The sequence below is a fragment of the Embleya scabrispora genome (assembly GCF_002024165.1).
GTDB classification, from domain to species: Bacteria; Actinomycetota; Actinomycetes; order Streptomycetales; family Streptomycetaceae; genus Embleya; species Embleya scabrispora_A.
The window spans coordinates 57672-173014 of record NZ_MWQN01000003.1 but is presented as its reverse complement, the minus strand read 5'-3'; the positions used below and the strand labels follow the sequence as shown (position 1 = coordinate 173014).

At 70.4% G+C, this 115343-nt stretch carries 94 protein-coding genes, 5 pseudogenes and 1 riboswitch (1 of these 100 only partly in view); of the genes and pseudogenes, 54 read left to right on the top strand and 45 right to left on the bottom strand.

Annotation, left to right across the window (positions count from 1 at the left end; genetic code table 11):
- Positions 1-1025 carry the 5' portion of an amidinotransferase gene (locus B4N89_RS36565; protein WP_235619152.1) on the bottom strand. It extends 82 nt beyond the left edge of the window, so only the first 1025 of its 1107 coding nucleotides appear in the window; its start codon is at positions 1023-1025; its stop codon lies beyond the left edge, outside the window.
- A gap of 347 nt (positions 1026-1372) precedes the next feature.
- Between B4N89_RS36565 and B4N89_RS36560 the strand changes: the two genes are divergently transcribed.
- Genes B4N89_RS36560 through B4N89_RS36535 form a run of 6 tightly spaced genes read left to right on the top strand, consistent with a single transcriptional unit; the run spans position 1373 to position 7412 of the window.
- On the top strand, positions 1373-2320 hold the full coding sequence (locus B4N89_RS36560; protein ID WP_235619151.1) for a class I SAM-dependent methyltransferase: 948 nt from the start codon (positions 1373-1375) through the stop codon (positions 2318-2320).
- Positions 2321-2379: 59 nt separating this feature from the next.
- Complete coding sequence (locus tag B4N89_RS36555) at positions 2380-2859, top strand: VOC family protein (RefSeq protein WP_078980886.1); 480 nt, start codon at positions 2380-2382, stop codon at positions 2857-2859.
- Positions 2856-3821 carry a hypothetical protein gene (locus tag B4N89_RS36550; RefSeq protein WP_078980885.1) on the top strand — a complete coding sequence of 322 codons (966 nt, stop codon included), beginning with the start codon at positions 2856-2858 and terminating at the stop codon, positions 3819-3821. The genes B4N89_RS36555 and B4N89_RS36550 overlap by 4 nt, the downstream gene beginning before the upstream one ends.
- Before the next feature lie 5 nt (positions 3822-3826).
- The gene (locus B4N89_RS36545; protein WP_107504204.1) at positions 3827-4720 is read left to right on the top strand and encodes an LLM class flavin-dependent oxidoreductase; all 894 of its coding nucleotides are present in this window, start codon (positions 3827-3829) and stop codon (positions 4718-4720) included.
- On the top strand, positions 4717-5595 hold the full coding sequence (locus B4N89_RS36540; protein ID WP_078980882.1) for a PhzF family phenazine biosynthesis protein: 879 nt from the start codon (positions 4717-4719) through the stop codon (positions 5593-5595). The genes B4N89_RS36545 and B4N89_RS36540 overlap by 4 nt, the downstream gene beginning before the upstream one ends.
- Positions 5596-5618: 23 nt before the next feature.
- Positions 5619-7412, top strand: a complete 1794-nt coding sequence (locus B4N89_RS36535) for a gamma-glutamyltransferase family protein (protein ID WP_078980881.1) — start codon at positions 5619-5621, stop codon at positions 7410-7412.
- Between the two features lie 52 nt (positions 7413-7464).
- Here B4N89_RS36535 and B4N89_RS36530 read toward each other — a convergent pair.
- Both B4N89_RS36530 and B4N89_RS50225 read right to left on the bottom strand, forming a co-directional pair.
- Positions 7465-8657 (bottom strand): annotated as a pseudogene (locus B4N89_RS36530) (MFS transporter).
- A gap of 268 nt (positions 8658-8925) precedes the next feature.
- The gene (locus tag B4N89_RS50225) at positions 8926-9243 is read right to left on the bottom strand and encodes a TIGR03086 family metal-binding protein (RefSeq protein WP_078980878.1); all 318 of its coding nucleotides are present in this window, start codon (positions 9241-9243) and stop codon (positions 8926-8928) included.
- 475 nt (positions 9244-9718) lie between these two features.
- Here B4N89_RS50225 and B4N89_RS36515 point away from each other — a divergent pair, with 475 nt between their 5' ends.
- From B4N89_RS36515 to B4N89_RS36505, 3 genes are all read left to right on the top strand, one after another.
- Complete coding sequence (locus B4N89_RS36515; RefSeq protein WP_235619149.1) at positions 9719-11881, top strand: MMPL family transporter; 2163 nt, start codon at positions 9719-9721, stop codon at positions 11879-11881.
- Between the two features lie 147 nt (positions 11882-12028).
- The gene (locus B4N89_RS36510) at positions 12029-13273 is read left to right on the top strand and encodes a sensor histidine kinase (protein WP_161500945.1); all 1245 of its coding nucleotides are present in this window, start codon (positions 12029-12031) and stop codon (positions 13271-13273) included.
- Positions 13274-13324: 51 nt separating this feature from the next.
- Positions 13325-14017 carry a response regulator gene (locus B4N89_RS36505; RefSeq protein ID WP_078980874.1) on the top strand — a complete coding sequence of 231 codons (693 nt, stop codon included), beginning with the start codon at positions 13325-13327 and terminating at the stop codon, positions 14015-14017.
- A gap of 32 nt (positions 14018-14049) precedes the next feature.
- On the opposite strand, the gene B4N89_RS36500 is transcribed toward B4N89_RS36505, so the two are convergent.
- From B4N89_RS36500 to B4N89_RS36480, 5 genes are all read right to left on the bottom strand, one after another.
- Complete coding sequence (locus B4N89_RS36500; RefSeq protein WP_078980873.1) at positions 14050-14895, bottom strand: DUF1295 domain-containing protein; 846 nt, start codon at positions 14893-14895, stop codon at positions 14050-14052.
- A 99-nt stretch (positions 14896-14994) separates the two neighbouring features.
- Positions 14995-16311 carry an SAM-dependent methyltransferase gene (locus B4N89_RS36495; RefSeq protein ID WP_078981534.1) on the bottom strand — a complete coding sequence of 439 codons (1317 nt, stop codon included), beginning with the start codon at positions 16309-16311 and terminating at the stop codon, positions 14995-14997.
- Positions 16266-17042, bottom strand: a complete 777-nt coding sequence (locus tag B4N89_RS36490; protein WP_414646460.1) for a DUF1365 domain-containing protein — start codon at positions 17040-17042, stop codon at positions 16266-16268. The genes B4N89_RS36495 and B4N89_RS36490 overlap by 46 nt, the downstream gene beginning before the upstream one ends.
- A 2-nt stretch (positions 17043-17044) precedes the next feature.
- Positions 17045-18316, bottom strand: a complete 1272-nt coding sequence (locus B4N89_RS36485) for an NAD(P)/FAD-dependent oxidoreductase (protein ID WP_078980872.1) — start codon at positions 18314-18316, stop codon at positions 17045-17047.
- Between the two features lie 229 nt (positions 18317-18545).
- Entirely contained in the window at positions 18546-20267 is a 1722-nt protein-coding gene (locus B4N89_RS36480; protein WP_078980871.1) for a choice-of-anchor P family protein, read from the bottom strand.
- A gap of 309 nt (positions 20268-20576) precedes the next feature.
- On the opposite strand from B4N89_RS36480, the gene B4N89_RS36475 reads away from it, so the two are divergent.
- Both B4N89_RS36475 and B4N89_RS36470 read left to right on the top strand, forming a co-directional pair.
- Complete coding sequence (locus B4N89_RS36475) at positions 20577-20981, top strand: cupin domain-containing protein (RefSeq protein WP_235619147.1); 405 nt, start codon at positions 20577-20579, stop codon at positions 20979-20981.
- Positions 20982-21054: 73 nt separating this feature from the next.
- Complete coding sequence (locus B4N89_RS36470; RefSeq protein ID WP_078980870.1) at positions 21055-21909, top strand: NAD-dependent epimerase/dehydratase family protein; 855 nt, start codon at positions 21055-21057, stop codon at positions 21907-21909.
- Positions 21910-22034: 125 nt separating this feature from the next.
- Here the strand turns inward: B4N89_RS36470 and B4N89_RS36465 are convergent, their stop codons facing one another.
- Both B4N89_RS36465 and B4N89_RS36460 read right to left on the bottom strand, forming a co-directional pair.
- Positions 22035-22493 carry a DUF6314 family protein gene (locus tag B4N89_RS36465; protein ID WP_078980869.1) on the bottom strand — a complete coding sequence of 153 codons (459 nt, stop codon included), beginning with the start codon at positions 22491-22493 and terminating at the stop codon, positions 22035-22037.
- A 150-nt stretch (positions 22494-22643) separates the two neighbouring features.
- Positions 22644-22943, bottom strand: coding sequence for an SH3 domain-containing protein (locus B4N89_RS36460; RefSeq protein WP_161500944.1), 300 nt, complete (start codon positions 22941-22943; stop codon positions 22644-22646).
- Between the two features lie 364 nt (positions 22944-23307).
- On the opposite strand from B4N89_RS36460, the gene B4N89_RS36455 reads away from it, so the two are divergent.
- From B4N89_RS36455 to B4N89_RS36445, 3 genes and pseudogenes are all read left to right on the top strand, one after another.
- Complete coding sequence (locus B4N89_RS36455; RefSeq protein ID WP_078980867.1) at positions 23308-23541, top strand: DUF2945 domain-containing protein; 234 nt, start codon at positions 23308-23310, stop codon at positions 23539-23541.
- Positions 23541-23882: a DUF3140 domain-containing protein gene (locus B4N89_RS36450; RefSeq protein WP_078980866.1), complete on the top strand. Its 342-nt coding sequence runs from the start codon at positions 23541-23543 to the stop codon at positions 23880-23882. Before B4N89_RS36455 ends, B4N89_RS36450 begins: the two co-directional genes overlap by 1 nt.
- A gap of 164 nt (positions 23883-24046) precedes the next feature.
- Positions 24047-24425: pseudogene (locus tag B4N89_RS36445) on the top strand (DUF4440 domain-containing protein).
- Between the two features lie 208 nt (positions 24426-24633).
- Here the strand turns inward: B4N89_RS36445 and B4N89_RS36440 are convergent.
- Both B4N89_RS36440 and B4N89_RS36435 read right to left on the bottom strand, forming a co-directional pair.
- A complete protein-coding gene (locus B4N89_RS36440; protein ID WP_143658211.1) occupies positions 24634-25041 on the bottom strand; it encodes a hypothetical protein in 408 nt (135 codons plus the stop codon).
- Positions 25042-25320: 279 nt separating this feature from the next.
- Positions 25321-25710 carry a VOC family protein gene (locus B4N89_RS36435; RefSeq protein ID WP_078980864.1) on the bottom strand — a complete coding sequence of 130 codons (390 nt, stop codon included), beginning with the start codon at positions 25708-25710 and terminating at the stop codon, positions 25321-25323.
- An 87-nt stretch (positions 25711-25797) separates the two neighbouring features.
- Between B4N89_RS36435 and B4N89_RS36430 the strand changes: the two genes are divergently transcribed.
- From B4N89_RS36430 to B4N89_RS36420, 3 genes are all read left to right on the top strand, one after another.
- Positions 25798-26607 (top strand): TetR/AcrR family transcriptional regulator, encoded by an 810-nt coding sequence (locus B4N89_RS36430; protein WP_078980863.1) that lies wholly within the window; start codon positions 25798-25800, stop codon positions 26605-26607.
- A 184-nt stretch (positions 26608-26791) separates the two neighbouring features.
- The gene (locus tag B4N89_RS36425) at positions 26792-27046 is read left to right on the top strand and encodes a hypothetical protein (RefSeq protein WP_143658210.1); all 255 of its coding nucleotides are present in this window, start codon (positions 26792-26794) and stop codon (positions 27044-27046) included.
- A 440-nt stretch (positions 27047-27486) separates the two neighbouring features.
- Positions 27487-28950 carry a hypothetical protein gene (locus B4N89_RS36420; protein ID WP_143658209.1) on the top strand — a complete coding sequence of 488 codons (1464 nt, stop codon included), beginning with the start codon at positions 27487-27489 and terminating at the stop codon, positions 28948-28950.
- A 118-nt stretch (positions 28951-29068) separates the two neighbouring features.
- On the opposite strand, the gene B4N89_RS36415 is transcribed toward B4N89_RS36420, so the two are convergent.
- Complete coding sequence (locus B4N89_RS36415) at positions 29069-29803, bottom strand: AraC family transcriptional regulator (protein WP_078980860.1); 735 nt, start codon at positions 29801-29803, stop codon at positions 29069-29071.
- A gap of 71 nt (positions 29804-29874) precedes the next feature.
- Here B4N89_RS36415 and B4N89_RS36410 point away from each other — a divergent pair, with 71 nt between their 5' ends.
- On the top strand, positions 29875-31107 hold the full coding sequence (locus tag B4N89_RS36410; RefSeq protein ID WP_078980859.1) for an alpha-L-fucosidase: 1233 nt from the start codon (positions 29875-29877) through the stop codon (positions 31105-31107).
- An 80-nt stretch (positions 31108-31187) separates the two neighbouring features.
- Here the strand turns inward: B4N89_RS36410 and B4N89_RS36405 are convergent, their stop codons facing one another.
- Complete coding sequence (locus B4N89_RS36405; protein ID WP_078980858.1) at positions 31188-32405, bottom strand: phospholipase D-like domain-containing protein; 1218 nt, start codon at positions 32403-32405, stop codon at positions 31188-31190.
- Positions 32406-32592: 187 nt separating this feature from the next.
- Positions 32593-33462 (bottom strand): RNA polymerase sigma factor SigF, encoded by an 870-nt coding sequence (locus B4N89_RS36400; protein WP_235619146.1) that lies wholly within the window; start codon positions 33460-33462, stop codon positions 32593-32595.
- A 137-nt stretch (positions 33463-33599) separates the two neighbouring features.
- Here B4N89_RS36400 and B4N89_RS53260 point away from each other — a divergent pair, with 137 nt between their 5' ends.
- A complete protein-coding gene (locus B4N89_RS53260; RefSeq protein WP_349679009.1) occupies positions 33600-34526 on the top strand; it encodes an ATP-binding protein in 927 nt (308 codons plus the stop codon).
- 52 nt (positions 34527-34578) lie between these two features.
- On the opposite strand, the gene B4N89_RS36390 is transcribed toward B4N89_RS53260, so the two are convergent.
- On the bottom strand, positions 34579-35811 hold the full coding sequence (locus tag B4N89_RS36390) for a PP2C family protein-serine/threonine phosphatase (protein WP_235619145.1): 1233 nt from the start codon (positions 35809-35811) through the stop codon (positions 34579-34581).
- 218 nt (positions 35812-36029) lie between these two features.
- The gene (locus B4N89_RS36385) at positions 36030-37565 is read right to left on the bottom strand and encodes a serine hydrolase domain-containing protein (RefSeq protein WP_161500943.1); all 1536 of its coding nucleotides are present in this window, start codon (positions 37563-37565) and stop codon (positions 36030-36032) included.
- A 986-nt stretch (positions 37566-38551) separates the two neighbouring features.
- Positions 38552-38739, top strand: a riboswitch (cobalamin riboswitch).
- Between the two features lie 42 nt (positions 38740-38781).
- Between B4N89_RS36385 and B4N89_RS36380 the strand changes: the two genes are divergently transcribed.
- The 3 genes from B4N89_RS36380 to B4N89_RS51980 all read left to right on the top strand — a co-directional run bounded on the left by B4N89_RS36380 (position 38782) and on the right by B4N89_RS51980 (position 40925).
- The gene (locus B4N89_RS36380) at positions 38782-39375 is read left to right on the top strand and encodes a cob(I)yrinic acid a,c-diamide adenosyltransferase (protein ID WP_078980854.1); all 594 of its coding nucleotides are present in this window, start codon (positions 38782-38784) and stop codon (positions 39373-39375) included.
- A gap of 463 nt (positions 39376-39838) precedes the next feature.
- Positions 39839-40282: an enoyl-CoA hydratase/isomerase family protein gene (locus tag B4N89_RS36375; protein ID WP_078980853.1), complete on the top strand. Its 444-nt coding sequence runs from the start codon at positions 39839-39841 to the stop codon at positions 40280-40282.
- A gap of 34 nt (positions 40283-40316) precedes the next feature.
- Positions 40317-40925 carry an NAD(P)-binding domain-containing protein gene (locus tag B4N89_RS51980; protein WP_414646453.1) on the top strand — a complete coding sequence of 203 codons (609 nt, stop codon included), beginning with the start codon at positions 40317-40319 and terminating at the stop codon, positions 40923-40925.
- 111 nt (positions 40926-41036) lie between these two features.
- On the opposite strand, the gene B4N89_RS51975 is transcribed toward B4N89_RS51980, so the two are convergent.
- A complete protein-coding gene (locus B4N89_RS51975) occupies positions 41037-41336 on the bottom strand; it encodes a hypothetical protein (protein WP_235619143.1) in 300 nt (99 codons plus the stop codon).
- Between the two features lie 161 nt (positions 41337-41497).
- On the opposite strand from B4N89_RS51975, the gene B4N89_RS36360 reads away from it, so the two are divergent.
- The 4 genes and pseudogenes from B4N89_RS36360 to B4N89_RS36345 all read left to right on the top strand — a co-directional run bounded on the left by B4N89_RS36360 (position 41498) and on the right by B4N89_RS36345 (position 43587).
- Complete coding sequence (locus tag B4N89_RS36360; protein WP_078980850.1) at positions 41498-41713, top strand: hypothetical protein; 216 nt, start codon at positions 41498-41500, stop codon at positions 41711-41713.
- Positions 41710-42084: a fic family toxin-antitoxin system, toxin component gene (locus B4N89_RS36355; RefSeq protein WP_078980849.1), complete on the top strand. Its 375-nt coding sequence runs from the start codon at positions 41710-41712 to the stop codon at positions 42082-42084. The genes B4N89_RS36360 and B4N89_RS36355 overlap by 4 nt, the downstream gene beginning before the upstream one ends.
- Positions 42085-42592: 508 nt before the next feature.
- Positions 42593-43056: pseudogene (locus tag B4N89_RS36350) on the top strand (ATP-dependent DNA ligase); the annotation flags it as partial.
- A gap of 81 nt (positions 43057-43137) precedes the next feature.
- Complete coding sequence (locus tag B4N89_RS36345) at positions 43138-43587, top strand: hypothetical protein (RefSeq protein ID WP_078980848.1); 450 nt, start codon at positions 43138-43140, stop codon at positions 43585-43587.
- A 49-nt stretch (positions 43588-43636) separates the two neighbouring features.
- Here the strand turns inward: B4N89_RS36345 and B4N89_RS36340 are convergent, their stop codons facing one another.
- The 5 genes from B4N89_RS36340 to B4N89_RS36320 form a co-directional block, all read right to left on the bottom strand.
- Entirely contained in the window at positions 43637-43852 is a 216-nt protein-coding gene (locus B4N89_RS36340) for a hypothetical protein (RefSeq protein ID WP_078980847.1), read from the bottom strand.
- Positions 43853-44320: 468 nt separating this feature from the next.
- A complete protein-coding gene (locus B4N89_RS36335; protein WP_078980846.1) occupies positions 44321-45031 on the bottom strand; it encodes a cation transporter in 711 nt (236 codons plus the stop codon).
- A gap of 1 nt (position 45032) precedes the next feature.
- Positions 45033-45368: an ArsR/SmtB family transcription factor gene (locus B4N89_RS36330; protein WP_078980845.1), complete on the bottom strand. Its 336-nt coding sequence runs from the start codon at positions 45366-45368 to the stop codon at positions 45033-45035.
- 649 nt (positions 45369-46017) lie between these two features.
- A complete protein-coding gene (locus tag B4N89_RS36325; RefSeq protein ID WP_235619142.1) occupies positions 46018-47418 on the bottom strand; it encodes a PLP-dependent aminotransferase family protein in 1401 nt (466 codons plus the stop codon).
- Between the two features lie 68 nt (positions 47419-47486).
- A complete protein-coding gene (locus B4N89_RS36320) occupies positions 47487-48095 on the bottom strand; it encodes a GNAT family N-acetyltransferase (protein WP_235619141.1) in 609 nt (202 codons plus the stop codon).
- On the opposite strand from B4N89_RS36320, the gene B4N89_RS53130 reads away from it, so the two are divergent.
- The 4 genes from B4N89_RS53130 to B4N89_RS50220 all read left to right on the top strand — a co-directional run bounded on the left by B4N89_RS53130 (position 48070) and on the right by B4N89_RS50220 (position 55127).
- Positions 48070-48828, top strand: coding sequence for a hypothetical protein (locus tag B4N89_RS53130; RefSeq protein ID WP_321170742.1), 759 nt, complete (start codon positions 48070-48072; stop codon positions 48826-48828). The genes B4N89_RS36320 and B4N89_RS53130 overlap by 26 nt on opposite strands.
- Before the next feature lie 968 nt (positions 48829-49796).
- The gene (locus B4N89_RS36310) at positions 49797-50672 is read left to right on the top strand and encodes a glycosyltransferase (protein WP_078980842.1); all 876 of its coding nucleotides are present in this window, start codon (positions 49797-49799) and stop codon (positions 50670-50672) included.
- 920 nt (positions 50673-51592) lie between these two features.
- Positions 51593-54931 carry an RHS repeat-associated core domain-containing protein gene (locus B4N89_RS52790; RefSeq protein WP_078980841.1) on the top strand — a complete coding sequence of 1113 codons (3339 nt, stop codon included), beginning with the start codon at positions 51593-51595 and terminating at the stop codon, positions 54929-54931.
- 55 nt (positions 54932-54986) lie between these two features.
- Positions 54987-55127, top strand: coding sequence for a hypothetical protein (locus B4N89_RS50220; RefSeq protein WP_161500942.1), 141 nt, complete (start codon positions 54987-54989; stop codon positions 55125-55127).
- A 1269-nt stretch (positions 55128-56396) separates the two neighbouring features.
- Here the strand turns inward: B4N89_RS50220 and B4N89_RS50215 are convergent.
- A complete protein-coding gene (locus B4N89_RS50215; RefSeq protein WP_161500941.1) occupies positions 56397-56564 on the bottom strand; it encodes a hypothetical protein in 168 nt (55 codons plus the stop codon).
- Positions 56565-57138: 574 nt separating this feature from the next.
- Between B4N89_RS50215 and B4N89_RS36300 the strand changes: the two genes are divergently transcribed.
- The 4 genes from B4N89_RS36300 to B4N89_RS36280 all read left to right on the top strand — a co-directional run bounded on the left by B4N89_RS36300 (position 57139) and on the right by B4N89_RS36280 (position 65662).
- Positions 57139-60447 (top strand): ALF repeat-containing protein, encoded by a 3309-nt coding sequence (locus B4N89_RS36300; protein WP_101897462.1) that lies wholly within the window; start codon positions 57139-57141, stop codon positions 60445-60447.
- Between the two features lie 186 nt (positions 60448-60633).
- Complete coding sequence (locus tag B4N89_RS36290) at positions 60634-61149, top strand: hypothetical protein (protein WP_201261094.1); 516 nt, start codon at positions 60634-60636, stop codon at positions 61147-61149.
- Positions 61150-61163: 14 nt separating this feature from the next.
- A complete protein-coding gene (locus B4N89_RS36285; RefSeq protein WP_078980838.1) occupies positions 61164-63392 on the top strand; it encodes a trypsin-like serine protease in 2229 nt (742 codons plus the stop codon).
- Between the two features lie 392 nt (positions 63393-63784).
- On the top strand, positions 63785-65662 hold the full coding sequence (locus B4N89_RS36280) for a DNA/RNA non-specific endonuclease (protein ID WP_235619140.1): 1878 nt from the start codon (positions 63785-63787) through the stop codon (positions 65660-65662).
- Positions 65663-65877: 215 nt separating this feature from the next.
- Here B4N89_RS36280 and B4N89_RS52785 read toward each other — a convergent pair whose 3' ends face one another.
- The 4 genes from B4N89_RS52785 to B4N89_RS36265 form a co-directional block, all read right to left on the bottom strand.
- Positions 65878-66009: a hypothetical protein gene (locus B4N89_RS52785; protein ID WP_268812569.1), complete on the bottom strand. Its 132-nt coding sequence runs from the start codon at positions 66007-66009 to the stop codon at positions 65878-65880.
- Between the two features lie 239 nt (positions 66010-66248).
- Entirely contained in the window at positions 66249-67421 is a 1173-nt protein-coding gene (locus B4N89_RS36275) for an LPXTG cell wall anchor domain-containing protein (RefSeq protein ID WP_161500940.1), read from the bottom strand.
- 1013 nt (positions 67422-68434) lie between these two features.
- Positions 68435-69568 carry an FtsX-like permease family protein gene (locus B4N89_RS36270; protein ID WP_235619139.1) on the bottom strand — a complete coding sequence of 378 codons (1134 nt, stop codon included), beginning with the start codon at positions 69566-69568 and terminating at the stop codon, positions 68435-68437.
- Positions 69569-70305: 737 nt separating this feature from the next.
- Positions 70306-72306 (bottom strand): ABC transporter ATP-binding protein, encoded by a 2001-nt coding sequence (locus tag B4N89_RS36265; RefSeq protein ID WP_078980835.1) that lies wholly within the window; start codon positions 72304-72306, stop codon positions 70306-70308.
- Positions 72307-73097: 791 nt separating this feature from the next.
- Here B4N89_RS36265 and B4N89_RS36260 point away from each other — a divergent pair.
- Positions 73098-74984: a hypothetical protein gene (locus B4N89_RS36260; RefSeq protein ID WP_143658207.1), complete on the top strand. Its 1887-nt coding sequence runs from the start codon at positions 73098-73100 to the stop codon at positions 74982-74984.
- A gap of 356 nt (positions 74985-75340) precedes the next feature.
- On the opposite strand, the gene B4N89_RS36255 is transcribed toward B4N89_RS36260, so the two are convergent.
- Both B4N89_RS36255 and B4N89_RS36250 read right to left on the bottom strand, forming a co-directional pair.
- Complete coding sequence (locus B4N89_RS36255; protein WP_078980833.1) at positions 75341-75592, bottom strand: type II toxin-antitoxin system RelE family toxin; 252 nt, start codon at positions 75590-75592, stop codon at positions 75341-75343.
- Positions 75589-75843, bottom strand: coding sequence for a type II toxin-antitoxin system Phd/YefM family antitoxin (locus tag B4N89_RS36250; protein WP_078980832.1), 255 nt, complete (start codon positions 75841-75843; stop codon positions 75589-75591). Before B4N89_RS36250 ends, B4N89_RS36255 begins: the two co-directional genes overlap by 4 nt.
- Positions 75844-76287: 444 nt before the next feature.
- Here B4N89_RS36250 and B4N89_RS36245 point away from each other — a divergent pair, with 444 nt between their 5' ends.
- The 3 genes from B4N89_RS36245 to B4N89_RS36235 all read left to right on the top strand — a co-directional run bounded on the left by B4N89_RS36245 (position 76288) and on the right by B4N89_RS36235 (position 77630).
- Entirely contained in the window at positions 76288-76752 is a 465-nt protein-coding gene (locus B4N89_RS36245) for a hypothetical protein (protein ID WP_078981529.1), read from the top strand.
- Positions 76749-77177: a hypothetical protein gene (locus tag B4N89_RS36240; protein WP_143658206.1), complete on the top strand. Its 429-nt coding sequence runs from the start codon at positions 76749-76751 to the stop codon at positions 77175-77177. Before B4N89_RS36245 ends, B4N89_RS36240 begins: the two co-directional genes overlap by 4 nt.
- Before the next feature lie 138 nt (positions 77178-77315).
- A complete protein-coding gene (locus B4N89_RS36235) occupies positions 77316-77630 on the top strand; it encodes a hypothetical protein (protein WP_078980830.1) in 315 nt (104 codons plus the stop codon).
- 303 nt (positions 77631-77933) lie between these two features.
- Here B4N89_RS36235 and B4N89_RS36230 read toward each other — a convergent pair whose 3' ends face one another.
- From B4N89_RS36230 to B4N89_RS36205, 6 genes are read right to left on the bottom strand one after another with little or no spacing between them, the layout of a single operon-like run.
- Positions 77934-79580 (bottom strand): fused response regulator/phosphatase, encoded by a 1647-nt coding sequence (locus B4N89_RS36230; RefSeq protein WP_078980829.1) that lies wholly within the window; start codon positions 79578-79580, stop codon positions 77934-77936.
- On the bottom strand, positions 79580-81355 hold the full coding sequence (locus B4N89_RS36225; RefSeq protein ID WP_201261093.1) for an ATP-binding protein: 1776 nt from the start codon (positions 81353-81355) through the stop codon (positions 79580-79582). The genes B4N89_RS36230 and B4N89_RS36225 overlap by 1 nt, the downstream gene beginning before the upstream one ends.
- 2 nt (positions 81356-81357) lie before the next feature.
- A complete protein-coding gene (locus tag B4N89_RS36220; protein ID WP_078981527.1) occupies positions 81358-82428 on the bottom strand; it encodes an ATP-binding protein in 1071 nt (356 codons plus the stop codon).
- Complete coding sequence (locus B4N89_RS36215; protein WP_078980828.1) at positions 82425-82859, bottom strand: anti-sigma regulatory factor; 435 nt, start codon at positions 82857-82859, stop codon at positions 82425-82427. The genes B4N89_RS36220 and B4N89_RS36215 overlap by 4 nt, the downstream gene beginning before the upstream one ends.
- A complete protein-coding gene (locus B4N89_RS36210) occupies positions 82856-83254 on the bottom strand; it encodes an STAS domain-containing protein (RefSeq protein WP_078980827.1) in 399 nt (132 codons plus the stop codon). Before B4N89_RS36210 ends, B4N89_RS36215 begins: the two co-directional genes overlap by 4 nt.
- Positions 83251-84135 (bottom strand): STAS domain-containing protein, encoded by an 885-nt coding sequence (locus tag B4N89_RS36205; RefSeq protein WP_235619138.1) that lies wholly within the window; start codon positions 84133-84135, stop codon positions 83251-83253. The genes B4N89_RS36210 and B4N89_RS36205 overlap by 4 nt, the downstream gene beginning before the upstream one ends.
- Before the next feature lie 359 nt (positions 84136-84494).
- On the opposite strand from B4N89_RS36205, the gene B4N89_RS53125 reads away from it, so the two are divergent.
- Positions 84495-85112: an ATP-binding protein gene (locus B4N89_RS53125; protein ID WP_321170741.1), complete on the top strand. Its 618-nt coding sequence runs from the start codon at positions 84495-84497 to the stop codon at positions 85110-85112.
- A 142-nt stretch (positions 85113-85254) separates the two neighbouring features.
- Here the strand turns inward: B4N89_RS53125 and B4N89_RS36195 are convergent, their stop codons facing one another.
- Positions 85255-87003: an amidohydrolase gene (locus B4N89_RS36195; protein ID WP_078980825.1), complete on the bottom strand. Its 1749-nt coding sequence runs from the start codon at positions 87001-87003 to the stop codon at positions 85255-85257.
- A 412-nt stretch (positions 87004-87415) separates the two neighbouring features.
- On the opposite strand from B4N89_RS36195, the gene B4N89_RS36190 reads away from it, so the two are divergent.
- The 7 genes from B4N89_RS36190 to B4N89_RS36160 all read left to right on the top strand — a co-directional run bounded on the left by B4N89_RS36190 (position 87416) and on the right by B4N89_RS36160 (position 95473).
- Positions 87416-88162, top strand: a complete 747-nt coding sequence (locus B4N89_RS36190) for a TetR/AcrR family transcriptional regulator (protein WP_078980824.1) — start codon at positions 87416-87418, stop codon at positions 88160-88162.
- 659 nt (positions 88163-88821) lie between these two features.
- Positions 88822-90318, top strand: a complete 1497-nt coding sequence (locus B4N89_RS36185; RefSeq protein WP_161500939.1) for an ABC transporter substrate-binding protein — start codon at positions 88822-88824, stop codon at positions 90316-90318.
- Between the two features lie 4 nt (positions 90319-90322).
- Positions 90323-91177: an ABC transporter ATP-binding protein gene (locus B4N89_RS36180; RefSeq protein WP_078980822.1), complete on the top strand. Its 855-nt coding sequence runs from the start codon at positions 90323-90325 to the stop codon at positions 91175-91177.
- Complete coding sequence (locus B4N89_RS36175; protein ID WP_078980821.1) at positions 91174-92193, top strand: oligopeptide/dipeptide ABC transporter ATP-binding protein; 1020 nt, start codon at positions 91174-91176, stop codon at positions 92191-92193. The genes B4N89_RS36180 and B4N89_RS36175 overlap by 4 nt, the downstream gene beginning before the upstream one ends.
- Positions 92190-93137, top strand: a complete 948-nt coding sequence (locus B4N89_RS36170; protein WP_078980820.1) for an ABC transporter permease — start codon at positions 92190-92192, stop codon at positions 93135-93137. Before B4N89_RS36175 ends, B4N89_RS36170 begins: the two co-directional genes overlap by 4 nt.
- A gap of 9 nt (positions 93138-93146) precedes the next feature.
- A complete protein-coding gene (locus B4N89_RS36165) occupies positions 93147-94073 on the top strand; it encodes an ABC transporter permease (RefSeq protein WP_078980819.1) in 927 nt (308 codons plus the stop codon).
- Between the two features lie 47 nt (positions 94074-94120).
- On the top strand, positions 94121-95473 hold the full coding sequence (locus B4N89_RS36160; protein WP_161500938.1) for a serine hydrolase domain-containing protein: 1353 nt from the start codon (positions 94121-94123) through the stop codon (positions 95471-95473).
- Between the two features lie 524 nt (positions 95474-95997).
- Here the strand turns inward: B4N89_RS36160 and B4N89_RS36155 are convergent.
- The 4 genes from B4N89_RS36155 to B4N89_RS36140 form a co-directional block, all read right to left on the bottom strand.
- Positions 95998-97407 (bottom strand): hypothetical protein, encoded by a 1410-nt coding sequence (locus tag B4N89_RS36155; protein ID WP_078980817.1) that lies wholly within the window; start codon positions 97405-97407, stop codon positions 95998-96000.
- Between the two features lie 405 nt (positions 97408-97812).
- Positions 97813-99039 carry a cytochrome P450 gene (locus tag B4N89_RS36150; RefSeq protein WP_078980816.1) on the bottom strand — a complete coding sequence of 409 codons (1227 nt, stop codon included), beginning with the start codon at positions 99037-99039 and terminating at the stop codon, positions 97813-97815.
- Entirely contained in the window at positions 99036-99833 is a 798-nt protein-coding gene (locus tag B4N89_RS36145; protein WP_078980815.1) for a tRNA-dependent cyclodipeptide synthase, read from the bottom strand. Before B4N89_RS36145 ends, B4N89_RS36150 begins: the two co-directional genes overlap by 4 nt.
- Before the next feature lie 17 nt (positions 99834-99850).
- Entirely contained in the window at positions 99851-100675 is an 825-nt protein-coding gene (locus tag B4N89_RS36140; RefSeq protein ID WP_161500937.1) for a class I SAM-dependent methyltransferase, read from the bottom strand.
- A gap of 636 nt (positions 100676-101311) precedes the next feature.
- Here B4N89_RS36140 and B4N89_RS36135 point away from each other — a divergent pair.
- The 4 genes and pseudogenes from B4N89_RS36135 to B4N89_RS36125 all read left to right on the top strand — a co-directional run bounded on the left by B4N89_RS36135 (position 101312) and on the right by B4N89_RS36125 (position 107232).
- On the top strand, positions 101312-103132 hold the full coding sequence (locus B4N89_RS36135; RefSeq protein ID WP_078980813.1) for an alkyl/aryl-sulfatase: 1821 nt from the start codon (positions 101312-101314) through the stop codon (positions 103130-103132).
- A gap of 15 nt (positions 103133-103147) precedes the next feature.
- Positions 103148-104050: pseudogene (locus B4N89_RS53120) on the top strand (FAD-dependent oxidoreductase); the annotation flags it as partial.
- A gap of 311 nt (positions 104051-104361) precedes the next feature.
- The gene (locus B4N89_RS51950; protein WP_235619137.1) at positions 104362-105234 is read left to right on the top strand and encodes a flavin monoamine oxidase family protein; all 873 of its coding nucleotides are present in this window, start codon (positions 104362-104364) and stop codon (positions 105232-105234) included.
- Positions 105235-105339: 105 nt separating this feature from the next.
- Positions 105340-107232 carry a thiamine pyrophosphate-binding protein gene (locus B4N89_RS36125; RefSeq protein WP_078980812.1) on the top strand — a complete coding sequence of 631 codons (1893 nt, stop codon included), beginning with the start codon at positions 105340-105342 and terminating at the stop codon, positions 107230-107232.
- A gap of 642 nt (positions 107233-107874) precedes the next feature.
- On the opposite strand, the gene B4N89_RS36120 is transcribed toward B4N89_RS36125, so the two are convergent.
- Entirely contained in the window at positions 107875-108738 is an 864-nt protein-coding gene (locus B4N89_RS36120; RefSeq protein WP_078980811.1) for an aKG-HExxH-type peptide beta-hydroxylase, read from the bottom strand.
- Between the two features lie 10 nt (positions 108739-108748).
- Complete coding sequence (locus B4N89_RS36115; RefSeq protein ID WP_078980810.1) at positions 108749-108952, bottom strand: hypothetical protein; 204 nt, start codon at positions 108950-108952, stop codon at positions 108749-108751.
- 316 nt (positions 108953-109268) lie between these two features.
- Here B4N89_RS36115 and B4N89_RS36110 point away from each other — a divergent pair, with 316 nt between their 5' ends.
- The 4 genes and pseudogenes from B4N89_RS36110 to B4N89_RS51945 all read left to right on the top strand — a co-directional run.
- The gene (locus B4N89_RS36110; RefSeq protein ID WP_078980809.1) at positions 109269-109910 is read left to right on the top strand and encodes a carbonic anhydrase; all 642 of its coding nucleotides are present in this window, start codon (positions 109269-109271) and stop codon (positions 109908-109910) included.
- A 413-nt stretch (positions 109911-110323) separates the two neighbouring features.
- Positions 110324-110494: a DUF5670 family protein gene (locus B4N89_RS36105; protein ID WP_078980808.1), complete on the top strand. Its 171-nt coding sequence runs from the start codon at positions 110324-110326 to the stop codon at positions 110492-110494.
- A gap of 1005 nt (positions 110495-111499) precedes the next feature.
- Complete coding sequence (locus B4N89_RS36100) at positions 111500-112036, top strand: excalibur calcium-binding domain-containing protein (RefSeq protein WP_078980807.1); 537 nt, start codon at positions 111500-111502, stop codon at positions 112034-112036.
- A 90-nt stretch (positions 112037-112126) separates the two neighbouring features.
- Positions 112127-112281, top strand: a pseudogene (locus tag B4N89_RS51945) (DUF664 domain-containing protein); the annotation flags it as partial.
- Between the two features lie 94 nt (positions 112282-112375).
- Here B4N89_RS51945 and B4N89_RS36090 read toward each other — a convergent pair.
- Positions 112376-113191, bottom strand: coding sequence for a sulfite exporter TauE/SafE family protein (locus B4N89_RS36090; RefSeq protein WP_235619136.1), 816 nt, complete (start codon positions 113189-113191; stop codon positions 112376-112378).
- A 1059-nt stretch (positions 113192-114250) separates the two neighbouring features.
- The gene (locus B4N89_RS36085; protein ID WP_078980805.1) at positions 114251-115267 is read right to left on the bottom strand and encodes a hypothetical protein; all 1017 of its coding nucleotides are present in this window, start codon (positions 115265-115267) and stop codon (positions 114251-114253) included.
- Positions 115268-115343 lie beyond the last annotated feature (76 nt).

Below are 115343 nucleotides of genomic sequence, written 5' to 3'. Positions count from 1 at the left end.
CTGTTGAAGTTGCGGAAGCTGCACGGAATGGGGGTGAAGCCCCACTCCTTCATCCCGGAGATCATCGGCTCGTCGTCGCGTTCGACCACGACGCGGTTCTCGTCCAGCATCAGGACGTTCATGTTGATCCACTTGCTGGTCAGGTAGAGCGGGTGACTGTCGGGAATCACCGGCCGGGGGGCGCGCATCACGTCCCAGCCCTTGAAGATCGCGGGCACCTTCGACACCCGCTCGGGGTGCACGAGCAGCTTCCCGGGAGCCAGCGGGGCCAGCGTGGCGTCGATGTGCATGGGGTGCGTGTCGTCGAACTCGAGGACGTGGATCCGGTATCGATCACCGAGATGGCGGCGCAGCCAGTCGATGCCGAACTCGTTCGTGACGTTGCTCTTCTGCGCGACGATGTCGCGCCCGAGCCGCAGGAAGTCGGCCGCGTCGAAGGTCGGCTCGAACTCGGTCACGATCAGCCGGGTCGGCATCCCCTCGGCCGGCTCGGTCCAGGTCAAGTCGTATAGTTCGTCGGGAAGTTCCGGCTTGGGTCCGGCGCTCCACCGGGCGCCGGACCGGAAGTACTCCTTCAGGAGCGGCCGGTAGGCGAGGGTTTCGTAGTACCGGGAGCGCCAGGCCATCGGGCACTCGATGACGTCCTCGCCCACCACCAGGAGACAGTCCCGCGGCATGGCCGCGTACAGACCGGTGCTGGTCCAGTCGCGCGTGGCGTAGGGCGTGCGCTGCGCGACCGGCTCGGGGCGTCGGACCGTCACCCCCTCGGCTTCGAGGATGTGCACGAACTCGTCGAGTTCCCTGCGGGCCGCGGCGATCAGCTCCGCGGGAAACGGTTGCCCGCCGCGGCGGCGGAAGGTCTCGTGCTGGTGCGCCGGGATGACCGGTTCCAGGGATGCGTGCCACGGCGGAAACGTGGCGTCGTCGACTATCCCGACAATTACTTCTTCGAGTGGATCCCACTCGGTATACGACGAGACGGAAGAATTTCCTAATAAAGGTATGTCTGCTGACGAATCGGACAACGTGAACTCCAGTCACTCTGCCGCATTCCGGTCCGGCGGTCGCGCCAAGCCCTATCCAGGGAGGCCGCGAGGCAGGCGGGTGACATGAATCCAAGCCGCCGTCCCGGCGTGCCGAGTGGTCGGCGGCCCTGGTCGTCCAGGTGTGGTCATGGTGAACCTGCCGTCGGTGCGGTCGCCCTGTCAACACGGCGTCGATGTGACGCACGTCACTTGCGTTATCCGATCGTGATCATGGATATTAAATGTCGCCTGTCGTAAATTTTTGTTTCTCACCATTTTGCGTGAGAGGGGTGGATGTGACGCCGGGCGACAGCGAAAAAGCGATAACCCACATATATAATTCTGCGGTGGCGGCTTCGGCCATCGGTGCCGCCTGGGAACTCGGTATGTTCGACGAGTTACACACGCAGGGAACGCTCGACGTGCAGAGTTTCGCGGCCGAACGGGGACTCGACACCGTTTCCGTTCTCGGCCTCTTTCGGGCACTGTCGGCGGTCGAGATCGTCGAGCGCGAAGAGTTCAAGATATTACCGGGCGTCCACTTCTCCGAGGCATACCGAAACAAATCGTTCTTTCACTGGCTCACCAGGGGAAGTGCCGACCTGTTCCGGCGGGCGCCCGAGGTCGTGCGTACCGAGAACCGGGTAGGGAATTTCTGCCCGCGCGACAGCGCCGCCATCGCCTTCGCGTGCCGGGAGATCAGCGAGTTCTGCTACGACCCCTGGTTCTGGCGGACGGTGCAGGGACTGGACTTCGACTTCCACGTCGTCGCCGACCTGGGCTGCGGCAGCGGCGAGCGACTCATGCAACTCCTCGGCCGCCATCCGGGTACCCGGGCCGTGGGCATCGACATCGCCCAGCCGGCCGTACGGATGGCAACCGCCGCGGCGGCCGCGGCCGGCCTTGCCGACCGGATGACGTTCGTGCAGGCCGACGTGCTGACGATGGCCCCGGTTCCGGCGTTCGAAGAGGTCGAACTCCTGACCTGTTTCATGATGGGGCACGACTTCTGGCCCCGGCAACGGTGCATCGAGAACCTTCGCCGGCTGCGCACCCTGTTCCCGCGGGCGCGCAGATTCCTGCTGGGTGACGCCACCCGCAGCGAGGGAGTCGCCGACCGTGATCTGCCGATCTTCGCGCTGGGATTCGAGGTCGCGCACGACATGATGGGCACCTTCATTCCGACCGTGCGCGACTGGGAATCCGTTTTCGAGGAAGGCGGTTGGCGGCTCAGGAGTAAAAATTCGATCGACATCGCCGTCGGCGAGGTCATCTTCGAACTCGAAAGGCTCTGAGCCACGCAGGATGTCGGAACCGGGCCGACGCGGGCCGCCGGCCACCGGAGGGGATTCGTATGCCCGATCTCGAATCGGTGCCCGTCCTGCACCACATCGCGGTGCAGACGGACAATCTCGACAACTCGATTTCATGGTACGAGGACTTCTTCGGCGGCCGGCTGACCTGGGCGACGGACGTATTCTCGGACCTGACCGTATCCCGCCTGCCCGGCGTCGTGCGGATGGCCGAACTGGCCGTCGGGGCCGCGCACTTCCATCTCTTCGAACGCGGCACTCCCGCCGAGCGCCGGGCCGCGCCGGACGCACCGCGTTTCCAACACGTGTGCCTGGCCGTCGAAACGCCCGCCGAACTGCGTACCTGGCGAAGCCGTTGGTTGGAACTCTCCGGTTCACACCGCTACGCGTTCGTCGACCCGGAGCAACCCACCGAGATCGTGACCGACGCGCAGGGCACCCAGAGTTTCTACTGTCTCGACGTGAACGGCCTGGAATTCGAGTTCACCTGCATCGGGGGAGCAGTGGGGGAAAACGCATGAGGCGCCCGTCGGCCGTCGCCGCACTCTCCCTGCCCGGCACCGACGGCTGGGACTTCGGCGACTACCCCTACGGCCTGGAACCGCTGACGATGCCGGCGCCGAACATCGCCGCGCCCGACCGCGGCGGTCGCGACGGAGCCGACCTCGACGACGCGTGCCTGGACTTTCTGGCCCGGGCCAAGGAGGGCTTCGGGATCACCCCACCCGTCGACGACAGCCGCCTGGGGCAACTGTTCTGGTTTCGCTGGATCATCGGCCATCACGTCTCCTTCGTGATCTGGCGCCTGCTGGCGGACGAGCTGTCGCGACTGTCCTCGAACCCGAAGGACCGCGAGGCCGCCTCGGTCGCCGTGACGGAATACGTGCGGGCGTACTGCGGGATGCTGCTGTACACGGGCTCGTGCAACAGCGCCATCTACAACGCGGACATCCGACCGAGCATGCATCGGCTGCACAGCACCTTCAGCGGTACCTGGGCGCCGGACTACCCGCCGGTACGAAGCCTGTTCCGCGGCCGGAGACTGCCGGCCGTGGTCGACTCCGAGCGGGAACGGCTGGTCCGACAGGTCGAGTTGAGCCACCGCATCCACCTGGGAGTCGCGGCCAAACTGGTGGAGGGCGGCAGGTCGCTGCTCCAGCAGTCGGTCGCGCAACGCGACGCCAACCAGCCCCGCATGTGGGAGGGGATCTTCGACTGCTACTTCCTGACCCTGCGGGCGCCGACCACGCGGCAGGAGATCCTGGCGCAATTGCTGCGGCGCAACAAGGCCATCGTGATGGACCTCGCCACGAACGGCCTGTACCCGGGATCGCCCGAGAGCCGAGACGCGACATCGGCGGAGATGCGACACCCCGACATCGTGGAGTGCGAGGAGGATCTGACCCCCTCGCTCTTTCGCGTCGCCGGTCTGGCCGCAGGCTTCTCCGCGTCCCGGGTGGCCAAGGAGATGACCGCCTCGTGAGCACCATGCGGCACGGGGTCATCCTGCTGCCCGAGCAGCGCTGGTCGCACGCGCGCCGACTGTGGACGCACGCCGAGGAACTCGGCTTCGACCACGCGTGGACCTACGACCACCTGATGTGGCGATGGTTCCGCGAAAAGCCCTGGTTCGGCGCCGTCCCCACGCTGGCGGCCGCGGCCGAGGCCACCTCCCGGATCGGACTCGGGACGATGGTCGCCGGCCCGTCCTACCGGCACCCGGTGACCTTCGCCAAGGAATTGATGACCCTCGACGACATCTCGGACGGCCGGCTGATCTGCGGACTCGGCGCCGGCGCCGGCGGCCACGACGACCGGGTGCTGGGCCACACACCCCCGTCCCCGGCCGAACGCCACGACCGTTTCGCGGAGTTCGTCGAAATGATCGACCTGCTGCTGCGCCGACGGGTGACCGACCACCGGGGTGCCTGGTTCGAAGCCCACGGCGCCTTCATGGTGCCGGGCTGTGTCCAGCGCCCACGCCTGCCCCTGGCCATCGCCGCGACCGGCCCCCGAGGCATCCGGCTGGCGGCCCGCCACGCCGACATCTGGGTGACGGCCGGCGACCCCGGCTGGGGTGAACCGAGCGGCTACGCATCGGCGATCGCGAACCTTCGCACACAGACGCAAGCCTTCGACGCGGCGTGCGCGGACATCGGCCGCGACCCCTCGACAGTGCGCCGCCTGGTCGTCACCGGCGCGATGATCACCGGCGTGATCGATGCGGTGGACGCCTACGAGGACGCCTGCGGGCTGTTCGCGGACATCGGCTTCACCGACCTGGTCGTCCATTGGCCCCGAGCCGACTTCCCCTACCAGGGCAGCCCCGAGGTCGTCGAGCGGATCGCCGGCAAGCTCTTCACGTCGACGGGCACACGATGATCGGCTACGAGCTCGTCAACATGTTCACCGACCGTCCCTTCACGGGCAGCGCCCTGGCCGTGGTCCCCGACGCGACGGGACTCTCGACCGCCGTGATGCGGTGCGTCGCGGCGGAACTCGGCGCCGCGGAAACCGCCTTCGTCCTCCCCGCGACCTCGCCCCACGCGTCCTACCGGGTACGCGTCTTCGGCCCGGACGCCGAATCACCGCACGGCGCGCATTCCGGCGTGGGGACCGCCGCCACGCTGGCTCGGTTGGGCCGCGTTCCCCCCGGCCGCCTGGTGCAGGAATGTGGCACCGGACGCCAGGTGCTCGCGGCGCGGGCCGACCGCGCCACCCTCCACGCGACCGGGCCGGTGCGCGGCGAGCCGCTGGATCGGCGACCACTGCTCGACGCGGTGAAGCTGACCGAGGCCGACCTCGCCGATGCGGACGGCGACGGCGGGCCGCGACTGGCGGGCTTCGGCGGGGGCTTCGCGGTGCTCCCGGTCCGCGCCGACGCGATCGCCCGGGCCCGACCCGACTACGCGCACATGCGCGACATCGCGCTGCCGGCTCTGTGCCTGTTCACCTGGGACCCGGCCGATCGCCTCGCCCGGGCCCGGCTGTTCGCCCCAGGCTTCGGCATCCCCGAGGACCCCGCCTGCGGACCGGTGGCCATGGCCCTGGGCGGGTGGCTGATCGTCGCCGGCCGACTGCCCGCCACGAACGGCGAGCACGGATACACGGTCCGCCAGGGAGCCGAGGCGGGCCGCCCCGCACTGCTCGAGTGCACGGTGACGGTCGAGAACGGCCTCGTGGTGCGAGGCAGCGTGACCGGCCGGGTGACACCGGTCGCCTCCGGACACCTCGCGGTCCCCGTCGAATCCCCTTGACCGACCCCTCGGAAGGACGTCTCGTGCTGCATCGTCCGGAACTGCACGGCACCGCGTGCGCGGTCTCCTCCACACACTGGCTCGCTTCGGCGGCGGGCGTGGCGATGTTCGACCGCGGCGGGAACGCGTTCGACGCCGCCACCGCCGCGGCCCTGGTCATCCAGGTGGTGGAGCCGCATCTCAACGGCCCCGGCGGAGACGTCCCGATCATGGTCTACGACGCGGCGACCGGGTCCACCCGGGTCGTCTGCGGACAGGGTCCGATGCCGCGGCGGGCGACGCCCGAGGCGTTTCGCCGGCGCGGGCTGGCGGTGATCCCCGGCTCCGGACTGCTGGCGGCCACCGTACCCGGGGCCTTCGGCGCCTGGATGCGCCTGCTGCGCGACTTCGGCCGGCTGACGGTACAGGACGTGCTGGAGCCCGCGATCGGCTACGCCGAGGACGGATATCCGCTGCTGCCCAAAACCGCCGCGATGATCGAGGTGATGGCGCCACTCTTCCGCGACGAGTGGACCGAGTCCGGCCGTACCTATCTGCACCACGGCGCAGCTCCCGCGCCCGGCGCCCGGATGCGCAATCCGGCGCTGGCCCGGACGTATCGCCGCATCCTCGCCGAGGCCGCGACCGGACGAACGCGCGAGGCACAGGCGGACGCCGCGATCTCGGCCTTCTACGAGGGATTCGTCGCCGAGGCCGTCGACCGGTTCATGGCGACCGAGGAGCCGATCGACTCCACCGGCCGGCACAACGGCGGCCTGCTCACCGGTGACGACCTGGCCGGCTGGCGGGTACCCGTCGAAGCCACCGTGGCCCTCGACTACCGCGGTCACAGCGTGCACAAGGCGGGCCCCTGGTCCCAAGGTCCGGTCTTCCTCCAGCAACTGGCCCTGCTGGAGGGCTTCGACATCGACGCGATGGGCTTCGGGAGCGCGGACCACGTGCACACCGTGATCGAGTCCGCCAAGCTGGCCTTCGCGGACCGGGAGGCGTGGTACGGCGACCCGGAGCACGCCGACGTGCCGCTGGCCGGCCTCCTCGACCCCGTCTACGCGGCGGCCCGCCGGACCCTGATCGGACCCGAGGCCTCCGATGTCCTGCGCCCCGGCTCGCCCGACGGTCGGAAACCGTGGATTCCCCCGGTACTGGACGTGTCCGCCTCCTCCGGCGACCCGGACTGGCTGCGGCAGTTGGCCGACGGCATCCCGACCGTCCTGCAGCAAACGGCGGCGAAGGGCGACACGTGCTGCGTGAGCGCGACCGATCGCGACGGCAACATGGTGGTCGCCACCCCCAGTGGCGGGTGGCTCAAGAGCTCCCCGGTGGTCCCCGGTCTCGGATTCCCGCTGGGCACCCGAGGCCAGATGGCCTGGTTGGACGAGGGGCACAACAACTCCGTCGCTCCCGGCAAACGGCCCCGTACGACGCTCAGTCCGACCTTGGCGCTCCGGGACGGCGCGCCCTACCTGGCCTTCGGCACGCCCGGGGGCGACCAACAGGACCAGTGGACCCTGAACTTCTTCGTCAACCACGTCGACTTCGGCATGAGCCCCCAGCAGGCGGTGGAAGCGGCGACCTTCCACACCGATCACGTTCCGAGCTCGTTCACGCCCCGTCGGGCGCGGCCGCTGGCCGCGGTCGTGGAGCAGGACGGGTTCGATCCGGCCGCCCTGACCGAGCTTCGCCGGCGCGGCCACGAGGTGCGGACGGTCGCGCCGATGACCCTGGGCAAGGTGTGTGCCACGGGCCCGGACTCGCACGGCGGCGTGTTGGCGGCGGCGAGTCCGCGTGGGCAACAGGCGTACGCGGTCGTTCGGTGAGCGTGGACGGGCGCCGTGGGAGTCGCGCGGCCCCGCGGAAAGCGGTGCCCGGTCACCGGGGGAGCGTCGGATCGTCGACCGGATCCGGATCCGGGTCGGCTGCGACGTCGAGTCCGGCGGGTCGGCTTCGAACCGCCTCGAGACTCGCCAACCCGGGGACCACGACGAGGGACGCGAGCAGGACGACACCGCCGAGAACGGCGGGAGCGCGCACGGAGAACGCGGAACCGAGCCAGCCGCTGAGCCCGGCGCCGACCAGGATTCCCAGACGGCTCAGCAACAGGTAGCAGCTGTTCACCCGACCGAGAAGCCGACGCGGTACGACCCGTTGCCGGAGGGAGACCACCTGCACGTTCCAGGTCACCACACCGAAACTGGCCGCGGCGTACAGGACGGCCGCCAAGGCCACGGACGAGCCGACCCCCAGACCCAGCAGTGAGGCGCCCATCAGGAAGAAGGACAGACCGATTCTGGCCGTCAGGCCGAGGCGGTTGCGCAGCCGGCCCGAGGTGACGCCGGCCAACGCTCCGCCGACGGCACCCGAGGCCAACACCATGCCGTACGCCACGGGCGACGCCCCCAGGGTCTTCGTCAACAGCAGCACCAGCATGGTGACCGCCAGATAGAAGGCCATCGACGCCACCGCGGCCACGATGGCCAGCAGCCGGATCCCGCGGTGCGTCCAGGTCCAGCGAACGCCCTCGCGGATGTCCGCCGCCACCGGGCGACGAGGTGACGGCGTGCTCGCGCTCGACCGACCCAACGCGGCCACCAGGGCGGCGGCCAGGACGAAGGAGACGCCGTCCACGGCGAACGGGTACCCCGCGCCGACGACGAACAGGGCGGAGCCCAGCAGCGGGCCGACGAAGTGTCCGCCGACGATGAGACCGCCCTCCAGACGACCGTTGGCGGCCTCGAGTTGCTCGGGCCGCACCACATCCGGCAGGGCGGACGTGGACGCGTTGACGAAGACCGTCTCGCCGCATCCGAGTACGAAGGCCAGCAGGGCCGGCACCACCAACGGCGGGCTCGCGAGCAGCACCCACGCGGCGAAGCCCAGGACCACCGCGGCGCGCACCAGGTCGACCTGCCACATCAGGCGCCGCCGGTCGAACCGGTCGGCCAGGGCACCCCCACCAAGGACATCATCAGCCAGGGCAGCGTTCCGGCCACCGTCACCAACGCCACGGCGCTCGGTGACGACGACACCGTGGCGGCCAACAGGGGCAGGGCCGCGTCCCGCATGCCGTCACCCACGGCGGAGACCGAGGAGGCCGACCACAGCAGCGTGAACTTCCTGCCCAGCCTCGACGCCGAAAGCCCCTGCGATGCCGCCGATTTCGCCGTAGTCACCGCCCCAGTCTGGCAGCCGGCCGGCCCCGACGAACGGGAGACGAGAGGGATGGCGCCCGGCAGGCACCAACACGTCGGAGGCCGTCGCGGACCGGATCCGGTGTCGCGCGCCGGTATGGGCCCGTCCTCGGATATCCGGTCTTTCCCGGGCCGACGGTGGTCAGCGGGTCGGGTCGACCGAGCGGCCGAGGAGAGCGGCGAGTCGATCGAGGGGCGGGGCGTGTTCGGGGCACGGTCGTGGGGGCGCGAACGGTGCGCGGCCGGTCGGGATGTCGGCGAGTGCGTCGCGGGTGAACGCCAGTTCCCGCTCGACGACGTCGTCGGGGATCCGCAGGCGCCGCCCGGTTGCCCGGGCGAGGTCCCATCCGTGGACGAGTTCCTCGACGGTGCGCAGGCGTACGGCGACGACACCGGGGACCACTCCAGCGGGAACCTGCAAGAGCCGTGTCGGCACGGTCGGTTGCGCGAACGCGAACAAGAGTCAACAACGCCATCACGAACGGCAGCCCGGCGTCGGCGAGTTCGCAGCGGAAGCCGTCCTGATCGCCGTACGCGCTGTCGGCGAGCACGGCTCGGAACGCGAACCCCGCCTCGCGGGTGTGCCCCGCCGACTCCGCCCCGATCCGCGACGCCGATGCCACGCTTGCGGAGCCTTGCCACCCGGCCGGCCTGGTGGTTCCGGGCAGTCCCGGCTTCGTCAGCGCTACTGACCCGGCTGTACCACCCACTTCGTCGTAGTCCCCTGGGAGTACCGCGAGGTGCCATCCCGGGGCCGACGCTCCACCGACCTCGGTTCGGGAATCTGGTGCTCGGCCCGGCGCGGCCCCGCCCGACCCGTGAGTCCGGGCGTTTCGATCATCAAGCAGGTTGTCGTACAGGAGAGTTGGGATTTCATGGCGCGAGGGAAAGAGCAGCCTGCGAGGCGTGGGGGCGGTGGCCGGGCGATCGGTCGAGTGATCCCGTGGGCGGTCATCGGCCTGTGGGTGGCGGCAGTCGCCGTACTGGCACCGTTCGCCGCCGGCCTGGACAAGGTCAAGTCCGACAAGGTCGTCGACTATCTGCCTTCCGGGGCCGAGTCCACCACGGTCGCCGCACTGGAGGAAAAACTCCCCGGCGGCGGGGTCAACGACTTCGTCGTGGTCTACTACCGGGCCGCGGGCATCACCGCCGACGACCGCACCACGGCCGAACGCCACCTTGCCGTCCTCGATCGGAAATACCCCGGCCCACCCACCGACAGCGCTCCTCCGAGCATCCCGGCCGGCGAGAACGGCCCGCATACCGTCGGCGCCGACGGCGACAAGACCACCGGTTCGTCCAGCCGGGTCCAGGACTCCAGGGACGGCAAGGCCCTGCTGTTCGCCCACTCGGTCGGCACGGCGTCCGGGGAGCCTTCCGCGTACCTGCCCGCGCTGCGCAAGCTTTTGGAGGATCGGCCGGCCGGCCTGGAGGCCAAGGTCACCGGCCCGGGCGCCATCGAGGGCGACATCGACGCGGTCTTCGACGGCATCGACGCGAAACTGATGATCACCACCGTGATCGTGGTGACCGTCCTGCTCATCCTCATCTACCGGAGCCCGGTGCTCTGGCTGCTTCCGCTGCTTGCCGTCGGGTGCGCCGCCCTGATCTCGATGGCCGCCGTCCATCTGCTGGCCAAGAACTTCGGCGTGGTCGTCAACGAGCAGAGCGCCGCGGTCCTGGTGATCCTGGTCTTCGGCGTCGGTACCGACTACGCGCTGCTCATCGTCGCCCGATACCGGGAAGTCCTCCAAACCGAAGCCGACACCAATCGGGCCATGTCGGTCGCGCTGCGCAGCGCGGGGCCGGCCATCATCGCCTCTGCCGGCACCGTCGCGGCCGGCCTTCTGTGCCTGCTCGCCGCCGACCTCAACAGCACCAGCGGCCTGGGCCCGGTCGGCGCCGTCGGCGTCGCCTGCGCGCTGATCGCGATGCTGACCCTGTTCCCCGCCCTGCTGCTGGTGCTCGGGCGCTGGGTGTTCTGGCCCAAGGTGCCCAAGGTGCTGCCCGCCGGCGTCACCGGCGCCGTCGCCGGGCAGGCTCGCTGGGACAGGTTGGGCGCGTGGATCGACCGTCGCAAGGGCCTCGCGGCCTTCGGCTCGGTCGTCTTCCTCGGCGCGGTCGCGCTCGGGCTGCTCGGCGGTCCCGGTTCCCTGCGCAGCCAGGACCAGTTCGTCAAGACACCCGAATCCGTCAGCGGTTTCACCCTGGTCACCCGACATTTCCCGCACATCGGCGGTCAGCCGATCACCGTCATCGCACCGACCGCCAAGAAGGACGCCGTGCTCGAGGCGGCCGAGGCTGTCAAGGGCGTCAGTCAGGTCGTTCCAGGGCGGTCCGGCGCCGAGTATGCCGAGATCACCGTGTTCCCCAAGGACGCCCCGGACAGCCCGGCCGAGCGGCGGACCCTCAAGGCTCTGCGCGCGGCGGTCGACAAGGTCGAACCGGCGGCGGCCGTCGGCGGTCCGAGCGCGCAGAACCTGGATACCGCGACGACATCGGCCCGCGACGAGAAGATCGTCATTCCGCTGGTGCTGGTGGTCATCACCCTGATCCTCGGCGCGCTGCTACGAGCCGTGGCGGCGCCTGTGGTGCTCATCCTTACGGTCGTGGTCTCCTTCGCCGCCGCCATCGGTGCCTCCACGCTGGTGTTCGAGCACATCTTCGGCTTCAAGGGCATCGACCCGGGCCTTCCCCTGTTGGGATTCCTCTTCCTGGTCGCCCTCGGCGTCGACTACAACATCTTCCTGATGCACCGCGCCCGTGAGGAGTCCCTCCTGCACGGCACCCGCCGGGGCATCCTGGGCAGCCTCTCCGCGACCGGGGGTGTGATCACCTCGGCGGGCGTGGTGCTCGCTGCGACGTTCGCCGTGCTTGCGACGCTGCCATTGGTGCCCATGGCCGAACTGGGCTTCCTGGTTGCCTTCGGCGTCCTGTTGGACACTTTGCTGGTCCGTTCGATCCTGGTCCCGGCCGTCGGCCTCCGGCTCGGCTCGAGATTGTGGTGGCCGAGCGCCCTCGGCCGGCATACGGATCCCGAGGACGCCGACGGGCAGGCGTCGGTGCCGATCGGCCGGGAACGGGCGCTCCGGAACTGATCGGGAATCAAAATGGCGCTCGAAGGCGTACTCCGGTGTCGCCTTCGAGCGCCGAAGACACACATCTCCGAGCGATCCGCACCACCCGAAGCACCACACCACCCGCGCGCGCCAAGCAACCGGAACCGCCGACGGACGGAAGAGACGATGACCACCGACTGGACCGGTCTACTGCGCGGAGCCTTCCGGCTGCGCGACATCGCCTTGGCCGCAGTACTGCTCGCCTACGCGGCCATCGCCCTCGCGCTGTCGGACGGCACGGCCGGCGCAGTCCGCGGGCCCGACGCGCTCGCACTCGTCGTGGTCGGGCTGATGACCGGGGCACTGGCGGTCCGCCGGCGGTTTCCGTTGCCGGTCCTGGTCGTCAATCTCGCCTGTGTGGCGGTCTTCCAACTGCGCGGCTACGCGGACGAACCACCTGTGGTCGCGGTATTGATCGCGCTCTACACGGTGGCCGCGGTGGGTGAGCGGCGCCGCTCGGTGAAGGTCGGTGCCGTGGTCGCCGTCCTGGTGCAGGTCATGCTGGTGGGCACCGAACCCCAGATGCACTTCTCGGACGTACTCGACGGGGTGATGATGGTCGTGCTGGCGCTCGCGCTGGGGGAAGCCGTCCGCTATCAACAGGCGTACCGGGCCGAGGTGGTCGAGCGGCTCGCACGCGAGGAGGTCCACCGGGCCGAGGAGGCCGAGCGGCTGCTCGACGAGGAGCGCATACGGATCGCGCGCGACTTGCACGACGTGCTTGCCCACAGCATCGCGGCGATCAATGTCCAGGCCTCTGTGGCCGCCCACCTGCTGGGCCGGGACGCCGAGTTGGACGCACGGACGCGCGGACTGCTGCGCAGCACCATGGACACCATCACCGATATCTCCCGGTCCGGCGTCGCCGACCTGCGCGCCACCCTCGCCGTACTGCGCGGGCACGGCCCGGCCTCCCGGGGGCCGTTGCCGGGGCTGGCCCGGCTCGGGGAACTGATCGACATGGTCACGGCCACCGGCGCCCGGGTCGACGTGGACGTGGTGGGGTCGGCTCCGCCGCTGCCGGCCGGACACGACGTGACGGCCTTTCGGATCATTCAGGAAGCGCTGACCAACGTCGTCAAGCACGCCGGGGCCCGTAGAGTGCTGGTCCGGATCGAATACGGCCATGGGCAGGTCGGCGTGGTCGTCCGGGACGACGGGGTGGGCCGCGTCCGCCGCCGGGCGGATGAGGGTGCGGGCTTCGGCCTGCTGGGCATGACCGAGCGGGCGCACAGCGTCGGCGGGCGACTCACCGCGGCCGACCGCCCCGACGGCGGGTTCGAGGTGATGGCCGTTCTGCCTCTGCCCGACCACGAGCGGTACCCGCCGGCCGCCGCCATGGCGCAGGCCGGATCGCCGGCCGCCCGATGACGCACCGGCGCCCGTCGTCGGCCGCGCCGAACAACCGAGGAGAGGCACAGCGTGGACGCCATACGAGTGGTAGTCGCCGACGACCAGGTACTGGTGCGCGGCGCGCTTGCGGTGCTGGTCGACACCGCGGAAGGCATGACCGTGGTCGGTGAGGCCTCCAACGGGCGAGAGGCCGTCGAACTCGCCCGTGCCAACCGGGCGGACGTCGTCCTGATGGATCTGCGCATGCCCGAGATGGACGGGATCGAGGCCACCCGCCTGATCGCCGCCGACGAGGACCTGGCGGGCGTCCGGGTGCTGGTGCTCACCACCTTCGAGACCACGGAGAACGTTCTGGAGGCCCTCCGGGCCGGTGCGAACGGTTTTCTCGCCAAGGACACCAGGCCGGCCGAACTCCTCGTCGCCATCCGGGCCGTGGCGCAGGGGGAGGCACTGCTCTCCTCCTCCGCCACCGCCTTCGTGATCAACCAGCTGCTCAGCCGCCCCGACCACGCGGCCCATCAGAGCGATCTGGCCGCCCTCACCGACCGCGAGCGCGAGGTTCTGGGCCTTGTCGCGGGTGGTCTGTCCAACCAGGAGATCGCCGAGGGCCTGGTCGTCAGCCCGCTCACCGTGAAGACCCACGTGAGCCGGATTCTGGCCAAGCTCGGCGCCCGGGACCGACCCCAACTGGTCGTCGCCGCGTACGAGTCCGGACTCGTCAGGCCCGGCTGGACCAGGCCGAACACGCCCAGGACGCCTTGAACGGAGGCCGAGCCCCACCATGGCGGCCGAACTCATCGAGAGGATCGCCGCCGCCGCTTCGAGGGCGTTGTGGTGGTCGGAGCGCGGCGGGGCGGCAGCGGCAGGAAGCCGCTCGTGCGGTCGGCGTATTCGGCCCAACCGGGGCGCTCCGCACTCAGTTGCCGCTCGAGCATCGGCTTGCCGCTGCCGAATGCGAGCAGGTAGGTCATCAACAGCGGACCGAGGACGAAAGCCCAACCGACGGCCGTGTCGGCGACGAGCAGGAACAGACCCCACCACACACAGGCGTCGCCGAAATAATTCGGATGGCGCGTGTAGCGCCACAGGCCGCGGTCCATGATCCGATCCCGGTTGGCCGGGTCGGACTTGAACCGCGCGAGCTGGCGGTCTCCCACCGCCTCGAAGAACAGGCCGACCGCCCACAGGGCCCCACCCGCCCAGGCGAGCGCGCCGGGCGCGGACGGAAGGTACTGCGCCGCCTGGATGGGCAGCGAAACGAACCACACGATGCCGGCTTGGAGCAGGTAGACCATCCGCAGCGCGTATCGGGTACGGGCCGGGCCCTCCGGGGCCCGCGAGAGCATGCGGGCGTAGCGACGATCCTCCGGCGCGCCCCTGGACCGCCACCAGATGTGCGCGGACAATCGAGTCCCCCACAGCACGACCAGCACGGTGGCCAGTCCTCGACGCGTCGGGTCCCCGTGCCCGTCGGACAGGACGTACCCGGTGACCGCCACGGCGACGAACGCCAACCCCCAGGCGACATCCACACCGCGGTGTCGCCCGGTGCGCGCACCGACGACGAACGCGGCGAGGAATACGCCGAGGGCGACCGCGGCGGTGATGACGAGGTTGGCGAAGAAGGCTGCCTCGTTCATGGTGGCTCCTCGTATCGACGGGTGGCGAGAACTCGACAGCCGGACGGCGTGGACGATTCGCCCGGTCGAGGCGTCGGCACGTCGCCGAGCGCCGTGGGTTCATGTCGTCGACTCCTCGCGGGTCAGCAGCAGTTGGTGGACGTCCAGGTAGCCGCTGCGGAACCCGGCCTCCGAGTAGGCGAGGTACAGCTCCCAGGTGCGGCGGAAGACCTCGTCGAAGCCGAGGGCGGCGACGTCGCGCGCGTGTGCGGTGAAGCGCTCGCGCCACAGCCGCAGGGTCTCGGCGTAGTGCGGGCCGTACGCCTGGACGCTCGCCACCCGCAGCCCGGTGTGGTGGGCGGCGCTCTCCACGATCGCCCGCACGGACGGGATCAGGCCCCCCGGGAAGATGTACTTGAGGATCCACGTGTGGGTATCCGCGGCGGCGAGCATCCGCTCATGCGGCATGGTGATCGCCTGGAGGGCAACCCGGCCGCCGGGTGCCAGTCGACGGTCGAGGGTGGTGAAGTACTCGGGCCAGAACGGCCTGCCGACGGCCTCGATCATCTCGACGCTGACCACGGCGTCGTAGGTACCCTCGGCCTCGCGGTAGTCGCAGAGTCGGACCTCGGCCCGGTGTTGCCGGCCGGCGTCGGCGATCCGCCGCCGGGCCAGGGCGAGTTGCTCTTCGGAGAGGGTCAGGCTGACCACTCGGGCGCCGCGGGCCGCGGCGCGTATCGCGAGCTCGCCCCAGCCGGTGCCGATCTCCAGCACCCGGGTGTCGGGGCCGACGTGCGCGAGGTCGAGCAAGCGGTCGATCTTGCGGTGTTGTGCGGCCGGCAACCCCGCGAAGCCGGCCATCGGCTTGCCGTCGGAACCGGTCGGGAAGAGCGCCGAGGAGTAGGTCATCGTCGGGTCGAGGAACAGGGCGAACAGCTCGTTGGAGAGGTCGTAGTGGCGGTGGATGTTGCGTCTGGCGTTCGCGGCGGTGGGCAGGTCCTCGCGTGGCGGCCGGCGAACGTGCAGGCGCCTCAGCCGCTGCGCGAATCCCGGTACGAGGGTCTGCGGGTCGGTGGCGAGCGCGGTGAGGAGGGCGACGAGGCCGGGGCTGTCCCAGTCGCCGGCCTGGTAGGCCTCGCCGAAGCCGATCAGGCCGCTCTCGCCGACGCGGTGCGCGAACGCGCGCGGACGGTGCAGACGCAGGACCGGCGCGCCGGGCGGTGCCGGGCGCCGGACACGGCCGTCGGGACCCTCGACGCGCAGGGCACGGCGGGTGGCGACACGGTCCAGGAGGCGTTCGACGACGGCCGCGCGCAGCGGAGCGTGCGGTACGCGGGCGACGTCGGGCCAACGGCCGGGGTGGACGACAGGCGTCGGCGAGGCCTGTGTGGTCACGGGACGGGCACTCCTTCGCGGGGCGTAGGGTTCACGGCCGATGGGTCGGAGCCGGGTCGGGGATGGACGGGAAGGCCGCGCAGCCACAGGCGCACGCCCCGGTAGCGAATGTGCAGGCTCACGGCCCAGGTGGCGAACGGGTGGGTGAGCGCGGCACGCAGCAGGGCGACGGTGCCCGCGGGTCGACCGGTGCCGTGGACGGTGGCGGTGAAGGCCCGACCGCCGGCGCGCTCGAGGTGGACGGTCAGGTCCAGGCGCCCGTCCGGCTCCGGCAGGACCAACCGGTAGTGGCCGTCGACCGGGAAGAACGGCGAGACGGGAAAATCCTTGGCGGCTCGGGCCCGGCCCGCGGGGTCCGGGCGCAGGAGGTAGCGGTGCCGGCCACCGTGGGTGTTGTGTACCTCGGCGACCGTGCACAGCGGACGGCCCTGGTCGTCGCGGCACCAGTACACGGTCAACGGGTTGAAGACATATCCCAGGGAACGCGCCTGGGTGAGCATCGACACCGTGCCGGTGCCCAGCCGCACGCCCTGCGTGGCCAGGTAGCGCGCCAGGTCCTGTCGGATCGTCAGCCCCGGGTGGGCGGCGTCCTGGATGTGGTCGCCCGGCCGAAATCGCGCCAGGGGTCGCAGCGCTCGGGGCACCGCCGGAGGCCGGTCCGGGTCGATCAGCCACAGGTATCCGCGGTGGTGGAAGGCGTATCGCCGGGGTGTGGTGCGCACGTGGGTGATGCGGGTGTCGTAGAGCACGGCGCCCCAGGGGCCGGGCAGGATGTTCACGGTGCGCTCACTCCCAGCAGTGATCCGGCCGCCTCGACGCCGGAGCGGCAGCCGTCCTCGTGGAATCCCCAGCCGTGGTACGCGCCGGCGAACGCGGTACGCCCGCCGGCGAGTTCGGGCAGGCGACGCTGGGCGGCGACGGTGCGTGCGGTGTAGATGGGATGCTCGTACACGGTGCGGGAGAGCACCAGATGTTCGGGGATCGGGTGCCGCGGGTCCTCGTTGAGGGTGACCAGGTAGTCGCCGGTGTTTTCCAGGTTCAACAGCCGGTTGAGGTGGTAGCTGACCCGCACCCGATCGGAGGGAGCGGTGCAGTGCGGCATGCGGTAGTTCCAGGAGCCGCGGGCCGATCGCGCGCGCGGCAGGACGGTGGAATCGCGGTGCAGCACCGTGGGGTTGCGCGAGTAGGTGAAGGCGCCGAGGATCTCCCGCTCGACCGCGGTGGGGTCCGCGAGCAGCCGTAGGGCCTGGTCGGCGTGGGTGGCGACGACGACGGCGTCGGCCGCGGTGCCGTGTCCGTCGTCGGTGATCACCGTGACGCCGTCGCTGTGGCGGCGCACCGCCCGGACCGGGGCAGAGCGGTGCACGGTGGTGAGGTGCTCGGCGATCTTGTCGACGTACGTGCGGGAGCCCCCGACGACCGTGCGCCAGGTCGGTGAGCCGCGCACGCCGAGCATGCCGTGGTTGGCGAGAAAGACGAAGAGGTAGCGCGCGGGGTAGTCGCCGGCCAGGTCGGGGGCGCAGGACCACACGGCCGCGACCACCGGGGTGATGAAGTGGTGCACGAAGTAGGGCGAGAACCGCTCGGACGCGAGGAACTCGCGGAGGGTGGGATCACCCGCCGCGGGGTCGGCGAGCAGGCGGCGGGCCGCCCGGTGGAAGCGTGGTACTTCGGCGAGAAGCCGCAGATACCTGCCACGCAGCACGACATCGGGCCGGCCGAGCAGCCCGAGCGGGCCGCGGGCGCCCGCGTATTCGAGGCCGCACCCGTCGCAGTGCACGGACATGCTCATGTCGCTGTCCCGGGTGCGGACTCCGAGCTCCGCGAACAGTCGCATCAGGTGCGGGTAGGTCCGCTCGTTGTGCACCAGGAAGCCGGTGTCGAGCGCCGAGACCCGGCCGTCGGGTTCCACGACCGTCCGGGTGTGCGCGTGGCCGCCCAGGCGCCCGTCGGCCTCGAACAGTTCGACGTCGACGCCCGCCCGGGACAACTCGTACGCGGCGGTGAGACCGGCCACCCCTGAACCCACCACCGCCACCCGGCCCATGCGCGCGCCACAGCGTGCGGGTGGATGGCTCCCGGAGGTGGAGACGGTGTCGAACATCGATGCGATCGCCCCTCGCGTCGGGACCGCGGCGCCGTCGCCTCGGTCTCCTTCACGGGATCTTCGGAGCGGTTCGGCGCGCGGATTGGTCCGTCGTGGTGACGAATGTCGACCGACGCGCAGGACGCGGCGGCCGTGAACGGCCGCCGCGTCCGGTCTCGTCGCCCCTATGTCATACGGTCGGGCACGTGGCTCCCGGCAGGGTCAGCGCCACCCGTGCGTGCGAAACCACGACGCTCACGCCGGACAGCAGCGTGATCCGCAGCGCGTTGACCGTGATTCCCCGACCACCGGGGTCGACCACCTGCTCGTTCACACGCACCGTCGCCACCAGCGGGATCGTGATGTCCACATTGACGTTCGGGTTCACCACCGGTACCCCGGCCACCCTCAGATTGGCCAACGTGACCGAACCGCTCGGTGTGGCACCGCCGTTGGCGTCACCCTGCACGGTGGCGACCGCCTCGACGACATCCGCGGTGACCAGCCCGCCGAGCAGGTTCACCCCGGCCGTCTCGGCGCGCGCGTTCGCCCGTTGCAGGCCGTTCGCGTCGATCGTGCCCTCCGCGCGCGTGGTGACCACGCCCGCGTTGCCGACGGTGCCCAGCGATACCGTCGCGACATTGTCGGTGTCCACCGCCGCGACGTTCGAGCACGTCACATCGGACGCGGCGATCGGGCCGATGCCCCCGAGCGGCGACTTCAGCGCGGCGCCGTACGCGTGCGCGTCGAATCGCATCGTGTCGAACACGACGCTCGCGCACCCGGGCAGGCTCACCCCGACGACGTTCGTGAAAGCGGCCGCGCAGTTCGTGTACGTCTCGCGCGCCGCCGAGGTCACCTGGACCTGGGCCGTGCAGGACCCCTGACCCGCGATCAGGTTGCCGGACACGTCGACCGTGCCCCCGCCCGCCGGGGCGACGACCGAACCGGCATCACACGTCGTGGTGGTCACCCCGGTCGCCTTGAGCCCGGCCGGCAGCGTGTCGGAGAACGACCAACCGGGCTTGGCGCCCAGCTCGTTCGTGTTCGTGATCGTGAAGGTCAGGGTCGAGGTGCCGCCGGTGAGCACCGGCGTCGGCGCGAAGCCGATGTCGACCTGCGGGCTCGCGTCGACGAGCCTGACGTTGTCGAAGGCCACGTCGTTGCCGGTGCCGCTCGGCTGCTCGTTCACCAACCGGATGCCGGCCCGGTCGCCGGAGAACAGCACGGCGCCGTTGCTGACGAAGGTGCCGACCTTGGCACCGCCGATCGTCGTCGTGGCATCCACGCACGCCTCGATCGGGCGCGTGAACGCGGGCGTGGCCACGTTGCCGTCGAGCAGGTAGAAGCTGAACTTGGAATGGTTGGCGAAGCAGTTGACCTCGGCGACGTCGACCGAGAACGCGATGAAGCGCCGACCGGCGGGCAACGGAATCGGCGTCACTGTCTCCAACTGCACTTTGCCGGCACCGGGATTGCCCGCCGTGTACGCCGTCACGGCGTGGTTCGTGGTCGAGGAACCGCCCGACCACTGACCGAGTACTCCCGCGAGGTTCTTGACCTGGGCCCAATCGCCCGGGACACATCCGCTGCCGACGGGCGGCGTGGTCGACGCGGCCGGCGACGTGATCCAGCCGTTGCACGCGGTCAACCAGGCCGGATCGGCGGTGTACGTCTCGCCCACCGGCGGACCGCCGGTGTAGTTCGTGAGCAGGGTCGGCGTCGCACCCTGGCCGTTCTCGAAGCCCTCGGCGAAGATCGCCGCGGGTGCCTGCGGTACACCCGGTGTCCCGGGTGCGGCCTGCGCGGTGCCGGCGGCCAACGGTGCGGTCAGACCCGCGACCGCCACCGCGATGGATATCCCGACGCCGGTCAAGCGTCCGGTGCGCCGCCGCCTTCTCATCGTTGACATGACGAAACCCCCTACGTCGTGAGGTGCCCGGCCCCACGCCCCACCCCGCGAGGCAGGCCGCGGACGGCGAGGCCGGACCGATCGTGGACACCACGAGTGGTCCCGGCGCATCGCCTCGAACAGCAGAGCACCCACAACCCCGAACACACGGCCGCTCGGCGGCCAAACCACACCTACAGGTGACACCGTCGCGCGCCGGCGCACACACGACACCGCGCACACGCCCGCGGCGCGCCGGGTAACCGGTCCATCGCATTCGACTCCGAGTGGACCATTCGTGTGGACCGGACCACGCCTACCGTTGCGGTCGTGATCGAAAAGCGCGGTGGGACCGTACTGACCACCCTTCTCCACCAGACTCCGCCGTTTTTGCCGGCGTCCGCCGAAGTGATGACCATGACGGTCGAGTTGCCGCCCGGCGACGCGGGTACGCCGCCCCATCGGCACTCGGGTCCGGTCTTCGGCTACATGCTCGAAGGCGAGATGGTGTTCGAACTCGAAGGCGAACCCGAGCGGGTCATTCGCGCCGGCGAGGCGTTCTGGGAACCGGGCGGCGACGTCATCCACTACCAGGCGGGCAACAATCTCACCGACGCGTGGAGCCGGTTCGTGGTGGTCATGGTCGGTGTCCCCGGCGAACCCATGCTCACCCTCGTCGACGCGGCGGAACTGCTCGCGCGACGCGATCGCCGGGTGCCTCGACCGACGAAGTAACCGCCGAACCCGTACACCGGCCGGGTCGCCGAAGCCTCGGCCCGCCCCCCGACAGAAAGCCGAAGTTCCGAACATGCATATTCTCGTTGCCGGCTCGACCGGCGTCCTGGGCCGCCGGGTCGTCCCCGCGCTCGTCGGCGCGGGGCACCGGGTCACCGCGCTGACGCGCCGCCCGGAGGCCGCGGCCGATCTACGGGCACACGGCGCCGAGGTCGCGTTCGCGGACGTCTTCGATCGTGAGGCGCTCACCCGTGTGGTGGGGCGGGCCGAGCCCGATGTCGTGATGCATCAACTCACCGACCTGTCCGCGGTCGACCTCGCGGCCAACGCGAGGATGCGCGTGGTCGGCACCCGCAATCTCGTCGATGCCGCACAGGCGGCGGGAGTTCGACGCATCGTGGCGCAGAGCATCGCGTGGGTGTACGAGGCGGGAGACGAGCCCGCCGACGAGACGACGCCGCTGGACGACACGAGTGTCGAACCGCGACGCGGCACGATCGAAGGGGTGATCGCCCTGGAACGAGCGGTCCGCGAGCTCCCCGGGTGGGTGGTGCTGCGCTACGGCCTGCTCTACGGCCCGGGTACGTGGTTCGCGGCAGACGGGATCAAGGCGGCCGACGCGCGGGCGGGCCGGTTGCCCGGGGGCCCGGACGTCTCGAGTTTTGTCCACGTCGACGACGCCGCCGCCGCAGCGGTGGCCGCCTTGCACTGGCCGAGCGGCGTGGTCAACGTGGTCGACGACCAGCCTGCGACCGCCGACGAATGGGTGCCGGCGTTCGCTCGGGCGGTGGGCGCGCCACCGCCCGCCGCAGCGGCCGGTGTGCCGCACGCCCCCTGGGCCCGAGGCGCGGACAACCACCTCGCCCGCAAGCACCGGGGCTGGATCCCGACCCATCCGTCCTGGCGGTCGGGGTTCGACACCCTGTGAGTCGGCGGGGGCACGCGGCACGCGCGTGATCGCGGCGCGAGAGAACGAGCCGCGGTACCGATGTCCGGACCGTGCGCCCCGGCCACTCGGCCGACCGGCGGCGCTCGACGAGCCACCACGGCTCGTCAGGGGGCCGGGATCGGCGGCCGGCCGGCCGGGGGGATCCGTCGGTAGACGGAGGTCAGCAATTGCGTCTTCGCCGGGCCCGAGACCCGCCACCGCAGGTGCCATTCGTCCGGGGACACGACGGTGAACTCCCCGTCGTAGAAGTCCGCTGCGCAGGGGTGGCGGGTACTCCAGCGGCCGGTACGCAGGTCGAGGTCGTGGAACGGCCTGCCGTCGGCGAAGAGTACGTCGGCGGTGCCGTCGGCGCGCGGCACAAGCCGGTGACTGCGGCTCGCGGGGTTGGTCACGCCACCCCACTCGAACTCGCCGGACTCCTCCTCGAGCAGCTCGTCGCCGACGCGCCGAAACTCCGCGGTGCCGATGAACGAGCCCCGGGCGCCGGAGAGTTCGTCGATTACGGTGCGGTCGATGGACCAGCGGCCGACGAGATAGGCGACGGCGTCGGGGACGGAACACATGCGTCCATGATCGGTCATCCGCTTCGGACGGGACAGTGGCGGCCGATGTCGCATTCGAGCCTCCGCCCGACCAACGCCCACGACCGACGCCCCGACTCGCCACGATCGACGACCACTGGTCCATGACGAAACGCGACCGTGCTTCCGGACCTATACGTAGGCCCACCATACCCAGCCCTTGACCCCACTGGCGTTGTGCTTGACGTAGTACCACCAGTTCGCCTCGCCGGCGTTCTTCTGGCAGTACACCGTGACGGTGGCGCCCTTCTGCAGCAGTCGATGCACGGTGGAGTCGGTACTCGGCTTGGCCCGCAGGCGAACGTTGCTGCCGGAGATCTTCGCCGTGTGGTCCCGGAAGTCGGTGTCGCACGACGGGTGCGATGCGGCCGACGCGCCGGGAGCCACCGCCACCGCGCCACCGGTCAGGAGCACCCCGGACGCGACCGCCACACCTACTCGCCGTCGCAGCTTCGCGGACTGCCACCGAAAACCGCGTTCCGACGTAACGGATCTCATCAATCCCCGTTTCTGACCGCACATGGCGCGGACACGCTGGGTCGGTGACACATCGGCCACCGCATGATCACAGTCGGCGAATCACGCTAATGGCCCACCCATCGACCGGCTATCCGAATCGCGCGCACGCCGGCGACGCGGGAAACGTCGCCCCGCGCCGAGCAGTCACGGACTCCCGGTGGCGATCGACCGGTCGGCGTTGCCCAGGTGACCACGACGATGTGGAAATGCATGGCGATAGATCCATAAAACTCCCTGAATGGGTAGAGGAGAGGGAGCCACGAGAAAGAAGGACGCCATGGCACGGCACGCGAAAATCGCGAAGGGTGATCGGGTGAGTTGGCGCAGTCACGGAAGTACCGCGATCGGCATCGTCAAGCGCAAGCTCACCCGACGGACACGCGCGGCCGGGCGAACGGTCGACGCCTCATCGCAGCAGCCGCAGTACGAGGTCGAAAGCGAGAAGTCCGGTGGCACGGCCGTCCACAAGCCCCAGGCCCTGACGCGGGTGAAGCGCAAAGGAAAGAGCTGATGGCCGAGCGAGCGGACAGCGACCGCGAGGACACCCTGCGAGACTTCCACGACGCGGTCAACATGACCGCGTCCGAGTTGGAGCGTTGGCTCACCACCGACGAGTCGCGTCGAGCCGGGCAGCACAAGGACGGCGGAGAGAGCATCGGGCATGCGTCCGGCCGGCGCATCGTGGCCCTGCTGCGCGCCGGGAAATCCGAACTCGACGCCGACGACCTCGGACACATGCGCAAGGTCACCGGCTATGTCCACAGACACCTGGCCCAACGCCCCACCGGCGACACCACCACGACCACCTGGCGATACTCGCTGATGAACTGGGGCCACGACCCCGAGAAGTGACGTGGGGAACCCTGTGGTCCCTGTCCGGCGAACGACTGGCCACCACCGCGCCCGGCCCCGCACCGATGGCCATCGAGAAACCCGACTGCCGGCGATGCCCGACGGGTGATCCCGGTTGGGGAGTTGGTGGCCACGCGAGCGAGAATGCCTGCGTGAGCGAAGAGATGGATGAGGTCGGCGAAGCGATCGCCGCAGAACTGCGTCTGATGGACCCCGACGTGCGCGCGTCCCGCTCGCTTGCCCTGCCGCTGCTGGACCCGGACTTCGTCGAGGTCGGCGCTTCCGGACGGCGATGGACGTACGAAGAGATGCTTGCCGAGTTGCCCCGGATGAAAGGGGGCGGCGGAGGGCGGTCCGCGCTACGAACCCTCGAACTTCGTCGGCGCGCTACTGGCCCCCGGACTCGTGCATCTCACCTACGAGACCACGTTCGATGGAAACCGGGCACGAAGGAGCTCGCTCTGGCGCAAGCAGAGCGCAGCCGGGGTATGGCGGATGTACTACCACCAGGCCACGCCCATCCCGCCCGGCAGCGACCTTTGATCGGGTATATCGGACGATGACGGCCCACAGGGGGCCTGCTCCGACTCGGCGGCCGGGCCGGCGCAGTGTTCTCCGCCCGGGTGGATCCGCTGCGCGCGCGGATCATCAGCGTCGACGGCCGGGGTACGTCAGTCCTGGGCCCGTGCGGGACGCCTCGCCGGCGCACATCCCCCACGGGCCCATCGTCCCCGAGTACCGAACTCGACGGCTACGTGTAGGGATTGTCGGCCCTGTTGCCCCCGTACAGGGTGGGGTTTTCGCCTCCACCGTTCTTCGCGTAGACCACCGCTCTCACCGAGCGGATCTTCCACCCCATGTTCGCGTGCAGGCCATACCAGCCCTTGTAGCCGTCCTTGCAGGTCCAGCCCTTGGGAAGCCAGTGGACCGGGCCACCCCACGCGTGCCCGTCGAACCCCTCCACCTGCAATTGGATACCGACGGTGTGACTGTTGCACGCCGTGTCCTTCACCGACATGCTCACGTTCGTGACCTGGGTGCTTCCCCATGTCACCGTCGCGCTCCCGCACCCCTTCGGGCCGCACGCGTCGCTGCGGCCCGTCTTCGCGGCCGCCTGGGCGACCTCATCTCCCGAAGCCGCCTCGGCCGTGCCCGCCATGCTCGCTCCCAACGACAGCAGGGCAGTCGCCGTCAACACCGCAGGCACCCGCCACCGTTCGTGTCGTACCGTCTTCACCCGTCTCACCCCGTTCTCGCGGATTTCCTTACGAGACCGAAGCTATGGCCGCGCATCGATCCGAAGCGTCAACCGCAGGGTCAAGTTCGTCCTGCGGTGCCGGGTTGATTCGAGTCGCCGCGCCTACCACGGAAGTGGGAGACACCGATGCGCGCTCCCCGGATCCGTTCTGCTGCCGGGCGCAGCCTCGAGTTGCTCGGCTCAGGCGGTGGTGGGGGCGTTCCAGTCGACCAGTTGCACGATGACTCCGTTGGGGTCGCGGACCTGGAAGGCGCGCTCGCCCCACTCCTCATCGGTCAGGGGCATCGTGATCGTGACGCCTTCGGCGCGCAGGCGCGCCAGTTCGCCTTCGAGGTCCTCGACGACGAAGGCGAGGATCAATCCCGTGGCGTGCACGTCGCGCTGATCGGCCGGGAGGCTTTCCAACCCCCGGCGCAGGAAGACGACGTTCATCCCGGCGTCGTCGCGGGTCAGGGACGCGAAGCCGTCGGCGGCCATCTCCTCGCGGAATCCGAAGTGCTCGACGAGGAAGCCGGCGGACGCCGGGACGTCGTCCACGTTGAGCGATACGGCACTGGACGTGACCTTCATGAAAGATGCCTCCGAGAACACGACGAGCAACTTCTCTGTACGGCGTACAATATACATCGTACAGAGTTGAAAAGCGAGAGGACGACCATGTCGACGGAACGAACCGGTTCGGGCGACCCCGCCCACACCCTGCGCCTGCTGTGGCGCGACGCCTCCTCCGACCGTCGCCGAGGACCACGACGGGGACTGAGTGTCGACGCGGTGGTCGAGGCGGCCACGACCATCGCCGACGCCGAGGGTCTGGAGGCGCTGACCATGCGCCGAGTGGCCAAGGACCTCGGCGTGGTGCCGATGACCCTGTACACCTACGTCCCCGGCAAGGCCGAGCTCCTCGACCTCATGCTCGACGCCGCTTACACCCGCATGCCCCGCTCCGACACCACCCGACAACCCTGGCGCCGGCGCGTCACCGCCATCGCGGACGAGAACATCGCCCTGTTCGCCCGCCACCCGTGGGCCGCGACCGTCTCCACGATCCGACCTCCGCTGGGGCCGGGGCAGATGGCGAAGTACGAGCACGAACTATCCGGACTCGACGGCCTGGGCCTGGACGACGTCGAGATGGACGACTGCCTGACCCACCTGCTGACCTTCGTACAGGCGTGCGCCCGCGCCGACGCCGCCGCCCGCGCCGAACGAAACGACAGCGCGATGAACGACCGACAGTGGTGGGAGCTGAACGCCCCGCTGCTGGCCCGGGTGCTCGACGAGAAGACCTATCCCACGGCCGTCCGCGTCGGCGCGGCCGCGGGCGCCGCACACGGAAGCGCCCACGACCCGGCCCACGCCTACTCCTTCGGCCTGCAACGTGTCCTCGACGCCTTCGCCGTCCTGATCGACCGACACGAGGACGACGGGGCGCCCACCGCGGCAGCCGAGGGAGCAACGCCCGCGTGAGCGGGTTCCGACACACCGCGCACCGACGCACCGGAAAACGGTCGGCGGCGAGGTCGTGCACACCGCATGGCGCCGCCGGCCGTGGTCACCGCTAGGCCGAGGGTCGCCGCGAGATCCGAGCGCCGGCCACGATGGGATCGTGTGCGGCGAAGACGACGACAGTGATCCGAGGAGGGGCGAGTCGATGCCCGAAGAGTCGAATGCGGCCACGCCGATGTCCGTGGGGGCCGCGACCGGTTCGCGCGAGTCCGAGAGCGCGGGCGTCGATGCCTTGGCGCGGGCGAACATGGTCGCGTTCGCGGCCGAGCTCGTCGAGCGTGGGTGCGTGGCCGACGGGCCGGTCGATGTGGACGCCGCCGAGGAGGACGACGAAGGGCGGGCCGAGTACCGGCTGTTCGCGGCCCGCTCGATCGCGGGCAAGGCCCTGCTCATTCCGTAGCTCTCGCGGAGCAGAGACCACCTCGCGTGGTCCCGTCCCCGTCCCGCAGCCAGACGACCTGCCGCACCGGCGCACGACAGCCCCCTCGACGCGAACCACGTACTACACGCGCCCGGCGCGAACGCGTACGGGAGCCAACTCGGCCCGTCCGGACGATTATCCGCCGACAAGCCGTCCCGAGCGGCGACTACCGCACCATCCCGACCCATGATCGACCGTCTCCCTCCCGAAGCCTCACCGGACCACAATCCGAACGGCCCGCCAAAGTGGCCCCATCGGTCGGTACTCGGACACGTGTCGGAGCTGCGGCGCGAGTGGTCGAGGTTCGATACTGGGCGGGCGGCTTCTTCGCTCACGCACCCACGCTCGACGTCCAGCGAGCCGGGGGACTGTCCAAGTTCCGCGTGGCGCCCTCGAGATGCCGCAGAGGGGGGAGCCTCGTGATACCGGTAGTGCCGCCCACCAAAGAGCACCTGCAAGCCGTTTTCGAGTCGCTGCTCAAGGCCATGGTCAACCAGCGGATCAAGACCTGGTCGGAAGAGACCGGCGCCACCAAAGCCCTGACCGTGCGACTCGGGGAGGTTCCGGCGGAACGCCGCCGGCTGTGGATCGACCAGATCAAAGCGGTGATCAAAGCGCTTCCCGGCGGGCTGGGGGCGCTCGTCGCGCAGCTCGGAGACTCCGTCGGCGTGGCGATCAAGGCCGCCGAGCAGGTCAAGTACGCCCAACTCACCGACGCGGACGTACACCCGGCGGCGAACGACCAGGTCAAGATCACTCTGGAGGCATTCCTCTACGCCACGCCGATCGTCGTCGCTCTCGACCACGCCTTGGACGGTTTCACCAAGGAGATCGACCAGTACCTTCTCCGCGCCGTCGAAGTGGAGACCTGGCTGGCGGCGCGCAAGCAGTGGTGTACGAACAGCCGCACCGAACTGGAGGTCCTGGTGGTGGAGGTCGACGACCTCCTCGCACAGGTCGACGCCTTGGCGTTGACCCCGTTCCTGACGGCGTGGACCGCGCCGGTCGTCAAGTTCCGCAAGGCCGCGGGCGTCGTGCTCGGCACACCGTTGGCAACGGTATGGGCCGACGCGGACGCGGCGCTGTGTACGAACTTCACGCTGCCCGCGGCACAGCAGCGCAGTGCGATCGAGGCCGTCGTCGGGGGCGCCGGCAGCGCCGCACAGCAGGCCCGGATGCAGCTGTACGGCAGCGTCATCCACCTCGACGCCGACACCCTGCGGCGCCTGCAGCCGCTCGGCGCCGCAGCCCCGCCGCTCAAGACGGCCTGTACCGCGATGACCCAGTTCTACGGCACCCCGTGGATCATCTGTCTCGGCACGATCGATTCGGCGGCCGGCCTCACCCGGGTGCTCACGCACGCCGCCAACAAGGATGTCGTGAAGGCGCTGCGGAACGCGGCCGCGAAGGGCAGCACGGTCCCGCAGTTGTCGAAGGCGTTCGACCTGATGCTGAGCATCCCGCACTGGGAAGATGCCTGCATCGCCCTCAACTCCCTCGACGCGCCCGAGATCGCCTGCCCCGACGGAGTCGTCGCGATGTCCTGGGTCAAGATCGGGTCGTCCTGGGTTCCCAGGGCGTTCTCGATGCAAACCGCGGGGTTGGAGACGGACATGGCCTGCCTCAAGCACATGAGGCAGGAGACGGGCGTCAAACCCTCCTCGGCCAAGCTGACGCTCTACTTCGCGGAACTGGTCGCGGCATGCCGCGAGGCCGTCAAGCGATGGAACGCGGCGGGTCAGCCGGCGAAGTTCGAGTGTGCGGGGATCAACCTCGGCGTGGGAACGTGGACCATTCACGTCCGGTGGTCGTTCGGAAGCCCGCAGGTCTTCCACGTGGACAGCGGCTACGAGCAGTCGGCCTGGGTCAAGCACGCGAACTGAGCGACAGGATGGTCGGATACGGCCCGCGATGCGGGCCGTACTCCGCCGCGGGGCCCTACTCGTCCGGGGGCGTCCCCCGGGGAACCCCCCAATGGCCGCAACCCGCCGCCTCCGTCGGTCAGGGAGTACCGCGAAGCCGTCGGGGAGAGGCCCCGAGGGTCTTACGGCAAGCCTTGTTGAACGCCTGCAGATCCGGGATCCCCACCGCGGCCGCGATCGCCGACACCGACAGGGTCGAAGCCTCCAGCAGATGCAGCGCTCGGGCCATCCGCCGGGTGGCGATGTGGCCTACGACCGTCTCGCCGACCTGCTCGCGAAACAGCCTGGTCAGGTGGTTGTGTGAAACCCCGGCCAGGCGCGCCAGGTCGGCGACCACGAGAGGTTCGGCGAGGTGGGCCTCGATGTGCCGTGTCACGGCCTCCACCGTCGGATGCCGCCGCACGTCCGCCGACGTCCCGGCCAGGTCCGCCACCCGCCACAGCGCCGCCCACACCAATGCATCCGATCGTCTCGCTGAGGCCGGGTGCGAGGCCACGGCGTCCCGCAGGAGTTCACGGAGCACCGCCAGCGCGTCGCCGGCATCCCTGACCAGGGGATCCCGGCGGCCGGGCATCTCGAAGTGCACGTACAGGTGCTCGGACCTCCCCTGGTAGTGGTACTCGACCGTGGTCCCCGGTGGCACCAGGCTCACAGTGCCGGGGCGAAGGTCGTAGTCGACACCGTTCGCCCGGTAGCGCGCGCTGTAGCCATAGAGGTGCAACTGCCAGTGGCGCGGCAGCACGAACACCTCTCGCATGGAGTTGATCCCGTGCAGGCCCACGCCGGCGTTCACGACTGTCGGCGGCATCTCCATGGTGAAAAGATACCAGTGAGGGTGAGCAAGACCAATTTCAGAAGGCTGAAATTCACCTAGCATGTTGAACCATGACCACACAGACCTGGTTCGCCGATGCCAAGCTCGGCATCTTCGTCCACTGGGGCATCTACGCCGTCGACGGAGTCGCGGAATCCTGGTCGTTCTTCAACGGCGAGGTCTCCTACGAGAGTTACATGCAGCAGCTCGGCAGGTTCACGGCCGCACGGTACGACGCCGAGGAATGGGCCGAACTCTTCGAGAAGGCGGGCGCCCGCTACGCGGTGCTCACCGCCAAGCACCACGACGGCGTCGCCCTGTGGAAGACCGCCCACAGCGATGTGAACGTCGTCGAGCGCACTCCGGCCGGTCGGGACCTGGTCGCGCCCTTCACCGAGGCGCTCCGTCGTCACGACCTCAAGGTCGGCCTGTACTTCTCCCACCTCGACTGGTCCCACCCCGACTACCCCTACCGAAGCCTCGCGCAGCTCCGGGCCGCCCCGACCGTCGAGGCCCCGGAGAACTGGGACCGCTTCCTGACGTTCCACCGGGACCAGTTGCGCGAGGTTGTCACCGGCTACCGGCCCGACCTGCTGTGGTTCGACGGCGAGTGGGAGATCCCGGAGCCGCTGTGGCGGATGGACGAGGTGCATGCCGATCTGGTCACCATGAAGCCCGACACGGTATTCAACGGTCGGCTCCTCGGCCACGGGGACTACTCGACCCCGGAGCAGGGCGCACCGATCACGCCGCCCGAGGGCCCATGGGAGCTCTGCTACACCATCAACAACTCCTGGGGCCACCGGGAGGCGGACCGGGACCACAAGCCGCTCTCCTTCCTGATCCAGCTTTTCGTGGAGACCATCGGGGCCGGCGGCAACCTGCTCCTGGACGTCGGTCCACGCCCCGACGGCACGATTCCGTCGGAGCAGGCATCCCGGCTCGAGGGCCTCGGTCGCTGGATCCGCCGCAACGAGGAGGCGGTGTACGGCACCGAACGCGGAATCCCCTCCGGTCACTTCCACGGCCCGACCACACTCTCGAAGGACCGCCGGACGCTGTACGTGTTCGCCTTCGACCCGCCGCGCGACCACCTCACCATCCGCGGACTGAAGAACGAGGTGAAGCGGATCTCTGTGGTGGGGACCGGCGAGACGCCGGCCCACCGGCGGGTCGGCGGCATGGACCCGGTGCCGGGGGTGCTGTTGATCGACGCGCCGGCGACCTGCGACCGCTATGTCACCGCTGTCGCGGTCGAACTGGACGGCGAGTTGGAGCTCTACCGCGGCGAGGGCCGCGGTTGACGCCGCATCGGCCACCGTTCGCGTTCTCCACCTGAAGCCTGATCAGGGCGCCGACACCCCGGGACGATCGATTCGGGTGCTTACAGGAATCGTCTGATGGGGACGACCGCCGCCTCCCGCAGGCGCTGCCCGGCGGGCCGGCGTCGCCAGCGGTCCGGGTCGATGGTCACACTGCGTTCGAGGTCCGCGTCGTAGTCCCGGTCCAGTTCCGCGGTGAACGCTTCGTCCAGGACGGCGAGCATGACTTCCTCGTCGTGTTCCATGGAGCGGCGGTTGAAGTTGGTCGAGCCGATCAGCGACGCCACGCCGTCCACGGTGATGACCTTGGCATGCATCATGGTCGGCTGGTACTGGCGGATGGAAACGCCCGCGTCGAGCAGCCTGCTGTAGTGGTGTTGGCCGGCGAGTTGGCAGGCGCGTTGGTCGGTGTGGGGGCCGGGGAGCAGGATTTCCACCTCGACTCCGCGGCGGGCGGTGGCGCACAGCAGGTCGACGAAGTAGGTGTCCGGGGCGAAGTAGGCGGTGGCCAGGCGGAATCGTTGCTCGGCCGAGGTGAGCATGACGCGGATGAGGGTCTGCATGTCCTGCCATCCGATGCCGGCCGAGCCGCGCACGACCTGGACGATCGAGTTCCCGACCTGGTCGTGTCCGGTGAAGCGGTCGCGGTCGTCGAAGAGTTCGTCGTGGCATTCGGCCCAGTTCTGCGCGAACGCGGCGGCGATTCCGTCCACGGCCGGGCCTCGGACCTTGACGTGGGTGTCGCGCCACTCGTCGGGGTTGCGGGCGTCCCCGCACCATTCCTCGGCGATCCCGACGCCGCCGGTGAAGGCGGTGTGCTCATCGACGATGAGGGCCTTGCGATGGCAGCGGTGGTTCTGTTTGAACGGCGACAGCCACAACGGCTTACGGAACCAGGCCACCTGTACGCCGGCGTCGTCCATGACGTCGAGGAGGTCTCGTTCGATCTCCTTGGCGCCGAAGCCGTCGAGGAGCAGCCGCACCCGCACACCGGCCCCGGCCCGGTCGGCGAGCGCGGCGGCGAAGTCCCGGGCGATACGCCCCCGCCAATACACGAAGGTCATCATGTCGATGGTGTGCTCGGCACCGCGTATCGCTTCGAGCATGGCGGGGAAGATCGCGTCACCGTTGCGCAGCGGTACGAGCTCGTTGCCTTCGGTGGCCGCCATGCCCAGCAGGCGCTCCAGCCGCCGGCGCAGGCGCTGCTTGCGGGCCGGTGCGTCGCCCGGGGCGGTGGTGTCGGCGCCGTCCGGGTGTCGCGTGTTCTCCCGACTGCTCATGGGGAACCTTCCGGCGATGGGGATGGCCGAGGGGGTCGGTCGTCCGCGGACTGATCGGCTGTGGGGTGGTGATGCCGTTTCCATCGGGACGACTCGGCCCGATGCGGTGCGCGGGACGCTCCGCCGCACCCGGTCGCGAATGCGGCGGCGCGGCCGTTCCGCGGGGGTCACGCGCTTCGGTCGGGTTTCAGTCGGCGAGAAGTTGGGTGCGCAGTCGGGTCAGGGTGCGGGCCAGGAGGCGGGAGACGTGCATCTGGGAGATGCCCAGGCGTTCGCCGATCTGGGACTGGGTCAGGTCCTGGCCGAAGCGCATGGACAGGATGTCGCGGTCGCGCTGCGGGAGGGCCGCGATCAGCGGCTTGAGCGTGTGCAGGTTCTCGGCGAGGTCGTAGCCGGGGTCGACGAACGACGCGCGCGAGGAGTGCATCTCGGTGGGGCCGTCGTCGCCGGCGGGGGCGTCGAGGGAGGCGGCCGTGTAGCCCGCGGCGGCGGTGAGGCCCTCGACGACGTCCTCGACGCCGATGCCGAGCCTGTCGGCGAGTTCGGCGGGGGTGGGTTCGCGGTCGTGTTCGGTGGCGAACGCGTCGCGGGCCCTGGCCAGTTCCAGGCGCAGTTCCTGCAGGCGTCGTGGGACGTGCACGGCCCAGGAGGTGTCGCGGAAGAAGCGCTTGATCTCGCCGGAGATGGTGGGGACGGCGAAGGTGGGGAACTCGACGTCGTAGGAGGGGTCGAACCGGTCGATGGCCTTGATCAGGCCTATCGTGCCGACCTGGACCAGCTCCTCCGCGGTCTCCGGGCGCGAGCGGAAGCGCCCCGCGACGAATCGCACCAGGGGGATGTTGAGTTCGATCAGGGTGTTGCGCACGTACTGGTACTCGTGGGTGCCCTCCTCCAACACCCGCAGCCGGTCGAAGAGGACCTTCGACATCGCCCGCGCGTCGACTGCCGAGACGCTGCCGGGGTCGTCGACGATCGGCAGCTCGTCGAACGCGCCGCCCTCGGCGGCGGTCACGGTCGCCTCGGGGGCCGGGAAGGCGGTCGCGGGGGTGCGGGTCATGTCGGCGTCCTCCTGCTCGGGGTCGGCTGTGGGCCGCCGCATTGTGCCCCGCCACGAAGGGAGTACACCCGATCGGGGGTGGGATTTTGCTCCCACGGCAGCGACACGTCCCCGCGCCACCGGGGTCGCCGTCCGTTATGCCGGGTTCGCGAGGGTCGAATATCGATTCCCTCGATCGGACGACGCTTGAGGCGCGGGTCGCCGGGCAGGCGTGCGGGCACAGCGGCGTCGGCCCTGGAACAGGATCGGCCAGGGCATACGAACGGGCAGGTCACGGCCCTGTGGCGGATCCGTGGTCTCCCGCTCCGGTGCCGCGCGAGGACCAGCCCGGACCGGGAGGCGAGCGAGTCGTTCCGTGCCCATGTGCCGAAGTGGAACGCGGCACCGTCCGCCCACGTACCCGAAACGCGGCACCGTCCGCCCACGGACCCGAGAGGAAGGTCATGCTTCGACGTCGTCGTTCCCTCGTCAGGTGGCGTGTGCCACGACAAACCGGGGCTTGCGCCCGGGCCCGTACGGCTGCGGGAGCCACCCTCACCGACTGGGGGTGGGACGGGGACCGCGAGGCCGTGACGGTTCTGGTCCTGTCGGAGCTGTTGACCAACGCACAGCTGCACACCCACGGAGACGTGGTCCTGGCCATGCGCCGGACCCGACGCGGTATCCGGTTGTCGGTCACCGACGCCGATCCCCGAGTGCCGACCCGGCGCGACACCGACCTCGAACGCGGGGGCGGCTTCGGGCTGCACATCCTCGACACGCTCACCGCCGAGTGGGGCGTTCGGGCGCGGCGGGGCGGCAAGACCGTCTGGGCCGACATCGAGGGCCCCGTTCCGGAGAAGGCCGTCACCCGGGCGCCGGCGCGTGCCCGATGCGGAGCCGCCTCGATCCGTGCGGTCCTGGCCCGCGGATGCCGCGCGGGAACGGCGGGCTGGGCTGCGGCCTGCCGAGGAGTGCGGCCGCCTCGGTTGCCGGCGTCGGTACGGCGGCGGGCCCGCGCGGTCTGCTCGTGGGCGCGCGGGGGTTCGCGTGCGATGCTGCCGGGCGCCCTCGTCAGGGATTGACCCTGCGGCGGGCGCGCCGGCCGGCGGCGGCGGGTTACCCGGCTCGGCGCGGTCAGGCGCTCGCACCGTGCCATTGCAGGAGCAGGATGGTGGCGTCGTCCCGGAGACGGTCGTGGTGGTATTCGCGGATCGCTCGGATGAGCCTGCGCAGGGTTTCGGGGGCAGGGAGGCCATCGGCTATGTTGCGGATGACGAAGTCGACGAACCGGTCGAGTCCGAAGGTCTCCCCGCGGGGATTGCGCGCGTCGGTCACGCCGTCGGTGTACAGCAGGAGCCAGTCGCCGGGTTCGAGTTGCTCGTCGTACAACCTGACCGGCAGGCCCATTTCGGTGCCCATCGGGTGGGCGGGCGGGCGTTCCAGGGTGGCGACCCATTGGCCGTTGCGGATCACGATCGGTGGGTGGTGGCCGCGGTTGACCCAGGTCAAGGCGCCGGTGAGCAGGTCGAGTTCGGCGATGACCGCGGTGGCGTAGCGGCTGCGGCCGAACTGTTCCACGAGTGCGTCCTCGATCGCCTCGCTCGTTTCGACCAGGCCCACGCCGTGGCGGCGGCTGCTACGGCAGCCGGCCAGGGCGAGGGCGACGGTGAGGCCGGCTGAGGTGTCGTGGCCCATGGCGTCGAAGACGGCCAGGTGGGCGGTGTTGCCGTCGACCGCGTACTCGTACGCGTCGCCGCCCATCTCGTACGCGGGCTCCATGGCCGCGCTGACGGTGGCCCGTGTGCCGGCGAAGGAACCGGGCGGCATCAGGGTCCACTGCATCTCCGCGGCCAGGCCCATCGGGCGGGTGCGGACCATGCGTTCGTAGGTGTCGCTGTAGGCGCGTTTGCTCACGAGGAGCAACCCCACCAGGAGCGCGAGGTCGCACGCCTCGTCCAGGACGGCGTCGCCGGCTTCGTCGGTTTCCAGGCCCAGGACGCCCAGGCGTTCGGCGCCGTCGACGAGAGGCAACCACAAACGCCTGGTGGGCGCTTCGCCGGACTCGACGTCGTCGGCGCCTGCCGGCGACTCGACGAGTTCGACGCTCTGGAAGGCGCGGCCGGCCAGCGTGGCATCGATGCGAAGCTCCGCCTCGGGAGCCACGTCCGCCGTCCCGGCGCGCTCCCCTGAGCCGGGGACCAGGCGGAGAATCTGCTGTTGCACGTCCACGAGGTAGATCAGTGAGCGGGCCAGGCCCAGCGCCCGGGCATGAGCGGCGATCAGCCCCGGAAGGTCCTCCAGAACGGCGTGGCGACTCGCCCGGAGCAGACCACCCGCCGTGATCGCGTCGTTCGAAAGAGGCTTCACACGGCACCCTGTTCCTGATTGCCCGCATTCCCGGCGGTCGGTCACGACGGCGTCGGATGACCCTCCCGGGCAGCATTCGAACATAACAGACATGACCCCCGTGACCGTCGCGATACCCGAGCCCGGCGTCTTCGCCCGGCTCGGACGGTGGTCGTCCGCGCCGTCCGGCGCGAGCGGGACCCTTGTTGACCTGATGGACAGGCATCCCGTGCGCGGGGTCAGGGAATCCGTGGCAGGACCCGGTCGCTCTGGCATACGTATCGCGTGCCGTCCAGTGTGAAGCACTTGAGCGGTTCCCAGTCGCGAACGCCGGGCAAGCGGTGGACGTACAGGTCCCGGCCGGCGGGGTGGAGTTCGAACTCGTCGGGTGTACCTCCCGTGAAGGTCCGGCGCAGGAACAGCGCACCGCCGCGTTCGAGGATTTCCTCGAGCACTCCCACGCGTTGGTATCGGCCCAGGTAGCCTCCCGCGTCGTGCGGTGGTTTGGTGCCGTCGGGGGTGTGCGGTGGGCGGGGCGCGACGCCGGCGAGGTCGGTGAAGACCTCCCGGTACAGGTCGTGGTACAGCGCCTGGGCGTCGCCTCCGTTGGTGAGCAGAACGACCGCGATGCGGGCATCGGGTAGCACCCTGAGATAGGACGACTGCCCCTGGGTCCTGCCGTCGTGGCCGTACACCGCCCGGCCGTTCCAATCCCAACGGGCCCATCCCAGGCCGCGGGTTTCGCCGTTGTCCGGGGTGTTGGGCGTGGCCGTCCGGAACGAACGCATCTCCTCGGCGGCGCGTGCCGACAACAGTCGGGTGCCGTCGGGTCCGAGGCCGTCGTCCAGGTGCAGGCGGACGAAGGCGAGCACGTCGCCGACGCTGGAGCACACGATGCCGGCCGGGCCCGAGGAGCGGGGTATCCACGTCGGGTCGACGCGCGGCCGCCCGTCCGGGCCGGAGGTGTGACCGGCGGCGGCTCGATGCGCGAGCACGTCCTCCGGCAGCGTGTGGCTGCGAGTCAGGCCCAACGGCCGGATCACACGTTCGCGCAGCGCGGCGTCCCAGGTCGTACCGGTGCGGCGTTCGATCAGTCGGCCGGTGAGGATCAGACCGACGTTACAGTACGAGCACGCGCGGCCCAGTGGGTGGACCGCCGGAACGTCCTTGAGCAGGGCGGTGAACCGCTCCAGGCAGTCGTCGCCGCGCCCGGTGTCGGGGAGCACGTCGCCGTCGATCCCGCTGGTGTGGGCGAGCAGGTGACGCAGTGTCAGGCGCCTGGTGCGGTCGGGGTCGGGCAGGCGCAGCTCGGGCAGGTAGCGTACGACCGGCGTGTCGAGGTCGACTGAGCCCTCGTCCACCAGGCGCATGGCGAGTGTGGCGGTCCAGACCTTGGTGATGGAGCCGATCTGCCAGAGCGTGTCGGGCGTGGCCTCGATACGGTCGTCGGCGTTGGCCAGACCGGTGGCGACCTTGACGATCCGGTCGCCGACCAAAATGCCCAACGCGGCGCCGGGGACCTCGTGTCGGCCGGCTAGCGTGGCAAGCCTGGAGCGCCAGTGCCGGGTCATGGACGTGTCGCCCGCGGGGTCCGCCTCGCCCGGGGGCGCGTCGTTCGCGTGCGCGGCCCGCGCGGTGCCGACGACCGCCGCTCCGGCCGTGCCCGCCACTGCGGCGGCGGACAGTGATCCGCGCAGCACGGTGCGCCGGGTGGGTGTGCCGCGGGTGCCGTCGGCGGCTTTCGCGGAGGAAGGGATCCGGGGAGGGAGGGTCACGGGTCTGCCTCTCGATCGATGTCGGTCGTGCAGGCGGGGAAGCGACCGGATCGTGCGCTCCCGAAGACGCCGCCCGTCGCGCCGTTGCGCCGTCTCGCCGTCGCGCCGTCTCGCCGGGAACACGGCGTCCACACGCGGCGCGTCCCGGCGACGTCGCAACCCCGGGTGCGGGCGCGTCGCTTCCCGTTCGACGAGCGTAGGAAGCGAGGTCTCGAGCGGCATCGTTCTCACGTGGGAGGATGCGGATACCTCTCCGGTGCCCCGGACCCCCACCGCCGGTCGCGTGGACCCGGGAGGAAGATCAGCCGTCCGGGGGGTCCGGAGATCCGCGTCGGTGTGCGTGACCTCGCGCGTTCGGTGCCCGAGCCCACGACGGCCGCCGAGTTGTGGTGCGTTCGCCGCGGGGCGCCGAGTGCCACGCCGCGTCCGGGCGGGACTTCCCTGGGTTCGCGGCGTTCATCGGCAACGGCGGCGAGCCGCACACGTCGCCCGGGTGGAAGGCGCGGTCGGCCGGGGCCCGTTTTTCCGACCGACCGCCGAATCCGGCGAGGCCGGTTCGACTCGGAACGCCTTCGGGGACGGCGCGCATCGGCGCGCCGTCCCCAAGGCGCCTTTCCGGGCCCGTGGCACGGCGACCCGGGGGACTCGGCGGCCGAGCGGGCACGCCGACGGCGGCACCGTCCCGACGTACGGGTCGCTGGGGCTCCTTCCCGCGGACCACGACGGGGAGGGCAGACGAGACACTCCGGCGGTGGGCATTCGGGCTCGCCGCCGGTTCCGGTTCCGGCGCCGGTGCGCCCGCTGGTGTGTCCGAGCACGTGAGGGATCGACGGCGCGCAGCGTGCGTCGGCGTGAGGTCGTGAGTCCCCTCTCCTCGACAGCGGGAGCCGCTCGTCGACAAGGGGGCCATGCCGCGACGCTCCGCCCTGGTCGAGTAGGAGTGCGTTTTGCCCATGGCGGGGCCCGTTCGGGGCCGGCGCTTGCGAGGGTCGCGTGGCATGCTATGGGCTGCTGTGCGACGGCGAAACCGAGGAAACCGGTGTAATTCCGGTGCGGTCCCGCCACTGTGATCGGGGAGCGACTCCCGTCAAGGCCACGGCCCCGCTTCGGGGTTGGAAGGCCGGGGGAAGTGTCGATCCGAGAGCCAGGACACTCACGTCGTCGCCACCTCGACACAACCGGGGCGGATTTCCCCGAGAGAGGCCGGTGGTTCGCCATGTCTGTGGTGCTGAGCCGTATCTACACTCGCACGGGAGACGCGGGCACGACCGCGTTGGGCGACAACTCCCGCGTCCGCAAGACCGATCCACGGATCGTCGCCTACGCCGACACCGACGAGACCAACGCCGCCATCGGTGTGGCGCTGGCACTGGGTTGCCTGGACGCGGAGTTGCGGAACGTCCTGGAAGGCATCCAGCACGACCTGTTCGACGTCGGCGCGGACCTGTGCGCTCCGATCCGCGACGGAGACGAACGCCTGCGGGTCCGTGAGGAGGACGTGTCCCGCCTCGAGCGTCTGTGCGACACGTTCAACGAACGACTCGAGCCCTTGCGGTCGTTCGTACTGCCGGGCGGCGCGCCCGGCGCGGCGCTCCTGCACACGGCGCGGACGGCCGCCCGTCGAGCGGAACGCTCGGCGTGGGCGCTGGTCGACGCGGACGCGGAGTTGTCCGGCGGGGAGGCGGCGACAGTCAATCCGGTGTGCGTCCGATATCTGAACCGTCTGTCGGACCTGCTGTTCATTCTCGCGCGATCGGCCAACGATGGCGGGCGCGGTGACGTGCTGTGGAGTCCCGGCCGTAACCGCTGACGCCGGTCTCCACCGGGCTGCCGGCGAACATCGCGCCGGTCCTCGACAGGCGTGGCGGTACAAGGGACTCGGTTCGGGACGTTTGCCGAATCGCATTCTCGGCCTCGCCCCCGGCCGTCGTTGCGGCCCGGGGGCGAGTCTGCGGCCGCGTTCGACCGGATCCCGCGGCTCCGGCGGCGGCCAAGGGCCCCGAGGAACTGCCCCCATGCCTGCCCGCGTTCCCCTCGCGGCACTTGCCTCCGCCGGCCGATCCCGAACATCTCCGTGTCATGCGCGTGCGTCGCGCGCGGCCTGATCGAAGCGACCCGCCGACCCCACCTCCGAACCCGACCCGCCGGCAGGGCGCACTGGGCCGGAACGCGCCGAACCGGCCCAAGGCGCTCAGCGCGCTTCACCCGCGACATGGTCCGCCGCATCGACGCGGCACTGACCGCGAGCGGCGACATCCACCCACGACGCCGTCATGGACGGCATCGTGATGGACGGCGGGGTCGGCATCTCCGCACATGGGGCACTGCGCATCGTCACCGAACGTTCGACGATCGCCATCCCCGAGACCGGCATCGGCTTCGTCCCCTCACGTCACCTGGAGGCGGTGATCGAGGCATTGGCCACTCGGACACCGCCCGACGTCCTCGCCCACCTCACCGAGCCGACGCCCCCGGGCGAACTCGCCGAGCGCCGCGCCTGGATCAACGCGTGCTACACGCGCGACAGCGTCGAGGAGATCCTCGAACGCCTGGAGGACATCGGCGAACCGACGGCGAAACAGGCCGCCGAACAGATCCGCGCGAAGTCGCCGACCGCACTCGAGATAACCCTGGCGAGCCCGCGCCGTACCCGCGAACTCGATTACTCCAAAGCCGAGTTGGGACGGGGGAGTATCGGGTATCCAGCGCGGCGCTGACCGCCCCGACCTCGCCGCGAGTATCCGCGCCCAGGTGATCCACCAGCGCGGTGGCATTCGTCGAACTGGGCAACGCGGGCGGTCCGATGGCTACCAACCTGGTCGCCCGCCGGACACGCCGTCACCGGAGTCGACTCGGCTCCAAGGTATCGGACAGGCTCATGACCAGAGCGTGCGCGTCGCCGGATTCCCTGCGGAGACTGCAGCCGACGCGGACGTGGTGGTCACCGTGCTGCCCGGCGGGACGCACGTCCTCGACTGTTACCAGGGCCCGGACGGACTCCTGGGCACCGCGCCGGTGGGGGCGGTGTTCGTGGACTGCTCGACGATCGACGTCGCCGACGCGCGCGCCGCCGTGCGAGCGACGGGGCGTCGCGCGGTGGACGCGCCGGTGTTCGGGGGAGTGGTCGGCGCGGTCGCCGGCACGCTCACGCTCGTGGTCGGCGCCCAGGATGAGAACTTCGCGGCGATCGAGCCCGTACTGACCCCGCGATGGGTCGCCGTGTCGTGCACCGCGGTCCGCCCGGTGCCGGACAGGCCGCCTGCGTTGTCGGCGCGTTCGAGGGCGTGTTCGGCGGCGGCGAGCGAGGCGGTGACGAATGCCCGGTGCAGGGGTTGCGCGGTGGCGCCGCCGGCCAGGTGACCACCGCCGCGCGCGATCGCGTCGACTCACCGACATGCCCGCGGCCGGACCCGCCCGGCGGGGCGCGATCCGGCCGCGGGGGCCGCCCGAGCGACTTCTCGATCGTGTTGCTCAGCTGTATTGAACCCAGAGCTGCACATCGATGGGCCTGTTGTCGAAGCAGGTCCAGCGCAGCCACCGGCCGTGCAGTTCTCCGTTGCTTCCTATGCTCCTGCACGTGGACAGGGACGCATACCGGCCGTACACCACCCACGGCGTCGGAATGTCCGCAAGGTTCCGCGTCGTGTGTGCGTCGGTCACCTCCGACACGGCATCGGCGACGGGTGCCGCGGACACCGCCGGCGCGCCGGCGACGAGGCTCCCTCCGACAATGGCGAGGGTGACGGCCACACTTGCAAGCAGGCGTTTCATGTACGACTCCTCGTGGTCCGAAGGCCGGGGCGATGTCTCGTCCCCGCGACGACCATGTCGGCGACGGCCGCCGGATGTCAGCACTTCGGCTGTTCGGGACATGTCCCGAACAGCCACGACTCGATCGCCACCTTGCTGGTATCAGCTGGTATCTTCGGCATATGGCGAAGACCCAGGTGAACGTGCGGATGACCGACGAGACCGCCGAGATGGCCCGGCAGGCCGCCGAGACGCGGCACATGCCGCTCAACGACTACATCGAGCAACTCGTTCGCCGCGACAACGACGGCGTGCGCGAACGCTTCCTCGAAGGTGCCCGGGAGGTCATCACCGGATACGGCGACCTCATCGAGGACCTCGCGACGGCGAAGCGATGACCCACCCGAGCGTCGACCTCGCCTGGATCTTGGAGGTCGCCCGCGAGGCGGGGGAGCGCGACCCGGCTCCCGAGGACTACGGCCTGCCCGTCGCCGCCGTCGCCCGCCACGCCGCAGTCCTCGCCGGCCGCGAGGTCTACAGCGGCCCGTTCGTCCGTGCCGCAGCTCTTTGCCAGACCCTGGGCCGGATCTCCTGGCTCGAGCGCTCGAACATGACGGTGGCCGTCGCGGTTGCCCACGGCTACCTCACCGCCTGCGGGATCGACACCAAGCTCGGTCGTGCGGAGATCACCGCCCTGGTCACCGAACTCCGCAAGGACACCTGCACCGTTCCCGACATCGCAGCGGTACTCAGAACCTGGACCGAATAAGGCCGGAGACCGACCGGTCGACGGCTTTCCAGGCTTCTACTTTTTTGTGAGCCTTCCCGGCGTCCCGTTCCTTCGCGAGAGCAGCGATTGTGGATCCGCCGGCGTCGAGGAGGGGTGGCCTGGCCCCAGCGGTACTTGTTCCATCGCCGCGGGCGCCGCCGTCGGCCTCACCGCCGCCTGGTTCGTGCGCCGCGCCCCACACATACTGCTACACCGGTGGATCCCGGGTGTGGCGAGGTACGGGTAAGCGGTGGGCGACCGCGGCGACCGGACTTCTCGACGGCGGCCCGACGACGACCCCGACGACGGACGGCAACCCGCCCCCGCCGCTCCACTCGTGCAGGAACGTCACCATCGCCGGCGGACGACCGACGTGACTTCGGCCCACACGGTTTCGGGCGGGGCCGGTCGCCGATCGTCCGGACCCGGCGGTCGGCGCAGGTGGCGAGGGGGCCGCAACGTTGAGTGTCGAGTCGGCGTTGCCGGTGGCGCGCGTCGGCCGCGTTCGTTGGGCCACGGCGCCGCGGCGCGGGAGGCACGCCTGGAGGGCCCTGGTCTGCAAGCGCCTGGCTTCGCCGTACCGGCTCGGAGCGCGTTCACCGGGCTGGATCAAATTCCGGAACCGGCGCACCGCCGGCGTGGTCGTCGGTGGCTGGGTGCCGGGCCGTGGCCGGTTGTCGGGGTTGCCGGGGGCGTTGCCGGTGGGGGAGTTCCACGCGGGCCGGTGCGCTACCTGGGCAGCGTGGGCACCGGTCGGAGCGATCGCGAGCGGGCCGCCCTTGCCGAGCTGCTGCGGGTCGCCGCGGTGCCGGAGTGTCCGTTCGAACGCGAACCCTCCGTGGTGGGCGCGCGGTGGGTCCTGCCGCGTCCGGTCGGCGAGGTCGCCTACGCCACCGCACCCGCGCGGGCCTGCGGCGCCACCCCTCCTGGCGCCGCCTGCGCCCGGATCTGGCACCGGAGGACCTCGTGTGACCGGTCGAGATGGGTGTCAACCGGCGCCGCTTCGGGGCCGTCGGCCGTTGTTCGGCCATTCGGGCACGCCATCATGTCGGGATGGCCCGCGACATAGTGTTCTTCCTCGCTCCGGACGACGAGACCGCCGCCGTGACGCATCCCACGGGACCCGGTCGGGTCTCGGAGTCCGTGACCTGCCGGTTCATCGAGCCGGACAGCGCCATAGCCGAGTGGGACATGTACTTCTCGGAGCCCTCCGCGGACCTCCCGGCGCCCGAACTCCTCCACGCGTGGTGGCCGGAGTGGGTCTACGGCCCCTTCAACGACGGTGTCGAGGTGTTCGCCCTGCCGCAACGGTTGATCCGGGCGTTGGCCGACGCCGGCCCCACCGAGTTGGCGGAACTGGCGGATCGCTGGGCTGCGAGGCTCAGGGCGACCGAGGGGGACGACATGACCGACGACGACCTGCCGGAGGTCCTGCGAGGACTCGCCCGGCTCGCGGCGTCCGCATTGGACACGGGAGGCGGCCTCTACAGCTGGAGCTTCTGACCCTCCGGTGGGAACCCCTTCAGCGAAGAAATCGCCGTCTGCCGGGGTGTCAGACAGGCCGAAGGACGGAGCCGGTGACGACAGGCAGCGCGTGCATGGCCCGTAGGCGTTCGGCGCGGCAGTGGTTGAGAGTGTCGTCGTTGCCGGTCCCGGCGGCGTGCGGGCACGCGAGGTGGGCCCGTTCGAAGGCGAACTGGTGGTCCAGCAGAGGCTGGAGGCGGTCGGGCAGCGACGACGACGAATCTTCGGACTTGTGTTCGGCCATGCGCTACGGCCGAACCGGCTCGGTCGAGGCGCCCGCAGACCGTGCGCCGCGTTCGAGTGAACCCCGAACCCGCGCACCGAGCACCGAGCACCGCGGGCCTGTGTGCCGGGCTGCGCCGGCTATCGCGAGTCGTGGCCGATGATCCGAGCGACATGGCCTGCGGCCACGGCGGCGACGAACCGGTGCCCGAGGGTGGTCGGTTCGGTGTCGAGCGGGACGCTTCGACACCGGGTCACAGGGCGGGGGTCCTATCGACGATCGCGGTCCAGGCGCGAGGGAGGTGCTCGTCCTCGGTCGGCCGGTCGAACAGGCCGAGGGTGACCTCGACGACGTCGCCGTGGCCGGGGAGCACGAGGTGGCCGTGCGTCTCGGGCGAAGCGTGCGGATTCGCAGAATCCTGGACGGGGATCAGTATGAACTCGTGCGGTCATCCCCGGTTTCGCGGTCTTGGGAGGGGCTGGTCGGTGATCAGTTGCAGCAGGTGCAACCGGGCTTGCAGCCGCAGGCGTCGGCTTCTGCGGCGGCTTGTGCGCCGGGGGTCGAGATGGGGCCGCAGCAGGTGTCTCCGCGCCAGGCTTCACGGCCTTCCTTGACGGCGACGGCGGCGATGACGAGAGCGGCGATCGGGTCGGCCCAGGACCAGCCCAGCAGGCTGTTGGCGACGAGGCCGACCAGGAGGACGGCAGAGAGATAGGTGCAGAGGAGGGTCTGCTTGGAGTCGGCGACGGCGGTCGCGGAGCCGAGTTCGCGGCCGGCCTTGCGCTGGGTAGCGGACAGGAACGGCATGATCGCGAGCGAGAGGGCGGCGATGACGATGCCAGGGGTGGAGTGCTCGGCTTCCCCGGTGCCGGTCAGGGCTCGGATGGCGTCGACGGTGACGTAGGCGGCGAGGGCGAGGAAGGAGACGGCGATGATCCGAAGGGTGCGCTTCTCGCGGGCTTCGCGGATGCCCTGATCGGTTGCGGAGAACTGCCAGGCGACCGCGGCGGCGGAGGAGACCTCGACGACGGAGTCGAGGCCGAAGCCGATCAGCGCGGTGGAGGAGGCGAGGGTGCCGGCGGTGACGGCGACGATGGCCTCGATCACGTTGTAGGTGATCGTCGCGGCGACCAGCAGCCGTATTCGTTTCGTCAGCGCGTCGCGGCGGGCCGGGGACGGTCCGAGGGACATGGCGGTCATCTCAGCAGCAGCCCCGCGCCTCGGCGTCGACGCAGGTCTTGTCGGTCTCGACGGCGACGACCGCGGTGCGGAGGTCGTCCAGCGCGTGTCCGAGCCGGGGGTCGGCCAGTTCGTAACGGGTACGCCGGCCGTCGGGGACGGCGACGACCAGGCCGCAGTCACGCAGGCAGGCCAGATGGTTCGACAGTCGGGTCCGCGAGACGCCGATGTCGTCTGCGAGGTCGGACGGATAGGCGGGGGCGTCCCGCAGGGCGAGCAGCAGCCGGCAGCGGATGGGGTCGGAGAGAGCACGGCCGAAGCGCGCGAGCACCTCGACCTCCGGGGCGATGGTCAGCATCCTCCGACAATACAGAGAATCCTGAATTCAGAAAATCGTGAATCATTGGCGGTCGCGACCGTGGGAGGCGGGCGGTCTTGTCGGGGTGGCGACGTGGAGTGAGCAGGCCGGGGTGCCCCCGGCGGGCGCCGACGGCCATCTCGATGTCGTCGTCGGGGTCTCCCGCCGGGCTCGTGCTCGCGTCGCCACCCCGTCACCGGCGTTCACGCCCCGTCGAGGACGACCGCCCGCTTCTGCCGGCCGACGCGCGCGAGACCATCCGGGCCCGGTGCGAGCGCGACGACGGACCCCGCCTGCCGCGGCCTGCCCGACGTCCCCACCGCCGCGCCCGGTCCGGTAGTCGTCGACGGCCTTGATCAGGCCGATCGCGGCGACCTGGCGCAGGTTCTCGCGCAGGTCGACGCGGCGGGTGTGGCGCCGGCAGGCGAGGGTGACGAGGTGTGAGGTTGAGACCCGCTCACCAGGACGTACAGGATCGCCGTGAACATCGCCTCGTGGTCGATGTCCGCCCTCCCGCGACCTGGCGCACGCACTCGCGACGGCGGCACCAACGGCTCCAGCACCTCCCACGACCCGTGCGGAACGATCCATCGCCACCGCGAACGCCCCATACTTCGCCCAACGTCCCAGGGACCACACAGGGCGGGGTCTATGGTCGAGTGTCCCTCGCCCCCGTCCGCCATTCCTCCGCCTCCAGCACTTCGCCCAGCAGGTCGAGTGCCTGTCCCCAGGCGTGCGGTGCCGGTGTGGCGTAGCCCAGGACGAGGGCGGCCGGGGCCGAGGGGTCGGGGGGATGGTGGTAGTCGGAGCTGTGTAGACCGTGCAACCGCAGCCCCGCGTATGCGCCGGCGGCGATCAGTCGACGTTCGTGCTCGGCGGAGGGCAGAGGCAACAACGCGTGCAGACCGGCTGCCGCGCCTACGAGCCTGAGCCCGGTGATCGCGCCGACGCGATCGGCGAGTTCGGCGCGTCGTCGCCTGTATACCGTACGCACGCGGCGCACGTGCCGGTCGTAGTCGCCTCGCGCGACCAGGTCGGCGAGCGTCAGTTGCTCGATCACGGACACGCCGCCGCCGTTCTCGCGCATTGCCGCGGTCACCGGGGCGCGCAGCGTCGGCGGCACGACGAGCCAGCCCAGACGCAGGCCCGGAGCGAGGGATTTGCTGACGCTGCCGGCGAGTACGATCCGCTCGGGATCGAGTGCCTGGAGTGCCCCCACCGGTCTGCCGTCGTAGCGGAACTCGCCGTCGTAGTCGTCCTCGATCAGGAAGCCGTCGCAGCGTGCGGCCCAGGCGACGAACTCGCCGCGTCGTGCGGGCGACAGCACGACGCCACTGGGGTGCTGGTGCGCCGGTGTGAGCAGTGCGGCCCCCGTCTGCGGGGTGAGGTCGGCCGGATCGGCGCCGAACTCGTCCACGCGCAGCGGTTCGCAGGCCAGGCCCGCCGCGGTGAGCAGTTCGCGATGCCGCGCGAGCCCCGGGTCCTCGGTCGCCGCGTGCCGTACCCCCAGGCCGTGCAGTGTGCGCGCCAGCACTGCGAGCCCGTGGGTGAAGCCCGCGGTGATCACGACCGCGTCCGGGGTGACCCGCGCACCCCTGGTCCGTGCGGCGTGCGCGGCCACGCTCGCACGCAGCGTCGCGGTTCCCTCGAAGTCGCCGTAGTCGAGGTCTCCCGCCCCGATCCGACTCAGGACTCGGCGGACACTCGTCGTCCATGCCCTGTGGGGGAACGACGTGAAGTCGGGTCGGCCGGGGCGTAGATCGGCCCGCCAACGACGTTCGGTCGGCGCGGATTTCGCATGGTGGCCGGCGTCGCAGGGTTCGGGAGCACTCACGTGCGCGACGCGCGTGCCGGAGCCGGGTGATCCGGTCAACCAACCCTCGGCAACGAGTTGGGTGTACGCGCCGACGACCGTTCCGCGTGCCAGCCCCAGGTCCGCGGCCAGCGTGCGCGAACCCGGTAGGCGTGTCCCCGCGGCCAGCCGACCGGACCGCACGGCCTCGCGCAACGCGTCCTCCACGGCGCGACCGGCTCCGACGCCACGTGGCACGGGCTCGATATGGAGATCGACCCCGGCGAGGGGCAGGGCTTGGCCGCGCCGCCGGTTCGACGAGGCCGTCAACGGGGTGCGGAGGAAGCGTCGAAGGCCGGGTGGCGAGGTGAGAGGAAGACCGTGGTCCCCGAAGCGTCGGTACCGAGCCGGTGCCATCCGGCGCGTGTGTAGAAGCGGACGGCCACATCGATGTGCGCGGACGTCAGCAGCCAGCATCTCCCGGACGGGGCGTCGTCGGTGACCGCGCTCAGCAGCGCCCGGCCCACTCCCGAGCCTCGGACGCCCGGGCGCACCGCGAGTTCGTCCACTTCCCGCGCACCGCACAGCCACTCCTGCGTACGCCCGGCGCCCACCATCGTCTCGACCCGTGCATAGCCGCGAGTGGTGGGGAACACCGCGGGTGTCGTCCAGGCGACGGCGAATCCCACCACCCCGCTGTCATCCTCGGCGAGGGCGATGGTGAACCCGTCGCGCTCCTTGTCGGCGTCGAGCCGGCGCACATAGCGTTCGGCCGCCGCCTCGTCCTCGTTCCAGGGTTGGGCGGAGAACACCGCCCGGTATACGTCGCGCACATCCTCCAGGTACGCGGACAGGTCGGCGACGAGCAGTCGACGGACCTCGACCTGCGATGGCTGGTTGCGTTCCTTCATGTTCACCTCGATCTCCTCGTTCATGGACGCCTGCCCCGGGCGCGCGTGCCGGTCCGGCAGCGTGCGTTCGGGTGTCCGATCTTGTTCAGGTCTTGTTCGGGTCTTGTCGGGGGACGATGACGGCGTCCACAGCCGGCTCCAGCATGTAGCCGAAGACCGGGCCGAGTGCCTGTGCGCGGCGTGCCCGCGTCGCCGGGCGGCAGTTCGATCGTCATCGGCATCACTTCGGCCGACGTCGGCAGGAGTGGCGGAGTCTGGCGAAGGAGGGTGGTCAATACGCTCGCTCCCACCGCGCTTGTCGGTCACGGCCGAAATGGTAGGCGCGAGCCGGCCCGACCGAGTGGTCCACTCGGACCCCAGTCGGATGGACCGGTTGCGCGCCATGCATGACAACGCCCGCGAACCCGCGACCCGCCGGGCCCGCGGTGTGGACGGCATGCCCGGCGGCGGCTCGGCGCGCCGCGGCGCACGCGGCGGTCGACAGCGGCCCGGGCCGACATCCGGGAGCGGATCGCGGCGATACCGGGCATGCGGGTGGTGGCCGAGAGGCCCGCCGCCCCCGGCATCCGCTACTTCGAGCCGACCTACCGCCGACCACCGACACCCCGAGCGGGGGTCGTTCGCGCAACGCCTGAGTCTGCGCCACCGCTCGACCGAGCGGCCGATGGTCCTCTACACCGGCGGCTACGACCCGGGCATTGCTGCTGCCGGCCGCGGTCAGTCTCGGGTCGGCGTGGGCCCGATCTGCCGGAGCTGATCCTCCCGGTGTACGCCGCCGTCGGCGCGGCGGCGTCCACGGTCGAGATCGACCGCGACACGGAGTCCATCCCCGTGCTGACGACGGCACTTCGGGACTGGCCCCCTGGGCCGCGCACCACGTCCACGTCGGCCCCCGCCACCTCGTCGGTGCCACCCGACCAGCTTGGGACCCCGCGACACCACCCGCCCCGACCTGTGGCTCGTCCTGGATCCAGGAGGCCGTTGCCGGCATCACCACCGTCGTATTCCGCACCGGTGACCCGAGTTGGAGGGACGCGTCGTGCCGTGGCGCTTTCCGTCTCTTCGCGAGCCGTTCGGCCTTTGGGCACCCGGTCGAGATGTCTGTGCGGATTCGGTGTTCGTCGGGTGATGCCGCGGGGGTCGGCGTTCGGGTTGTGGCAACGTCGTCGGTGACGGTCCTGATCCGGCCGGGGTTTTTCAGGTCGGACAGGGTCTCGATTCGGCTGCGGTGGACGTGGGGCGTGTGCGCGTGGGTTCCGGAGGTCGTGCCGGCTGTTCGAGGGAGAGGACGAAGGACGTGGGAGCGAGCGAGTCGCGGGCGGACGGGTTCGCGCGGGAGATGGCGGAGGCCGGGGCGGAGGGGGACGCGATGAGTCGGGCGTTGGCGTGGTTGTCGGTCTCGTATCGCCGTGCCGCGGAGCCGCGCGGGCACGGAGTCCACGGTGCGGCGTCGTCGGAGCGGGCGGGTTCGGAGGAAGGCCTCGGGGAGTCGAGTCGTTTCCGAGCCGGTTCGTCGCGGTCGTGACGGTCGGGTCGGTGGAGTCGCGGTCGCCGTCCGCGTGGTTGTGCCAGGGTAGGAGCGCCGATCGGGCCTGTGGGTCCGTGACGGTCGCGGCGCGCTCGGCCGTGTCGCGTCGTCGCCCGTGCGAGAACGTGGGTGGGGCGCGCTTCTTTTGTCGGTGATCGGTTCGGTGACGCCCGGGCCGTTGACGAGGGGTGGGCCCGATGTCGGACGAGTCGGTTGCCGTGGTGATCGTGACGTACAACCGTCGGGACATGCTGCGGGAGTCCTTGAAGGCGTACGCGGCGCAGAGCCGGCCGGTGGACGAGATCATCGTGGTCGACAACGCGAGTTCGGACGACACCGGTGCGATGCTGGCCGCGGAGTTCCCGGACGTGACGTGGCTGCGGTTGGAGGAGAACACCGGTCCGGCGGGCGGGTACGCCGCCGGGTTGTCCGCGGCACTGGAGCGCGGGCACGGATGGATGTGGTTGTTCAACGACGACGACCGGCCGTTGCCCACCGCTTTGGAGGAACTCCTCGAGGAGGCCGCCCGGTTGCCGGGGCGTACCGGCATCCTGGGCACGTGGTTGGTGGACGACCGGGGCGAGAGGTCGGTCCTGGGGCTGGGCTGGCGGCACCGGCACGTGCCCGCGCCGCCGCCTCCGGACGGCGGGTCGTACCCGGTGGACGTGTTGATCTTCGCGGGGGCGTTGGTCTCGGCGGCGTTGGTGGCCGAGGTCGGGGTGCCCAAGGCGGAGTACTTCGCGATGTGCGAGGAACTGGAGTTCTGCCTGCGGGCGCGCCGCGCCGGGTGGGGAATCCGGATCCTGCCCAGGCATCTGACGGTGACCCTGCACGAGGGAGCGGCGCAAGATCCGCTGTGGCGGTTGTACTACCAGACGCGCAACCAGCTGTTGATGAGCGTGGGTCACCGCTCGCCGGCGGAGGTGTTCTTCTGGGCGGTGCGGCAGGGGAAGTTCACCGTCGCGACGTTGCTGTGGCAGGACCGCAAGGCACGGCGGTTGCGGATGCGCGCTCGTGGCGCCTGGGACGGTGCGCGCGGTGTCACCGGCCGCACGGTGGATCCGCGCGGCTAGCGGCGGTAGGACCGGTCCGCCGTGGGTGCGGCACGGTCCGACTCCTGCCGACCCGTGGGGCCCGCGTGGCCGCCGGGGCACTCTCGGACGCGCGGCACGGGTTTCGCCGCGTGTTGTTCTCCCGTTGGTTGTCTCCGGGGTGGAGCCGCCCCGGTCGCGGTGGTTCGCAGGACCGGCGCGCCCGTCGTGCAGCGGGATCGCCCGGGTGGTGCTTCGCCTGTGTCGATCGAAGCGGTGGCCTGGCTCCTCTGGGCGTGATGCGGGCCTCGGGGGTGTGCCAGGTCACGTCGGAAGTTCCACGTGTTCGCGCGGACTTGCGTCCTCCCGGCCCACCGCGCCGGGGAACGGATGGCTGTCGAGGGGATCTTGTCGTCCCGGCTCGTCCACGGTGCGCTCCCGCGTGTGGTGATACCCCGTGATCGCCTTTCGATCGGTGCTGGGGTCGAGTCTCCGTGTCGGGACAGGGCGACCCCCTGTCGACGATGCCTGCCCGGAGCGAGGGACGACGCCCACGGCGGCGCCGCGCGGGCACCGAAGCGAGCGCTCTTTTCAGGCCTTATCGACGAATAATTCGATCAATCGCCGGAAAAGCGGGAATTTATTCGTTGGGCGTTCGTATCGGCTTAATGGATATTCGATCGAATTCGGCCAACTTTTCGGATAGCAGAAACCGCGGACATGAACCCTGGATGGGCGGGCAGTCGCGAAACCACAGGTGGCGTACCTCGCCTGGAATGTGAGGCCCGGAGATTTGTCCGGTGACAACTGTTTGCGGTGTCGGGCGGATGAACTTCGAGATTGGCCGATTGATTCGTCACGGAAAATAATACTTTGGGCTAGCTGGTCGACTTTTCTCCCGGGTCACACCAACCTTCTGGTGCTCGCACCCCGTCGTGGGGTGCGCAGGCCCTGGGGGATCGATGAAGGAAACCCGAACTCGGCGCGCCCGCAAGCGCTTCGACCGGTCCGGCGACACCGCGATACGAGCCGGCGCATTGTCCGCGTTCACGGCACTGGCACTGGTCGCGGCTCTGACGCCGTTCCAGGCGTCCGCCGCGCCGGACGCGCCCGCCGCACCGAAGAACAAGTGGGGACACGGCACCACCCAACCCCTGCCACCCGCCCCGCAAGGCAAGACCAAGGCCCCGCCGAACCTGCCCCGCACGGGCGGCGCCCAGTCGCTCGGCGCGATCACCACGCTCGCCGGGCCCGACTGGGACGCCGGCGACGTCCCGTGGCACAACTACCAGGCCTACCGACTCAACGACTCCACCGTCGCCCGAGTGGACGTCTCCACCGGCAACCTGATGATCGCCGGCACCGAGCTCGACATCGCGGGCGTCGGCCAACGCCTGCAGGCGAGCCGTACCGCGAACTCCTTCTGGACGGGGAGCAAGGGCAGCCTGGGCCTGCAACTGTTCAACTACCAGCGCGGCCTGACCGAGACCGCCACCGCGGTCGACATCCAGGGCGAGTCCGGCGACACCATGTCGTTCCCGAAGAAGACCGGCGGCGGCTTCGACCCCGCCAAGGGCTACAAGGCCGACCTGACCAAGGACGGCGCCGGCGTCTACACGCTCACCTGGCGCAAGGACGGGAAGAAGGAGACGTTCACCGCCGCCGCCGGCCTGACCTCGGTCACCGAACGCAACGGCGGGAAGATCGACGTCGTGCGCACCGGCGCCGACACCGTGCGCGCCACCGAGACCCGCTCCGGGCGTTGGATCGAGCTGCACCCCGCAGGCAGCGGACCCGACATCGGCGACGGACCGCAGTGGAAGAACCTCGCCGTCGTCGACAACGCCGGCCGCACCGCGACGTATCGCCTGGTCCGCAACATCGACCCCAACGGCTGGCAATGGGTCGTCGGCAAGGTCGACGACGTCAACGGCGAAACCGTCCAGTACGCGTACGACAACGACGAACGCGTCACCCAAATCACCACGGCGATGGGCCACATCACCCGCTTCACCTACGACACCTCCAGCCGCGTCACCTCGGTGACCCAGGTCACCGACCTGCCCACCGGCCAGGAAGCCGTCACGCTGTACGCGTACTCCGCCGCCCACGGCGCCGCGGGCACCACCACCGTCACCGACCCGCGCCTTAACGCCACGACCTTCACCGTCCAGGCCGACGGCCACGTCGACCGCGTCACCGACGCCCAGAGCCACAAACGCGACACCACCTACGACATCAACGGCAACGTGCAGACCGCCGTCGACGCCATGGGCACCGGAAGCAACCCCGGCAACATCACCACCTACGGCTGGGACACCTCCGGCAACCTCACCTCGGTCCAGATGCCCACCGGAGCCACCGCTTCGCTGACCGGCTACCAGACCTACGCCGGCGCGCAGTTGCCCGCATCGCTGACCGACCCCAACGGCGACAAGACGTCCTACTCCTACGACACCTCCGGCAACACCCTGGGCGTCAGCGACGCCACCACCGGCGGCACCGGCGCGCAACTCACCCACACCTACAACCCGGCGAGCCCGACCTGCGGCGGGTTCAAGGGCCAGCGCTGCACGTCGAAGGACGCCAACCTCAACACCACCAACTTCACGTACAACGCCACCGGCGACCTGACGAACGTCGACGCCCCCGCGCCGCTGGGCGACACCGTCTACACCTACGACAACCTCGGCCGCACGAGCACCGCCAAGGACGGCCGCAACATCACCACGACCTACACCTACGACAACCACGACCGGGTCAAGACCGTCGCCACCCCGGGCAAGTACGTCGCCTACGACTACGACAAGGACGGCAACCAGACCAAGCGCACCGACGCCGCCGGCACCGTCAAGGTCGAATACGACGACCTCGGCCGCGAGTGGCGCCGCACCCTTGTCGGCGGAGACCAGACGACGCTGCACTACGACGCCGCGGGCAACGTGATCCGCTACGACGACCCCATGGGGCGCGTCCTCTACGACTACGACACCCTCAACAACCTCACCAAGGTCACCGACCCCCTCGGCGGCGAGACCACGTTCGCCTACAACGCCAACGGGGCGCGCACCTCCACCACCTACCCCGGCGGCGTCGTCCAGGCCGTCGACCTCGACAACAGCGGCCGCCCCAAGCAGGTCAAGGCCACCAAGGGCGCCACCGCCCTTTCGGAACTGAACTACACCTACGCGTACGGGCCTTCGAACACGGACGGATCCAAGATCCGCACCCGCACCGACGGCGCCGGCGTCAAGAACGCCTACACCTACGACACCCTCGGCCGGCTCACCGACGCCCGCGAGACCAACAGCGGCGGCACCCAACTCGCCGCGTGGCTCTACTGCTACGACAAGGCCGGCAACCTCACCGCCACCTCCACCACGACCACCGCGTGCGGCTCCGCGGGCACCACCTACACCTACAACGCCGCCAACCAGACGTCGAACACCGGCTGGACGTTCGACGCGAACGGCAACGAGACCGCCGCCGGCGGTGGCCTGCCCCGCACCGGTGAAACATACGGCGACTTCAACCAACTCACCGCGATCACCCGCGGATCCACCACCACGAACAACACCTACACCGGCACCACCAACGGCGAACGCCTCACCTCCGGCGCCACGACCTTCTACGCCGGCTCCCTCGGATTGACCGCCACCGTCACCGGGGGCGTCGAAACGGGATTCGTCCGCGAACCCTCGGGCAGCCTCATAGCCATGAGCTACGGAGAGGCCAACCACTACTACCTCACCGACGCCCAGGGCTCGGTCACCGGCCTCACCGACAAGCTCGGCAACAAGGTCAACACCTACGCCTACGACCCGTACGGCAACGCCCGCACCACCACCGAGGCGGTGCCCAATCCGCTCCGCTACACGGGCACCTACCTCGATTCGACCGGCCTGTACAAGATGGGCGCCCGCTACTACGACCCCACAGTCGGCCGCTTCACCCAACGCGACCCCGCCGGCAAGGAAGCCAACCCCTACGCCTACGCGAGCGGCGATCCGATCAACCGGGCGGACCCGACAGGGACGTGGTCCGTGGGAAGCGTGACCTCGAAGGTGACGAAGAAGATCGGTGTCGCCGGGAACTTCATCACCGGGGTGCAATTCGGCGGCGCGCTACTCAGGGGCGATCTGCGTTCGGCCGCCTCGACGGCTGTCGGATTCGGCGTCGGAGCCATCTTCGAATCCGCCTGCACCTATGCCAGCGCGGGAGTTCTCGCAGTCCCCTGCGCGGTCGGAGGCACGTTCGTGGGCGGCAAGGCGTCCGAGGCATTCGACGAGGGGACGACATGAGCCAAGACCCCAAACCCGGACTCGCCTAAAGGTATCCGCCTTCGAAGGAGCAGCCATGCACACACATCTCGGCGACAGCGCCGGACCGGTGATCATCAGCGGCGGCAGCCCGCTCACCAGTTGGATCTTCGGCGTCATCGTCGTGGTTCTCTTCGTAGCCTTCGCCGTGGTGTGGCGCATTCGCAACAAGCGCTGACCTCGTCCATCACCCCGTCATCTCACTGTCGGCGCGGGGGAAGAGACGGACGCCGGTCCGGGGCCGGGACCCGGACGCGTTAGGAACATCGGGGCTTCGGGAGGGCGCAGAACACCCTGCGCTCCCCGGAGCCTCCCTTGCAGCGCCGTCCGGGCAATTCGCAATCGCCGACCGGGTTTCCTCCCGGAGTGGGGCCGGCTGAGCCCGATCGGGCTCAGCTCACCGCACGACCCGGACGGCCCCCGCCAATTCCGCAAGCCCCACGACGCTGTCGTGCTGTTCGTCTTCACCTCCACCCGCCACGAGACCGCGGCCCGGCGCTTGTCCGGTGTCCGCCGTAGGGGCTCACGGTGCGAGGACGAGTTTGGCGACCGTCACTGTTGCCACCGAGGCGCTATGACTACCGCACGAAGGCCACGTTCGAGACCGTGACCTCGCGTCGGTCCGGTCGCCGCGGGCCGGGCTGCCGTGGGAGTAGACGAGCCGGTAGATCACCCGGCACTGCGGGGGGGGGCGTCGTCCTAGAGGTCCTCGGCGGAGACCATTCCGGTGACATCGCCCGCCTTGAGCCCCTCCACGAGGGCTTCCTCGTCCGGATCGTAGGCCTGGGGGGCGCGCAACGCCCACGGTCGGACGCGACCGCTCCAGGCGGACTTCCCGGCGGCGCAGGTACTCCAGCGCGACGGCCTCGGTCGCGACCCGGCGCACCTCGTAGACCCAGCCGTTGTCGGCGGTTTCCACGATGGGGAAACTGTGCTCGGCCCTTGGGGCGTGAACGCGCCACTCGCCGTACGACCATGTACCCGGGAGGCGTTGCCTGCGTCGTCTCCACCACATGGGACGAATATCCGGGTGACAGCGCGGCGTCAGGAGAGAACGGCTCGATTGCCCCACTTTCGCGGAAGGGCGTCCGGATTCGGTCGGCTTTCGAATCCCCTGCCCGGTATCGGGTTGAGATATCCCTGTCGAATGAGAGCGGCACGGCAGGCACCCGGATCGGGCTGCGCTCACGATCGGGGCATCGCACCGAACGGCCGGGTACCGTCACGACTTTCCCCCGCGTCATCCTCCCATTCCATGCCGTCCTCGACCGTGACGGGATCGGCGTTCCGCGTCCATCGCGGCTCGAAACACATACCGCGAACGCAGACAAGGAATGTCCGCCTCCGGGGCTGAAACGACGATTCGCCACTTTCCGAGGCGTTCGGTTCCATCACGCCGGGCGGGTCTGGGCACAGAGGCGCCGCGGGTCTCGGCCCGGGCCGGGGTTCAGTACATCGCGGCGAGGAGGTCGCCGTGCTCGACGTCCCGGCGGGGCGGTGTCGTGCCGAACTCGGTGTGCTCCGTGCGGTGGACGAGGCGTTGTCGTTCGTCGATGTCCAGGTCGGGTTGCGTTCCGTTGGGGAGCGGTAGACGCGCGCGGGTCGGGTGTGGCACCAGCCGATCCGGGGCGGAGGCTCAGCGGTCTCGGGGCCGGTCGATTCAACGATCCGGGCGTGGAAGTCGCGGGACGGCTGTGCGCCCAGTGCCAAGAGATGGTCGCTGTGTGCCAATGCGGCCTTCCTCGTCGACGGCAAGAATCGACAAGCGTCACGCAGGAGCACACACGCACGCCGCATCGCCACGGGGGGCACGGATGAGCCGTCTGATCAGGGCGCAGGTGAGACCGTACGCCCGGTACCGCCGAGGTGCCCGTGATGCGGGCCCTCGCCGCGGTGGCCGCGCCGCCTGGAATGGGTGCACATGCGGCGTCGGTGGCGCCGGAAGCAGGTAGGACCCACCGCCGCACGTGGCCCTTGCTTTCGTTTGCTCGAATAGCCCGCACCCGACAGCCCGGCTTCGACCGAGGGGTCGTCGACGCTGGTTGCCCCGTCTCGGGCCGGACGGTTCTCGTTCCGTGCGCCGTGCGCCGACGTTCGAGATTTTGCTCCAGGGAAAGTCGTGCTCCCTTGTGGAGGCGGCTCTTCCCGGCTGTTTCTTCTTCGTTCCCAGGCCGGCAGAGAGGTACTTCATGGAGCACACGACGTTCTGGAGCCGGCGCCGCCTGATAACCGCCGTGGCGACCGGCATGGCGGCGGCGGCGCTGCCGATGACAGGTGTCGCCCGGGCCCGGGCCGCCGAGGACGGCGACGCGACGGCAGGGGATGGTCTCGGTCTGCCCGATACCGAGCGGGGCAAGGCGGTCGAGGCGTGGATGACCGGCGGCAGGGCGACGAGAGCGGCGGCCGGTCATGCACTGGCCGGCAGCGATACCGACGTCGCGCTGTTCTTGTCCGAGACGTTGCCGACGTTGGAAGCCGAGGACGACCGGGTCGCGATCATGGCGTTCCTGGCCGGGGCCGGAAAGGGCGTGCAGCGCGACGCGGTTGCGGCCTTGAACGCCGGTGACACGGCGATCGCGGCGTTCGTCGCGAACGGCTTCAGGGCGTCCGTGCTGGAGGACTACCGGGTGGCCACCACCACGGTCATGAACGAGGGCGGTCAGGCCCTGACCCGGTCCGCGCAGGCGGCGTTGAACGACGGCACACCCGCCACGCTGCACACGTTCCTGACCGAGGGCCAGTTCTCGGCCCGCGCCGAGGACATGCGCGTCGAGGTCACCAAGTACATGGCCACGGCCGGACCCGAGGCGCGCAAGTACGCCTCGCGCGCGCTCGGCGGCAGTGATGACGATGTCGAGTGGTTCCTGGAGGTGGGCCGGAACATCGCCCACGCCCGGGACCAGGAGACGTCCAGGATCGAGGAGTTGGTCGCGGTCGTGGCCCGGGCGGGACGCACCGCCCAGTCCCAGACGGACATGGCCGTCACCGCTTCCGAGCAGGCGATCACCGCGGCCGGCAAGGCCAAGGAGGCTGCCGAGAAGGCTGCGGAGGAGGCCAGGGCGGCCCAGCGGGACGTGCGCAAGTCGGCGGCTGCGGCCCGGCGTGCGATCTCCTCGGCGCAGGGCGCGGCGGACGCGGCGCGGACCGCGGTGCGCGCGTCCCAAGTGGCGACGGAGGCGTCGCGGCTGGCGTCACGGGCGGCCACTGCCGCCCAGCACGCCGCGTCGGCGGCGGCATCCGCGGCGTCGCGGGCGTACAGGGCGGCGATCGACGCCTCGAAGGACGCCAACATGGCAGAGACGGCGAAGAACGCGGCGGTCGCCGCGCGCAACGCCGCGGCCAGGGCCCGCGAGATGGTGGCGGGGCTGGACAAGGTCCTTCGAGAGGTCGGACGGGCCAAGGCCGCAGGCAAACAGGCTGCCGCTGCCGCCGCCGGGGCCGCCGGTGCGGCGGATGCCTCGGCTGCCGCCGCCGCCGAAGCCGGCGCCGCTTCGGGCGAGGCGCGCCGTGCGGCCGAACAGGCGCGTCGCCAGGCGGACATCGCCTCCTCCGCGGCACGCCAGGCCGGCGCGGCCGCATCGAGGGCCGACGCGCTGTCGGACGCCGCCGCCGGCGCGGCGCAGTCCGCGCGTAGCGCCGCCAACTCGGCCGCCGTGCACGCCGACAAGGCAGCAGACGCCGCCGAGGAGGCGGTGAAGTACGCCGGCCAGGCCCGGGACTTCGCCAACAAGTCCACCGCGCACGCGGCCGAGGCGATCAAGGCGGCCGACACCGCCACCAAGGCCGTCGCGGACGCCGTCGAGGTGGAGGCCAGGGCTCGTGAGGCCGAGGCGGCCCAATTGGAGATGGAGCGCCAGGAGGGTATCGCCGAGGCCCGGGAACTCGCCCGCGTCGAGAAGGAGACGCTGACGGCCCACGCGGGCAGGCTCAACCAGGTCCAACAGATCAACGAGGAGATCTTGGACCTTCTCCGCCAAGCCGAGCGGGCGTTGAAGGACGGTGACCTGGCGCCGGCCGCCGTCGCGGGTCGCAAGGCGGCTGTGGGGCTGTTGCAGGCGAGCGGAACCTGGACTCGGGAGGCCGCGCAATTCGCCCTGGCGGGTACGGACGACGCCGTCCTCGGCTGGATCGATCTCGACCGGGCCCTGGCACAGGCCCAGGACGACCGTGAGACCGCCCTCTATCTGGCGCAGGTCGGCGGCCCCGCCGTCGCCGAGGCGGCCGCGCGGGCGTTGACCGACAACAGCTCGACGGCCGTGGGGGACTTCAACACCTCGGGACGTGTCAAGGCGTCGCAGGAGGACAATCGGCGCGCCATTTTGAAGATCATCAACGATGACCCCGGGCCCGCCGTGCGCAAGGGCGCGGAGGGCGCGTTGAACAAGAACACCCCGGAGGCGCTGCAAGACTTCCTCGACGTCGAGTTCCCCGAGTTGCTCATGGAGGACGACCGGGTCAAGATCGCCGCCCTGCTCAACGGCGCCGGGGTGTACATGCGGGTGATGGGCGAGATCGCCATGGAGGGCCCGTCCTGGATGCGCCGGCAATTCCTGGAGAAGGTCCGCTACCTCGCCGCGCAACTGGACCTCGACACCAACGCCCATGTCGCGGCCGTGAAGGGGGCGATCGCGGCGGCCGCCCGCATCGCCCACGAGGCACAGCAGGACGCCGCCCTTGCGTCCAAGGTGGCCGCCGAGGCACGCAAGGCCGCGGCGGAAGCGGCGAGGTGGGCCGCCGCTGCTCAGGCATCCGCCCGCAACGCGGCCGATTCCGCTGCCGAGGCCCGCAACAACGCCGACATCGCGGACACGGCCGCCGCGGAGGCCAAGGCTTCGGCCGAGAAGGCCAGGGCCGCCGCCACGATCGCCCGTGCCGCGGCGCGCACCGCGAACTACGCCGCCAACCGTGCTCTGCAAGCCGCCGAGAGTGCCGACAACTCCGCCCGCCAGGCCCGTGCCTCGGCCGAGCGGGCCCGCCAGGATCAGCTCCGCGCGGGCAAGAGTGCCGCAGAGGCGGAGGCCGCCGCCCGGGACGCCCACCGTATCGGGCTGAAGGCCCGGGAGGACGAACAGCGCAGGCGGGCGCTGGAAGCACAGCGCAAGGCCCAGCAGGACCGGGACAACAACGTCAACCCCTCCGACACGCCTGACAACGACCGGGTCAAGCAGCAGGACCACTGGTGGGAGGACATGGACACCTGGATCAAGGTGGCCGGCTGGGTGGAGACGGGGGCGGGGGTCGTCGCCGCCGGAGCCTGCGTGGTCGCCGTCGTAGCTCCGCCCACCGCACCCGTCTCCGGGACCGTGGCGGCGGTCGCCTCCAACATCGCGCTGGGGGCCAGTGGCGTGAGGGCTGGGCTCACCGGGTTCGAATACGGCTTCCGCAGCTCGGCGTTCGGCAGGGCACTCGGCGGCTTCGCCCTGACCACCGTCACACGCGGGGGATACAGGCCCTTCAAGCTCGCCAAGAAGCAGTTGGACTACGTCCTGGCGGCCTGAACAGGCCGAAGCCCGAAGCGCGAAGCCCGAAGCGCGAAGCTCGGACGGTTGCGTTCCCACGGGAGCGCAACCGCCTCTTTCCCCGCTCCCGCACGCGAATCCCGCATGCCACCAGGGGCCGGCGGGCTCGGCACCCCTCGCTCCCGGCGGTTGTTGTCCACCCTCTCCACACCCAAGGACCTCTCCATGAGATTTCTACGGCGGATCGTCGCCACCGGTGCGCTCGCGGCTGCCGGTGCCGCCGCGCTCCTCACCCTCACCACCCCCACCGCCGCCCCGGCCGCCTCCGCGCCGTCCACCGGGGCGGTCGCCGACGACCAACCCGGCTACGCCGTGGAGAACTTCGCATACCCGGGCGCGGACAAGATCAAGACGGAGAAGGGCATCCTCCTCAAGCGCGGTGACGGGCACATCCTGCTGACCGGCTGCGCCGCCGGGACCGGGCAGCTGGAGGTGTGGGCCCGTGGCAAGGGCCAGTTCTGCTTCCGCGTCATCGGTGATTCCGGCCTGCTGACCCTCGAGGTCCCCTCGGTGTACGCGGTCAAGGGCGCCGCCGCGCAGTCCGCCGACGTCACCCTCACCGCCGCGGACAGCACCCGCCAGGACATCGAGGTCGGCAAGGACACCTGGACCCCGGTGGGCGAATCCGCCGATCCGCAAAGCCGTGAGTTCGCCCTGCTCGAGATCCGCACGAGCAAGTGAGGAGGCCGCGCGCCATGTCTCGTACCCGGCACACCGACTTCGCCCGGCACCGCGGACACGGTCTCCGAGCCGTGGTGGCCGCGGGTCTATTGGCCGGCACCTTCGCGGTGAACGCCGTGCCCGCGCACGCCGTCACCGGCCCCGCCGACTCCTCCGGCACTCACGACTACACCGCGCGCCTGGACATCGGCGGCGCCACACGCGGCTGCTCCGGAGTCCTGATAGACAGCGAATGGATACTCACCGCGGCCAGTTGTTTCGTCGACGACCCCGCACAGAGCCTCACCGTGCCGGCCGGCAAGCCGCAGCTGAGGACGACCGCGACCATCGGCCGCCCCGACCTGACCACGAGTCAGGGCGCCGTGCGCGAGATCGTGGAACTGGTGCCGCGCACCGACCGCGACCTGGTGCTGGGCCGCCTGTCCAGACCCGTCACCAACGTCACCCCGATCGCCATGGCCTCCACCACGCCCGGCACGGGCGAGGAACTGACGTTCGCCGGATACGGGCGGACAACCACGGAGTGGGCGCCGCTTCAGCTGCACACCGGTGCGCTCGCGGTGGACGCGTCCACCGCGACCACGGCCACGTACACCGGCAAGGACGGTGCGGCCGTATGTCTGGGCGACACCGGCGGCCCCGTGGTCCGCACGACGAACGGTCCCCACCAGTTGGTAGCCCTCAACAGCCGCTCCTACCAGGGCGGTTGCTACAACACCGATCCGGCCGAAACCCGCACCGGCGGAATCGCCACCCGCGTCGACGACCTGGCCCCCTGGGTGAACTCGAAGATGAGCGCCGTCCCTGTCGCCGACTTCGACTGCGACGGCGTCGAGGACATCGCGATCAGCGATCCCAGGGCGACCGTCGGCGGCAAGGCCGCGGCGGGTCTGATTCGGGTGGTCTACGGCGGCGGCAAGGGCACCGCCGAGATCACTCAGGACCTCGGCTGGGTTCCCGGCAACGCCGAACCGGAGGACTGGTTCGGCGAGGTGCTCGACACCGTCGACCACAACGAGGACGGCTGCACCGACCTCGTCGTCGGCACCCCCGCCGAAGACCTCGGCAGCGCTACCGACGCGGGTACGGTCGACGTGCTCTACGGCGCACGCAACGGCATCGGGACGGGACCCGCAACCCTGCACCTGGAACAGGGCACCGGCTCCGGGGCCATCGCGGCGGCGGCCTCCCAGAGCGGTGACCGCATGGGCCACTCGGTCGCCGCCGGCCGAACCGCCGCGGGCGAGCCGTACCTGCTGATCGGCGTTCCCGGCCAGAGCTCCGGCAACCTGGCCAAGGCGGGGATGGTCTTCTACCTGCGGGGCACCACCAACACCTCCGTCACCCAGGACAGTTCGACCGTCCCCGGCGGAAACGAGGCCAACGACGGCTTCGGCACCAGTGTCGCTGCCGACGGCAACCACCTCGCCATCGGCGCCCCCAACGAGGCCATCAACGGCCAGGCCGGCGCCGGCGCCGTGTGGATCTTCGACCACAAGGTCAACTCCGACGGCATCCCCACCCCGCTGCACGGCATCGATCAGGACTCCGACATCATCGACGGCGGCTCCGAGGCGGGCGACAGGTTCGGCGCCTCACTGTCCATGGCCGACTACCGCCCGGCCGGTGCAGCGGCCGCCACCGAGTCGGTACTCGCCATCGGCTCTCCCGGCGAGAGCCTGGGCGTCAACAATGTCGACCAACCCGAGGCCGGCCGCGTGGTCGCCGTCCGCATCACCGCCACAGGCGCCTTCAGCCAACTCGACAATTTCTGGCAGGGCACCGGCGACGACGCGGTGGCCGGCGCCGCCGAACGCGGCGACCACTTCGGCGACCAGGTCAGCGTCGTGAACACCGCACCACGAGTCCAGAGCACCGCGGCCACCATGCGGATCGCCGTCGGCATCCCCGGCGAGGACATCAACACCGCCACCGACGCGGGCGCCATCCAGACCTTCTCGCTCCTCGGCACGCCCGGCGACTCCGACCACTGGATCCAGGCGGGCATGGTCGGTATCCCCGGCACCCCGGGAACGAACCAGTACCTGGGCCACAACATGCACTTCACCAGCACCGGACTGTACGTCGGCATGCCCTACGGTCCGTCCGACTACGGCGCGCTCCACGTCCTGCCGATGGGCAACGCGACCGCGGGCGGCACGATCGGCCGGACGACCACCTACCAGCCCGGCACAGGCGGCCTCCCCGCCACCGGCGACCGCTTCGGTCACGCGGCGCGGTAACTCGCCCTGTCCGCAAGCCTCCACCGGCACCGGGCGGGCGGCCGTCGCCGTCCAGAGGCGCCCCCGCCCGGTGCCGGCGCGAGCACGGCCACGGGGCGAGGACGCTGCCGGGTCGAGCACTGACGGCGGTACGGACGTAGGGGGCTTCACCGGCCGGGGCGGGCCGGCCGACGCCGGAGCGATCGGTGAGGACGACATCGGAGCCGAAGCGGAACCGGCCCCGCCGACACCGGGAGCGGCGCCGGCGTCCGCCGCCCCGAGGGCGCCCCGCGTCCGGTGCGCCCTCTCATCAGACGAAGAAGGAGACCGGACGAAACATGCATGAGTCACGCCCCGGGAGCACTGCCCGAATACGTGCGGCCAGACGACGCGCCCGCTCTACCGTACTCGCCGTGCTGATCGCGGTGACGGTGGGACTCGCGACCACAGGCATGACCCCGATGCGGCAGGCCACCGACGAGAAGCCGCAGCAGGCCGCCGGGGTGGCCACACCGGCCCGGCCCGATGCTCGGACCCCGGCCACCGAAACCAGTTCCTTCCCCCTGGGGGCAGCAGAGCACTGCGAGTCCACGCAGGCGGGCTCGAAGGAGCGCAGGGCCGGCGCCGTCGAGGCGTGTGTGAGTGTCGGCCCCGCCCCGACCGCACGCACCGCGGCGCAGGTGCGGGGCCTCGCCGCCGGCAGCTGTGACAACGGCGGCCCCGGCGTCTATTCGTACGGGCGCTTCGAGTACTGCGTGACCGGGATGGACGTCCTCTACGTCCTGCGCAACGACAAAGGCACGGAGATCGGGCGCGGCACCCTGGAGATCGCCACCCGTGCGTCACTGCCCGCGAAGGGCACCACGTGGAACGAGCAGATCACGGTGAAGATGATCGGCGCGAGCGGCGACGTCACCACACTCAACGCCAAGTTCCGCGCCTCCTGCGGAACCGGCTGCACGGCAACGAAGACCGCACCCTGGTACGGCGGCGACCTGGTGCTTGGCCAGTCCCTCAGCGGCACCGTCGCCTACTCCTCGGCCCCCGCCGCGGGCGCCGTCGCGGAGTTCACCACCTCGTACAAGATGTATGTGACCTCCCCGGGCGCCACAGCCGTCGACCCGAATGCCTCGTGGGACAACCCACGCAGGATCCGCTGTGACGACGCGCTCGGAGGCACCTCGCGCGCGGGCTGTGCCGTCCCCTCGGTCATGCCCGTCGTGCCGATGAAAACGACGAACGCGGACCCCGGCGGCGCAGTCTCGGCCTACGACTGGGCGCAGAAGAACCTCGACGGCGCCTGGGGGAAGAAGGGAAGCCCGCTGACCCGGTCGACGAACGGCGTGGCCGCCCGCACCGCCGGCACGTGCGGCGGCTTCAAGGCTCAGCCGGAGCTCGTCACTGCCGACACCTGCGGTGACTTCCCCTTCGGCGAGGCGAAAGAGGGCGGTGCCCCAGGCGCGCAGTGCGCCGAGGTGATTCCCAACCTCGGCGACGGCGAATGGGACACGTACGTCCTGAACGACGGCCATGTCCTGAACCCCGCCGCACCCTGTGTGCAAGCCCATGTCACGCCCGCCGAGAAGCAGTTCGCCGACACGCAGCTCGCCGACGGCTTCGTCGACCAGCGGGTGATCGACGCCGACAGGTTCGAACTGGCGGTCTCGGCACCGGACACCGGCCCGCAGATCCATTGCCTGAACAAACCCAAACCGGACGACTCGTTCGACAACGAGGGCGGTTGGTTCAGGACCACGACCGAGCCGGTTCCGTTGGTCAACCGTATCAACGAGGCGAGTGGGCCCGGACAGCGGCCGACCCGGGCTACGGCATGCCTGGGGCTGGACACCCCCGAGGGAAAAGGAACCAGCGATCCCATCACCGGCTGGGAGGACGCGCAGGACTTCAGGACGAAGCACGGGCAAAGCGCCGGGCTGTCCCGATGCCACCTCATCGCAAGCATCCTCGGTGGACGAGGCAACGACGCACGCACACGGTCCAACCTTGTCCCCTGCTGGCAGACCGGCCTGAACACGGGCACGCCCAGCATGCGCACCTACGAGGCGATCACGCAGAAACTGATCAAGGGCAAGCCGCCCGGTATCGGAGCGGACGAAGCGGTCTTCTACCAGGTGACACCCGTCTACAAGAACGTCGAGAGCACCGTCCCGGTGGGCGTCACGATGAGCGCCCACGTCGAACGGGCGAACGGAGCGACCGAGAAGGCGTTCACCAACGTCTACGTCACCAATACCCTGGGGAACACCGGGATGTTCAACCTCGGCAACTGACCCGACATCCCCGCCGGTTCGGCATAGGCGGCCTGCGGGTCCGGGGCGGTGGCGTGATGGCCGCGTCTGCGGTGTCGGCCGGCGAATCCGGCCTCGCGCATCGGCCGGGCGCCGCGGCGGCACCCGATCCGGGCGCCGTCGCGGACCGGAACGGCGTGGACGCGCGGGGCGCCGTAACTGCCGCGCGAGTGCCCGTGGACGGGTGATCCGTTCGATCAACTCCGCGCCGTGGACGGCGCGGTGCGGCGGCGGTAGTAGGTGGTGCGGGAGACCGTGAGCAGTTCACGGACGCGTTTGACGCTGTGACCCGCGCGCTTCTCCGCCTCGATGAACGGATGCACCGTCACCGGGTCTCCTTCGCGAAGAAAGCCGTGACCCGCTCGAGGATCTCCACGTCCTGCCCCAGTCGGGTGTTCCCCGCTGCAACCGGCCTGGCTTCCATCCGCACCGTGATCCTCACCCACGGGGCGAGGTGGGGCGGGCTCCAACGCATGTGCGGGGCGGGCCGTCGGGACCGCCCCGCACGTGGGGAACCTTCGCCGGTTACAGGTCTGCGCCCGGGTGGGGTTCCGGTGGAGCGTGAGCGTCAGGCCCGGCGGCGGCGCAGCACGACGGTGGTGCCGGCTCCGACGAGCACGAGGGCGCTCGCGACACCGACGAGTGTCATCGTGTTGCCGTTGTCGCTACCGGTGTCGGCGAGTTCCGTGCCGCCGCCCTTGGCCGGCGGTACGGGTGCCGCGGTGGAGGGGTCCGTCGGCGTGGTCGGTGCCGTGGTCGGCGGTGTGGTTTCCCCGCCCGCGCACTTCGCGGCACCCGGGACCGCGACCGTGGTGAACTCGAACTTCTCGTAGTAGTTGTTGGGCCCGGCGCCGGGGTAGTAGCCGAAGCCGAGGACGTGGTTCGCGGGCGTGGCGTAGCCTCCACCGACGCTGATCCGTGCCTGGACGACCCTGTCGTCGACCGGGCCGGTGGCCCAGTTGGCAAGGTCGACGTCTCCGGAGGTCATGCCTTCCGCGCCGTTCTTGACCTTGTGCCAGGTGCCTTGCTGGTCCTTGACTTCGATCTGGGCGTCGCACGCGGACGTTCCGCTCATCGACCGGCCGAGGTCCAGACCGAATGACGACTTACCCAGGTGCCAGTCGGCCTTGTTCTGGGTCTTGATGTGTACCTGGAACTCGTGCGGCTTGGCGTCCGCGGGGACCTGCTTGGGCAGTCCCGTGTACGAGGTGTTCAGGCCGGTCACCCGCAACTCGCCGCCGTCCACGCCGACGATGCCCTCGAAGTTGCCGCCGGGACGGACACCGGTGGCGACGACGAGGGCGACGTTGACGTCGTTGACAGGGCCTTCCGTGGGCATCTGGGGCAGGCGTACTCGGACCCGCCACGCGTGGTCGTAGCCGGGGGCCACGGTCACGCCCGCGGCGGGGCCGAGGTCGCCGGTGATGTCGCCGGTTTCGGGGTCCGTGGTGGTGGTGAGCGGCTTCCACGCGCCGCCGGGAGTTTCGGAGAACTCCACGCTCGCCAGGGGGTGCTGCGGCAGCCGGGACAGGCGCAGGTACGGGTGAACGCCCGTGTGGGTGCTCTGGGTGGGATTCGTCAGCCGGACCGTTCCCTCGGACCAACCGCCGGTGTATTGGACGGGGTTGGGGAAGGAGACGCTGATCGCCTGCTCGGGCAGGTTGGACGCGTACGCGGTGCTCGCCGGGGCAAGCGCACACAGCGGGACGGCGACGACTGCGGCGGCTACGAGAGCGCGCACAGGTTTCATGAATGGCCGATCGAGAAAACACACCCGCGTGCGCGGGTGCGTTGATGCGGTCGCCGGGGACGGCGCGGGCCGCTCACTATAGGACCGAACCCGCAGCGGCGACTATCGAGTTGCTCACACCCGCAGTCGGCTTCGCTGGATGGGACGCCCCGGAAAACACACCAGGACTTCCACGGGAACGGTCGGGGCCGTAACGCAGAACCCGGGGCTGCGTTCCGTCCGATCGGGCTCGTTGCAGCGACCCCTGTATCGGACACGGTCGTCTGCGCGTGCAACCACGCGGCGTCCAACGTCGGCGGTGCCGCCCGTGTGGGCGCCCTCGTCTCCGGTGCTCGAGCCCGCGTGGTGTCCGGTTTTCGGTTCGGCCCCGGTCGCCCCTGGTGCGTGAACCGATCCGACCCGGTCACACGGCTGCGGCGGTCGAACAGTGGCTGGGCGTATCGGTGCGTCGACATCGATGCCGTCGACGAGCAGGCGCCGGCAGTGATCCGGGCCCCGGTGGCGGGCGGAATGTGATCGGGGGCCTGGCGACGTCTGGGTCAGGGGCCGGCGGCGCGGTGACGGCGACCTCCAGCGGATCGTGCCACGGGCGGTGTCCGTCGGCCCGGCACGTGATCAGCAACCGCACCGGGGTGGCGGGGTACAGCGAATCCCATAAGGCGACGTCGGGTGTCCAGACCGGGGGCGGGTGCCTTCGAGTTGATACCTGCGTCCGGTGCCCGGGATTCTCTCGACCGCGGGCACCGCTCGGCCGTCGGCACTCGCGCCGTCGATGCGATCTCCTCGATGCAGGAGCCACCCGTGCCGGCGCCGTGGTCGAGGTCGACGTCGGGGGTCATCTCACGGTGCCACCGGTCGCGTTCGAGCTGCGTCAGGCTCCTGGCCGCGTCGGCGGACGCCCTCGCCGCCCGCAACGCGAGCCACGCCATAGCCAGCGCCGCGAGCGTCGCGACGGCACTGACCACGGCGGACAGCGCCGCCCGGCGCGGCTCCCGGATGTCGCGTCAGCCGTCGCTCTCCGTTCCCTCCGCCGCCGCGGACACGGCCGAGTCGGCCAACGCGCGCACCGCCGCCCCCGCCACGCCCGCGCCGGTCATCCCAAGGGCGCCGGCAACCACGACCGTGTACGCGCCGATGTCGATCGTCGGAAGCGGCGCGCCCGGCAGGGTGGCGCCGAACGCGGCCGCCGCGGCCCACGCGACGGCGGTTCCGGCGGCGATGCCCACCGCGGCCGCGAGTGCCGTCTCCACCGCCAACATGCGTGCCACCTGGGCGCGCGAAGCGCCGATCAGGCGCAGGGACGCGAACTCCCGGCGGCGTTCCAGGGTCAGCGCCGCCGCCGAGTTCACCGTGGCGACGGCGCCGAAGCAGGCGAGCAGGACGAGTTCGGCCTGCCGCAGCCACACGTCGCCGGGCGAGGCTACGCCGGCGAGCGCGGAACCGGCGTCGAGACGCGACGTGTGATCGATTGTGTCCGAGACGAATTGGAACGTGCAGGCAAGACCCGTCAGGAGAGCCACCGGGACCACCGCGGCCGACACCCGCCGGGCGTGCCCACGCAGATTGGCCGCCACGAGTTTGCCGACTCGCGGCGCGTACGGGCGCAGCGGCACCGCGGCCGCGGCGCGAACCAGGAACGGCCCGAGCAGCGCCACACCGACCAGCAGGATCAGTGCCGCGAGCAGCGCGCCCTGGCCGGCCTCATCGGGCGATCGGCCGCGCAGGAACATGCAGAACCAACCGCCCGTCGCGAGTACGACGACGCCTGCGGTGAGCCGGATCAGGCTGCGGGCGGGCGCAGGCGCCACCGGCCGCCCGGATGCGGCACCGCGGGTGGCGATGGGCACCACCACGGCGCCCACCAGTACCGCCACGGCGGACGCCACCGCCATCGGGACCGGTGCGGCGGGGACGTCGATTCCGTGCGCGGCCAACCCGTGCCCGGCCAGAGCGTCGACGAACCACCGCGCGCCGTACGCTCCCGTTGCCCACGCCGGCGGACCGACCACGGCCACGACCGCGGCGATCTGGAGCCGGACGAGCCGCCGCACCTGGCGCGGAGTCGCGCCCGCGGCGCGCAGCAGGACGAGTTCGCGCTGCTGCTGGCGGGCGGCGTAGCCGAGGGTGGTGGCGACCACGAACACCGCCGCGACGACGGCGATTTCGCCGAACGCGCCGCCGAGCAGCGCGAGTCCGGCCCGGCCGTCGGGGCCGGGGGTGCCGGGGTCGCGACGAGCGTCCCGAACAGCGTCACGGACGCGATGGTGAGGAAGACGGCGGCGGCCACCCCGGCGAACGTCATGGGACGGGCCCGCATCCCGGCATACGCGAGCCCCGGCATCGCTGTGGTTCTCATGTCCCCAGCATGGCCGCCCGGCCGGCCCCCGGCCGAGGGCGCCGCCCCCCGTATCGGGGTTCGGGAAACCACACCTTCGACGCGGCCGAACCCCCCCACGGCACCGAGACTCGACCGGGGGCGGTGGGCCCCGGGGCCGGGTAGTGGCGGGCGTGCTCCGGATCCGGCAGGCGGCACACGCGGAGTCGGTGAGGCGGCGGAACCCCCGAGAGGTACTCAACAACAGGGCGGGCACGGGTTCGTTGGCCGTGAACACCGTGAGAGCCGGGGCCGAGGACTTCGTCTCCCGGGCCGATGAGGAGGCCGCGCGCCTGGACAGATCCGGCGACGTCTTCCCACCCGATCCGCACGGAAATCTGGGCAACCGCTCGCGCCACCATCGAGACCGTGGCCGACCTGCATGCGGATCTGGAAGCCGGGGTGTGCGTCTCAGGTCCCGCTGCCCGGCGAGCCATCAACGCAGCCGCCCGGGCCCCGAGGGCGGGCCCACGCCCGAAGGCGTCGACGCGTCGCGGATGTTCAGTCATCGGCGGTCTTCCTTGTCGCGGGAATCGGACCCGAGGCGGTGTGTACCGCCGGGCGCGCGCCGTACTGGTCGGACTGAAGCGCGAACATCTCCGCGTAGATCCCGCCCGCGGCCGTGAGTTCGCCGTGGGTTCCGTGTTCGGCGATGCGGCCCTTGTCGAGGACGTAGATGTGGTCGGCGTGTTGGACCGAGGCGAGGCGGTGGGTGATCAGGACGACGATGGTGCCGTCGGCGACGAGTTCGCGAATGCGGGCGAACGTCTCGATCTCCTTGCGCGCGTCCAGCGCCGACGTGGGCTCGTCCGCGATCACCACAGGCGCGCGCCGGTAGCGTTCGCGCGCCAGGGCGATGGCCTGCCACTGTCCGCCGGACAACTCGACGCCGCCCTCGTAGTTGCGGTCGAGCAACGTGTCCAGCCCGCGCGGGAGTTCCTCGACCACGGGCCCGGCGCCCGCGTACTCGCACGCCGCCCACAGGACGTCCTCATCGGGCCCGGCGTCGATGTCGGGCCGGCCGAGGACGATGTTCGCTCGGGCGGTCAGGTCCCACCGCACGAAGTCCTGCGGCACCAGGGCGACCTGATCGAACACGCTGGTGCGGTCGGCGTCGGCGACATCCACGCCGTCCCACTCGATGCTGCCGCTCTCGGGCCGGTACAGGCCCGCGATCAGCTTCGCCAACGTCGTCTTGCCCGAGCCGTTCTCCCCGGCGAACGCGACGATCGTGCCCCGGGTCAGGGTCACGTCGACGCCGTCCAGGGCCTTGTGGTCCCGGCCGGGGTAGGTGAACGACACGTCCTTGACCCGCACCCTGTGCGGCGCGGTGACCGAGCTTCCGCTGGTGGGGATGGCGTGCAGGTCCGCCTGGGCGCACGCCTCCTGGAGGTCGTTGGCGAACAGGGCCTGCTCGTACAGGTGCTGGATCCCGGTGACGAGACCGGCGAGACTGGTGGTGCCGGTGCGGATCGCCAGCACCGCCGTGCCGGAGGTGGCCAGGTCCGCGCGTCCGCTCAACAGCAGCCACGCGAGGGTGAGGTACGTCAACCCGGACGCGACGCCCGACAGCGCGGACGCCGCGAGGTCGGTGCCCGCCTCTGCCTTGGCCAGGCGTTCCTTCTCCGCTTCGGCCGCGGCCGCCATGCGTTCGTAGTGGTGCAGCAGATAGGGCCCCGCGCCGTGCACCCGGACCTCCTGGGCGGTGTCCTGCGCGGTCAACGCCCAGGCGATCTCGCCTTGTTGCCTGCCGTGGTCGGTCCAGGCAAGCACCGATTCGTAGCGGCGTCGGGCGGACCGTACGGTGCCCCACCCGGGGGGCAGGATGATCAGCAGCATCATCGGCAACAACAGCGGGTGCAACACCGCCAACACCGTGCCGACGGCCGCCAGCGAAACCAGCGCGTTGACCACCTGCACGCTGTACGTGATCATCAACCGGCTCGCGTTGGTACCCCACTTGGCGGTCTGCAGGAGCCGTTTGAAGTCGGCGTCCTCCAACGTCGCCATCTCCACCCGCATCACCCGCCGCAGCAACTCGACCTCGGCGAACCGCTCCACCTTCGGCTCCAGCCGCCCGGTCGCCGCCGTCGAAGCGGCCCGCAGCAGCGCCCCCGCCACCCCCATCGCGGCCACGAACACCAACGCGGGCGCGGCGGAACGCACCCGGTCGGGGGTCGGGCCGGCGTTGAACAATTCGACCAGGATGCGGTTGGTGCCCACCAGCCCCAGCGCGGCGGTGACGCCCTGCCCGATCTGGGCGAACGCCACCACCAGCAGCGCGATTCGATCCGCGGCCCACGCGAGGCGCACCGACCGGGCGATCAGACGCGGCAGCCGCCGCAAAGTCCCCAGAAACGACAGTTCCACGTGGGCACCGCGATGAAGATGCCGACCCCAGGTGGGTTTGAGTTTGCCGCCGAACAATTCCCGGCCGCTCGCGTCGCCGACCGCCATCGCCTCCGCCGCACGATTGCGCCGCGCCCGGCGCGGCCGGATCATCCCGACACCGCGCCCGCGTGCCGAAGCGCGGCGGTGGAGTGCGGTGGCGTGAGGGGTCGCGGCCCACGGGGCCAGGGGAGAAGTCGATCCATGGGGGAGTCCTCCGGTTCCGGTCGGTCCTGCTCGGATCCGTGCTGTCTCGGTGTCGGCCCGAGGCCGGCGGCACGTGCGGCGCGGCGGGGACACAACCGGTCCCGGACGACGGCGTCGTGTGGAATTCGGTGGTCGGCGCACACGTCGAGGCGGACTGTCTGCGGTACGCGTCGTCCCGGTCCGCCCCTCGATTGTTGCCTCGCGGGCCTGGAGAATCCTCCTGTTCGGGGCTTTTTGGTGGAGCACCTGTAGCGGTGTAGGGCGCGTGAGCGGGAGCGCGTGCGGATGCACGAGTTGGACGGCGCTTGCCGATCGGCGTCACGGAGGGATCCACAGGCGGGTAGGCCATGCCCGGGGAAGTGGTCCTGCCGTCGGCGAGCCTGTTCGCCGATCTGGACCTCGAACGCGCGCCCTCCTGCCCGGTTTCGTCGAACGTGCCCTCGGACCGGGGCTGTTCCGCGCATGATCGATGGGTGCGCGTTCGTGGGGGGCGCGGTGGATTCGTCCGGTGGGGCCGTGACGGGTGTGACGTGGGGATGGTGGGGGACATGACGGCGTGGTCCCGGGCGGCGGCGCGTGTTCGGACGGCGGTGGTGCTCGCGGTGGTTGTGGCCGTGGTTGCCGGATGTACGTCGGGCGGCGGCGGAGGCGATGGCGACGGCAAGGGTTCCGTCGAGGGGGTCAACCCCCAAGGGGGCGTGTCCGTTTCGGCACCTGCCAAGGCGTTCAAGGGGGCTTCGCCGGTCCTGCAGCTGAGCACCGTCGACGACGCGCCGCCGCCGAGCGGCGCGTACAAGCTCTTCGGCAAGCCGACGAAGATCGAGGTACGGGGTGGTGAACTCGTCAAGGGGCGGGCCGTGGTGACCCTGGACTATCCCGCCGAGGCGACGCCGCAACAGGTCGAGAACCTGCGGGTGTTGCGCTACGAAGGCAACGCATGGCAGGCCCTGACGCCGGAACACGTGGATACGGCACGGCATCGGGTCTCGGTGGGCACGGACCGCTTCTCCCTCTGGGGAATCGGATGGTGGGACGTCGAAAGCGCGATCTCGACGACCATGACCAAGGCGAGGAACCTGCTGAGCACCGACGGCGTCCTGGGCATCGGCAAGCGCGTGGCGAACCCGCCCACCGTCGAGTGCGCGTACCCCGCGCTCACCCTCACCCTCGACGTCGAGAAGTTCGTACCCGGCGCCATCACGTGCGCCAAATTCGATGTCACCGACGGGTCGCGACGAACCCTCGATCTGTACGTGAGCAATCCGCACTTCACCCCCTTCCTGCTCGATCTGCCTCCCGGTGTCCGGTTCGTCGAGGCCAAGCCGGACCCCGACAATCCGTATACGCTCCTGGCCCGGACCATGGCCTCGGCGCAGAATCTGCCCGTCGCGTTCCTGCCAGCCGGCGGCATGATCCGACTCAAGGTCGATCTGTCGAAGCTGACGGCCGGCGCCGCGATCACCGCCACCCTGGACGCGGCGACCCCCCTGTTGGACCTGGCCACGGCCACCTTCGAGGGCATGTTGCCCGCCGCGCCGACCGATCCCGTGGTCCGGGCGGTGGCCACGACTCACGAGGCCGCCGAGGCGTTCGCCTGCCTGTACAAGCACGGGACGGAGATCTCCAAGCTGCCGAACCCCTCCGCCGCCGACATCACCGGCCGACTCGTCGCGGGCGCACGCGAGTGCGGTGACGCGATGCGCAAACTCGGAACCCGACTCGCCGTCGCCGTCAGCCGCCAGGGCTGGAGCCCGGAACAGGTCGCATCGGCCGCGGGCAAACAGATCGAGGAACTGTGCGAGAAGCAGTGCCCCTTGATGATCCGGGCGATCCTGGCGGCGTGGGAACACGAACCGCTGCTCATGGAGGTGGGGGCGTCCATCGCCGAGGGAGCGAACGGATTCAAGGTCTACCGCCTGCAACTCGTCGCCGCGGAACCGCCGTTCGCCCGCCTCGCCGAGGTACTGCCCGGCGGGAACATCCCCGGCTTCACCGTCAGGCCGCCGACCGTCGACAACAACAACCGCTTCGGCGGCGGCACACTGGAGACGATACCCAACCCCGGCACCCCGTGCGTGGACCAACTCAAGGGCAAGCACTGGGACACCTGGCTGTATCCCCAACCGGAATTCGCCGCGCGGTCCTATCTCGCCGACGACATCGCCACCACGATCACCCTGTGGTACGTCCGCAAGGACTTCCGGGACCTCACCAGTGACTACTTCGTACAACTCGTCGGCAGCGGCACATGCACCCTCAAGCCGACCGGCAGATACCAGGAAAACGAGGAGCAGACCTCCGGGCCGTACACGGGTCCACGCGTCAAGGGCCTGGCCGACTTCCGCGAATTCCTCACCTACGTGCCGAACGCCGACGGCTTCCACACCCGCCCTCGCGCCGCGCTGTACGACCCCAGCACCGGCGTACTCGCACTGATCGAGGGCAAGGCGGCCGACTCCTCGTCCCCGGAGGAACACGCGCCCCCGACCCTGGACGCCCTCAAGCGTCGCGTCGGCAGCCAGCTCGAATACCTCATCCACCGCCTCGACGACCAACTCGGGACACAGTTCGTCCCGGCGAGCTGACGGCCGGGACGATCTCGAGTTCGTGGTGGCCGATCCCACCTTGGGTCGGCAGCGTGGGGGTCGCCGTCTCGCACCGTGACGTCGTTCGCCCCGCCGGTGGCCTCCAGGGTCGGCGTGCGTGCACGGACCCGGGGCGTGTCCGGCAGGCGTTGGTCGGCAGTGTGCCGACCACGGATTGCACCACGCCCATGGTGCGGCGCGAGACGGGAAAGCCGTGCTCGGCCTGCGGATCGGCCGGAAAGTCGCGGGTCACGGCGCGGGCCGGGATGGTCTCCTCGCCATGCTCGAACGCCGCGGTCACCACGACACCCTCTCGTCGGGTCGGCGGGGCACACGGGCGTCGGGGTGCGGCTCGATCAACTGAGGCGGCCGAGGTGGATGACGACGATGGTCAGGACGTTGTCGGTGATCTCGTACATCACGCGGTGGCGGCCGACGTGCATGCGCCGCAGGTCGGGCGAGCCGTACTCGAAGGTGCCGTCCGGGCGAGGGTTGTCGGCGAGGAGGTCGACGGCATCCATGACTTGTCGCAGGCCGTCGTGGTCGTCCTTGAGGAAACGGGCGGCCGTGTCGATCGCCACCTCGTCCCAGACGATCGCGTACCTCAAACCGGATCCAGCCCGAGTCGCGAGCGAACCTCGTCGTGCGGCACACCTGCGGTTTTCTGCTCGGCCTGGCGGGCGCGGTACTGGGCCAGGGCGAGGGCGTCCTCGAGGTCGGCGAGTTCTTGGGGGTTGATGAGCACGGCGGCGGCCTGGCCGTGATCGGTGATGGTGATGCGCTCCCGGGCGTGCGAGGCCCGACGCACCAGCGACCCGAACCTGGCACGGGCCTCGGTGATCGGCACGGTTTCACTCATGTAATGAACTGTACACTTCACGCGTATAGAGCCCTCGGGTGGCTGACGGCCCAGCCCCGCATGGCTCCGGGCGGGTCGGTCGGGAGGGCCCGCTTGTCTTTGGGGCGCACATAGGCGCGTGGCAGCACGCGCTCCATGCGGCGGGCATACCGAACACATACCGAACACTTCGTCGAATCGGTGTGCCCGGGTCGACGAGTATGCGTTCCCAGGCCGCGCAGCCGGCCCCGGACGGTGGTTTTGGGTGCCGTACGGCCCATACGCTGTCGTCGGGTTCGCGAGGGCGGATGGCCGACCGAGACGCCCCGGCATCGGCCTTCCGGGATCGTGCCGCGCTCGCGTTGAGACGTGATGGCCGATCAGTACCGTCGACGACGGCCCCGAACGCGCCGCCCGGGGCGGGACGAACGGTTTGCCGATGTGGGGTGAGGGCAACCGGTGGGCATGTTCACACGGATCCTGCGGGGTGCCGCCGCGGGCGCGGCCGGCACGACCGCCCTCGACGCGGTGACCTACGCCGACATGGCCGGTCGAGCCCGCCCGGCAAGTGAAACGCCACAACGCACCGTTGCCGTCATCGCGCGCCGCGTCGGGCACCCCGTCGAAGGTGACTCCGACACGCGTGCGAACCGATTGACCGGGCTCGGCGCACTGTCCGGCATCCTGACCGGCGTTGGTGTCGGCGCCGCGGTCGGTCTGCTGCGCGACGCCGGCCTGCGACCGCCGATCTGGGCGGGTTCGCTGCTCGTGGGCGCCGTCGCGATGCTTGTCGCCAACGCCCCGATGGCCGGGCTCCGGGTATCGGATCCGCGTACCTGGTCGAGGACCGACTGGGTCGCCGACATCGTGCCGCACCTGGCGTACGGCTTCACGACGTATGCGACGCTGGTCACCATGGACTCCGAATGAGCGCCCTCGTGCGGGCCTTTTTGGTGGGAGCGGCCAGTGGCGGTCGAAGCCAGGCCGGGATCGCGGCCGTTCGTCTGACCACGCGCGGTGCGAGCATGGTGTCGCGGATCGCCGTCGGCTCGGCCGCGATCGGTGAACTCGTCGCGGACAAACGCCCCGAGGTCCCCTCGCGGTTGAGCGTTCCCGGCCTGGTACCGCGTGTCCTGCTGGGATCGACGGCCGCCGTCTTGTTGGCACGCCGGACACACAACGGAGTGATCACTGCGGCCCTGGTCGGAGCCGGCGCCTCGGTGGGTGGGGCCATCGTCGGCGCGGCATGGCGCCAAGCGGCTGCCGACACCGGGATTCCCGCCCTGCCGGCGGCGATCGGCGAGGACGCCCTGTCCTACGGCCTGGCGTTCGCTGCCTGCGTCGGTACCGGATGACAGTCGGTACCGGATGACATCGGACGGGCGAGGAATCATCGGCGACCATCGGGCCGCCCCGCCCGTCCACTCCGGAACGGCCGGGACGCGACGGCCTCGGCGCGCGGTGCGTGCAACCCGCGGGAAGGAACGGCACGGGTGAGCGAGACGACGAAGCGGCCGGTCCTGCGGGCCGCCGGCTCACATCTGTATCCCGGCGCGTTGGTACGCCTGCACACTTCCGGGACGACGGGCCCGCTCCGGGCCGGGAGGGCACCGGGCGACCTGGTGTTCGCCGACGGTTCGCGAACCACCGCACAGGTGTTGATCGATTCGGACGAGCGGACGACCCTGTGGGTGGCCGAGTACACCACCACCCGAGGCACCACGATCTCCGAACGGGTCTGGTCGACACATCCGTCCCCCGACGGCTCGGGCGACGTCATCCTCCGCATCGGCACGCGACTGCCGTAGACCACCCACGCCGACCCACGACAGGGTGCCCGACGCAGGTCCGTGACCCGGGCGGCTGTGGGTGAGGATCTCCCGTACCGCACGTCGGCCGCGCCGGGTCGTCCGGCGGCCGGCGTGTCGAACGACCCCGACGCCCGACGCCGAGCGCCTCGCGTCCTGCGCATGCCCCACACGTCCACGCGCCACGTCGCCGGGCGACGTCCGTGGCATCGGGCGGGCCGGGCGCGGCTTGCCGGTCTCGGGGTCCGGTGCGGCACCACCGTGCTCCGCGCTCGGCCGGCGGCCCACGAGCGCGGGTGGGCGCTACGCGGTCCTGCGCAGCAGGAGAAGGGCGATGTCGTCACGTTCGTCGCCTTCGAGGGCGGACAGGAGGTGGTCGGCGAGGGCGTTCAGGTCCGTGCGGAAGGACTTGTCGCGGAGTGTCTCGGTGCGCAGGCGTGCCATGCCCGCGTCCAGGTCGCTGGTGCGTTCCTCGACGAGGCCGTCGGTGTACAGGAGGATGGTCGCGTTCGCGGGCAGTTCGTGGCGTACGGTCTCGGGCCTGGGCACTTCCAGCCCGAGCAGTGCGCCGGCGACCGTGAGGTAGTGCGTATCGCCGTCCGCGGTCACGATCAGCGGGGGCAGGTGGCCGGCGTTGGCGATGTCGATCGTCCCGGTGCGGGGGTCGAGCATCAGCACGCACACCGTCGCGGTCTCGTACGGGTGATAGCGCATCAACATGGTGTTGAGGTGTTCGAGGATCGTGTGCGGTTCGTGCCCCTCGCTCGCGTACGCCCGTAGTCCGTGGCGTAGTTCGCCCATGATGGTCGCCGCGTGCAGGGAGTGTCCGGCGACGTCGCCGATGGCGATGAGCAGGCGGTCGCCGATCGGGACGGCCTCGTAGAAGTCGCCGCCGATCTCGGTCTCGTCGGACGCGGGACGGTAGCGCACCACGATGTCCACCGGGTCGGACATCGGCAACCGCGACGGCAGGAAGGTGCGTTGCAACGACAGGGCGAGCGCGTGCTCCTGGGCGTGGGAGCGAAACGCCTCGACGGCGAGGGCCCCGGTGCGCGCGAGTTCGCGCAGCGCCCGCTCCTCCTCGGGATCACGCGCGGCGGTCGCGGGAACGGCGAGGGCGGTGGGCGGGCGGCTGGCCTTGGTCCGACAGATCGCCAGACGCACGTTTCCTTGGGCGAGGCTGTCCGGGAGCGTACGCAGCCAGTTCTCGGCACTGATCACGACGGATGTCGAGCCCGTGCTCTCGTGGAGATTCGTGAGACGCGAGAGGGTGTCGAACAGCGTCGGCGGAACGTTTCCCTGTCGGGGTTCGACGCCGAAATCGCTGATCACGGTGCGGCGGGCGATGCCGCCCTCGCCCTGGACATAGGAGGCGGCCGGCCCTCGACTGATCAGGGAGGCCCCCGTCACGATGGCGTCGCCGAGTTCCTCGAGGGTGGAGGCGGCGTTCACGAGCATGGTCGCGCGGGCGAGTTCGGACAACACCGCCGCGGTGTGTTCGGCGCGACGGCGCGCCCGCGAGTAGCGCAGCGCGGCCGCGAGGGTGGCGAGCAGTACGTCGGGATCGATGGGGTCGACGAGGTAGGCGTCCGCGCCCCGGTACAGGCCCTGGGCGCGCTCGCCGACCGTGATGGCGGAGGCGGAGACGTGCATCACCGGCACGGAGGCGGTACGGGCGTCGGACTTCAGGCGTTCGCACACCTCGAAGCCGCTGGCGTCCGGCAGTCGCACGTCGACGATGGCCGCGTCCACCGCGTGGCCCTCGTCGGCGGCGGCGAAGGCCAGGTCCAATGCCTCGGCGCCGGTCGCGGCCTCGACGACGCGGTGCCCGGCCCGCCGGAGCCAACTGGCAAGGATGTAGCGCTTGGTCTCGGTGTCGTCGACGACCAGGACGGTGGCGGCGGCCTCGGGCACGGCACCGTGATCCGCGGCGGTCGCGAGCGGTCGCATCACGTGGCGCCTCCGTCGGCGTGGTCGGTTCGCGACACGTCGAGGGCGTGGGCGATGTCGTCGGTGGTCAGGCCGGCCTTGGGCAGGCTGTACACCGCCGCGACTCGTTCGAGCAGTATCGATCGATCGAGCGAGGTCACCACGACGACCGGTACGCGCGAGAGTGTGGGGTGCGCCGCGAGGCGCCGCATGACCTCGAATCCGTCGGGATCGGGCATGTGCAGGTCGAGGAAGATCACGTCGGGCGGGTCCTCGGCGGCAAGGGCGAGGCCGAGGGTTCCGTCGCTCGCCTCGACCAGTCGGGTGACGAGCGGCCGAGCCAGCGCGCGAAACATCTCCCGGAATGCGGGATCGTCGTCGATCACGAGTGCGTGGTCGACCCGCGGCGCATGCTCCCCCGAAGGCGCGGCGGCCGCGGTGGGCAGGGGGAGCCGCACGGTGGCGGTGGTTCCGACGTCCGGGGTGCTCTCCAAGGTGAGCGTGCCTCCCAGCAGGCGGGTGAGGCTACGGGCATAGGGCAGCCCGAGGCCGGTGCCGGCCGACCGCGCCTGCAAGGGTCCGGGAATCTGGTAGAACTCCTCGAAGACCTGCGCGAGCTGGTCGGCCGTGATGCCGATGCCGGTGTCGCGGACGGTCAGCACCAGCCGCTCGGCGACCGGGTCGTGGCCCGCGGTGAGCACGACCTCGCCGTGTTCGGTGAACTTCAATGCGTTGGACAACAGATTGCGCAGGACCCGGGTGAGGACGACCTCGTCGGTGACCAACGTGGGCGGATGATCGCCGACCTCCAGGCGGAACGTGACGTCCGGGGCCACGACCGGGTGCATCACGCCGTGTATGTGGGTGAGCAGTTCGACGAGGTCGACCGGGGCCAGGTGCGCCTCCATGCGTCCCGACTCGGCCTTGGCGATGTCGAGGAGTTCGTTCACCAGGGTCGACAGCGTGGCGCCGGACGACTCGATCAGCGTCGTCTGGCGGCGCTGCTCCTCGGTGAGCGGGTCGGCGGCGGGATCCAGGAGCAGCCGGGCGAGGCCGATGACCGAGTTGACCGGCGTGCGCAGTTCGTGGCTGACATTGGCCCAGAACCGGGTGCGGGTCTCGGCGATCACGTGCAACTGCCGGGTCTTCTCCTCCAGTTCGGCGTAGAGCGCGACCACGCCGGTGTTGGTGTCCGCGAGTTCCTGGGACAGTTCCGCGTACAACGCCAGGACACCCTGATTGGTTTCCTGGAGTTCGTCATTGAGGCGCAGCAGGTCGTCTCGGCGGGCCTGGAGGTCGTCGAGCGCGTTGAGCAATTCCTGGTTCTGGGAGCGGAGTTCTTCCAGCGCGCTGCGCGGACTCGAGGCGGCAACAGCCGCCCTGGCCGGTTCCACGTCGCCGGGCCGGAAACCCACCAGGCGTTTACGCACCACGATGCGGCTCTCGAGCCGCTGGACGTCCTCCAGCAGGCGTTCCGCGGCGCCGACCGAGGGCGGCGTGATGCCGACGCCGTTCGGGCCGGGTGTCTTCCAGGCGATCTCCACCACGAGAGAGGGTTCGACACCGTCGAGTTCGACGCCGAACTCGACGACGGCCGGGCCGACGGCGTCGATGAGTTCGCGGCCGATCTCGCTCAGGGCGGTGGCCACCCGCACGCGGTCCTGGCGGCCGAGACCGACGGCCTCGGCGACGTTGCGGGCGAGTTGCCGCACGACGAAGACGTCATTGGCGTCGTGCAGGGGACACCTGGTCAGGGGTGTGATCGTGGCCTGCCACGGCGAATGTTGGTCGTCCACGATCAACCGGCCCTTCGGGGCGCCCTGACCGCCACGACACACGCGTCGTCGGACCGAGTGCCTGCGTCGCGCAGCAGCGTCGCCGCGACCACGAGCGGGGTATGCGACGTCAGACCGGGAGCGTCGGCGGCGCGTCCGCGTTCGGTCAGGCCGTCGGAGTGCAGCACGACCATCGCTCCGGCAGGCAGGTCGTACTCGAACACGCGCCGAGTGCGCGCGTGTTGGCCGGCGATGCCGGGCAGGGAGGCCATGCCCCGGCGGGGCCCGTGGCTCAGGATCGTGCCGGAGACGTTACCGATGCCGCAGAAGCGTACGACGCCGGCGGCCGGGTCCAGTTGCGCGATGGAGAGCGCGCCGCCTCGGGTGCCGCTCATCGCCCGATGCAGGTGGTCGGCGTACGTGTCGGGCCGTCCCGGGGGAGCGGCCTCGAAAGCCCGCACCGCGACGTCGGAGGCACGCGCGGCCATCGGGCCGTGCCCCAGACCGTCGCACAACATGACGGTGGTCGTCCCCTCGTCGACACGCACGGCGTACGCGTCGCCGCACACCGTCTCGCCGGTGATCGGCCGCGTCAGTCCGGCCACCTCGTCCCATGCCGCGTCACCCGCCCCCCGGCTTCGAAACCGCAGGGCCAACGTGACTCCACGACCGGGGAGCGAGAACAGGTCGGCGTCGTCCGCCAGGCGCAGGATGCCGCCCAGGCCGATACCCAGGGTGCCGCGGCTCGAGTTGCCGTCCGTGCTCGCCCACGCGACGTCGGAGATGCCGGGGCCGCTGTCGACGGCCACCACCTCGATCGCCACGCGCGCGCCCGAATAGACCGACCGCAGCAGGACGGCGCCGTCGTCCGCATGACGGTGCAGGTTCGTGGCGGCCTCCAAAACCACGATCCCGATTTCCTCGGAGCGCACCGCGTCGAAGCCCAGACGATGCGCGAGCGCGGTCGCGGCTCGCCGCACCGCGGCCGGCATGCTCGGATCGCCGTGGCGAAACCAGGACACGTCCGCCGCTCGTGCGGGCCTCGGCGACACGCTTGCCTCGCGGTCCGCGGGCCCGTTCGTACCGGTGGTCATCGCGACCACTTCACGATCTCCACGCGAGTGCCGCCCCCGACCTCGGTGTCGATGGCGAAGTCGTCGACGAGTCGACGTGCCCCACTCAGTCCCAGACCCATGCCGTCGCCGCTGGTCCAGCCGTCCGTCAGGGCTTGGTCGAGGTCCGGGATACCCGGACCCTCGTCGACGAACCGCACCCGCACCCCGCGCCGCCGACCCTTTTCCACGACCCACAGGTAGGCCGTGCCCCCGCCGCCGTGGATGAGTGTGTTGCGGGCGAGCTCGCTGGCCGCCGTGACCAGTTTGGTCTGATCGACCAGGGACAGGCCGATGCGCTGCGCCGACTCTCGTACCGCCTGACGGGTGCGCACCACGTCGTCGTTGCCGCTGATCGGCTGGATCTGGGCCTCGGTGTCCTCGTCCGTGGGGCCGGCGCTCGGCGTGGTCATCCGCCGGACACGTCGATCGAGGCGTCACCGAACAGGTTCGCCCGCCGCCGTGCCAACAACGCCAGTCCCTTCTCCAGGTCGAGCGCCGTGTGCACCCCACCCATCGACAGCCCCAGTTCCACCAGCGTGATCGCCACCGCCGGCCGCATGCCCACCACCACGGTCTCCGCGTCGAGCATGCGCGAGACGGCCGCGATCGTGGCGAACATACGGCCGATGAAGGAGTCGACGATCTCGACGGCGGAGATGTCGATGGCGACGCCGTGCGCACCCGTGCGCACGATGCGTTCGGACAGGTCCTCCTGCAACGCGAGCACGCTCTCGTCCTGGAGGTCGACCTGGATCGACACCAGCAGGACGTCACCGATCTTCAGAATCGGTACACGTTCCATCACGGCCTCCGGGAGGGCGAGGAGCGAGGCGCCTCCACCCCGCTGCGGCGCAGGGCGTGGGACAGCGCGTCGGCGAGCGAGGCCTTCGTGGCGATGTCCCCGAACTCGATGCCCAGTGCGACGATGGTCTGCGCGATCTGCGGGCTGATCCCCGAGATGGTGCACTCGGCGCCCATCAGGCGCGCGGCCACGACGGTCTTCAACAGGTGCTGGGCGACCTGGGTGTCGACGGCCGGGACACCGGTGATGTCGATGATCGCCTGTTCCGAGCCCGTGTCCACCAGTGCTTGGAGCAGCTTCTCCATCACCACCTGGGTACGCGCCGAATCGAGGGTGCCCACCAACGGCACCGCCACGACTCCGTCCCACAGCTTCACCACCGGGGTGGACAACTCCAGCAATTGTTCGGTCTGGTCGGAGATGACCTCCTCGCGTGCCCTGGAGTACGTCTCGAACGTGTACAGACCGAACGCGTCCAGCAGCCGCGCGAGCCGTTCCGCGGTCTGGTAGTTCGCCAGCGACGCCTGCTCGCTCGCGACGAGGTCGAAGACGACTTCCTTCAGTCCGAAAACGCCGATGGCGGTCTCGGACGGCGTGAAGCCCTGCCGGGCCCGATTGCGGGACAATTCCGACAGCAGGGCCCGCAGCTCGCCGAACGACTCGCTGCCGGAACCCTCCAACTCGTCGTCCCGGGTCCCGGCCTCGAGTCCGGAGAGAAGCGCCGAGTACAGGTCGCGCAACTCGCTCGTGGCCTCGGCCCCGGACACACGTCCGCGCAGGCTCGCGGCCACCTTCGCCGACCAGCGCTCCGTCAGCGCGGCCTCGTTCGACTTCAACAGGGCCAAAACCCTGAGGCGAACCCCGATGTCGCCCTGTTCAGCCACGACGCGCTCTCCTCGCCGATCGATTGTCATATGACAATGGATCCTAGGCCATGGGCTGAGCCGCCCCGAAGGCACCCGAGACCAACCGCCCTCCGGGACTCGGTCCTCGTCGTCGGCGGCCGAGGTCAGCGACAGGATCGCCGCCGCGGGTTCGGGGATGTTGATCGGCCGCCTTCTCCGCCGGCTCGGCCACGGGCGCCGTCAACGTGGTGTCCACGCCCTGCCCGGTAGCCGGCCCGGAGGTTCCCGAAACCGGTGTGGCCTGCCCTGTCGGCGTCGGGAAGATGCCGCGGATGAAAGGATGGTTCGGGGGTAGGGGGATCAATCGCGTCGACGGTGCGCAGGGGCGGGGGTCCGACATGGAACACACGATCGGTGACGAGGAGCGGCGGTCGTCTTCGGCGGCCCCGGTGTCGGTGTCCGAGATGTTCGAGGGCGGTGAGGGCATCGCCGCCGCCCGACACCTGGCCCGTGCCTTCCTCGCCGACGTGCAGGGCGTACACGGCCTTCCGGTGTCCGAGCGGGCGATGGACGTCGTGGAACTCGTGGTCAGCGAACTGGTGACCAACGCTCGCAGGCACGCACCCGGTCCCCGGGTACTGACGTTGGCAACCGACGGCGACGCGGTCGAGGTGAGCGTGTGGGACACCGACCCCACTCCGCCGGCGATACTCCCGCCCGACCCCGCCCGGATCGGCCGCCACGGCCTGGAGATCGTCATCACCCTCGCCCGGAGCTTCGCGGTCCACCGGGAACACGCGGGCAAACGCATCACCGCCGCCATCGCCCTGGCCGACGGCCCGGGCGGCGACGGAACCGGACACGGATCCGACACCGACCACACATCGGGCGCGCGTTCACCACGCACACCGACCGCCTGCCCCGTCGCACTGGGAGCCGACGAGGCCCACAGCGGCATCCGGGCCGGTCGGGGGCCGATGCGCACCCCCACAAATACGCATGCTGTGCCTGGGTGAGATTCGCGAACGGCTCCGCGGCCGCGAGCCAGGCCTTCGAGCCAGGCCGCCGTGGACGCCGATCCGACCGACGAGCCCGCGGAGTAGCACCGGTCGCACGGGGCCTTCGAAGAGGCCCGGCGGGCAACGGGCTTTCCACTCGTCACCGCGCGCCCTCGCGTTCGTACACGCGAGCGCCCTCGACGAGGGTCAGGTCGACCCGTGCCTCGGCGATCTCCTCGGCGGGGGCCTCGAAGGGGTTGCGGTCGAGGACGACGAGGTCGGCGTACTTGCCCGGGGCGATGGTGCCGGTCACCTGGTCGAGGTGGTTGACCCAGGCTCCGGCGGCCGTATAGGCGGATAGTGCGTCGGCCAGGAGCAGGCGTTGATCCGGGAGGAAGGGCCGGTCGTTGGTCGTGCCCGGGATGGTGCGGTTGACCGCGACGTGGATTCCGGCGAGTGGGTCGGCGCTGGAGACGGGCCAGTCGCTGCCCGCGACCAGGGTTGCGCCGGCTGCCCGCAGGGCCCCGAACGCGTACTGCCGGGAGGCTCGTTCGTCGCCGAGGAAGGGGATGGTCAGTTCCGTCATCGTCTCGTCGCTCACCGCCCACAGCGCTTGCATGTTGGCGGCGGCGCGCAGTCGGCGAAAGCGCGGGACGTCGTCGGGGTGCACGAGTTGGATGTGCGCCAGATGGTGCCGGTTGTCGCCGCGGTGGCCGTGATCGTGCGAAGAGGGCGAGTCGCCTGTGGCGCGGGCGATCTCGGCGACCTCGATCGCGTCGAGGGCCTCGCGCACGGCGCGGTCGCCGATGGTGTGGAAGTGGACCTGGAAGCCGGCGCCGTCCAGCGCGGTCACGGCGCGGTCGAGTTCGTCGGGGGTGAGGAAGCTGTGCCCGGTTCCCGCGGCGTGGCCGTGGGTCTGTCCCGGAGGTCGCAGATAGGGGGCGAGGAGCGCGGCGGTGAAGTTCTCGCACACGCCGTCCTGCATGACCTTGACCGACGTGGCGCGGAAGCGACCCACTCGGCCGACGTCGCGCCGCTCGACGAGTTCGGGCAGCTGTTCCACGCCGCGTTCGCGATCCCACCACAGGGCGCCGGTGACCCGGCCGGTCAATCGACCGGAGCGGGCCAGACTCAGGTACGTGGCGAACGGGTCGGGATAGCCGAGGTATTCGCCGATCAGTGCGTCCTGCCAACTCGTGACGCCCACGGAGTGGAGGTGGCGCTGACCTTCGAGAAGGGCCGCTTCGTATTCGCGTTCGGTGACCGGGGGCAGGTGCCGTGCGACGAGGCCGGCGGCGCCTTCGTGCAGGATCCCCGTGGGTTCGCCCGTGTGGTCGCGGTCGATGCGGCCGTCGACGGGGTCGCGGGTGTGGCGGTCGATGCCGGCGAATTCCAGGGCGCGGCTGTTGACCCATGCGCCGTGGCGGTCGCGGGCGACGAGAAACACGGGGCGGTCGGGGACCACCCCGTCGAGGATCGCTCGATGGGGTGTTCCGGAGGGAAGGTGCTCCGTCGACCAGCCGCCGCCCACGATCCACGGGCGTTCGGGCCAACGTTCGGCGTACTCGGCCACCAGGCGGGCTGATTCCGTGCGGTCGACGGCGGCGAGCAGATCGCACCGGGCATGTTCGAGGCCGCCGAATACGGGATGTGCGTGCGCGTCGACGAAGCCGGGGGTCAGCAGGCGACCCGCGAGGTCGATCACCTCGGTATGCCGGTCGGTGAGGGCGCGCGCCGCTCGGGCGCCGACCGCGACGATCCTTCCCTCGCGCACGGCCACGGCGTCGGTCCACGAGCGGGCGGCGTCGCCGGTGAAGACCGGGCCACCGGTGAGGACCAGATCGGCCCGGTCCGCCGTGCCGGCGGCGCGGGCGGCGGAGGGTCGCGGCCGGGGTCGGGTCTCGGTCATGGGGATTGTTCCTGCTTCCGTGTGAAGGGCTGTAGCGGGTGGGCGGCGGACCGACGAGGGTCGCGGGGGCAGGAGGCGAGTGCGTGGAGTTGGCCGCGGCCGGGTGGCGAAGGCAGGGCGGCTCCTGCGGAAGGAGCCCTTCGTCGAACCGAAGCCGGGTCTTGGATCGAGCGCGGACAAGGTCGTGGTCGGCGACCACCGTGCGGTCGGGCAACGAACGGCGGGCGGCGATCGGGGTGATGGCACCGCCCTCCGACAAGCGAGACCCGCATCCATTCGTCCACTGCGGCGCAGGGGCGTCCGGGTCGGGAAGCAGATACAAACGCGGCTTCACCTCTAAGGTCAATGGTGTTGGCATAAGGTGCGGTCCAGGGCGAGGAGACCCGCCCGATTCGGGACGAGGTGGGCGGACATGGCCAAGCCGGTGGTGCCGGAAGCCGCGCGACGGCGACGGCGCTCGACCAAGCAGGGTGTGGTGCTCTCGGAGCGGCTCATCGTGGAGACCGCGCTGCGCCTGCTCGGACACCACGGCGATACGGGGCTCACCGTGCGCCGTCTGGGCGCGGCGCTGGGCGCCGACCCCAGCACGCTGTACCGGTACTTCCGGGGTACGGACGACCTGATCCTGGCCATCGCGGACGAGCTGATCGGGCAGGCGATCCAGGGGTGGCGGGCGACCGGCGCGTGGCAGGCCGACCTGCGTGACCTGGGGCTGCGCCTGCACTCGGCCTATCTCGCCCACCCGCAGGCCGCGGTTCTGGCGGCGAGTCGGATCACCGGGCGCCCCAACGAGGCGGCGACGATCGAGGCGTTCCTGGGCGTGCTCCGCACGGCGGGCTTCCCGCCCGCGGAGGCCGTGCGGATGTACCGCGCTCTGGTCGATCTGAGCCTGGCGTTCGCGGCGTTGGACAGCGCGACGCTCGCCCTGCCGCCGGCCGCGCACCGTGCGGACCGTGAGATGTGGCGGGACACGTACGGGCGACTGACCGCGGACACACATCCGCACATCGCGGCCGTCGCCGGGCCGCTGGTGGCATGCCTGGAGGGCAGCGCCTATCCGCTCACGCTCGACCTGTTCCTGGTCAGCGCCGCCGCACGGCTGCCGACCCTGGGTGCGCGAGACACCACAACGAGCAGCGACCGGATCGCGGACCGGTGATCGCAGCGGCGCCCTTCCGCTTCGGCAGCCTGCCGACCCCGCCTCCGACGTCGGCGGCGGGGTCGGTCCGCTACCCCGAGGCGTCCGCGCTCATCGCCGTCCTCCCCATCGCCGCGAGACTTCCCCGGCGGCCGCTTCCACCAACGGCGCCACCGCTCGGGCACGTTCCTGCGTCATACGTTCCGCAGGCCCCGACGCGCTGACCGCGCCGGCCGCGGCGGAGGTCGGCGGGCCTCGGCGCGTCGGCCGCGGACAAGCAGCGGTCGGGCTCCGCCCCGGTGCCGTCGCCGGCACGCGCGAACGAGCCACCGTCGTGTCCGATGGGTGGGCCCGTCTGGACAACGCGCCCGATGCGGATCAAGATGTCCGCCACACGTGGCTGTTCGGGGCCGCGGGCCGCAACCACCCGCCGTGCAGGGCCGGGTCGGGTGCCGGGCAGAGCGCCGAGTGGATCGCCGCCGCCCCGGGAGAGGCCGATCGTCTTCCGAATCGCATCTCCTTTCGCTCGTCGCTATTGCGCAATTCGCGCTTCGGAATATAGTCACACCGATGCAATGCAAAGGCCCGTTTTGCATTGCAGAATACCCTCCCGATCGAACCGCGCCCCCCGGCGCCGGTGAAGTGAGGATCGAATGCCCCCAGTGCGCCGACGCGGCTTCGTGACGAGTTTCGTGTGCTTCGTCGCAACCGCCCTCTCCTTCTCGGCCTGCTCCGCTCCGGTGGCCGACAGTGCGCGAGCCGACGGCCTGGTGGTGGGCGAGACCACCGCGCCCAGCACTTTGGACCCGCAGGGTTCCGGCCTGTACGCCGACCGTTTCGCCTGGCAACTCTCGTACGAGTGCCTGTACACCACGACCGCCGACGGTCGGGTCGAACCCGCCCTCGCCACCGGATACCGCGGATCCCCGGACGGCCTGACCTACACGTTCACGCTGCGCCCAGGGGTTCGCTTCGGCAACGGCGACCCGCTCACGGCCGATGATGTCGTCTATTCCTTCGACCGGCTGCGCAAAAGCCCGACCGGTATCGCCGACGAAGTTTTCCCGACGTTGAAAAGCGTCAGGGAAATCGACGACGCAACGGTCGAATTCACCCTGGGAAAGCCCGACGCCGGCTTTATCAACAACATGGCCAATCCCCTGGTCTGGGGGTGCGCGATCATGAGTCGGCGTGCCGCGACGACGACCAACTCGGCCGTCACCATGGTGGGAACCGGGCCGTGGAAGCAGACGTCATACCGCGCCAACAGCCGTCTGCAACTCGAGCGCAACGAGGACTACTGGGGCCGCAAGACGGCAGCGCCCGCACTCTCGGTGCTGTACATCCCCAACATCGCCACCCAGGTGGCGAACCTCCAGGCCGACAAGATCGATCTGATGTTCCCCGACACGGCGAGCGCCGGTGCGCTCAAGGGCCGCCGCGACGTGATCCTCGACAGGGTCGAGACCGATTCGACGATCTTCCTGCAGGTGAACAACCTGAGCAAACCACTCGACAACCCGCTCGTGCGGCAGGCGGTGGCGCTGTCCATCGACCGCAGGGAACTGGCCGACGGCGCCTACCGCGGCGGCGCCCGGCCGAGCGGCTACTTCCCCTCGGCCACGTGGGCGCCGACGGTCGATCAGCTTCCCAACTCGGGCCCCGACCCGGCCCGAGCCAAGGAACTGCTGACCCAGGCCGGCTTCCCACAGGGCTTCGCGACGACCCTGATGTACATCAGCGGCTATGACCCGGGCACCGACAACATGATGACCCTGATGCAGGATCAGCTCGCCCGCGTCGGGATCAAGGTCAAGCTACTGCCCCTGGAACCGGCCGCCTGGGGCGCCAAACTGACCAAACCGGACTACGACCTGTCGTGGAACGCCCAGTCGTACTACCCGAATTCGCTTCAGTACGTCCTTCCCGCCGAGGGCCGACAGGGACCGACCCCGCCCTCGCTGCAACAACTGATCGACGACGCCCGGGGCGCCGTGGAGCAGCCCGTGTTCCAACGGAACCTGGTGAAGATCGCCGAGCACGAGGCGACGCTCGTCTACCCGACCGTCACCCTGCTGGCCCTCGACATGTTCGCCGGCTACCGCGACACCCTCGCCCACGTGGCGGTGCCACCGAGTCAGAGCCGCGCCTTCCTGGCCGACGTGACGAAGGAGTAGCGCGATGACCATCGTGCAGACCCAACCAGGCACGCCCACCGCGGCGACCCTGTCCGTGCGTAACCTCACCATCAGCTATCGGCGCGGCGGCCGGGACACCGTCGCCGTTGCCGGGGCCGACTTCGCGTTGGCCCCCGGCGAACGCCTCGGCCTGGTCGGCGAATCCGGATCGGGCAAGTCGACCCTGGCAGCGGCGGTGTTGCGAACGCTGCCCGACAACGCGCGTGTCTCGTCCGGTTCGATCTCGCTCGGCGGGAGTGACATCCTCTCCCTCGACGCGGCCGAGCTGCGCAGGATCCGCTCGACGCGCATCGCACGAGTACCGCAGAATCCCCTGGCGAGCCTCAACCCGGTGTTCACCATCGGCAGGCAGTTGACCGACATCGTCCGCGCCCACCGCAAGGTGTCCAAGGCCGAGGCGATCGCCATCGCCGAGGAGATCCTCGGCAAGGTCGGACTGCCCGACGTCGCGGTGAAGCGTCGAAGCTTCCCCCACGAACTCTCCGGCGGGATGCGTCAGCGCGTGATGATCGCGATGGCGCTGATCAATCGGCCGCAGTTGCTGATAGCCGACGAGCCGACGACCGCGCTCGACACCACGGTGCAGGCCCAGATCGTCGAGTTGTTGCGAGAGCGCGTCACGACCGCGCGGATGTCACTGCTGCTGATCACTCACGACATGGGCATCGTCAGTGAGCTGTGCACGCAGGTGATGGTGATGTACCGGGGCCGGATCGTCGAACAGGGCCCGGTGGCCGACGTCCTGACCAACCCCCGCCACGAATACACGGCGTCGCTGCTCGCAGCCGTCCGCGGCGAGCCGAAGGCTCACCGCGCTCACCCACGGGAGACCGCATGACCAGACCGACGGCGGCGGGCGCCCCCCGCCGCGTGCTACGGGTCGAAGACGTGCGCAAGTACTTCAAGGCTCGCCGGGCCAGGCTCGGTGGCCCCCCTCGCCACATCCACGCCGTGGACTCCGTGAGCCTGAGCCTGGACGCCGGCCGAACCCTGGGAATCGTCGGGGAGTCCGGGTGCGGAAAATCGACCCTGGGGCGGGTGATCCTGGGACTGGAACGACCCGACGTCGGTACCGTCCACGTCGGAGGCGCCGCCGCCGTCGCCGGCACCCCGGACGCCCGCGGCGTGGTCCAGGCGGTGTTCCAGGATCCGGCCAGTGCACTGGACCCGCGCATGACCGTGCGCCAGAGCATCGCCGAAGCCCTTCCCGGCGTCGACCGGGCCACACGAGACCGGCGCCTTCTCGAGGCCCTCGAGGAAGTCGGTCTCACCGAGGAGTATGCCGACCGCTATCCCCACGAGTTGTCCGGTGGACAACAACAGCGGGTATGCGTGGCACGCGCGGTGGTCGCCAAACCGGAGCTGATCCTGCTCGACGAAGCCGTCACCGCGCTGGACGCGTCCTTGCAGACCCAGGTGTTGGAACTGCTGGAGCGGCTCCAGGAACGCACCGGCGTCGCCTACGTGTTCATCTCCCACGACCTGCGGGCCGTCCGCAGGTTCAGCGACCGGGTCGCGGTGATGTACCTCGGACAACTGGTCGAGATCGCCCCGGCCACCGACTTCGACACCGGGTTGCTGCACCCGTATTCGGTGGCTCTGCGCTCCACCGAACCCCGCCTCCCCGGCGACGCCGAGGCCGGCGTGCGGCGCATCGTCCTCGAAGGCGAACCTCCCAGCGCCGTCGATCCGCCCACGGGTTGCCGGTTCGCCGCCCGGTGTCCCGCGGTCGAGGCCCGGTGCCGGGAGGCGTTGCCCGCCCTGGTGGAGGAACGCCCCGACCACTTCGTCCGCTGCATCAAGCCCGGGGTGCTCACCACGGTCTCGTCGACCTCGAGCGAGGCGGTCCGATGATCATCTACACGATACGCAAGCTGACCGGCGCGCTGGCCGTCCTCCTGGTGCTCTCCGCACTGGTGTTCATGGCCGGCCGCGCCCTCACCCCCGGGGATCCGGCACTGCTGATCGCGGGCCCGAAGGCGGGGCCGGAGACGCTCGAGAACATCAGACATTCGCTCCACCTCGACCGACCGGTCTTCGAGCAGTACCTGAGCTGGCTGGGCGACGCCATCCGCGGCGACTTCGGCACCTCGCCCTACTCCGGCCAGGCCAACCGCGACGTGATCCTTCAGCAGGCCCCCGTCTCGTTCGAACTGGCGCTCATGGGCCTGCTGATCGCCATCGCCGTCGGCATTCCCGCCGGCGTGTACGTCGCCACCCGCGCACGCAGCGCCCGGGTATGGCTCGTACGGCTGCCACTGCTGATCGCGTTCGCCTTTCCCGCCTTCGTATCCGGTGCGTTCGCGCTCTACATCGCCACGCACTACTTCACGAATCTGTACTCACCGAGCTACATCCCCATCAGCGACGGCCTGATCGCGAACCTGCAAACCATGCTGCTGCCGGCATTGGCCGTGGGCGTCCCCACCGCGCCACTGATCATGCAGATGACCCGATCCTCCATGCTCGAAGTGCTGTCCGCGCCGTACACCTCGACCGCGCGCAGCAACGGCATCGCCGAATGGCGCGTCACCTATCTGTACGGCCTCCGCGCGGCACTGCCCCCCGTACTCACGTTGATCGGCATGATCTTCGGACTCCTGGTCGGCGGGCTCTTCATCGTCGAACAGATCTTCAGCCTGCCGGGCCTCGGCCGCGGCATTCTCGACTCCATCAAGCTGCGCGACTTCACCCAGGTGACAGGTCAAGCGCTGGTGCTCGCCGCGGCGTTCATCCTGGGCAACCTCGTCGTCGACCTCGTGCTCCCGCTCATCGACCGTCGTATCGCGCGCACCTAGGACTTCGCCATGACTTCGATTCCGGCCTCCGCCGTACCCTCCGACACGGCGTCCACCGCAGCGTCCGACCCGCCTCCCGGCACCAAGGGAAGCAGCGCGGCGGGTCGCCGCCGGCCGATCCGCGGCGTCTTCGCCAACACGGCCCTCGTCGTACTCGTGCTCTACGTACTCGCGGCGATCCTCGGATCGGCGATCACCCCCTACTCACCGAACGAGCTCAACGTCGGACCACGACTCCAGGGACCCTCCGGCAGCCACCTGTTCGGCACCGACGCGCTGGGCCGCGACCAGTTCTCCCGGGTGATCACCGCCGCCCGCCCCGCCATCCAAGCCGCCCTCACAGCGGTCGGGTTCGCGATCGTGGTGGGAACCGTGATCGGGACCGCCGCGGGCTTCCTGCGCGGGATCACCGACGGGGTGCTCTCGCGCATCATCGATCTGCTGTTCGCGATCCCGGAATACCTCCTCGCCATCCTCGTACTGGCGATCGCGGGCAGCGGCCTCCTCAACGCGGCACTCGCCATCGGGCTGGTCATCATTCCCCGCTTCGCCCGGATCGCCCGGGGAGCGACCATCGAAGTCTCCGGACGCAGCTACATCGACGCGGCCCGGCTGTGCGGTCGCGGCCGGTGGTGGATCATGTACCGCCACGTCCTGCCGAACATCAGCTCGCCGTTGATCATCATGACCGCGATCAACCTGTCCACCGCCGAAGGCGCCTACGCGGCACTCAGTTTCCTGGGCTTCGGCGTCGCGCCCCCGGACGCCGACTTCGGCAGCATGCTCTCGACCGCGCAGCAGTACATGCTCACCGAGCCATGGCTCGCGGCGTATCCCGCGCTGGCGTTCGTAGCGCTCGTGCTCGCGTTCAACCTGCTCGGCGACGCCCTTCGTGACCAACTGGACCCCCGCAGCCGCACGGCCGTCGGGGCATGACCCACGCCATGGCAGCGCGACGAACCCCCATCCAAGGAGAAGCCGCCGTGACCGACCTGCACGCCCGGCTCGATGCCGTTGTCCCGGAACTGATCGCGCAGCACCACGTCCCCGGTGTCGCGGTGGGAGTCACCCTCGACGGGCGGACACTGACGACCGGCTACGGCGTCACCAACGTGGCCCACCCGATCGCGGTCGATCCCCACACCCTGTTCCAGGTGGGATCGATCTCCAAAACGCTGCTCGGTGCCGTCATCGGCCGTCTGCTGGAGCAAGGCGCCCTGGACCTCGACTCACCCGTCGCGCCGTTGTTCGACGCCGGCTCGGGCATCGACGAGCGCATCACCCTGCGCCACACGATCACGCACACGTCCGGCATCGACGCACAGAACATGATCGCCGACGCGCCCCGGATACTCGCCGACCACTGCGACGACAGTATCCAGGCATCCCTACGACACTTCATCCACCAGCCGCTGATGTTCGAGCCGGGGACGGACTTCACCTACAGCGGCCCAGGCATCATGCTGGCCGCCGCCGCGGTCGAGCGCGCGACCGGTCGCCCCTACGCCGATCTGTTGCGCGAACTGGTGATCGGCCCGGCCGGGATGGAGATCACCGGCACCTCGGCCGACGAGGCGATCTTCCACCGCGTGGCCGCGCCACACGGCCGCGCCGCCGACGGCTCCGCGGAACTCCTGATCGACCGCGGTTGGCAACGCCACTGGCAACTCCCCGGCTGGGACGTACCGGGCGGCGGGGTGATCTCCAACGTCGCCGACCTGCTGCGGTACGCCGCGTGGTCGCTCTCCGACGCTGCTCCCCGGCGGCTGTTCGAGCCGCTGGCCGGCCAGGGTATCCAAGGCCACGACATCGGTTTGGCCTGGCACCTCGACGAACTCGGCGGTCACCGGGTCGTCTCACACAGCGGTCTGACCATCGGATACGCCTCCCGAATGGTGCTCATGCCCTCGGTTGGCCTGTCCTACGCGGTCCTGACCAATTCACTGCACGGCGGGGGGATCGTGAGCGAAGTGGAGAAGACCATTCTGGACGCCGCGGGCGTCTCCCGCGCAACCCCGAGCGCGGCGCCGATACCCGCCGATCTGGCGTCCGCGTTGCGGGGAACGTACGACTGCGGCTTCTACGGCACCATCTCGATCGTCCCCGGCTCGCGCCACGGCGAGATGGCGATCGTCGCGAACGGCGCGACCATCCGCGAGGGCGGGTACGTCATCGAGTTGGAGGGCGCGGACCGGGTCGCGCTCGCCGGACCCGACTGCCTGATCACACTCTCCGACGACGGGACACCGGGCCCCCTCGTCGGCTTCGTGCAAAAGGCCGACGGAATCGTCTCAGCCGTCCGCTACCACAGTCGCCTCAACCGCCGCATCGCCTGACAACCGGCCCCGGCCACCGGCGCCCGCCCGGACATCGGCCGCCCCAGGCGCTCGAACCGGCCCACCGGCCCATCGACCGGTCGCGCCGTCTGCGCAACTCTTCGGCATAGGCGGCGATACCGCCGTACCCGGCCTCCTCCGCGAGCGCCCATCCGTCTCGGTCGGAGCCTGATGGACCGGCTTGAGCGCTTTCGTGAACGGGGGCGGGCAGGGAGGGCCGGCCCCAGGAATCGGGCCGGCCCTTCCGTCGCACGCACCGCCATGTCCGGCGCATCCCCAACGCGTCGAGCGCTGCGATCCGCCCCGCCGCGACTTCGCGCGCCGGCTCCTGGCGATCAGCACTTGTCGAAGGACACGGCCTCGGGGTTCGACACCCAGTCGTCGTTGGTGTTCCGGTGGCCGATCCCCGCCCCCGGCACCGACGCCTCGGATGCGGTGCGGGTACTGCCCGAGATGGTCGCGACAGCGGTCCGCCCGACGTGCGTTGGAGCGGGACGAGGAGACGGTGATGCCCCGGGGGTGGGTCAGGTCGTTGCCGAATGCCCGGGTGCGGCGTCGGCTCGGGGTGGGGCGGACCTCGACGCGGTGGGGGACTCCAGGGCTTGTTCGCGTTGTCGCAGGCGGGTGCAGTCGCGTTGGTGCGGAAAGCGGTGCAGCGCTTCGTGCATGCGGGCGCGGGCTCGTTCGATCTCGGCGGAGTCCAGATGGGGGCGCAGGTCGAGGAAGACGTTCCAGTGGGCGCAGGCCGCTTCGAGGTGTCCGATGTCGGCCAGGGTTTCGGCGAGGGTGGCCTCGGTGAGTGCGGTCGCCCGCCGGTTGAGGGGGCCGCGGCTTCGGGCGGCCTCGAGACAGGCGATGGCGTTGGGGATTTCGCCGAGGGCCCGCAGCGCCTGGCCGCTGCGGAAGTGTCGCGCGGCGGGGGTGTACGAGGTGAACGGGCCGGGCAGGGCCGTGGACCGGTCGTGGTGGTGTTCGGCTGCCCGCAGATCCGCTCTGGCCCGGTGCCTTCGTCCGATGATGGCGCCGCTGTGGGCGCGTTGGGTGAGCAGGAACGCCAGGACGGCGGCGTCGGGGGCGGTGCCCGCGCGCTCCACCGCGGCGTCGGCCAGGCGGAAGGCGTGTTCGTGGTGTCCCAGGCGCATGGCCTGGACGCTCATCGCGCGCAGTGTGATGGCGTGCATGCGGTCGTCGTCGGCTTCGTCGGCGAGGTCGAGGGCGATCTCGAAGTAGGCGCGGGCCAGCCCCGGGTGACCGGAGTCCGCCGTCGTTTCGGCGAGCAGGTGGGTCAGTTGCGCGACGTCGACGAGCAGTTGTGCGTGCAGTCGGGGCGAATCCGAGGCGGCGGGCAGGTGTCCGGCGTCCCGGGCGAGGTAGAGGGCGAGCCAGGCCCGGATCCGTCGGCCGCCGTGGCGGGCCGAGAGGTCGGCGAACGTCTGCGTCAGTTCGCGTGCGGTGCGCGAGGCCGCGCGGCCGGCGTCGACCCGGCCGACGAGGCGAGGTGGATTCGTCGGCGCACGAGACGCGGACGCCCGCCCGTCGACTGCGGTGGGGGAGTAGACGCTGCGGGCCAGCGCGGCGTGACGGGTGGGGTCGAGGTCGGCCCGGCACAGGTCTCGCAGGCATTGCGCGGCGTCGACCGCTTCGGGTCGGCGGCGCCGGACGAGTGGTCCGGGTGCGGGGACGGGCGTCAACCCGATCTCCTCCGGTGATATCGACCGCCCGCTGCCGTGACTGAGGACGGAGGCGACCAGCGCGGGGACGGGGTGGCGAGGGCGCGTTCCGCCGAGCCAGTGCGCCACCGCCGTGCGGTCGTACCTCAACCGAACCCCGTGTGCGGCGCCGGCCGCGTTGACCCTGCGGGCGAGGTCGCCGGCGCTCCACCCGATCTCGGTCAGCAGCGCGGCCAGTTGTGTGTTGGGTTCGCGCTTGGGCATACATCCCCCCGGTCCGCGTGCCACCCGTGCGGCCTGACCGCATCTTCCGTCCGCGCCGCGGTTCACGCAACGGTCGTCACGCACCGGGTGACATCACGTGCCCTCCTTCCGCGACGTCCGGCGGCGCCGGAGGTGGCTTTTGCCGATCCCGGACGTGCGCGGGGGCGTCGGCCGGGAAGCGCGTCTCGTCGTCGGTGGGCTGGGGGACGGCCGGGCGGCGATGGCGCCCGGGTGGGCGAGTCGGGGTGCGGGGGTCTTCCATGAAGCAACCATACGATTGGTTGTGTCGTGGTGCCATGACCGCCACGCCGGCGACGTCCGAGGCCGGGCCCGCGACCGGCGTTCGTCACGGGTGTGCATCGCCGACCGGCCGCCGACGGCCCGCCGACCCCCGGCACGGCCGACTCAGGACCAGGTGATCGGCAGTTCCACGGGTCGGGTGAACAAGTAGGTATCCGGTTCCCAGGCGATGTCCTCGTGTTTGGCGGCCAGGGCCAGGTCCGGCAGATGCTGGAACAGGGTCGAGAGCGCGGTCTTCAGGTACATCCGGGCGACGTTGACGCCGAGGCAGAAGTGGGGGCCGGTGCCGAAGGTGACGGCCGGATCCTCCCGCGTGCTTCGGTCGAGGCGGAACCGCTCGGGCTGTGCGTAGTGTTCGGGGTCCCAGGTCGCGGCCACCCAGGGGGTGACGACGGCGTCGCCGGCCCGGATGAGCACACCGTGCAGCTGTGTGTCGGTCAGTGCGACGCGCGGCATCGAGGTCATGCCGTTGTGGTGCAGGCGCAGGAGCTCGGCGACCGCGGTGGGCCACAGCGCCGGGTCGCGCCGTAGGCGGGCGAGTTGCTCGCCGTGCCGCAGCAGGGTGTAGACGCCCGTGGTCACCGGCCCCGTGACCGGTTCGGCCGAGGTGACGAACAGGTACATCACCGTCGCGTGCAATTGCTCGCGGGTGATCGTCCCGTCGCGGCGTGCCCGGATCAACGCCTCCACGGGGTCCCGCGCCTCCCGCTCGTCCTTGAGGTCGGCGCTCTTGGCGTCGATGACCTCGGCGGCGAAGTCGAGCATCCACCGGGTCGAGGTCTCGATACGTGCGGGCGCGGTGCTGTAGTCGACCTGGGAACGCAGACGGGGCACGATCTTGCGGCGCTGCCGCGGGGCCACCCGCATGAGGTCGCACGCCATTGTCGCGGCGAGCGGGTGTGCGTACGCACGGTGCAGGTCGGCCGGGTTGGGTCCGTCCCGCAGCGTGGTGACCAGGTCGAGCGCGGCCGCGGCGACGGCAGGTTCGAGGGCCACCGCGGCGGCGGGATTGAAGAACGGCTGGACGACGCGCCGGACCGCGGTGTGGGCCGGGGGATCGAGGTTGAAGATGCCGCCCGGCACGCTGTTGAAGTCGTCTCCGGCGATGCGGTGCCCACCGGGACACGTCATGTCGCGCGAGAACCGCCGACTGGAACCGATCATGGTGATGTCGGCGCGGCGGGTCACCAGCCACGCCCGGTGCCCGGAGGGGAACTCCACCCGGGCCACCGGACGCTCCCGCCGCAGGAGATCGAACATCTCCGGAGGCAGGCCGTGGCCGCGGTTGGGGAACGAGTCCGGCCAGACCAGGTCCTCGGGAATCGTGGTCATCGGTCCTGCCTCGTCTCGGGGGTGGGGTGATCCCGCTCGTCGGTCAACACCGACAGGACGTGTCCGGGTCCGACGTCGAGGCCGGGGACCCGGCCGCCGGCCACCACGTCGTACAGGGGCACGCGGCGGTGGTACACGAACAGCGCGCGATCGCACCCCAACACGGCGGGCGCGTCGAGCAACAGCGGGGCCTCGGCGAAGATGTAGCGTGCGTTCGCCTCCATCTGCGCCGGAGTGGGCTCGGCATCGACGAAGCCGGTCAGGGCCGCGCGGGTCATCGTGTGCACCGCGTTGCGCATCGGCGCACAGGTGCGATACGCGGCCTCGACACGGCCCCGGATCTCCCGGTAGCGCGGATGCCCGGCGAAACGGGTCATCACGTGGACCCGGGAATCCGTGTCCGAGACCCCGCATTCGGCCAGGGTGCGGCGCGCCACGTTGCGCATGTTGTGGATGACCCTCTTGGAACGTAGGACGGCCCGCCGCGGCGGTTTCCCGGCGCAGATCTGGCGCAGGGCCGTCTCGGGCGCCCCCGGGAGGAGGACGTGCACGTCGTCGAAGGAAGCTGCGGCGTCCCGACACAGCGCGGTCACGGTCTGCGTGGAGTAGAAGGAGTTGTACGGCGACAGACCCAGCACGACCGTGCCGTGGCGGTCGGACAGGCGATGACTGTGCAGATCGAGCCCCTCCACCCGGAACCCGCCGGGATCGACCCGATCCGACGGGGCCGCGCCATCGTGCGGAACACGCGTCAGGGGGCGGTGGGGTGCCCGGCCCGTGGTCGTCGACTTCATGGGGACAACCTCTCTCTTCACTTGTCCGTTGCGGAATCGATGCTCTTCGCCGGGGCGTCGACGGGGGGTTCGTCGCGCGGTCCCGCCTGGGCGTCCACGATCAACGCGTGCGGGCAGGCCAGGTAGTTGGCCCAGAACGCCTCCCCGTACCTCGCGCGGCCCTGCTCGGACACGGTCGGACGGATCCAGGTGATCCGGTCGAATCCCGCCGCCGCCAGGGCCTGTTCGTGCGCCGCCCTCGACCAGCGGAAGAAATCCAACTCCAGGACGTCCGGCCCGACCCACGCCCGCAGGTGCCCCGGAGTGCCCTCCACCGGCGACGGTCGCGCACTCAGCGACATGCCGTAGTCGCGATACCACTCGGGATCCGTGGAGAACTCGGGATTGAGGACCGCGGCCACGAATCGCCCTCCCTCCGCGCGCAGCGCCCGCCGCGCGGTGGCACAGAAGCCGTCCAACGCCGCGCGGGTGGGCGCGTAGGGCAACACGTATACGGCCGTGACCACGTCGAACCTCCCGGCGATGCCCGGCAGCGCGCCGGTGGCCGGATCGGTGGCGTCCGCCGCCAGGTACTCCACACCCAACCCCTCGCGCTCCTCGCGCCGGCGGGCGTGCTCGACCATGGCGCTCGACTCGTCCATGCCCAGCACCCGGATCGCCCCCGCGTGGCACAAACGGCGCGCGTACAGCCCGCTGCCGCAGCCGAGGTCGAGCACGTCGCACGCGGCGACCTCACCGACCGCCTTCAGGAAACTGAACGCCTCGACATGTTCGCGAAACGGCATCTCGTCCATGCTGCGCTCGTACGCGGCAACGACCGTGTCGAACTGGGAATCCATCATCTTCTCCTTCGTCTCCGGTGGGACGTTCGCCCCACGGATCGACGCGACGCACCGACATTCGCGCGGGCGGGGCGCCGCCGATCTCCAGTGGTCGGGCACGCGACGGACACCGGCCGCCGAATCGAACACGCTTGTGCGACACGGTGGTTGATCCACGAATTGCGGAACCCTCGCTCCGCGTACGACCACACCGGCCCGGCCGCCCTCGGCGACCGCCATCCTCGGACCGATGGTCCGGATCTCACGGCCGCTCTTCGTGCCCGGGCTTCTTGCCGCGACACGGCGCGGCAAAAGCCGACAGCCGACCGAAGGAGTGAACGCGTCGAACGCTCGTGCGCTTGTGAATCCCCGAGTCCCCGGGTCGCTGCCGTCGTGCCCCGCTCAATGGCAACGCGGGGGAGAACGTCCACCTCGACCTGCCACTGCCCGCCGAGCCCGCGGCATCGCTCGACGACACACGGCCGATCGCGCCGTCGGGCGGCACCGGCGCACGCTCGACGGAAAGCGTGTCCAGCCCGCGAGAGTGGTGAGGGGCCGCCGGGGGCGACGGACGGTTGGGTGTGGTGCCCCGGCCGGATCGTGACGCAGAAGGACAACTTTGTATAGTTCTATGCCTTTTTGGTTATTGCAGTTGCCATGACTGATCTCGCCTTTTCCGACCGGACGGATTTCGAGGATGCCGAGCGCGGGTTCGTCGCCGCGTTGTCGCCGGCGGTGGCGCGTACCGATGACGGGCGGGTGATCTGGGACGGCGACGCGTACGCCTTCCTGGACGGGGAGTGCCCGGAGACCGCGCATCCGAGCCTGTGGCGGCAGGGCCGGCTGTGCAACAAACAGGGCCTGTTCGAGGTGACGGAGGGCATCTACCAGGTCCGCAACCTCGACTTGTCGAACATGACGCTGGTCGAGGGCGACGCGGGTGTGATCGTGATCGACCCGCTGATCTCCGCGGAGACCGCGGCGGCCGCCCTGGCGCTGTACCGGGAGCATCGGGGCGACCGGCCGGTTACGGGGCTGATCTACACGCATTCGCACGTCGACCACTTCGGGGGCGCGCGGGGGGTGTTGCCGCACGGGCACGCGCGGGTGCCGATTCTGGCTCCCGCCGGGTTCCTGGAGCACGCGGTGGCGGAGAACGTGTACGCGGGCAGCGCGATGACCCGCCGCGCCGTCTACATGTACGGCGCCGAACTGGAGAAGGGCCCCGCCGGGCAGATCGGCTGCGGGCTCGGCATGACGACCTCCACGGGGACGATCACGTTGATCCCGCCGACGGTGGACATCACGCACACGGGTCAGCAGGAGACGGTCGACGGTGTGCGGATCGTCTTCCAGATGACGCCGGACACCGAGGCGCCGTCGGAGATGAACTTCCTCTTCCCGGACCGGCGGGCGTTGTGCATGGCGGAGAACGCGACCCACAACATGCACAACATCCTGACGTTGCGCGGCGCGGTGGTGCGCGACACGCGGATCTGGGCGCACTACCTGAACGAGACGATCGCGCTGTTCGGGGACGAGGCCGACGTGGCGTTCGCGTCGCACCACTGGCCGACCTGGGGCCGGGACCGCATCGTCGACCACCTGGCGAGCCAGCGGGACATGTGGGCGTACATGCACGACCAGACCCTGCGCATGACCAACCGGGGGCTGACCGGTATCGAGATCGCCGAGCACATCCGGTTGCCGCCGGCGGTGGCCGACCGCTGGGCCAACCGGGGCTACTACGGGTCGCTCTCCCACAACGTGAAGGCGATCTACCAGCGCTACATGGGCTGGTTCGACGGCAACCCCGCCCACCTGTGGGAGCACCCGCCTGTGGAGCAGGCCAAGCGCTTCGCCGCCGACTACGGCGGCGTGGCCGCGCTGACCGCCAAGGGCCGGGAGTACGCCGACTCCGGCGACCTGCGCTTCGCCGCCACCCTGCTGGCGCACGCGGTCTTCGCCGACCCGTCGAACTCCGCGGCCAAGGAGGCGCTCGCGTCGGTGTACGAAAGGCTCGGGCACGGCGCGGAGAACGGCACCTGGCGCAACTTCTACCTGATGGGCGCCCAGGAACTGCGCGGGCGCATCGCGCACACGTCGATCGAGACCACCAACCCCGAGATGGCGATGGCCCTGACCGTCGACATGCTCATCGACTCCCTCGCCATTCGCGTCGACGGGCCGCGCGCGTGGGACGAGAAGCTCACCATGGACTGGACGGTCACCGACGAGAACCGCACCTGGCGCATCACGCTGTCCAACGGGGCACTGACGTACCGCAGTTCCGAGAACGGTGAGCACCCGGCCACGCCGGTGGGCCTGTCCCTGACCCTGACCAAGGCCCAACTGCTGGGCGTGCTGGCGGGCAAGGGCTTCGACGGTGTCGAGGTCGAGGGCGACCCGCAGGTGTTCGCCCGGCTCGTCGCCCTGCTCGACACCCTCGACCCCGACTTCGCCGTCGTCGAGCCCTGACCGACCCACCGGGCAATGTCCGGTACCCGCGCTGTCCCCACCCCCGCCGCCCGATCGCATCGGGGGCGCGCCAAGCCGCGCGAGCACCTCGGGCACCGCGCGGCGTCACGGCCGACCGCGTCCGCCCGTGCACGTGCCCCGGTCCTCGCAAGCACCGCAGACGACGCGGGTAGGGCACGAACTCCGCACCCGGGGACTGAAGCGGGATCCCCGGTCCGCCTCGGGCCACGGGATGGGACGCCTCCGGGACCGTGGCCCCGGTCGCCCGGGACATGGAGCCGCCTAGCGTGGCACGAAGGCGGGCCGGCGGCTCGGGAGGATCGGAACGTTCACGGGCGCTCGCGGGCCTGCGATCCGAAGTCGTCCCGGGCTGTCCTCACCATCGGTGGTGCCGAGCACTCCGTGTCGGAAAGAGAGATGCCGATGACCACGTCCAACGAGCCATCCCCCGAGCCGATGCCCCGCGCCGACGCTCTCGGCGAGGACGTACATGCGCTGCGCGCGGCCATGATCGGCCGGTCCGTACCGGCGGCGGCCGGATGGGTCGGTCCCCGGCGGCCGACGAAGGTCGCGCCGATCGAGCGCCTGAAGGTGCTGATCCTCGGCGCCGGCGTCGCCGGGCTGACCGCCGCCTACGAACTGGGCGCCCTCGGCCACGAGGTCACCGTCCTGGAGGCGCAGAATCGGATCGGAGGGCGTAGCCGTACCGTCCGCAAGGGCGACCGACTCCACGAGATCGACACTGCGACCGGGCGGCCCGTACTCACCCACACCTGTGCTTTCGACGACGACATGTACCTCAACCTGGGTCCCGGCCGCATTCCCTACCATCACCGCCGGGTGCTGCGATACTGCCGCGACTTCGGCGTCGCACTGGAGCCGTACGTCATGGAGAGCACGGCGTGTCTGGTGCGTCCGCCGCGCGGGGACGCGGTGTGGCGCAATCGTCGCGTGGCCAACGACACGCGCGGGTACATCGCCGCGACACTCGCCCGGAGCCTGGTGGAGCGAGACGCGTTCACCAACGAACTACGCGACCTGTTGCGCGTGTTCGGGGCGCTCGACGACGATGGGAAGTACACCGGCTCCACCCGTTGCGGCTACCTCCACGACCCCGTCGTCGAGGACTTCCCCGTTCCCGCGCCGGCCCTGGCCTTCGAAGATCTGGTGAACTCCGGCTTTGGAGGAACCGCTTCTACCAGCCGGTCGACTACGAGTGGCAGGCGACGATGTTCCAGCCGGTCGGCGGCATGGACCACATCGTCCGGGCACTGGCCCGCGAGGCGGAACGGGTCGGCGCCACCATCGTGCCGGGTGCCGAGGTCACCGACATCGGCATCGCTCCCGGCGGCTCCCGCGTCGGTGTCACCTACGTCAAGGACGGCGAAACGTTTCGGGTCGACGCCCGACACTGCGTCAGCAGCATCCCCATCCCCGTACTCAGGCACCTCTCCCGCAGCAACTTCTCCGACGCCTTCGAACGTGCCCTGGAATCCGTGGAGTTCGAGAAGACCTGCAAGGTCGGCTGGCAGGCGAACCGGCGCTTTTGGGAAGGGGACCTCGAAGGCGGCAAAGACGCCGGCGAGGGAATCTACGGTGGCATCAGCTGGATCGGCCACAACATCACGCAGCTGTGGTACCCGTCCAACGACTACTTCACCGACAAGGGAACCCTCACCGGCGCGTACAACTACGGGGAGGACGCGCGAAGCCTCGGCGATCTGGCGCCGCACGAACGCCTCGCCCTGGCGCGCGAGGGCGCCGCGCGGCTGCATCCCGAATTCGCCGACACCACCCTCGTGCCGCAGGACAAGGGCATCTCCATCGCCTGGCACAAGGTGCCCTATCAATTGGGTGGTTGGGCGGACTGGCATCCGGACTGGGAGGACCACCGGCAGGCGTACAAGCAGCTGCTCCAACCAGAGGGCGGCGACGCGTTCCACGTCACCGGTGACCAGATCTCCCCGCTGCCGGGTTGGCAGGAAGGTGCGGTGATGTCGGCCCACTACGTCGTGCACCAGATCCTCGGGAGCATGCCCCTCACCGTCTCGGAGGAGGTCGTCGTCCCCGACTCCGTCGCGCTGACCCAGGGACTGCGCTGACGGGGCCGGCAGTCGCCCGTGTGGGCGGAACCGGGTGTTGCCCGCTCCTCGGGAACGCGGCCGTCGAACCCCCGGCGCCGCGACAACGAATCAGGAGAACCACCAATGAGCCATCACGAAACCCCAGCCGTGCCGTCCTGGACGGTGGCCCGCTACCTGCTCCACCGGCTGCGCCAACTGGGCATCACCCACCTGTTCGGGGTCCCGGGCGACCACCTGGGCCCGTTTCTGGACGCCATGGAGGCCGAGGGGCACGTGGCGTGGGTCGGCACCCCCACGGAGGGTGGCGCCGGTCAAGCGGCCGACGCCTACGCCCGTGTGCACGGGATCGGGGCGGCGGCGGTCACCTACAGCGTCGGCGCCTTCGGCCTGCTGAACGCCGTCGGCGGCTGCGATGTCGAATACGTGCCACTGATCGCGATCAACGCCTCGCCGAGATACGAGCAGTGGCAGAACCACCGCGCGGTCGGCCTGCTCTCCGCACACATGGGCCGCCGCCCCGAGAGCAACCTGGACGTGTTCCGGCAGGTCACCTGCGACACGCAAGCGATCTCCAACCCGGGTCTGGCGCCCCTCCAGATCGACACCGCGCTGACCGCCTGCCTGTCCGAGTGCCGCCCCGTCTACCTGGAGATCCTGGAAGACCTCTGGGACGCCCCCTGCGCAGAGCCCGTCGGCACGATCGAACGCCGGGAACGCCCCCTGACGCCGGGCGGCGAGACCATGCTCGAGGACGCGGTGGAGGCGATCCTCGAATTCATCGAGAGCAACCGCGTCGGCGACCGCCCGCGCCCGATCCTGTGGGTGGGCGAGGAGATCGACCGCTTCCGGCTCGGGGATTCGCTGATCTCGTTGCTGGAGGAGACCGGGATTCCGTACTGCACGACCATCGGCGCCAAGGCCGTCGTCTCGGAGAACCTTCGCCGATTCGTCGGGGTGTACAACGGCGACGCCACCGATCCCGCGGTCCGCCGGATCTTCAAGGAATGGGCCGACTGCCGCATCGGCCTGGGCAGTTGGACCACCTCGGGCAACCTCTCGGGGGAGCGCACCGTCGGCACCGACTGGTCGGTGGCGGCACACGGCGGCATCAGCGTCGGCACCACGTATTTCCCCGACGTGCGGTTGGCCCTGCTCGTTCCGGCGCTGCGTGACGCGCTGGTGGCCAGGTACGGGCGCGGCGGGCTCGAAGCGGACTACTATGCCGACGCCCGGGCGGCGGGGCTCGAGGTGCCGGGGAACACCGCCGCCTTCCGGGCGTCGGTCACCAGTGGGGATACGCCGCCCGGCGACCTGACCTATGACGGCCTGTTCGCGCGGGTCAACGGCTTTTTGACGACCCGGCCGGACGACACCTGGACGGTCCTGGTGGACACGGGCTTCGCACAGGCGGCCTCGATCAACCTGCGTCTGTCCGCAGGCCGCTACCTCTCCCAGAACAGCTGGTTGTCGATCGGCTGGACGATCGGCGCAGCCGTCGGCGCCGTCCTGGGCCATGGAGAGGAACAGCCCACCCGACCCATGGTGTTCGCCGGAGACGGCGCCTTCCAGGAGACCTGCCAGGAGATCTCCACGCACACCCGCCTGGGATTGCGATCGGTGGTCTTCATCCTCGACAACGAGAACTTCTACGGCATCGAACAGATGCTGATCGATCCGTGCTACTACAAGAAGCCTTACCCGCCCGGCGACGCCGCCGGCTACAACGTCCTGCACCCATGGAACTACGACCGCCTTGCCGAGGTTTTCCACACCGACAAGACACCCGTCACCGGCATCACGATCTCCGACGGCCGCGCACTCGACGCGCTCTTCGACCGGCTCGCCGACCCGACCGACGCGATCAACGCGGGCCCGATCCTGGTGCGACTGCGCCTCGACCGCCACGACTTCCCGCATGCCTACGCGGACACGGTCGCCGCATGCGGGCAAAGGGCGCGCCGGCCGCGTCCCGAACGGCTGCGCCGACGCGTCGGGCGACGGTCGGATGACCGGTGACCACCAAGGTGTGGCGCGGGACCGCCCGGCGGCCTCGGTGGAGGAGCGCAATCGGTAGTCACACCATCGGTGAATCGTCGGAGGCGACCGCGCCACACCTGTCAGGTCCGACCGACTTCGGTGCGATGCAGCGGGCATCCGTCTCCTCCTTCAGGAAATGGCTCGCCGCGACCTTGTCACTCGGCTCCGCGCCGGCGTCCACCCGACTCCGCGACACCCCATCACCGCACCCGGGGACGCGTACACCACACCGGGACCTACGTGATCACTCGGCCGCTCCGCGCGAGCGTCCAGCCCCCTGCCCGGTGAACCCGGACGCCTCCGGCCCGGCCTCCGACACCGCCGCACCTCGGCGAACCCTGGTCCGACACCCGCCGGTGGGCACCCGGCGCACCGGCGGAGCGCAACGCGCCCGCCCCGCCGTCCACCCACGCGCGATCTCACACCGACGCCGCCTGCGGAGACCCTCCAGACCTGCGCGCCACCCGTTCGGAGTCGGTTCGCAGACGTTGCCGCACGGGCGTTGCCGCACGATGGGCCGTCCGCGTCGCTCGCGATTCGTGCTCCGTCGGGACCGGCCGGCGGTGCCGCCGGGCGGTCCCGACGCGTGACGTCGGTACGGCCACCGAGTGCTGGTCGCCGTCAGGCGGCAACCGGCCGATAGTTGGCGTACTCCATCGAGGAGATGGCGTGGGCGAGGTGATCGAAGTCGAGCGGTTCGGCGTCGGCCCACCGGGTCATCTCGTCCAGCAGCAGTCTTCCGTAGTCGCTGAAGTGCTCGCGCACACGCCCCAGCGACCGACACACCTCCCGGAAGGACTCGGTGTACGAGTCGAGGGGCGTGACGCCGCGCAGGTGCTGCAGATACATCAGCGGCAGCGCGACTCCTGCGGCGTGGAAGGCCCGATCGAGCGGACGCATCTCGCCGACCTTCACCGCGGACAGCGCGTGGTACCTCTCGTCCTCCAACTCGCGCGAGGTCAGGGAGAAGAGGCCGTAGACCGTGTCGGTGACGAACAGCGCGGTGTGCATGGCCTCGTGCACGAGGCACTCGGCGTATCTGGGCACGTCCCATGCCTCGCCGGGGCTCATGACGATCACTCCGGGCAGCGTGTTGACGCTGCCGCCGCCGACCCCGCTGTCGAGAAGCACGATGTCGGTGACGAGCAACTCGATGATGCGGTGCAGGTTCGGGTCGAGGGAGCGGACGTGCGCGAATGCCTCGTGAACATGTGCTTCGTACATCTTGCGGGTCGGACCGTCGGTGGCCCGGGGGGCGGCGAAGACATCCTCGAGGATGCCCGAGGAACGGCAGTGGTCGGCCCATTTGCCGTCTTCATGGGAGATGTCGACACCGCTCCCGGGCGGCGCGTAGGGGCGCAACCCGGCCAGGGCCCTGCGGTAGGCCGGGCCCAGCTCGGCCGCGTCCGCGACGTGCCGGCCATTGACGGCGTGAGCGAAACGGGCCACGGTTTCGGCGTTGTGGCCGACGTTGAGGAAACGCACGGGCTGCCTCCTACAGTGAGGCGAGCGCGCCCGGGGAGAAGGGTCCGTGCTCCGCGGACTCGGGGTTGATCTCGACGTCGGACATGGTGACGCCTTCCTCGCGCGACGCGGCGATTCGACGGCGGATGTCGGCCGCGAGCGCCGGCGGGTCGCCGTGGACGGCCGTCACGACGCCGTCCAGCGCCTGAGTGGTCACGATGGGGAGATCGGACACGGCTGCCTCCAGGGTTCGGAATGGTGATCCGTTCGGCGGCGGCCTCCTCCGGCCCGGGTGCCGGTCGCCGCCACCAAGTGGGGGATACCTACGAGAACCCGGCCCACAAACACCGAAAAGAGAGAATATCAGAATAAAAAAATGGCATATCGTCCCACAGTTTGCTTCGAACGACCCAATACGAACATCCGAACGAGAAAAAAACGAGCAGAAGCGAAAGAAAAAGAAATATTGGCAAGCAAATCCCGTTCGCCCGTCGGTGGCCGGCCGTACTCGGCCCACTCGACCGCCGCAACGCCCCTCGTAGGCTGCCGCCATGACGGAGATTCACACCCTGACGCCTCACGACGCCTTCGAACTGCTCATGGCCGGTAACCGGCGCTTCGTCTCGGACACCCCCGAGCACCCCAACCAGGACGCCGCACGCCGCACCGAGACCGCACCGGCCCAGAACCCCTTCGCGGTGGTGTTCGGATGCTCCGACTCCCGGCTCGCCGCCGAGATCATCTTCGACCGGGGGCTGGGGGATCTTTTCGTGGTTCGTACCGCCGGGCATGTCGCCGGTACGGAGGTCCTCGGCTCCATCGAATTCGGCGTGAGCGTCCTCGACGCGCCGCTGGTCGTCGTCCTGGGCCACGACTCGTGCGGCGCCGTCGCCGCGGCCCGCTCCGCCCTGGAGGACGGGCGCACACCGGGCGGTTTCGTCCGAGACGTTGTCGAACGCGTGACCCCGAGTGTGCTGGCGGCCCGCGCCGCGGGACGCGAGCGGGCCGAGGAGATCCTGGCCGTGCACATCGAGAACACCGTGGACCTCCTGCTGGAGCGCTCCCGCGTCCTGGCCGAGGCGGTGGCCGCCGGCCGCCTCGGCGTGGTGGGCCTGTCCTACCGGCTCGCGGACGGCAGCGCACAACTCGTCGCCACCCGCGGCCTCGACGCGACGACTCCCACCACGCCCTGACCGCCCGCTCGCCTCAGCCGACCGACCGAGCGGCCAAGCCTGGAGTTACGTTCCCACCGGTTGGCTCCCGCGAACCCCCGAAAAACGCCACGGCGTTCGTTGCGCGAGGTGTGGGACGTGCCGGAGTGATGTTCGCGAATGCCGTCTCGGCACAGTAAAGGTCTCATCTGTCGCCACTTCCTCCAGGGCCGCGAAGCAGGGCCCCGTATCGCGCCCGTTGAATCACGGGGTCTGAGGTGGCGCCGATGAGGACCGGCCTCGGCTGTGTCGCGCTGCGGGGGAACGCGGGTGAAACGGCTTCGGGGACAGCGAGAACGGCACAGATTCCTCTCCGGGAAGGCCCCCGGTAAACAATCCTTGTTTCAGGCATGCGCTCGAACGAGTGGGGCACACGTGGGTCGGAGGTAAAAACGATGATTCCCCTGCTGGTAGTCCTGCTTCTTGCCCTGATCCTTTTCGGTGCCGGTTTCGCGTTGAAGGCCCTGTGGTGGATCGCCGTGATTGTCCTGGTCGTATGGGCGCTCGGGTTCGTGCTCCGCTCGGCCGGCAGCGGCGGCCGCCGTGCCCGTTGGTACCGCTGGTAGCCACGCCGCCGCTGGCGGCACAACGCGAAACGGGCTGTGGTCCGACTCGGGAAATCCGAGTCGGACCACAGCCCGTTTCGGAATTCGTCGACGAAATCGAAATGTTCCCCGGGTACGACGCCTTCTTTCCCGGAAATGAATCTCCGTTTCTGGGGCAGGTGCGAAACACAGCCGGGGTCGCCGTGAACCCGCAGGGAATCCGCACCTCCACACGACGACCCCGGTCTCACCGTTACCGAAGCCGCCTTCCTCCTCTGGCGCACCGAACTCTTCGAGGGTTCGCGTTCGAGGAATCGGAGAGGCGGTGAACAACGTCCGTGAACCGGCGGCGAGCAGCGGTATGCCGCTGGTACGACGCCGGCACCATCCAGGTCCTGCTGTTCTGGCGTCTTCCTCGCCCGTACCCACGGAAACCTGGCCTGGTTCCTCTCCGGCGCCCTGGCCGTGCTCGAACCGGTCCTGCGCCGGCGTGCCCTGCCCTCCGAGACCCGTTACTCGTTCGGCACCGTCGTCGCGAGCCCCGAGCAGCACACGGGCGCCGAGACGTCCGCCGCGTTGACGGGCGCAAACGGGAGGACGACGACGGCAAGACACCCGTTCCCGACCCGCCGGTGTCTCCCCGGCCCTGGTCGGACGCCTCCGCACCCGCCATGGCTACACCTCCCCGGCCGGTACACCCACCTCGAGGAACTCGAACTCGAACCCGAACCCGAACCCGATCTCCCCTGACCCGCCGGCCAAATCGCACGCCGACTATCGGCCGATTGCCGCCTCACGGCAGCCACCGCTCGCCGGCCGTTCCGACGCCGTCCGGGTGTGAGGTGGCTTCGTGTGGATCATTATGATCATCCGGCGTGACCCGGTGCGGGCCCATACGTCGCACTGCGGCGTTTCGCGGTGACGCACGCCGACACGGTCACAGCCGTAACCAGGGGGGAACATGGGCGAATCAGTCGTGCCCGAAAACGATCGACGGTACTGCGGCGTGTCCCGGGGGTGGCACGCATGACGCACACAACGCAGCCCCAACCGACACCGGCCGGCCGGCCCTGGCACACCAGGACGGGCTGGATCGTCCTGCTCCTGGTCGTGTTCGCGCCCGTCGGCATCCTCCTCCTCTACCGCGCCGGCATATGGCAGGCGACCAGGCGTCACATCGTCAGCGCGGTCGCGGCCGTGTGGTTCGTGGTCCTGCTCGTCGCGGGCACCTCCGGCGGCTCCGACGACAAGGACGCGGACACGCCGTCGGCGCCCGCCGCCGTGGTGAGCACCACGCCCACGACACCCGCGGGTTCCGCGCCGCCGACCACACCCACGCCCCAGGACAAATCGTCCGCGCCGACCGGCACATCGCCGCGAACCACCGAGCCCGCGGTCCCGGCCACGACGAAACCGTCGCCGGCCACGTCGCGACCGGCCGCCGTCAGCTACAGGAACTGCGCGCAGGTCAAGGCCGCAGGCGCCGCGCCGATCCACCGGGGCGACCCCGGCTACGGCCCCCACCTCGACAAGGACGGAGACGGCACCGCCTGCGAGAGCTGATCCGGGCCCCGGATCGTCCACGCCCGGCGTGGGCCGCCCCGCCTCGGGGCGGCCCACGCACACCCGACCCGCCCGACCGGAATCAGCCCTGAAACGGTCACCGGGAACAGTTTGGACACCCGGGCCAGGGGAGCCGTCCGCGACGGTCTCCACGTCGACCTGCGCCGCATCCTCCTGCACCTCACCGAGGACACGGCCCGCCACGCGGCCACCCGGCCATCCTGCGCGAGATGTCCGACGGCACCCGACCGGCGATTCGATGCGGCGCGGATCAACACGTGGGGTGCCGGCAAGCACGCGGAAGATCCGTCGAATGCGAACTGCTTGTTGCGTCGATGCTCAGTCGTGCCGGGCGAGTTTGACCGCGGAAACCAGCAGGATCGCGGCCAGGGCGGGGATGAGGACGACGTCTGGGAACACACCGAGCAGGAGCCCGCCGCCCAGGGCCCCGACGGTCGAGCCCGCGGCCATGACGAGGGTGAAGCGGAGGTTGGCGCGCAGCACCGCGAAGCTTCCGTCGCGGCTGTAGCGGGCGAAGGCGACCAGCATGGTCGGCAGGGAGACCAGCAGGGACAGGCTGCCGGCGGTTTTGATGTCGACGGCGAACAGCAGCACGATCGTGGGGATCAGCAGTTCCCCGCCGGCGACGCCCATGATCGCCGCGACGATCCCGATGCCGAACCCGGTCGCGACGCCGCAGAGCACCCGCGCCCATCGCGACATCTCCGGCGTTCCCAGGGTGTCGGCGTGGGTGACCAGCAGGGCTGCTGCCATGAGCACCATCAAGGCGGCGAGCACCTTGTAGAGGGTGGTGCTGCGCATGCGGACCGCCCAGGACGCCCCGACCCACGCGCCCAGCAGGCTTCCCCCCAGCAGGTTGACCGCGACCGGCCAGTGCGACCCCACTTCGGCGGCGGACACCGCCGCCAGTCGGGAGGGCAGGGCCACCAGGACGACGACCAGGCTCATCGCCTTGTTCAAGATCACCGCCGACAGCGCGGCGAACCCGAACAGGCCGATCAGCAGGGGAAGGCGGAACTCCGCGCCGCCCAGCCCGATCATCCCGCCCAGGACGCCGATGGCCGCGCCCGCGCCGAACACCACGGGCGTCGGATGCGTCGAACGTATGGGCGCGAAGGCATCGTCAGTGGTCACGACGGGCATCCTCGCCGGTGGCGCGGTCCGGCCGCCACCGTGCGTTCCCGGTGACTGCGATCCGCCGCAACTCCGGGTCGAGTGCACCGAAATCGAGCGCCGCATGCGCTCGACCACGAAGCGAAGAACACATCTCCCGGAGGTGCGGTACCCGGCCACCACGGCAATCACCGTCACGGGCTTCCCCGGCGGGCTCGTTCAAGACCGGCCGGTTCCCGGCCGCGCCGGTACACGTACCCCTTCGGCCTCGCCGGTCGCGGACGGGCGCCGGTGTCGTGCCGGCCGACGCCCCGCCCGCGATCCGCCCGGTCGGCCTCGGGGGACGGGCCGATCCGGTGCGGCCGGGCCCGACGACGGGGGGACGCCAAATCCCCACACCCGGCCCAACGACGAACCGCCCCCGGGGGACGCCCGCCGGGCGCATCGACGGCGTCCGGGCGGGAGGCGGTCGGGTCAGTGCGGGCCGGCCGGGCCGGGGGGGGGTCGGCCGACGTGTCGAGCGCGGTGTTTTTGCCGCGTCGCGTCGATCGTCGGCAGACATGGCGGTGACCGTCGCGAACAGCACGTCGTTCGCGCCGGTTCTCGAACTCGTTCAGGGCGAGGCCCGGTTCGTGCACGACAACGCCTCGACCACCGTCGACACCGCGGGCCCCACCGCTTTCCGCCCGGCGCGACGGTCCCGGCACGAACTCGACCGGTCGGCATCGGCGGGGAGCGCAGTCCGAGGCGAGGTCGAGCACCGAGGTGTACCGGCCCGCGAGCCGGATCCCCGAGGGAGTGAGCCGGAGGCCGTCGTCCGCGTTCATGCCTCGACCGTACGACCGCCCGCTTCCCGCCGACATCCCGAGGACGCCCCGCGCTGGGACCTCACGGTGTTCCGGCCCCGGGCCGACGCCGGCGCCATGGTCATCGCCGGACCGGCACTTCCGCGGAGTGGCCCTCCCGGTCGAAGAAGCAGGCTGCTCGACGCGGCGGCGTACGGTTGGTCACCGCGCGGACGCCCGGACGGCGGCCCGGAAGGCCGGGCCGCCGGATCCCCGGGCGGACCGTCCGGGGCGGCTATCCGCAGGTGGAGTCGGTGGGTGTGTCGTGGGTGAGGGCGCAGATCATCTTCTTGCCGCGTCCGGGGTATTTGGCGAGGAGTTCGTCCCGGAAGTCCTGCCACTGGCGTTCGATGTCGGCGACCGCGACCTTGACGGCCTGGTTGGCGTTGTCGCCGATGTTACCCCGCGAGCTTTCCTTGCTGAGGCCTTTCTGGCCGGCGGAGTCGTAGTGGTTGATGCGGCCCTTGCAGTCGGCCTTCTTCCCGTCGTGCTCGTACTCGCCGGGGACACAGCCGGTGGTCAGCCTCGGGTCCACGGTCTTGGCCGCGTCCTTCTTCCACGCGGCCGTGGATTGGTGGCTGTAGGTACGCAGGGTGAAGAAGGGCGCGGGTTTCCTTTGTTGCAGCCCGGGCGGGTTGCCCAGGCCGATGCCGTGCTTCGGGTCGGCCTGGTCGCTCCAGTTGCTGTGGGCGTAGAAGTCCTCGACGACGTGCCAGGCGTGTCCGAGGTGTTCGAAGACCTCGCACTTGGCGCGGCCGCGGCGGTCGTCGTATGTGCAGGGATGGCCGAGGGCGACCTCTGCGGCCTTGATGTGCCCTCCGGCGTCGACGAGTCGGTCGGCGGCGGCCACCGCCTTGTCGAACCCCACGATGGCGGTCTGGACGCAGGCGAGGAGTTCGTCGGTGGCCTGTTGCCTGGTGCGCGGATAGGAGCCTGTGGCCAGATAGTCCGCGTCGTCGCAGTGGTAGCGGGTCTGCTCGGCGTGGATGTGGTCGTTGGTTTGGATGGCGCCCCAGTGGGTGTTGTCGATTTTGTGCGCGGCCATCGCGGCGAGGGAGAGTTTCTGGAAGCCGGGTAGGGCCCGTGTGGTGATGTCCGTATGGGTGTCGGGGCCGAAGGCGTGCGCGGGGACGGCGGCGACGGGAACGTAGGCCAGGGCGGCGGAGACGGCGAGAGCCGTGCGTATGCGCCACGACCCATGGCGGGGCCCGAGGCGGGCGGGGGCGGAACGGGGGGCGGAGGAGGCGTTCATGGCTGCTCCGTAGGGGATGCGGCGGCCCGGGGCCGGGTGTGGCTCAGGCATCCGTGCCGACCGGAGGATCCGAGGC

Bases quoted from the DNA above. Each gene is read 5' to 3' on its own strand.
- B4N89_RS53130 (WP_321170742.1), top strand. From the start codon at position 48,070: ATGTTCACCTCGATCTCCTCGTTCATGGACGCCTGCCCCGGGCGCGCG.
- B4N89_RS36425 (WP_143658210.1), top strand. From the start codon at position 26,792: ATGCCCGAAGAGTCGAATGCGGCCACGCCGATGTCCGTGGGGGCCGCG.
- B4N89_RS53125 (WP_321170741.1), top strand. From the start codon at position 84,495: ATGGAACACACGATCGGTGACGAGGAGCGGCGGTCGTCTTCGGCGGCC.
- B4N89_RS36335 (WP_078980846.1), bottom strand. From the start codon at position 45,031: ATGACCGCCATGTCCCTCGGACCGTCCCCGGCCCGCCGCGACGCGCTG.
- B4N89_RS36440 (WP_143658211.1), bottom strand. From the start codon at position 25,041: ATGGCGGGCACGGCCGAGGCGGCTTCGGGAGATGAGGTCGCCCAGGCG.
- B4N89_RS36500 (WP_078980873.1), bottom strand. From the start codon at position 14,895: ATGAACGAGGCAGCCTTCTTCGCCAACCTCGTCATCACCGCCGCGGTC.
- B4N89_RS36180 (WP_078980822.1), top strand. From the start codon at position 90,323: ATGACCATCGTGCAGACCCAACCAGGCACGCCCACCGCGGCGACCCTG.
- B4N89_RS36100 (WP_078980807.1), top strand. From the start codon at position 111,500: ATGACGCACACAACGCAGCCCCAACCGACACCGGCCGGCCGGCCCTGG.
- B4N89_RS36360 (WP_078980850.1), top strand. From the start codon at position 41,498: ATGGCGAAGACCCAGGTGAACGTGCGGATGACCGACGAGACCGCCGAG.
- B4N89_RS36435 (WP_078980864.1), bottom strand. From the start codon at position 25,710: ATGAAGGTCACGTCCAGTGCCGTATCGCTCAACGTGGACGACGTCCCG.
- B4N89_RS50220 (WP_161500942.1), top strand. From the start codon at position 54,987: ATGCACACACATCTCGGCGACAGCGCCGGACCGGTGATCATCAGCGGC.
- B4N89_RS53260 (WP_349679009.1), top strand. From the start codon at position 33,600: ATGCCGGGTTCGCGAGGGTCGAATATCGATTCCCTCGATCGGACGACG.
- B4N89_RS36145 (WP_078980815.1), bottom strand. From the start codon at position 99,833: ATGAAGTCGACGACCACGGGCCGGGCACCCCACCGCCCCCTGACGCGT.
- B4N89_RS36550 (WP_078980885.1), top strand. From the start codon at position 2,856: ATGAGGCGCCCGTCGGCCGTCGCCGCACTCTCCCTGCCCGGCACCGAC.
- B4N89_RS36405 (WP_078980858.1), bottom strand. From the start codon at position 32,405: ATGAGCAGTCGGGAGAACACGCGACACCCGGACGGCGCCGACACCACC.
- B4N89_RS36310 (WP_078980842.1), top strand. From the start codon at position 49,797: ATGTCGGACGAGTCGGTTGCCGTGGTGATCGTGACGTACAACCGTCGG.
- B4N89_RS36195 (WP_078980825.1), bottom strand. From the start codon at position 87,003: ATGACCGAGACCCGACCCCGGCCGCGACCCTCCGCCGCCCGCGCCGCC.
- B4N89_RS36135 (WP_078980813.1), top strand. From the start codon at position 101,312: ATGACTGATCTCGCCTTTTCCGACCGGACGGATTTCGAGGATGCCGAG.
- B4N89_RS36465 (WP_078980869.1), bottom strand. From the start codon at position 22,493: ATGTGTTCCGTCCCCGACGCCGTCGCCTATCTCGTCGGCCGCTGGTCC.
- B4N89_RS36555 (WP_078980886.1), top strand. From the start codon at position 2,380: ATGCCCGATCTCGAATCGGTGCCCGTCCTGCACCACATCGCGGTGCAG.
- B4N89_RS36320 (WP_235619141.1), bottom strand. From the start codon at position 48,095: ATGAACGAGGAGATCGAGGTGAACATGAAGGAACGCAACCAGCCATCG.
- B4N89_RS36245 (WP_078981529.1), top strand. From the start codon at position 76,288: ATGTTCACACGGATCCTGCGGGGTGCCGCCGCGGGCGCGGCCGGCACG.
- B4N89_RS36455 (WP_078980867.1), top strand. From the start codon at position 23,308: ATGGCACGGCACGCGAAAATCGCGAAGGGTGATCGGGTGAGTTGGCGC.
- B4N89_RS36375 (WP_078980853.1), top strand. From the start codon at position 39,839: ATGGACGGCATCGTGATGGACGGCGGGGTCGGCATCTCCGCACATGGG.
- B4N89_RS36450 (WP_078980866.1), top strand. From the start codon at position 23,541: ATGGCCGAGCGAGCGGACAGCGACCGCGAGGACACCCTGCGAGACTTC.
- B4N89_RS36470 (WP_078980870.1), top strand. From the start codon at position 21,055: ATGCATATTCTCGTTGCCGGCTCGACCGGCGTCCTGGGCCGCCGGGTC.
- B4N89_RS36355 (WP_078980849.1), top strand. From the start codon at position 41,710: ATGACCCACCCGAGCGTCGACCTCGCCTGGATCTTGGAGGTCGCCCGC.
- B4N89_RS36085 (WP_078980805.1), bottom strand. From the start codon at position 115,267: ATGAACGCCTCCTCCGCCCCCCGTTCCGCCCCCGCCCGCCTCGGGCCC.
- B4N89_RS36220 (WP_078981527.1), bottom strand. From the start codon at position 82,428: ATGACCACCGGTACGAACGGGCCCGCGGACCGCGAGGCAAGCGTGTCG.
- B4N89_RS36510 (WP_161500945.1), top strand. From the start codon at position 12,029: ATGACCACCGACTGGACCGGTCTACTGCGCGGAGCCTTCCGGCTGCGC.
- B4N89_RS36330 (WP_078980845.1), bottom strand. From the start codon at position 45,368: ATGCTGACCATCGCCCCGGAGGTCGAGGTGCTCGCGCGCTTCGGCCGT.
- B4N89_RS36190 (WP_078980824.1), top strand. From the start codon at position 87,416: ATGGCCAAGCCGGTGGTGCCGGAAGCCGCGCGACGGCGACGGCGCTCG.
- B4N89_RS36230 (WP_078980829.1), bottom strand. From the start codon at position 79,580: ATGCGACCGCTCGCGACCGCCGCGGATCACGGTGCCGTGCCCGAGGCC.
- B4N89_RS36400 (WP_235619146.1), bottom strand. From the start codon at position 33,462: ATGACCCGCACCCCCGCGACCGCCTTCCCGGCCCCCGAGGCGACCGTG.
- B4N89_RS36215 (WP_078980828.1), bottom strand. From the start codon at position 82,859: ATGACCACGCCGAGCGCCGGCCCCACGGACGAGGACACCGAGGCCCAG.
- B4N89_RS36110 (WP_078980809.1), top strand. From the start codon at position 109,269: ATGACGGAGATTCACACCCTGACGCCTCACGACGCCTTCGAACTGCTC.
- B4N89_RS36170 (WP_078980820.1), top strand. From the start codon at position 92,190: ATGATCATCTACACGATACGCAAGCTGACCGGCGCGCTGGCCGTCCTC.
- B4N89_RS36415 (WP_078980860.1), bottom strand. From the start codon at position 29,803: ATGGAGATGCCGCCGACAGTCGTGAACGCCGGCGTGGGCCTGCACGGG.
- B4N89_RS51950 (WP_235619137.1), top strand. From the start codon at position 104,362: ATGTTCCAGCCGGTCGGCGGCATGGACCACATCGTCCGGGCACTGGCC.
- B4N89_RS36140 (WP_161500937.1), bottom strand. From the start codon at position 100,675: ATGATGGATTCCCAGTTCGACACGGTCGTTGCCGCGTACGAGCGCAGC.
- B4N89_RS36430 (WP_078980863.1), top strand. From the start codon at position 25,798: ATGTCGACGGAACGAACCGGTTCGGGCGACCCCGCCCACACCCTGCGC.
- B4N89_RS36250 (WP_078980832.1), bottom strand. From the start codon at position 75,843: ATGAGTGAAACCGTGCCGATCACCGAGGCCCGTGCCAGGTTCGGGTCG.
- B4N89_RS36485 (WP_078980872.1), bottom strand. From the start codon at position 18,316: ATGGGCCGGGTGGCGGTGGTGGGTTCAGGGGTGGCCGGTCTCACCGCC.
- B4N89_RS36290 (WP_201261094.1), top strand. From the start codon at position 60,634: ATGAGATTTCTACGGCGGATCGTCGCCACCGGTGCGCTCGCGGCTGCC.
- B4N89_RS36240 (WP_143658206.1), top strand. From the start codon at position 76,749: ATGAGCGCCCTCGTGCGGGCCTTTTTGGTGGGAGCGGCCAGTGGCGGT.
- B4N89_RS36265 (WP_078980835.1), bottom strand. From the start codon at position 72,306: ATGATCCGGCCGCGCCGGGCGCGGCGCAATCGTGCGGCGGAGGCGATG.
- B4N89_RS36165 (WP_078980819.1), top strand. From the start codon at position 93,147: ATGACTTCGATTCCGGCCTCCGCCGTACCCTCCGACACGGCGTCCACC.
- B4N89_RS36285 (WP_078980838.1), top strand. From the start codon at position 61,164: ATGTCTCGTACCCGGCACACCGACTTCGCCCGGCACCGCGGACACGGT.
- B4N89_RS36480 (WP_078980871.1), bottom strand. From the start codon at position 20,267: ATGTCAACGATGAGAAGGCGGCGGCGCACCGGACGCTTGACCGGCGTC.
- B4N89_RS36125 (WP_078980812.1), top strand. From the start codon at position 105,340: ATGAGCCATCACGAAACCCCAGCCGTGCCGTCCTGGACGGTGGCCCGC.
- B4N89_RS36540 (WP_078980882.1), top strand. From the start codon at position 4,717: ATGATCGGCTACGAGCTCGTCAACATGTTCACCGACCGTCCCTTCACG.
- B4N89_RS36345 (WP_078980848.1), top strand. From the start codon at position 43,138: ATGGCCCGCGACATAGTGTTCTTCCTCGCTCCGGACGACGAGACCGCC.
- B4N89_RS36155 (WP_078980817.1), bottom strand. From the start codon at position 97,407: ATGCCCAAGCGCGAACCCAACACACAACTGGCCGCGCTGCTGACCGAG.
- B4N89_RS36410 (WP_078980859.1), top strand. From the start codon at position 29,875: ATGACCACACAGACCTGGTTCGCCGATGCCAAGCTCGGCATCTTCGTC.
- B4N89_RS36300 (WP_101897462.1), top strand. From the start codon at position 57,139: ATGGAGCACACGACGTTCTGGAGCCGGCGCCGCCTGATAACCGCCGTG.
- B4N89_RS51975 (WP_235619143.1), bottom strand. From the start codon at position 41,336: ATGAAACGCCTGCTTGCAAGTGTGGCCGTCACCCTCGCCATTGTCGGA.
- B4N89_RS36340 (WP_078980847.1), bottom strand. From the start codon at position 43,852: ATGGCCGAACACAAGTCCGAAGATTCGTCGTCGTCGCTGCCCGACCGC.
- B4N89_RS36175 (WP_078980821.1), top strand. From the start codon at position 91,174: ATGACCAGACCGACGGCGGCGGGCGCCCCCCGCCGCGTGCTACGGGTC.
- B4N89_RS36105 (WP_078980808.1), top strand. From the start codon at position 110,324: ATGATTCCCCTGCTGGTAGTCCTGCTTCTTGCCCTGATCCTTTTCGGT.
- B4N89_RS52790 (WP_078980841.1), top strand. From the start codon at position 51,593: ATGAAGGAAACCCGAACTCGGCGCGCCCGCAAGCGCTTCGACCGGTCC.
- B4N89_RS36545 (WP_107504204.1), top strand. From the start codon at position 3,827: ATGCGGCACGGGGTCATCCTGCTGCCCGAGCAGCGCTGGTCGCACGCG.
- B4N89_RS36150 (WP_078980816.1), bottom strand. From the start codon at position 99,039: ATGACCACGATTCCCGAGGACCTGGTCTGGCCGGACTCGTTCCCCAAC.
- B4N89_RS36380 (WP_078980854.1), top strand. From the start codon at position 38,782: ATGTCTGTGGTGCTGAGCCGTATCTACACTCGCACGGGAGACGCGGGC.